99 protein-coding genes and 3 pseudogenes (1 of these 102 running past the window's edge) are annotated in these 115,343 nt (G+C 63.3%); 54 read left to right on the top strand and 48 right to left on the bottom strand.

Annotated elements, in window-relative coordinates:
* Window positions 1-131: 131 nt before the first annotated feature.
* Entirely contained in the window at window positions 132-641 is a 510-nt protein-coding gene (locus tag IVB05_RS16340; RefSeq protein WP_247785421.1) for a YcgN family cysteine cluster protein, read from the bottom strand.
* A gap of 284 nt (window positions 642-925) precedes the next feature.
* Between IVB05_RS16340 and IVB05_RS16335 the strand changes: the two genes are divergently transcribed.
* The 3 genes from IVB05_RS16335 (at window position 926) to IVB05_RS16325 (ending at window position 4,553) form a co-directional block, all read left to right on the top strand.
* Window positions 926-3,211 (top strand): PBP1A family penicillin-binding protein, encoded by a 2,286-nt coding sequence (locus IVB05_RS16335; RefSeq protein WP_247785419.1) that lies wholly within the window; start codon window positions 926-928, stop codon window positions 3,209-3,211.
* 152 nt (window positions 3,212-3,363) lie between these two features.
* Window positions 3,364-3,942 (top strand): DUF1214 domain-containing protein, encoded by a 579-nt coding sequence (locus IVB05_RS16330; RefSeq protein WP_247785417.1) that lies wholly within the window; start codon window positions 3,364-3,366, stop codon window positions 3,940-3,942.
* Window positions 3,939-4,553, top strand: coding sequence for a DUF1254 domain-containing protein (locus IVB05_RS16325; RefSeq protein ID WP_247785415.1), 615 nt, complete (start codon window positions 3,939-3,941; stop codon window positions 4,551-4,553). The genes IVB05_RS16330 and IVB05_RS16325 overlap by 4 nt, the downstream gene beginning before the upstream one ends.
* On the opposite strand, the gene IVB05_RS16320 is transcribed toward IVB05_RS16325, so the two are convergent.
* Both IVB05_RS16320 and IVB05_RS16315 read right to left on the bottom strand, forming a co-directional pair.
* Window positions 4,554-5,036, bottom strand: coding sequence for a hypothetical protein (locus IVB05_RS16320; protein ID WP_247785414.1), 483 nt, complete (start codon window positions 5,034-5,036; stop codon window positions 4,554-4,556).
* Entirely contained in the window at window positions 5,033-6,232 is a 1,200-nt protein-coding gene (locus tag IVB05_RS16315) for a carboxymuconolactone decarboxylase family protein (RefSeq protein ID WP_247786711.1), read from the bottom strand. Before IVB05_RS16315 ends, IVB05_RS16320 begins: the two co-directional genes overlap by 4 nt.
* A gap of 254 nt (window positions 6,233-6,486) precedes the next feature.
* Between IVB05_RS16315 and IVB05_RS16310 the strand changes: the two genes are divergently transcribed.
* The gene (locus IVB05_RS16310) at window positions 6,487-7,401 is read left to right on the top strand and encodes a LysR family transcriptional regulator (protein ID WP_247785412.1); all 915 of its coding nucleotides are present in this window, start codon (window positions 6,487-6,489) and stop codon (window positions 7,399-7,401) included.
* Between the two features lie 192 nt (window positions 7,402-7,593).
* Here the strand turns inward: IVB05_RS16310 and IVB05_RS16305 are convergent, their stop codons facing one another.
* The gene (locus IVB05_RS16305) at window positions 7,594-8,448 is read right to left on the bottom strand and encodes an MBL fold metallo-hydrolase (RefSeq protein WP_247785411.1); all 855 of its coding nucleotides are present in this window, start codon (window positions 8,446-8,448) and stop codon (window positions 7,594-7,596) included.
* Window positions 8,449-8,541: 93 nt separating this feature from the next.
* Between IVB05_RS16305 and IVB05_RS16300 the strand changes: the two genes are divergently transcribed.
* Complete coding sequence (locus tag IVB05_RS16300; protein WP_247785408.1) at window positions 8,542-9,402, top strand: LysR family transcriptional regulator; 861 nt, start codon at window positions 8,542-8,544, stop codon at window positions 9,400-9,402.
* 153 nt (window positions 9,403-9,555) lie between these two features.
* Here the strand turns inward: IVB05_RS16300 and IVB05_RS16295 are convergent, their stop codons facing one another.
* Window positions 9,556-10,182, bottom strand: a complete 627-nt coding sequence (locus IVB05_RS16295; RefSeq protein WP_247785407.1) for a hypothetical protein — start codon at window positions 10,180-10,182, stop codon at window positions 9,556-9,558.
* Window positions 10,183-10,562: 380 nt separating this feature from the next.
* Here IVB05_RS16295 and IVB05_RS16290 point away from each other — a divergent pair, with 380 nt between their 5' ends.
* Complete coding sequence (locus IVB05_RS16290; protein WP_247785406.1) at window positions 10,563-10,799, top strand: hypothetical protein; 237 nt, start codon at window positions 10,563-10,565, stop codon at window positions 10,797-10,799.
* Between the two features lie 392 nt (window positions 10,800-11,191).
* Here the strand turns inward: IVB05_RS16290 and IVB05_RS16285 are convergent, their stop codons facing one another.
* The gene (locus IVB05_RS16285) at window positions 11,192-11,965 is read right to left on the bottom strand and encodes a hypothetical protein (protein ID WP_247785404.1); all 774 of its coding nucleotides are present in this window, start codon (window positions 11,963-11,965) and stop codon (window positions 11,192-11,194) included.
* 16 nt (window positions 11,966-11,981) lie between these two features.
* Window positions 11,982-12,182 carry a hypothetical protein gene (locus tag IVB05_RS16280; protein ID WP_108513071.1) on the bottom strand — a complete coding sequence of 67 codons (201 nt, stop codon included), beginning with the start codon at window positions 12,180-12,182 and terminating at the stop codon, window positions 11,982-11,984.
* 245 nt (window positions 12,183-12,427) lie between these two features.
* Between IVB05_RS16280 and IVB05_RS16275 the strand changes: the two genes are divergently transcribed.
* Window positions 12,428-13,405, top strand: a complete 978-nt coding sequence (locus IVB05_RS16275; RefSeq protein ID WP_247785401.1) for a DUF2336 domain-containing protein — start codon at window positions 12,428-12,430, stop codon at window positions 13,403-13,405.
* Window positions 13,406-13,452: 47 nt separating this feature from the next.
* Here the strand turns inward: IVB05_RS16275 and IVB05_RS16270 are convergent, their stop codons facing one another.
* The 3 genes from IVB05_RS16270 to IVB05_RS16260 are packed head-to-tail and all read right to left on the bottom strand — an operon-like array spanning window position 13,453 to window position 16,353.
* Entirely contained in the window at window positions 13,453-13,797 is a 345-nt protein-coding gene (locus IVB05_RS16270; protein ID WP_247785399.1) for a DUF1491 family protein, read from the bottom strand.
* 35 nt (window positions 13,798-13,832) lie between these two features.
* Window positions 13,833-14,552 carry a peptidoglycan-binding domain-containing protein gene (locus tag IVB05_RS16265; RefSeq protein WP_247785397.1) on the bottom strand — a complete coding sequence of 240 codons (720 nt, stop codon included), beginning with the start codon at window positions 14,550-14,552 and terminating at the stop codon, window positions 13,833-13,835.
* Window positions 14,545-16,353, bottom strand: coding sequence for an ATP-binding protein (locus IVB05_RS16260; protein WP_247785389.1), 1,809 nt, complete (start codon window positions 16,351-16,353; stop codon window positions 14,545-14,547). The genes IVB05_RS16265 and IVB05_RS16260 overlap by 8 nt, the downstream gene beginning before the upstream one ends.
* Before the next feature lie 422 nt (window positions 16,354-16,775).
* On the opposite strand from IVB05_RS16260, the gene IVB05_RS16255 reads away from it, so the two are divergent.
* Entirely contained in the window at window positions 16,776-17,195 is a 420-nt protein-coding gene (locus IVB05_RS16255; protein WP_247785388.1) for a DUF5330 domain-containing protein, read from the top strand.
* 81 nt (window positions 17,196-17,276) lie between these two features.
* Window positions 17,277-17,705 (top strand): SufE family protein, encoded by a 429-nt coding sequence (locus tag IVB05_RS16250; protein ID WP_247785387.1) that lies wholly within the window; start codon window positions 17,277-17,279, stop codon window positions 17,703-17,705.
* Between the two features lie 117 nt (window positions 17,706-17,822).
* Here the strand turns inward: IVB05_RS16250 and IVB05_RS16245 are convergent, their stop codons facing one another.
* Together IVB05_RS16245 and IVB05_RS16240 are read right to left on the bottom strand one after the other, a co-directional pair.
* Complete coding sequence (locus IVB05_RS16245) at window positions 17,823-18,236, bottom strand: MucR family transcriptional regulator (RefSeq protein WP_247785385.1); 414 nt, start codon at window positions 18,234-18,236, stop codon at window positions 17,823-17,825.
* 182 nt (window positions 18,237-18,418) lie between these two features.
* Window positions 18,419-19,279, bottom strand: coding sequence for a DUF308 domain-containing protein (locus IVB05_RS16240; RefSeq protein ID WP_247785380.1), 861 nt, complete (start codon window positions 19,277-19,279; stop codon window positions 18,419-18,421).
* A gap of 347 nt (window positions 19,280-19,626) precedes the next feature.
* Here IVB05_RS16240 and IVB05_RS16235 point away from each other — a divergent pair, with 347 nt between their 5' ends.
* The 3 genes from IVB05_RS16235 to IVB05_RS16225 all read left to right on the top strand — a co-directional run bounded on the left by IVB05_RS16235 (window position 19,627) and on the right by IVB05_RS16225 (window position 23,185).
* Window positions 19,627-21,276, top strand: a complete 1,650-nt coding sequence (locus IVB05_RS16235) for a glycosyltransferase family 39 protein (RefSeq protein ID WP_247785379.1) — start codon at window positions 19,627-19,629, stop codon at window positions 21,274-21,276.
* 113 nt (window positions 21,277-21,389) lie between these two features.
* The gene (locus IVB05_RS16230) at window positions 21,390-22,169 is read left to right on the top strand and encodes a class II aldolase/adducin family protein (RefSeq protein WP_247785378.1); all 780 of its coding nucleotides are present in this window, start codon (window positions 21,390-21,392) and stop codon (window positions 22,167-22,169) included.
* Between the two features lie 32 nt (window positions 22,170-22,201).
* Window positions 22,202-23,185, top strand: a complete 984-nt coding sequence (locus IVB05_RS16225) for an NAD(P)-dependent oxidoreductase (RefSeq protein ID WP_247785376.1) — start codon at window positions 22,202-22,204, stop codon at window positions 23,183-23,185.
* A 225-nt stretch (window positions 23,186-23,410) separates the two neighbouring features.
* Here IVB05_RS16225 and IVB05_RS16220 read toward each other — a convergent pair whose 3' ends face one another.
* From IVB05_RS16220 to IVB05_RS16210, 3 genes are read right to left on the bottom strand one after another with little or no spacing between them, the layout of a single operon-like run.
* The gene (locus IVB05_RS16220) at window positions 23,411-24,811 is read right to left on the bottom strand and encodes a M20/M25/M40 family metallo-hydrolase (RefSeq protein ID WP_247785374.1); all 1,401 of its coding nucleotides are present in this window, start codon (window positions 24,809-24,811) and stop codon (window positions 23,411-23,413) included.
* Between the two features lie 17 nt (window positions 24,812-24,828).
* Window positions 24,829-26,151: a glycosyltransferase family 87 protein gene (locus tag IVB05_RS16215; protein ID WP_247785372.1), complete on the bottom strand. Its 1,323-nt coding sequence runs from the start codon at window positions 26,149-26,151 to the stop codon at window positions 24,829-24,831.
* A 35-nt stretch (window positions 26,152-26,186) separates the two neighbouring features.
* Entirely contained in the window at window positions 26,187-27,818 is a 1,632-nt protein-coding gene (locus IVB05_RS16210; RefSeq protein ID WP_247785370.1) for a helicase HerA-like domain-containing protein, read from the bottom strand.
* 338 nt (window positions 27,819-28,156) lie between these two features.
* Here IVB05_RS16210 and IVB05_RS16205 point away from each other — a divergent pair, with 338 nt between their 5' ends.
* From IVB05_RS16205 to IVB05_RS16165, 9 genes are all read left to right on the top strand, one after another.
* Window positions 28,157-28,522: a DUF2267 domain-containing protein gene (locus tag IVB05_RS16205; protein WP_247785369.1), complete on the top strand. Its 366-nt coding sequence runs from the start codon at window positions 28,157-28,159 to the stop codon at window positions 28,520-28,522.
* A 56-nt stretch (window positions 28,523-28,578) separates the two neighbouring features.
* Window positions 28,579-28,986, top strand: a complete 408-nt coding sequence (locus tag IVB05_RS16200; protein ID WP_247785367.1) for a DUF4332 domain-containing protein — start codon at window positions 28,579-28,581, stop codon at window positions 28,984-28,986.
* 73 nt (window positions 28,987-29,059) lie between these two features.
* Window positions 29,060-29,917 carry a dihydropteroate synthase gene (gene folP / locus IVB05_RS16195; RefSeq protein WP_247785365.1) on the top strand — a complete coding sequence of 286 codons (858 nt, stop codon included), beginning with the start codon at window positions 29,060-29,062 and terminating at the stop codon, window positions 29,915-29,917.
* Window positions 29,914-30,285, top strand: a complete 372-nt coding sequence (gene folB / locus IVB05_RS16190) for a dihydroneopterin aldolase (protein ID WP_247785363.1) — start codon at window positions 29,914-29,916, stop codon at window positions 30,283-30,285. The genes folP and folB overlap by 4 nt, the downstream gene beginning before the upstream one ends.
* A gap of 1 nt (window position 30,286) precedes the next feature.
* Window positions 30,287-30,778 carry a 2-amino-4-hydroxy-6-hydroxymethyldihydropteridine diphosphokinase gene (gene folK / locus IVB05_RS16185; RefSeq protein WP_247785361.1) on the top strand — a complete coding sequence of 164 codons (492 nt, stop codon included), beginning with the start codon at window positions 30,287-30,289 and terminating at the stop codon, window positions 30,776-30,778.
* A 93-nt stretch (window positions 30,779-30,871) separates the two neighbouring features.
* Complete coding sequence (locus IVB05_RS16180; RefSeq protein WP_247785359.1) at window positions 30,872-32,740, top strand: methylmalonyl-CoA mutase subunit beta; 1,869 nt, start codon at window positions 30,872-30,874, stop codon at window positions 32,738-32,740.
* Entirely contained in the window at window positions 32,737-33,201 is a 465-nt protein-coding gene (locus IVB05_RS16175) for a GFA family protein (protein WP_247785357.1), read from the top strand. Before IVB05_RS16180 ends, IVB05_RS16175 begins: the two co-directional genes overlap by 4 nt.
* A 43-nt stretch (window positions 33,202-33,244) precedes the next feature.
* Window positions 33,245-35,404: a methylmalonyl-CoA mutase gene (gene scpA, locus IVB05_RS16170; protein WP_247785355.1), complete on the top strand. Its 2,160-nt coding sequence runs from the start codon at window positions 33,245-33,247 to the stop codon at window positions 35,402-35,404.
* A 73-nt stretch (window positions 35,405-35,477) separates the two neighbouring features.
* The gene (locus IVB05_RS16165) at window positions 35,478-36,239 is read left to right on the top strand and encodes a DUF3298 and DUF4163 domain-containing protein (protein ID WP_247786710.1); all 762 of its coding nucleotides are present in this window, start codon (window positions 35,478-35,480) and stop codon (window positions 36,237-36,239) included.
* Window positions 36,240-36,250: 11 nt separating this feature from the next.
* Here IVB05_RS16165 and IVB05_RS16160 read toward each other — a convergent pair whose 3' ends face one another.
* Window positions 36,251-36,721 (bottom strand): SRPBCC family protein, encoded by a 471-nt coding sequence (locus IVB05_RS16160; RefSeq protein ID WP_247785353.1) that lies wholly within the window; start codon window positions 36,719-36,721, stop codon window positions 36,251-36,253.
* Window positions 36,722-36,940: 219 nt separating this feature from the next.
* Between IVB05_RS16160 and IVB05_RS16155 the strand changes: the two genes are divergently transcribed.
* The 6 genes from IVB05_RS16155 (at window position 36,941) to IVB05_RS16130 (ending at window position 43,278) form a co-directional block, all read left to right on the top strand.
* Entirely contained in the window at window positions 36,941-37,936 is a 996-nt protein-coding gene (locus IVB05_RS16155; RefSeq protein ID WP_247785352.1) for a tripartite tricarboxylate transporter substrate binding protein, read from the top strand.
* A gap of 44 nt (window positions 37,937-37,980) precedes the next feature.
* Window positions 37,981-38,466, top strand: coding sequence for a tripartite tricarboxylate transporter TctB family protein (locus IVB05_RS16150; protein ID WP_247785351.1), 486 nt, complete (start codon window positions 37,981-37,983; stop codon window positions 38,464-38,466).
* Window positions 38,467-38,469: 3 nt separating this feature from the next.
* On the top strand, window positions 38,470-39,981 hold the full coding sequence (locus IVB05_RS16145; RefSeq protein ID WP_247785350.1) for a tripartite tricarboxylate transporter permease: 1,512 nt from the start codon (window positions 38,470-38,472) through the stop codon (window positions 39,979-39,981).
* 53 nt (window positions 39,982-40,034) lie between these two features.
* Window positions 40,035-41,027 (top strand): methylmalonyl Co-A mutase-associated GTPase MeaB, encoded by a 993-nt coding sequence (gene meaB, locus IVB05_RS16140; RefSeq protein WP_247785349.1) that lies wholly within the window; start codon window positions 40,035-40,037, stop codon window positions 41,025-41,027.
* A complete protein-coding gene (locus tag IVB05_RS16135; RefSeq protein WP_247785347.1) occupies window positions 41,024-41,668 on the top strand; it encodes a pyroglutamyl-peptidase I in 645 nt (214 codons plus the stop codon). Before meaB ends, IVB05_RS16135 begins: the two co-directional genes overlap by 4 nt.
* 239 nt (window positions 41,669-41,907) lie before the next feature.
* Entirely contained in the window at window positions 41,908-43,278 is a 1,371-nt protein-coding gene (locus tag IVB05_RS16130; protein ID WP_247785346.1) for a TIGR03808 family TAT-translocated repetitive protein, read from the top strand.
* A gap of 9 nt (window positions 43,279-43,287) precedes the next feature.
* On the opposite strand, the gene IVB05_RS16125 is transcribed toward IVB05_RS16130, so the two are convergent.
* From IVB05_RS16125 to IVB05_RS16110, 4 genes are all read right to left on the bottom strand, one after another.
* Complete coding sequence (locus IVB05_RS16125) at window positions 43,288-43,806, bottom strand: TIGR03809 family protein (protein WP_247785345.1); 519 nt, start codon at window positions 43,804-43,806, stop codon at window positions 43,288-43,290.
* Between the two features lie 547 nt (window positions 43,807-44,353).
* A complete protein-coding gene (locus IVB05_RS16120) occupies window positions 44,354-45,970 on the bottom strand; it encodes a S8 family serine peptidase (RefSeq protein ID WP_247786709.1) in 1,617 nt (538 codons plus the stop codon).
* A gap of 153 nt (window positions 45,971-46,123) precedes the next feature.
* On the bottom strand, window positions 46,124-46,837 hold the full coding sequence (locus IVB05_RS16115) for a hypothetical protein (protein ID WP_247785343.1): 714 nt from the start codon (window positions 46,835-46,837) through the stop codon (window positions 46,124-46,126).
* Complete coding sequence (locus IVB05_RS16110; RefSeq protein WP_247520852.1) at window positions 46,834-47,403, bottom strand: sigma-70 family RNA polymerase sigma factor; 570 nt, start codon at window positions 47,401-47,403, stop codon at window positions 46,834-46,836. The genes IVB05_RS16115 and IVB05_RS16110 overlap by 4 nt, the downstream gene beginning before the upstream one ends.
* A 418-nt stretch (window positions 47,404-47,821) precedes the next feature.
* On the opposite strand from IVB05_RS16110, the gene IVB05_RS16105 reads away from it, so the two are divergent.
* The gene (locus tag IVB05_RS16105) at window positions 47,822-48,967 is read left to right on the top strand and encodes a GGDEF domain-containing protein (protein WP_247785341.1); all 1,146 of its coding nucleotides are present in this window, start codon (window positions 47,822-47,824) and stop codon (window positions 48,965-48,967) included.
* Window positions 48,968-49,031: 64 nt separating this feature from the next.
* On the top strand, window positions 49,032-50,159 hold the full coding sequence (locus IVB05_RS16100) for a DUF2336 domain-containing protein (protein WP_247785340.1): 1,128 nt from the start codon (window positions 49,032-49,034) through the stop codon (window positions 50,157-50,159).
* Here the strand turns inward: IVB05_RS16100 and IVB05_RS16095 are convergent.
* Both IVB05_RS16095 and IVB05_RS16090 read right to left on the bottom strand, forming a co-directional pair.
* Window positions 50,149-50,787 (bottom strand): DUF1109 domain-containing protein, encoded by a 639-nt coding sequence (locus tag IVB05_RS16095; RefSeq protein ID WP_247785339.1) that lies wholly within the window; start codon window positions 50,785-50,787, stop codon window positions 50,149-50,151. The genes IVB05_RS16100 and IVB05_RS16095 overlap by 11 nt on opposite strands.
* Before the next feature lie 2 nt (window positions 50,788-50,789).
* A complete protein-coding gene (locus tag IVB05_RS16090) occupies window positions 50,790-51,335 on the bottom strand; it encodes a sigma-70 family RNA polymerase sigma factor (RefSeq protein ID WP_247785338.1) in 546 nt (181 codons plus the stop codon).
* A gap of 359 nt (window positions 51,336-51,694) precedes the next feature.
* On the opposite strand from IVB05_RS16090, the gene IVB05_RS16085 reads away from it, so the two are divergent.
* Complete coding sequence (locus tag IVB05_RS16085) at window positions 51,695-52,384, top strand: hypothetical protein (RefSeq protein WP_247785337.1); 690 nt, start codon at window positions 51,695-51,697, stop codon at window positions 52,382-52,384.
* Window positions 52,385-52,489: 105 nt separating this feature from the next.
* Window positions 52,490-53,269 (top strand): enoyl-CoA hydratase, encoded by a 780-nt coding sequence (locus IVB05_RS16080; protein WP_247785336.1) that lies wholly within the window; start codon window positions 52,490-52,492, stop codon window positions 53,267-53,269.
* A gap of 112 nt (window positions 53,270-53,381) precedes the next feature.
* Here the strand turns inward: IVB05_RS16080 and IVB05_RS16075 are convergent, their stop codons facing one another.
* Complete coding sequence (locus tag IVB05_RS16075) at window positions 53,382-55,235, bottom strand: acetyl-CoA hydrolase/transferase C-terminal domain-containing protein (protein ID WP_247785334.1); 1,854 nt, start codon at window positions 55,233-55,235, stop codon at window positions 53,382-53,384.
* A gap of 344 nt (window positions 55,236-55,579) precedes the next feature.
* Between IVB05_RS16075 and IVB05_RS16070 the strand changes: the two genes are divergently transcribed.
* The 5 genes from IVB05_RS16070 to IVB05_RS16050 all read left to right on the top strand — a co-directional run bounded on the left by IVB05_RS16070 (window position 55,580) and on the right by IVB05_RS16050 (window position 60,029).
* Complete coding sequence (locus IVB05_RS16070) at window positions 55,580-57,010, top strand: TolC family outer membrane protein (RefSeq protein WP_247785333.1); 1,431 nt, start codon at window positions 55,580-55,582, stop codon at window positions 57,008-57,010.
* 129 nt (window positions 57,011-57,139) lie between these two features.
* Window positions 57,140-58,111, top strand: a complete 972-nt coding sequence (locus IVB05_RS16065; protein ID WP_247785331.1) for an alpha/beta hydrolase — start codon at window positions 57,140-57,142, stop codon at window positions 58,109-58,111.
* Between the two features lie 47 nt (window positions 58,112-58,158).
* Window positions 58,159-58,581 (top strand): hypothetical protein, encoded by a 423-nt coding sequence (locus IVB05_RS16060; RefSeq protein ID WP_247785329.1) that lies wholly within the window; start codon window positions 58,159-58,161, stop codon window positions 58,579-58,581.
* Complete coding sequence (locus IVB05_RS16055) at window positions 58,574-59,674, top strand: hypothetical protein (RefSeq protein WP_247785328.1); 1,101 nt, start codon at window positions 58,574-58,576, stop codon at window positions 59,672-59,674. Before IVB05_RS16060 ends, IVB05_RS16055 begins: the two co-directional genes overlap by 8 nt.
* Before the next feature lie 118 nt (window positions 59,675-59,792).
* A complete protein-coding gene (locus IVB05_RS16050) occupies window positions 59,793-60,029 on the top strand; it encodes a hypothetical protein (RefSeq protein ID WP_247785327.1) in 237 nt (78 codons plus the stop codon).
* Between the two features lie 69 nt (window positions 60,030-60,098).
* Here the strand turns inward: IVB05_RS16050 and IVB05_RS16045 are convergent, their stop codons facing one another.
* The gene (locus IVB05_RS16045) at window positions 60,099-61,697 is read right to left on the bottom strand and encodes an FAD-binding oxidoreductase (protein ID WP_247785325.1); all 1,599 of its coding nucleotides are present in this window, start codon (window positions 61,695-61,697) and stop codon (window positions 60,099-60,101) included.
* Window positions 61,698-61,972: 275 nt separating this feature from the next.
* On the opposite strand from IVB05_RS16045, the gene IVB05_RS16040 reads away from it, so the two are divergent.
* On the top strand, window positions 61,973-62,938 hold the full coding sequence (locus IVB05_RS16040; protein WP_247785323.1) for an amidohydrolase family protein: 966 nt from the start codon (window positions 61,973-61,975) through the stop codon (window positions 62,936-62,938).
* Here the strand turns inward: IVB05_RS16040 and IVB05_RS16035 are convergent.
* From IVB05_RS16035 to IVB05_RS16015, 5 genes and pseudogenes are all read right to left on the bottom strand, one after another.
* Window positions 62,926-63,834: a methylenetetrahydrofolate reductase gene (locus IVB05_RS16035; RefSeq protein ID WP_247785322.1), complete on the bottom strand. Its 909-nt coding sequence runs from the start codon at window positions 63,832-63,834 to the stop codon at window positions 62,926-62,928. The genes IVB05_RS16040 and IVB05_RS16035 overlap by 13 nt on opposite strands.
* A gap of 15 nt (window positions 63,835-63,849) precedes the next feature.
* Window positions 63,850-65,304 (bottom strand): hypothetical protein, encoded by a 1,455-nt coding sequence (locus tag IVB05_RS16030; RefSeq protein WP_247785320.1) that lies wholly within the window; start codon window positions 65,302-65,304, stop codon window positions 63,850-63,852.
* A 106-nt stretch (window positions 65,305-65,410) separates the two neighbouring features.
* Entirely contained in the window at window positions 65,411-68,533 is a 3,123-nt protein-coding gene (locus tag IVB05_RS16025; RefSeq protein WP_247785318.1) for a CusA/CzcA family heavy metal efflux RND transporter, read from the bottom strand.
* Window positions 68,534-68,558: 25 nt separating this feature from the next.
* Window positions 68,559-69,803, bottom strand: coding sequence for an efflux RND transporter periplasmic adaptor subunit (locus tag IVB05_RS16020; protein ID WP_247785317.1), 1,245 nt, complete (start codon window positions 69,801-69,803; stop codon window positions 68,559-68,561).
* 140 nt (window positions 69,804-69,943) lie between these two features.
* Window positions 69,944-71,337 (bottom strand): annotated as a pseudogene (locus IVB05_RS16015) (CoA transferase).
* A gap of 315 nt (window positions 71,338-71,652) precedes the next feature.
* Between IVB05_RS16015 and IVB05_RS16010 the strand changes: the two are divergent.
* From IVB05_RS16010 to IVB05_RS15995, 4 genes are all read left to right on the top strand, one after another.
* Complete coding sequence (locus tag IVB05_RS16010; protein WP_247785315.1) at window positions 71,653-72,423, top strand: SDR family oxidoreductase; 771 nt, start codon at window positions 71,653-71,655, stop codon at window positions 72,421-72,423.
* A 96-nt stretch (window positions 72,424-72,519) separates the two neighbouring features.
* Window positions 72,520-72,843 (top strand): PilZ domain-containing protein, encoded by a 324-nt coding sequence (locus IVB05_RS16005; protein ID WP_247785313.1) that lies wholly within the window; start codon window positions 72,520-72,522, stop codon window positions 72,841-72,843.
* Between the two features lie 440 nt (window positions 72,844-73,283).
* Window positions 73,284-74,201: a hypothetical protein gene (locus tag IVB05_RS16000; RefSeq protein WP_247785311.1), complete on the top strand. Its 918-nt coding sequence runs from the start codon at window positions 73,284-73,286 to the stop codon at window positions 74,199-74,201.
* Between the two features lie 92 nt (window positions 74,202-74,293).
* A complete protein-coding gene (locus tag IVB05_RS15995; RefSeq protein ID WP_247785309.1) occupies window positions 74,294-74,761 on the top strand; it encodes an MgtC/SapB family protein in 468 nt (155 codons plus the stop codon).
* An 808-nt stretch (window positions 74,762-75,569) separates the two neighbouring features.
* Here the strand turns inward: IVB05_RS15995 and IVB05_RS15990 are convergent.
* Complete coding sequence (locus IVB05_RS15990) at window positions 75,570-76,592, bottom strand: AraC family transcriptional regulator (protein WP_256473330.1); 1,023 nt, start codon at window positions 76,590-76,592, stop codon at window positions 75,570-75,572.
* Window positions 76,593-76,759: 167 nt separating this feature from the next.
* On the opposite strand from IVB05_RS15990, the gene IVB05_RS15985 reads away from it, so the two are divergent.
* Window positions 76,760-77,989, top strand: a complete 1,230-nt coding sequence (locus IVB05_RS15985) for an NAD(P)/FAD-dependent oxidoreductase (protein ID WP_247785305.1) — start codon at window positions 76,760-76,762, stop codon at window positions 77,987-77,989.
* A gap of 38 nt (window positions 77,990-78,027) precedes the next feature.
* Here IVB05_RS15985 and IVB05_RS15980 read toward each other — a convergent pair whose 3' ends face one another.
* From IVB05_RS15980 to IVB05_RS15965, 4 genes are all read right to left on the bottom strand, one after another.
* Entirely contained in the window at window positions 78,028-78,579 is a 552-nt protein-coding gene (locus IVB05_RS15980) for a hypothetical protein (RefSeq protein WP_247785304.1), read from the bottom strand.
* Between the two features lie 329 nt (window positions 78,580-78,908).
* Entirely contained in the window at window positions 78,909-82,373 is a 3,465-nt protein-coding gene (locus IVB05_RS15975; RefSeq protein WP_247785302.1) for an error-prone DNA polymerase, read from the bottom strand.
* On the bottom strand, window positions 82,370-83,962 hold the full coding sequence (locus IVB05_RS15970) for a DNA polymerase Y family protein (protein ID WP_247785300.1): 1,593 nt from the start codon (window positions 83,960-83,962) through the stop codon (window positions 82,370-82,372). The genes IVB05_RS15975 and IVB05_RS15970 overlap by 4 nt, the downstream gene beginning before the upstream one ends.
* The gene (locus tag IVB05_RS15965; protein WP_247785298.1) at window positions 83,853-84,647 is read right to left on the bottom strand and encodes a DNA repair protein; all 795 of its coding nucleotides are present in this window, start codon (window positions 84,645-84,647) and stop codon (window positions 83,853-83,855) included. Before IVB05_RS15965 ends, IVB05_RS15970 begins: the two co-directional genes overlap by 110 nt.
* Before the next feature lie 163 nt (window positions 84,648-84,810).
* Here IVB05_RS15965 and IVB05_RS15960 point away from each other — a divergent pair, with 163 nt between their 5' ends.
* Together IVB05_RS15960 and IVB05_RS15955 are read left to right on the top strand one after the other, a co-directional pair.
* On the top strand, window positions 84,811-84,990 hold the full coding sequence (locus IVB05_RS15960; RefSeq protein ID WP_247785297.1) for a hypothetical protein: 180 nt from the start codon (window positions 84,811-84,813) through the stop codon (window positions 84,988-84,990).
* Window positions 84,991-85,129: 139 nt separating this feature from the next.
* Complete coding sequence (locus IVB05_RS15955; protein ID WP_247785296.1) at window positions 85,130-86,575, top strand: UdgX family uracil-DNA binding protein; 1,446 nt, start codon at window positions 85,130-85,132, stop codon at window positions 86,573-86,575.
* 320 nt (window positions 86,576-86,895) lie between these two features.
* On the opposite strand, the gene IVB05_RS15950 is transcribed toward IVB05_RS15955, so the two are convergent.
* Entirely contained in the window at window positions 86,896-87,366 is a 471-nt protein-coding gene (locus IVB05_RS15950; RefSeq protein WP_247785295.1) for a VOC family protein, read from the bottom strand.
* A 157-nt stretch (window positions 87,367-87,523) separates the two neighbouring features.
* Here IVB05_RS15950 and IVB05_RS15945 point away from each other — a divergent pair.
* Window positions 87,524-87,692, top strand: a pseudogene (locus IVB05_RS15945) (inorganic phosphate transporter); the annotation flags it as partial.
* Window positions 87,693-87,822: 130 nt separating this feature from the next.
* A complete protein-coding gene (ppk2, locus tag IVB05_RS15940; RefSeq protein ID WP_247785294.1) occupies window positions 87,823-88,749 on the top strand; it encodes a polyphosphate kinase 2 in 927 nt (308 codons plus the stop codon).
* A gap of 230 nt (window positions 88,750-88,979) precedes the next feature.
* Here ppk2 and IVB05_RS15935 read toward each other — a convergent pair whose 3' ends face one another.
* Both IVB05_RS15935 and IVB05_RS15930 read right to left on the bottom strand, forming a co-directional pair.
* Window positions 88,980-90,152, bottom strand: coding sequence for a M20 aminoacylase family protein (locus IVB05_RS15935; RefSeq protein ID WP_247785293.1), 1,173 nt, complete (start codon window positions 90,150-90,152; stop codon window positions 88,980-88,982).
* A 171-nt stretch (window positions 90,153-90,323) separates the two neighbouring features.
* The gene (locus IVB05_RS15930; protein ID WP_247785292.1) at window positions 90,324-91,496 is read right to left on the bottom strand and encodes a M20 aminoacylase family protein; all 1,173 of its coding nucleotides are present in this window, start codon (window positions 91,494-91,496) and stop codon (window positions 90,324-90,326) included.
* 240 nt (window positions 91,497-91,736) lie between these two features.
* Here IVB05_RS15930 and IVB05_RS15925 point away from each other — a divergent pair, with 240 nt between their 5' ends.
* Both IVB05_RS15925 and IVB05_RS15920 read left to right on the top strand, forming a co-directional pair.
* Window positions 91,737-93,356, top strand: coding sequence for a GMC family oxidoreductase N-terminal domain-containing protein (locus IVB05_RS15925; RefSeq protein ID WP_247785290.1), 1,620 nt, complete (start codon window positions 91,737-91,739; stop codon window positions 93,354-93,356).
* An 8-nt stretch (window positions 93,357-93,364) separates the two neighbouring features.
* Complete coding sequence (locus tag IVB05_RS15920; RefSeq protein ID WP_247785289.1) at window positions 93,365-94,273, top strand: alpha/beta hydrolase; 909 nt, start codon at window positions 93,365-93,367, stop codon at window positions 94,271-94,273.
* Window positions 94,274-94,415: 142 nt separating this feature from the next.
* On the opposite strand, the gene IVB05_RS15915 is transcribed toward IVB05_RS15920, so the two are convergent.
* Window positions 94,416-95,150: a hypothetical protein gene (locus IVB05_RS15915; protein WP_247785288.1), complete on the bottom strand. Its 735-nt coding sequence runs from the start codon at window positions 95,148-95,150 to the stop codon at window positions 94,416-94,418.
* A 280-nt stretch (window positions 95,151-95,430) separates the two neighbouring features.
* On the opposite strand from IVB05_RS15915, the gene IVB05_RS15910 reads away from it, so the two are divergent.
* From IVB05_RS15910 to IVB05_RS15900, 3 genes are all read left to right on the top strand, one after another.
* Window positions 95,431-96,531 carry an LLM class flavin-dependent oxidoreductase gene (locus IVB05_RS15910; protein ID WP_247785286.1) on the top strand — a complete coding sequence of 367 codons (1,101 nt, stop codon included), beginning with the start codon at window positions 95,431-95,433 and terminating at the stop codon, window positions 96,529-96,531.
* Window positions 96,532-96,620: 89 nt separating this feature from the next.
* Entirely contained in the window at window positions 96,621-97,175 is a 555-nt protein-coding gene (locus tag IVB05_RS15905; RefSeq protein WP_247785285.1) for a flavin reductase family protein, read from the top strand.
* A gap of 347 nt (window positions 97,176-97,522) precedes the next feature.
* The gene (locus IVB05_RS15900; protein ID WP_247785284.1) at window positions 97,523-100,318 is read left to right on the top strand and encodes an AMP-binding protein; all 2,796 of its coding nucleotides are present in this window, start codon (window positions 97,523-97,525) and stop codon (window positions 100,316-100,318) included.
* A 134-nt stretch (window positions 100,319-100,452) separates the two neighbouring features.
* Here the strand turns inward: IVB05_RS15900 and IVB05_RS15895 are convergent, their stop codons facing one another.
* The 5 genes and pseudogenes from IVB05_RS15895 to hpnO form a co-directional block, all read right to left on the bottom strand.
* Complete coding sequence (locus tag IVB05_RS15895) at window positions 100,453-102,324, bottom strand: sigma-54-dependent Fis family transcriptional regulator (protein ID WP_247785283.1); 1,872 nt, start codon at window positions 102,322-102,324, stop codon at window positions 100,453-100,455.
* Between the two features lie 167 nt (window positions 102,325-102,491).
* Window positions 102,492-102,758 carry a hypothetical protein gene (locus tag IVB05_RS15890; RefSeq protein WP_247785282.1) on the bottom strand — a complete coding sequence of 89 codons (267 nt, stop codon included), beginning with the start codon at window positions 102,756-102,758 and terminating at the stop codon, window positions 102,492-102,494.
* A 317-nt stretch (window positions 102,759-103,075) separates the two neighbouring features.
* Window positions 103,076-103,225 carry a hypothetical protein gene (locus IVB05_RS15885; RefSeq protein WP_247787447.1) on the bottom strand — a complete coding sequence of 50 codons (150 nt, stop codon included), beginning with the start codon at window positions 103,223-103,225 and terminating at the stop codon, window positions 103,076-103,078.
* Window positions 103,226-103,348: 123 nt separating this feature from the next.
* Window positions 103,349-103,485 (bottom strand): annotated as a pseudogene (locus IVB05_RS15880) (GFA family protein); the annotation flags it as partial.
* A 126-nt stretch (window positions 103,486-103,611) separates the two neighbouring features.
* On the bottom strand, window positions 103,612-105,003 hold the full coding sequence (gene hpnO / locus IVB05_RS15875) for an aminobacteriohopanetriol synthase HpnO (RefSeq protein ID WP_247785281.1): 1,392 nt from the start codon (window positions 105,001-105,003) through the stop codon (window positions 103,612-103,614).
* A gap of 103 nt (window positions 105,004-105,106) precedes the next feature.
* Between hpnO and IVB05_RS15870 the strand changes: the two genes are divergently transcribed.
* Window positions 105,107-105,811 carry a DUF2147 domain-containing protein gene (locus IVB05_RS15870; protein ID WP_247785280.1) on the top strand — a complete coding sequence of 235 codons (705 nt, stop codon included), beginning with the start codon at window positions 105,107-105,109 and terminating at the stop codon, window positions 105,809-105,811.
* Here the strand turns inward: IVB05_RS15870 and IVB05_RS15865 are convergent.
* The gene (locus IVB05_RS15865) at window positions 105,779-108,367 is read right to left on the bottom strand and encodes an MMPL family transporter (protein WP_247785279.1); all 2,589 of its coding nucleotides are present in this window, start codon (window positions 108,365-108,367) and stop codon (window positions 105,779-105,781) included. The two genes, IVB05_RS15870 and IVB05_RS15865, sit on opposite strands and share 33 nt — an antisense overlap.
* Window positions 108,368-108,810: 443 nt before the next feature.
* Between IVB05_RS15865 and ispH the strand changes: the two genes are divergently transcribed.
* Both ispH and hpnH read left to right on the top strand, forming a co-directional pair.
* Window positions 108,811-109,737, top strand: a complete 927-nt coding sequence (gene ispH, locus IVB05_RS15860; protein WP_247785278.1) for a 4-hydroxy-3-methylbut-2-enyl diphosphate reductase — start codon at window positions 108,811-108,813, stop codon at window positions 109,735-109,737.
* A gap of 66 nt (window positions 109,738-109,803) precedes the next feature.
* The gene (hpnH, locus tag IVB05_RS15855; protein WP_247785277.1) at window positions 109,804-110,964 is read left to right on the top strand and encodes an adenosyl-hopene transferase HpnH; all 1,161 of its coding nucleotides are present in this window, start codon (window positions 109,804-109,806) and stop codon (window positions 110,962-110,964) included.
* A 103-nt stretch (window positions 110,965-111,067) separates the two neighbouring features.
* Here the strand turns inward: hpnH and IVB05_RS15850 are convergent, their stop codons facing one another.
* The 4 genes from IVB05_RS15850 to hpnD form a co-directional block, all read right to left on the bottom strand.
* Entirely contained in the window at window positions 111,068-111,787 is a 720-nt protein-coding gene (locus tag IVB05_RS15850) for a phosphorylase (protein WP_247786708.1), read from the bottom strand.
* A gap of 26 nt (window positions 111,788-111,813) precedes the next feature.
* The gene (gene shc / locus IVB05_RS15845; RefSeq protein ID WP_247785276.1) at window positions 111,814-113,793 is read right to left on the bottom strand and encodes a squalene--hopene cyclase; all 1,980 of its coding nucleotides are present in this window, start codon (window positions 113,791-113,793) and stop codon (window positions 111,814-111,816) included.
* 68 nt (window positions 113,794-113,861) lie between these two features.
* Window positions 113,862-115,115: a hydroxysqualene dehydroxylase HpnE gene (gene hpnE / locus IVB05_RS15840; RefSeq protein ID WP_247785275.1), complete on the bottom strand. Its 1,254-nt coding sequence runs from the start codon at window positions 115,113-115,115 to the stop codon at window positions 113,862-113,864.
* Window positions 115,115-115,343, bottom strand: partial view of a presqualene diphosphate synthase HpnD gene (gene hpnD, locus IVB05_RS15835; RefSeq protein ID WP_247785274.1) — the final stretch only. It continues 611 nt past the right edge of the window; 229 of the gene's 840 nt are visible here — the last part of the coding sequence; the start codon falls outside the window, past its right edge; its stop codon occupies window positions 115,115-115,117. Before hpnD ends, hpnE begins: the two co-directional genes overlap by 1 nt.

The following is a 115,343-nucleotide window of genomic DNA, read 5'->3' as shown; positions in this document are numbered from 1 at the left end:
GACATCTCATTGAAGAAAAATCGAAATCTAGCGCAAAGCCTAAGGATGTTCGTGTTCAAATGTACAACCACCTTAGCGCTTTGACGCCCAGATGGAAAGGCGCATGTGGCCTCGACCGGAGCGCGAAGTGATCAGGGCCGCTTCTTCAGCCGCGCCCGCTTCGGCAATAGTGCCGGCCATTGCACGATGTGGTCTTCGAGGTCTTCGTCGGGAATTTCGTCCTCGGTGCCCTGCACCCTGCCGCGCACCGATACTCCGGCCTCATGCACGGTGTTGGGGTCGCCCGAAATCAGGGGATGCCACCAGTAAAGATCGCGCCCCTCCGCGACCAGCTTGTAGCCGCAGCTCGGCGGCAGCCAAGTCAGGGTGCGGACGTTTTCGGGTGTCAGGCGGACACAATCCGGAACCTTGTCGGAACGGTTCGGATAGTCCTTGCAGGCGCATAGCCCCGAATCCAGCAGCTTGCAGGAAACATGGGTGAAGTAGATTTTCCCGGTATCCTCGTCCTCGAGCTTTTCCAGGCAGCAGCGCGCGCAGCCGTCGCACAGGCTTTCCCATTCGGCGTTGGACATCTCCTCCAACGTCTTGGTTTTCCAGAAGAATCCCTCCTGGCTGGAAGCTCGCTTGGGCGGCGCGGTCATGAAGTCAGATGGTTTCCAGGTCGAGTTCGGCTGCAGCCCTTCTAGGGGGTCCGGCAACCGGGGCGCAAGCGGGCTGATTACGGGCACAAAAAAGGGTGGGAACGCGTTAGGGCTGACCACCAAAATGGTGAGCGAGAGCATTGGTTTATGGCCCCCGCTCGGATAGAACAATTGCGAGTCCCCAAGCGTCCTAAAAGCGCCTTGGGTTTGCCGCAACAACAAAGCATGACGTCTCGATAGCACCCGGCCGGGTGCGTGAGCGTTTCGAACGACCAAGGGTCCCGGTGCGCCAGATCGTACCTCCACACTGGAAGCAGAAGATCCGGATCTTCCTCCTGGATCTGGACGCGCGCATCGACTCGACGTTGTTTTCGTCGGGCAAGGGCCTGCGCGAGCTGTACGAGCGCTACTCCACCTTCATGGACCGCTTCTATGTCGGTCGCTGGAAGCGCTGGGTCTTCATCGAGCCGTTCTCGGAGGCCGCCACCATCGGCCTCGGCGGGCTGATCGTGATGCTGGCGCTTGCGGTTCCCGCGTTTCGCGAAACCGCCGATGACGACTGGCTGAAGAAATCCGATCTCGCGGTGTCGTTCCTCGACCGCTACGGCAATCCGATCGGCAGCCGCGGCATCAAGCACAATGACTCGATCCCGCTGGAGGATTTTCCGGACAATCTGATCAAGGCGACGCTCGCCACCGAGGATCGCCGTTTCTACGATCATTTCGGCATCGACATCGCCGGCACCGCGCGCGCGCTCGTCACCAACGCGCAGGCCGGCGGCGTGCGCCAGGGCGGTTCATCGATCTCGCAACAGCTGGCGAAGAACCTGTTCCTCAACAACGAGCGCACCATCGAGCGCAAGGTGAAGGAAGCCTTCCTCGCGATCTGGCTGGAGACGCGCCTTACCAAGAACGAGATCCTGAAACTGTATCTCGACCGCGCCTATATGGGCGGCGGCACCTTCGGCGTCGACGGCGCAGCGCATTTCTATTTCAACAAGTCGGCGCGCGACGTCAATCTCGCGGAATCGGCGATGCTGGCCGGCCTGTTCAAGGCGCCGACCAAATACGCCCCGCATATCAACCTGCCCGCCGCCCGCGCCCGCGCCAACATCGTGCTCGACAACCTCGTCGATGCCGGCTTCATGACCGAAGGACAGGTGTTCGGTGCGCGGCGCAATCCGGCGATGGCCGTCGACCGCCGCGACGAAAATTCGCCGAACTATTACCTCGACTACGCCTTCGAAGAGATGCGCAAGCTGGTCGACACCTTTCCGAAATCCTATGTCGAGCGCGTCTTCGTGGTCCGCACCGCGATCGACATGAACGTGCAGCGCGCCGCGGAGGAAACCGTCGAAAACCAGTTGCGCCAGTTCGGCCGCGACTATCACGCGACCCAGGCCGCCACGGTGGTCGCCGATCTCGAAGGCGGCGTTCGCGCCATGGTGGGCGGCCGCGACTATGGATCGAGCCAGTTCAATCGCGCGACCGACGCCTACCGGCAGCCGGGTTCGTCGTTCAAGCCCTATGTCTACGCCACGGCTCTGATCAACGGTTACACCCCGAACTCGAAAGTGGTCGACGGGCCGGTCTGCATCGGCAACTGGTGCCCGCAGAATTATGGCCACTCCTATTCCGGCTCGGTGACGCTGACGCAGGCGATCACCCGCTCGATCAACGTCGTGCCCGTCAAGCTATCGATTGCACTCGGCGGCAAGGCGTCGAACCCGGCGAAGGCCGGCCGCGTCAAGATCACCGAGGTGGCGCGGAAGTTCGGCCTCACGGCCCCCCTGCCGGATACGCCGTCGATGCCGATCGGCTCCGACGAAGTCACCGTGCTCGAACACGCGGTTGCCTATGCGACCTTCCCGAACAAGGGCAGGGCGGCGAAACCTCACGCGGTGCTGGAAGTGCGCACCGGCGCCGGCGATCTGGTCTGGCGCTTCGACCGCGACGGCAAGAAGCCGGTGCAAGCCATTCCGGTCTCCGTCGCCGCCGACATGTCGGAGATGATGAGCCATGTCGTCAGCGAAGGCACCGCCCGCCGCGCGGCGATCGACGGCATCCCGACCGCGGGCAAGACCGGCACCACCAACGCCTATCGCGACGCCTGGTTCGTCGGTTTCACCGGCAACTTCACCTGCGCTGTCTGGTACGGCAATGACGACTACTCGCCGACCAACCGCATGACCGGCGGTTCGCTGCCTGCGCAAACCTGGCACGACATCATGGTCGTCGCGCATCAGGGGGTCGAGGTGAAGGAGGTCCCCGGCATCGGCATGGGCACGAAACTGCCGCAGCCCGCCCTTTCCGCCAGTGTCGCGGCCAACGGCGCGGCGCGGGTGCTGGAGACCAAGCCGGGACCGCCGCCGGTATTGACCAAGCGCGGCGCGGATATTCTGGTGCGCGTCGAGCGACTGCTCGACGAGGCCGGCAAGGCCGCGGGCAAGACCTCGTCCAGCGATCAGAAGCAGCCGGGCAAGCCGGTCACGTCTGGCGCGCTGGCCTTCCCGGAGAACTATATTGCAGCCGCTGGCGACCAGCCTGCGCCGGCGCAGCGGAAGAATTAAAAGGCATGATCCGGCAGAATGTTAACCGGCTTTCCTCGGAACAGATGCGAGGCGTCTGCGCCGACATGCCAAAACAAAAAGAAGCGCTTCAGGTTTCGGATGAAACCGGTTCAACCGGAATCTGATGCCGTGAGATTTCGGAGCACTGGCCTGTGCGGCTGATCTTCATCACCTTGCTGGCGTTAGCGCTTGCCACGGCCGTCGGCCTTGGCTCGACCTATATGACGGCGACGCGCGGCACCGATCTCGGCACGCTCACGATCGGCGCCTGGACCGCGCGGCCCAAGAGCGGCACCGCCGAGGTCGACCCCTATTCGCGCGCCTTGATCGCCCGCAGCGGCGAATTGCCGATCGGCACCGGTGACGGCATCGCCTTCTCGGCCACGTCAGACGACAAGAACAAGCCGCTCGACGGGCGCTGCGACGTGGTCGTCAGCGGGGTGACGCCGGCGGCCCGGTTCTGGACGCTGACGCTGTTCGACCGCAAGGGGCATCTGGTCGCCAATTCGCTGCAACGCTACGGCTTCACCAGCCAGGAGATCGTCCGCGGCTCCGACGGCGGGTTCGAGATCCGCGTGGCGGCGCGCTCGCGCGCCGGAAACTGGCTGCCGACCGGCGGCATCGAGCGCTACGCGCTGATGCTGCGGCTCTACGATACGCCGGTTGGCGTTGCGACGCGGACGCAGCGCGACGCGCCGATGCCCTCGATATCAACGGTGAACTGCCCATGATCCGGCTGGTATTCACCATCATCGCGGGCGTGCTGCTGGGCGGCGTGGTGCATCTCGTCAGCGTGCTGGCGCTGCCGCGCATTGCCACCCAGGACGCCTATTCGCGGCTGACGCCGATGACCAAGGAGAATGCCGTCACGGCGCTGCCGCTCGCCGAGCCCAACAACGCGCCGATGCCGTTCATGGACCCGGCCTTTGCGGTCGCGATCTGCCGCTACGACCTCACCAGTGGACCGATCAAGCTGACGGTGCCGGTCAGCCAGGCCTATACCTCGGTGTCGTTCTATACGCGCAATGAGGTCGCCTATTACGCCATCAACGACCGCTCGGCCGGCCGCAAGGTGATCGAACTCGACCTGATGACGGAAGAGCAGCATTCCGCATTGCCGGAGGATGAGGAAATCACCGCCGCCGACCGGCTGATCATCGACTCCCCCACCGCGACCGGCCTGATCGTGCTGAAGGCGCTGGCGCCGGAGCCGGGGCTGATGCCGCAGGCGCAGGCTTCGCTCGCGGCATCGCGTTGCACGTTGCAGACCGAGCCTGTGCCGGCCAAGCAACCCGAACCGGCGCCGCCTCCCCCGTCCCCTGCGCCACGGGGCAAGCGCTGATCACGGCCTCGAGCGGTACACCGCAGGGCCCAGACACAAAATCGCGAAAACAACCCCATGCAAAGTAGAATGGGCCCCGGCTCGCAGCCCGAGGCGCGGCGCGCCATTGAGTGCACTGTCACCGTAATTGCAGGTTTCCCGGTTGCCGTCGGGGGTGAAGCGATAGATCTCGTCGCGAGAATAGGAAGCAACGTAGATGTTGCCCTCCGCGTCGATCGCGAGGCCCGAGGGGCCGGACAAATCACTCGCGAATGTCGTGCGCTTTCCGTCCGGCGCGACGCGCGAGATGCGGCCGGCGCTCCATTCCGCCGCATAGAGGTTCCCGCTCTTGTCGAACGCCATGCCAACCACCGAGCTGAAACCCGTCCAGAGACGTTCGGCCCGGTTGGTGCCCTGCGCTGTGGCGGGAGTGATCATGGCGAGCGATGGCGGCAGGAGTGCGGTTGAGATGATTGCGGAAAGCATTGAACGTCGGTCGATCATTCACTTTCTTCCTTGCGCTGTCGCGAGGACGGGTTGCTCTTGGCGAACTCTTCCGCGGCGATGCGGATCGCCTGCTGTGTCGCTGGGTAGCCGCTATAGGGCGCGAGATTGACCAGCGTTTCGATGATCTCTTCCCGGCTCGCACCAACGTTCAAGGCGGCGTTGATGTGGACCCGCAAAGGGGTTTCCGTCGTCGCGGAACCGATGGCAGCCAAAGCCGCGCAGGCGCTGAGTTCACGGGTCTTCAGATCGATGCCACTGCGCGAGAACACCTCGCCATAGGAATGCTCGACGATCATGCGCCCGAGGTCCGGCGCGATGTCGTCGAAGCTGCGGACCACGGCGTCGCCTGATGCCGCTGAGCTTTTCGCGAGCAGAGCGTTCCCCCGCTCCAGTCGGTCCGAACGGCTTTCCGTATCGACGGGCGCGGGGATGTCGACCTGAAGCGTCTGGACGCCGAGCGCGAAGACGCTCCGGGCGACCGAGAATGCGTTCAGGGCCGAAGGGAATCCACGGTAGACGCTGAGCTGTATCAGCAGCTCGATGATCTCTTCGCGCGTCACCCCATTGACGATAGCGCCGGCCAGATGAAGACGCAGCGCATCGGCGCGGTTGCCGGTCGCGGCGAGCATCGCGATGATCGCGAGCAGCTTGGCCTTGTGATCGAGGCCGTCCCGAGCCAGCGCCTCCCCGAATCCGAAATCGATCGAAAGCTGCGCGAGGTCGGGCGCGGTGCCGGCGAAGCGGTCAAAATAGCCCTGGGCGTCGCCCGCTACGAGCCGCTCCAGCATCTCGCGTCCGGCCCATCCGCGTCCCGCTCCGTCACCCGTCGCGGGCTTGATGGGCTGAAATGCCAGCTCGCGTTCGGCGAATACCGACCGGACGATGCCGACGGCATTGACGGTTGCAGGGAAGCCCAGGACCGCGACCGAGACGAAGAGCAGTTCGACGATCGCTTCGGGGGCGCCGCCGGCATTGAGAAAGCCGGCGATATGAAACTTCAATTGCGGCTGGGCGCTTCCGTCGGCCAGCAGCATCGAGACGGTGCAGAGCTGCCTTAGCGGGAGATCCAGCCCCGGGCGGGACAACACATCGCCATAGGGATATTCGACGGTGAGGCGCGACAAATCGGCGGAGGTCTCCGCCAGAGCATTGATCGGTCCATCGAAATTCTCGCCGCCGATCCGGCGGAGCATCTCCAGGCCGCGTGAAAATCGATCCTCATGAGTTTCCGAGGCCATGGCTTGCCCGCTCCGACTGACGGCGAAAGAACTTGCCGCGACGAAGGCAGCCTCAATAAAGCGTCGGCGAGAACTTGCTCTTCCCGTTGCTACGGTGGTGGGACCTGACACTCATGTTCTCCAACTCTGCCATCCGCCCCCGCTTTATTTCAGGTCAGATCTTGCATCGGCGATTGCGATAAATCCAATTCATTATTAGCATCTCCGTGATGAAGAAGATTCATATCGCTAACGTTGATCTCAATCTGCTGGTCGTCTTCGACGCCCTCGTTGCCGAAGGGCACGCCACGCGCGCGGCCGAGCGGATTGGGCTGACCCAGCCGGCGGTCAGCCATTCGCTCAATCGCCTTCGGGCTCTGTTCGGAGACCCGCTGTTTGTCCGATCCCCGCGCGGCATGACGCCGACGCCACTGGCGCAGGACATTGCGCCGAGTGTTCGGTCGATCCTCGAACAGGTTGAAGGCGTCCTGCTCGGCGGGCGCGCGTTCGATCCGACCGAAAGCACGCGGCAATTCGTGGTTGGTCTCTCCGACTATGCCGCTTTCGTGCTCTTACCACGTCTGATCGCACGGCTCGATCGCGAAGCGCCGGGCGTTTCTCTGGTGGTCCGCAACACGAGCCGCAGCGTCGGTTTGTCGATGCTCGACGACGGTGCAGTGGAACTCATCGCCGGCAACTTCCCCCAGCCGCCGACCCATATGCGAGAAGAACTGCTATACGAAGAGGACTTCATCTGCGCTGGCCGCGGCGATCACACCGATCTGGCCGATAGTCTCGACCTCGACCGCTATCTCTCGCTGCGCCATCTTCAGGTTTCGATGAAGGGCAATCCGAGCGGCTATGTCGATGCCGTGCTCTCTGAGAAAGGATTGAAAAGGAACGTCGTCGTGACGGTCGGCCACTTCTTGATGGCGCCGATGCTGGTCGATGCCTCCGACCTCGTGGCAACGGAACCCCGTCGTCTCTTCGCACCGTTGGCCGGGCGGCTACCGCTCCGACTTTTTCCGCCGCCATTGGATATTCCTTCATTTCGAGTGGTGCAGACTTGGCATGCGCGCCACGACGCCGACCCAGGGCATCAATGGCTGCGACGGGTGCTCAGTGAAGTCGGTCAATGGGTTTGAGGGCTAAAGCCCCAATCCCCGCTGCCGCCGCCCCAACTGCCAGGACACCGATCCGCCCTGCACGATGCCACTGCCCTCCCCGAATTACGGTGCCAGTGCACTCAATTGATGCGTCGCGCCTCGGTCAGCATATCCGCGAGTTAAGTGCACCGTAATTCGGCGCCAGCGCCTGCGGCAAGGTCCAAGCGCTGATCACGGCCTGAGATGGGCCGGCACTTCCTGGTGCTGGCCGCAGCGGCAGTTCTCGTAGTCCACGGGATCGTGGCTGTTGACGATGGTCACGGCATCGCCGTGGTTGGCCTTGAGCGTCCGTAGCCGCTCCTGATTTTGGATGCGCATGGCGCGGTCCATGTCGGCGCGACGCTGAAACATTCCGAGCACCAGCGGCATTTTCGGCGAAGCCTGTATTTGCCCGTGGAAGAAATAGGCGTCACCGGCGTGCAGCAGCCATTTGTCCTTTGTCCGCACGGCGATGCCGCAATGACCCAAGGTATGGCCGGCTAGCGGGATCATCAGGATATCGGGCTCGCGGTCGCCCAGCGCGCGCACGCCCTCAAAACCGAACCAGTCCTCACCGCCCTCCCCATAGAACGCCCATTGCGGACCATGCTTCCATTGCGCTGTGATATAGCGGCCCTTCGGTGCGGGCGTCCGGCCGGTCACCGCCATGTCGTACTCGCGGCGATGGATGTGCACCTTGGCGTTCGGAAAATCCGGAATGCCGCCGGCATGATCGCGATCGAGATGCGTCAGCAACAGATGCCGCACGTCGCTTTTGGAATAGCCGAGCGCCTCGACCTGCCGCACGGCGGTCTCGGCCGGATCAAGCCGCGGCGTCGTCTGCCGGACCCATTTGGGTCCCAACCGCGGCGGGTTGGCGATGTCGTCCAATCCGATGCCGGTATCGACCAGCGCCAGCCCGTCATTGGTCTCGATCAGCAGGCAATGACAGACCATGCGCGCGCGCTGGAAAATGCTGCCGGTGCCGTTCACCAGACGCCGGCCGATCGGGCACATGGTGCCGGTGTTGAGATGGTGGACGCGCATCACAAGGTCTCCTTCGAGGTCAGGCGTCTTGCTTGCCATTCCGCCCACTATAGGTAAAATATCGATATCTGATATCTTCGATAGGAACAGACTATGGATATCCGCGAACTCCGTTATTTCGCGGCCGTGTTCAGGGAGCGCAACCTGACGGCGGCTGCCAAACGCTGCTTTATCTCCCAGCCCTCGATCTCGGCGGCGATCACCAACCTGGAAGCCGAACTCGGAGCGACGCTGTTCATCCGGCACAAGAAGGGCATGGCGCCGACGGAAGCGGCCGAACAATTCCACGCCGTGGCCCGCCGCATCATCGACGAAGCGGACGCCGCAAAAAACCTGTTCCGGAAACCTGCGACGCGAAATGCGCTGACGCTCGGCCTGATGCGCACGCTCGACCGGCCGCGAACCATTGCGCTGCTGAAGCCGCTGACCGGGACTTCCGACATCGCGCTCCGCCTCGTCGGCGTCGACGAGCCTTCGGATGCGCGGATCGTCTCCAAAAATCTGCTGCGCGCCGACGAGCATTTCGTTCCGCTCTGGGTCGAGCGCTACGTCGCAGCCCTGCCGCCGTCGCATCCGCTGACTCTGAAGGAGCGGCTCCGCGCCGCTGACCTCGCCGGCGTCGCCATGGTCGATCGCTGTCATTGCGAGCAGAGCGAATTCTTCGGCCGCGCCGCACCGGCGTCACGCCAGCCCGCGGCGATCGCCGAATCCGAAGACTGGGCGATGGCGCTGGTGGCCGCCGGCGTCGGCATTGCCATCGTTCCCGAAGGCGTGGCGCGCGCCAACACCGATGTCGCCGTGCGCGAGATCGACGTCGATGTGAAGCGCGAGGTGGGACTCGCTTACAGCGCGGCACGACCGCCGTCGGAGGTGCTGCAGAATTTTATCGCGAAACTGCAGCGGCAGCGGCCCAGAGCGGGCCGCGTCAAATCGGCGGGCAAGACCGGGCGCTAGGGCGTGCACTCATAAGACGAGAGATGTCTGCTTTTGTGGCAAAGGCAGACATGCGCTGTTCACTCCGGAATTTCGCCTTTTGACGGCGGGTAAAGCGGACTTCCAGTTAAGTGAGCGTTGCAAGCGTGGATACGCGCGTGGCTGCCCGTCAATCTAGCGGGTCAATTCATGCCATGGCGGGGCTTCCCATATCGTGTTCCACTCGTTCTTGCCGCAATCGTCTTTGTTGATTTCGACGCGGGTGAGCACCAAGCCTGGCTGTGTCCGGCTCAGTCGATAGGTGTGGCGGCCCCGTCCAGTGCATCCCATGTCCGATGATGATTCGGCTTCGAGGATTCCAGTCTCTTTTTTCCACGTCAGCACGCCCGGTCTGGACGACGTACTGAAGCCCCCTTCGGCGGCGAAGACCGGAAACACTATCAGCTTTGGTTTTTTTAGGTTTGTGAGTTCGAACAGCTCATGCGATCCTGAAAATCCCCAGCACGGCACGATGGCAAAGCGGCGGTATTCAAAACGAACAAAACGAACCGGGGATGCCTTCATATCCAGCTTGTAGTCACAGCCCGATTGTTCGGCCGCGATCACCAGCAGCCTCGGCACCAAAGCCGGGTCTGAAATTTCAAACTCCGTTCGTCCATTGGCCAGAAAGTGCCATTCGCGCAGTGCCTCCTGCTGGAGATTAACTCCTGAACTTTCCTCCGCAGGAGCGATGACGATAGATGCGCACAACAACGTCCCGACCAGGACGAACAGCGATAGAACGGAGGATAGGAAACGCATACTTCATCCTACCGCAACCGGCCGCAATCTCAACGAGGCTTTTTTTGCCTGACGTTCGTGCTCAATAATGCGGTCAGTACCTGGCTTCAAAAGCCTCCAGCGCCTCGATCATTTCAAAGCGGAAATGGTTGGGTCGTCAGCCGCTGTCGCCTTTTGGCACGAAACGGACCAGCCGGTTCGCTCTGATGATGTCCGTTGTTCAGGGTAGTCCGGAAGTAGCTGGCCGACCGTCAAACCGACGCGATTGACCCGAAACGGTCTCTAGAAATCGTAAATTTCGACTGATCGGGAACTTAGTTACTTAACAATTTTGGGTAAAATTCCTAAGTCAAAGGCAATCAAAGCCGTAGCCGCGCCTTTGGATTAGGGAGGGAACGCGAATGCAGGTGCTCACCATGCTTCTTCCCGTTTTCCTCGCGTTCGCGTTGATGTCGTTCAAGCTATTCAACAGTCTGCAAAAGATGGAAATACAAATGGGCATGGGCGTAGTGCTGTTGAGATACGAGAGCCCATCTCTGTTCTGGTTTGTGATTGCGTTTCAGTGTTTGCTGATAGGCGCGCTGCTCGCGCTCATCTACGTGCCATTTTTTGTTCTTCCGAACCAGATCATGAGCTGAGCGCGACGGAAAACGATGTCCCCATAGGGCATGGCTGTGACGATAGCCACGAGAACCCGATGTCACTTGGATGCATGACAAAAGGTCGGCGCGTTGTCTTTGCGCTCGTGATCGCGACCAGCCTGATCTGCGGCGGCGTCTGTTGTTTGGCATTGTGGGTCAGCTACGGATTGGCGGAGAAATCCCGGCAGGTTAGGGCCAACTTCCGAGAGTGGCCGCCGTGTCCAAGCTATCCAGACCCTAGACTGAATTGTTCCGATAAAGCGGACAAAGCTGAACCCGATAAACCCTAGTTCCGCAGTTGGCACAAAGCAGACTCGCTGAAGACCTGCCCAGATGTCCGCTTCTGAGCGTAGTCCGGACATTGCCAGATTTATGAGTAACGCCCTGGTTTAACCCTTCACCGTCACGGCACGCCCGATCACAGGCTGGGCGGCGACCGGCGGGTTGGCGGTTTGCGCGGCGAGTTCGCCGATCAGGCGGTCGGCATCGGCTGCGATCGTGTCAGGTGCCTGAATCACCAGTCGCTCCAGCGCCCAGCGATACGATGAGATGCGCCGCTCCAGGCATTGCTGGACCCATTGCACGATCAGCGTGTTCTCTTCCATGCGGGCGACCGCATCAGCCTGTTCGCGCGGCGACAGTTCCGACACCATCGTCAGGCTGGCGCCGCGTCTGCGGTCGAGTTCGATGACGCGCGCGGCGGAGGCAAAGAACGGCTCGAACCTCGTGATGTCGTTGCGGACGTCCTCGATCAACTGCTGATAACGCGAGGTGTGCGAGCGGTGCGGCTCGTCGATCAAAGCGCGTCCGTAGGTGGTGCGGTCGAACACCACCTTCTGCCGCCACGGCGAGGGCAACGGCTGGTAATCTCCGAACACGCTCTTCCAGGCGGGACGCGAGTGCGGCGGTTCGATCAGGGGATAGGCGAGATCGCGAAGCTGCCGCTCGTTTTCGGTGAGCTGGAAGTGCGACGGCTTGAGGCCGACGCTTGCCGTCGCCTCCGCGCCAAGCCAGCGATGCATGTCATCGTTGCGCATATCGGCGCGGGTGCGGCCGAAATCGCCGCCGCTGCAGCCGCCGAGCACAACACTAGCCACCAGCAGCATGAGAGCCGGGAGTGACCGAAGCCCGGTGGTCCGGATCGGGAGGCACAGCTCCGGCATTTCAAATGTCCGTCGTTCAGGGGCGCCGACGGCGACGGCGACCGGGCGCCGTCCCCTCTTCCGGCCCGCGCCCGTCGCCGGTTTCGCCGGCTGCACGTTCGATGCGGACAACGGGAAGGATCAGCACGGTTCCCAGGCCATCGCGTGGAGCGCCATCCATGGTTGAGCCCGGCCGCCGCGAAGCCGCATCCGCCGGAAATTCAATGATGGTGCCCATGTTCCGTTCTCTCTGGTTGCCGCACGGACATGATCTGGCCAGCGACATGCCATTATTCAGAACAGAACGTGGTTAACGGCATCTTAATTTGTGCAGGCGGTACAGTTACGGGTGCCCGGGGCTCATGGCACCCGCCGAAAGCTCGCATTTTATCGGATTTCTTCACGGGCTGTTTTCCTTAACCAACTCTTAAAGTGCCGTGCGTAGGCTGACGCGAGGGATTACCGAAGTCGCGTACACCTGACATGACCGCAACTCCATTGTTTCCGGGATTCGACGGGCTGATGACGCTCTCGCGCCGCGAGGGGGTCGATATCAGGCCGACCTTGCTGCGCGTGCTGACCGACCTCTATGTCCAGACCAGCGCCCATTCCGCCGACGAGGAGCGGCAGTTCATCGAACTGACGTCCCGCCTGATCGACCAGGTCGACGACGCTACCCGCGCCGCGGTGCGGGCGCGGCTCGCGATCTATCCGGCAACGCCGGCCGAGATCATGGACAAGCTCGGGCTGCGGCGCTCGCCCCCCGGCAAGATCCTTCCGGTCGCAGCAGCGATTGCCGATGCTCCGACCAGTACGCCGACGGTGAAGCCGCCGACCGAAGCGCAATTGCGGATGGCGTCCAGCCTGGCGATGCGGCCCAACGATGCCGCCGAAATCAGCGACATGTTCTTTGCCGCAGGCGCCAGCGAGCGCGCGCTGATCCTGCACAATCTCGCCGACACGCCGCTGAAAGCCTCGCCGCGCATTCCCGCAGCCCGCGCCGCGCGCGCGCTCCATATCCTGGAGATGGCCGCATTCGCCGAGGACACCGAGAATTTTGCGCTCGAAATCGGCGAAGCCTTGATCCTGCCGCAGCGGATTGCCGAACAGGTGGTGCACGATCCCGGCGGCGAGCCGCTGGCCTGCGCCGCGCGCGCACTGGACATGCCGAGCGCCGCATTCCAGCGCGTGCTGCTGTTCCTCAATCCCGAATTCGGATCATCCGTGCACAACGTTTATCGCTTGTCGCGACTGTACGACCACTTGAGCGAACAATCCGCGCTCGTGATGCTGGCCGCATGGCGCGGCTCGACCATGGCTGTCGCCCGCGCCAAATACCGCGCTGCGCTCTACGACGACGAGCGCCATCGCGTGCGTGCCACGACGTCGCAAACCCGCCCCGCCGTGCAGCCCGGAACTGCGCCGGCCGTTCGCACCGGTACCGACGGTTCGAAGCGTTAGCGCGCGGCGATTCTTGTTTGACGCGCTTTCCTGACGCGACGCTCTGCTCAGGCCTTCGCCAGATCCAGAAAATGCCGCCCTGCCCGGTCCTCGGTCTCGACGATCCAGGCGTCGGGATCGAAGCGGAGTTCCTTGGCAAGGCGTTCTTCCACCGATTGCTCCGGCACCGGCTGCGGTGAAGCCGGCGCGAACAAGCGCTCGGCCGGGCGGCTCTCGTCATAGACCGTCTGCGGCGCCGGCGAATACAGCATGGCGTTGCCGTCGAGCAGCGCCACCTTGACGAACACCGCCCCCGCCTCCTCCGCCCCGCGCTTGCGCACGGCGCCGAACACGCCCTCGGTCTGGCAGCGGCGCAGGTAAGCGGCCACCCAGATGGATGATTTCAATCGCATGGTGGCGACGGTATAGGCTGGCGTGTTGCCGGAAGCTAGTCGATCGGGTGGCCGATCATCGCCGTAAGCTCCTTCACCAGCCGATCGGACATCTGGCCGGTCACCGGGAGCTTGCGGTCGCGCTCGAATTTCGAGATTGCGGCCTGGGTGTCCGAACCGACCGCCCCGGTCGGCTTCAACTGGCCATAGCCATACTGAGTGAGCGCGCGCTGCACCGCCGCCACGCGGCGCGCGCCGGCGCTTTGCGCGGTGGCTGGAATCGGCGCGGGCGGACGCGCCACATTCGCGGGCGCCGCGGTAGGTGTACCGGTCGACTTGACCACCAGATTGGCCATTGGGTCGGGATTCTTGGAATCGCTGTTCCTGGAATCGCCCCTCGGATCGGCGCTCTTGATCTCGACGTGCTTGGGATCAGCGCCCCTCACCTCGACCGGCCTGATTTCCGGCGGCTCTGAGGCGAGTTCGACCGGGCGCGGGCGCGGCAGCGGGCTCACGACGGCAGCTTGCGGCGCCGGCAGCGTCACCACCGAGCCGAACATCGGCGAGGGATGGCGTCCGGCCTGCAGGAACAGCGCATTGGCGAGGATGGCGCAGATCGCGGCAGCGGCGAGCAAGGCCGCGATCATGTCTTTCGGACTGTGCAGGAGGATGCGCATCACAAGGCCACGCTGTTCCTCCACTTCAATCGCAGCCGCCTTCGCGCCGCGACGGCGGCGGCGCGGCATCTCGTCATCGTCGTCAATACGCCTAGGCACGTTTCTTCACCTGATGGACTTGATCCTGTGATCCGGGTCGCAGCGCCGGTATCAGCGTCGCGACGTTGTTTGAAGGCGTCAGCAGCGGCGCAAAGTCAAGCGGCAAGGCAACTGACACCGTGGTGCCCTCGCCGACCGTGCTCTGCACGTTCATCTCGCCATTGTGCAATCCGACCAGGCCCTTCACGATCGACAGACCAAGGCCGGTGCCTTCGTGCTTGCGCTGATAGGTCTTGCCGGCCTGGAAGAACGGATCGCCGATCCGCGCGAGATCCTCGACGGCGATCCCGACCCCGGTATCGGTGACACACAGCATCAGCCTTGTGCCCTCGACCTCGGCGGAAACCGTCACGCTGCCGCCGCGCTCGGTGAACTTGATGGCGTTGGCGACGAGGTTCAGCGCGATCTGCTTGAACGCGCGGGGATCGCCGTTCATCACGGGCAAGTCCTCCGCCGCGCGGGTGATCAGATCGACGCCGTTGTCTCGCGCCTTCAGCGCCAGCAAGTTGCAGCAGTGCAAGAGCGCCGCGCGCGGTGCGAACGGCTCCGGCGAAATTTCGAAATTGCCGGTTTCCATCTTGGAGATATCGAGGATGCCGTTGACGACCGACAAGAGGTGCTGTCCGGAATCGTTGATCAACTGCGCATATTCCTTGCGGCGCGCGGCGTCGATCATCATCGCCTCTTCGTGCACGATCATCTCGGAGAAGCCGATGATGGCGTTCAGCGGCGTGCGCAGCTCGTGGCTCATGGTCGCCAGGAATCGCGTCTTGGAGGCATCCGCCTGCTCGGCGGCGGTGCGCGCCAGTTCGAGTGCCTGCTCCTGGACCTTGCGGTCGGTGACGTCGCGCATCACGGCGACGACCTCGGCCTCGGGCGAACCCTGCTCGAGCGGCCGGCAACGCATCTCGACCCAGATGAAATCCGCGGAAATGTTCTGGCCGCGAACCGCGTCGCGGCGCAGACGGAATTCGACGCGTTGCTCGCTGCCGCGTGCGGCATCCGACAGCGCCGTGAGGTAGGCCGGACGATCGACGACATGGACGCGGTCGAACAGGCCATGGCCGGTGAGCCGTGGGCCCGGCGTGCCGAGCATGGCTTCCGCCGCTGGCGAAATGAATTCCACGGCGCCGTTGCGGTTATGACGCGAAATCACGTCGCTCATGTTTCGCGCGAGCAAGCGATAACGGTCTTCCTCCACATAGAGCAACGCCACGGAAGTGCGCGCCAGCGATTCGGCGCTGACGGCCAATCCTGCCGCATAGAGCGTCGCGGAAGCGACGCCAGCCCCCATCAGGACGCTGCGCAGGGCCGCGTTCGAGTCCGGCACCGGCAGGAAGTGAAAATGTCCGAGCGCGATCAGCAAGGCGACGCATGACAGCGCCAGCGCGGAGGCGAACGCGACCACGCGGCGCGAGGCCGACAACGCGGCTTCCAGGGGAACGACGATGAGCCAGACCGCGGCGAATGATTCGATGCCGCCGGTGGTTATGGCAACCATCATGACGAGGCCCGCCAGCGCCAGCGCGGAGAGGATATGCGCGCCTTCGTAGCGGCCGGTGCGCGACAGGAACCAGGACAACAGAATGGGTGCGATCAGCCAGGCGAAGGCCGCGACCTCGAGCGCCGTGGGCGCCCCGCGCATCGCCAGATAGATCGGAAAAGCCGCAAGCGCCACCAGGCTGCCGAGCAGCCGCGGCGCCATGAATGCGCGGTGACGCGCGCGCGTCAACGCATCATATCGTGCCGAGGGATGCAGCAAAGCATCGAGACAATCGCGGATGATACTCAAAACAGTCACGGCTCTCGCGCTTCGGCTTGTTCGTCAGACAGACGCGCCGGAACGCCCCCTCAATCTTTGCGTCACCGTGTCAGAGCGAACTTAAGCGAACGCTAAGGCGCCGGGAGCGACCGACCAACACCGTGCATTCGCGGGCGTTTCACGCCTCGCACGACGCTCATTCGGCCCGGATGGTGAACGACAGGTTTCCAGCGGGATCGATCTATGGTTTCGAAATGGTGGATGCGCGAGCGGCGCGAACTCTTCGCGCGATAGTGGTCATAAATCGAAAATTTACGCCGAATCGAATCATTCAAACTTTCAACGAATTTTCGGCGGCTTTACTTCAATGCAAACACTTCCGATTTATCGACGGCTGTTAGTCAGGAACAAAGCTGCGGTTTAACCGCAACACAACCATAAGAGACGACCGGGGTCGCGAGATGTTTTTTCTGCTTCGTATGGCATTCTGGCTCGGGCTCGTGCTCGTGCTGTTGCCCAGGGAAAAGACGCCTGAATCGGAAAAGGCGCCGCAGATCGGCGCTTCCGAAGCCGTATCGGCCGCGACCGCGGCCGTCTCCGACATGGGCCAGTTCTGCAAGCGCCAGCCGGCGGCCTGCGAAGTCGGCGGTCAGGCGGCGACGGCGATCGGTCAGCGCGCCCAGGATGGCGCCCGCCAGTTGTACAAGATCATCACCAAGCCCGACCATCCCAGCGCCCCGGACAAGAAGCCCGACCATACCAGTTCGATCGGCGACGACGCCGAGGCCGTGATCGTAAACACGTCGCCCGCCGACGCGCTGACGGAAGAGGATATGGCGATCGAATGGCGGCTGCCGCGGACGCCGTTGGCCTCAAAATAGCCTGCGGAACCGGTTCCATTTCCGTCGCTTTCGCCCGATCTGCATCCTATATAGGACTTAAGGCAACCGACGCGGGTCAAGATGACGATCGACGAAATCAGGGACAATTTCGAGCTGCTGGAGGAATGGGACGACCGCTACCGGTACGTCATCGAACTCGGCCGCATGCTCGAGCCGATGCCGGAGGCCGAGCATTCCGCCGAGAACAAGGTGAACGGCTGCGCGAGCCAGGTTTGGCTGTCCAGGCAGATCGACCGCAGCGGGAACGGCGAGCCGCGGCTGAAATATTTGGGCGATAGCGACGCCCACATCGTGCGTGGCCTGATCGCGATCCTGCTGACGCTTTATTCCGGCCGCACGCCGCAGCAGATCCTGGCAGCGGATGCGCTTGCCATATTCGACGAATTCGGATTTCGCGATCACCTGACGCCGCAGCGTTCCAACGGCCTGCGCTCCATGGTCGAGCGCATCCGCTCCGACGCGCGTGAGGCGCTGGCCACGGCTTCGTAAGACACCGTCATTGCCTGCGACAAACGCGAAGCGTTTGCGCAAGGGAGCCAACGGGTCGCGCGAGTACGCGCCCGATGACAGGCTTCGCGCCGACCGGGTCGCTCGCAATGACGGAGTCTATTTCCGCTTCCGCGCCTGCTGGCCGAGGCCCATCTTCTTGGCGAGCTGCGAACGCGCCACCGCATAGTTCGGCGCCACCATCGGGTAATCCGGCGGCAGGCCCCATTTGTCGCGATATTGCTCCGGCGTCATGTTGTACTGCGTGCGCAGATGGCGCTTCAGCGACTTGAAGCGCTTGCCGTCCTCGAGGCAGACCAGATATTCCGGGGTCATCGACTTCTTCACCGACACGGCCGGCCTGGCTGGCTCAAGCGGCGTCTCGGGGCGGCCGCTCGACACCCGCATCAGCGCGGCATGGACCTGGCTGATCAGGTTCGGAATTTCCGAGGCCTGGGTCGGATTGTTGCTGAGATAGGCCGATACGATACTGGCGGTCAGTTCGACGGGCGTCTTGCCGGCGGAATCGGTCATGGCTCAACCTTTTGGGATCACGAATGCTTCTGTCGGCCATACGGTTCGGACAGTATCCAACCGCGCCTATACATCAGCGGAATCTCATACGACTCGGCGAATATGAACGAAATGCCCAGAAACTGACAAGAACGGCGGCGCTTTATTTTCGATAGCCGGCCCCGTGGCAAGTATTGCGGGTTTTAAGGCCGCTGGTCGAGATGCGCGCGCAGTTCATCGATCGAGGCGAAGCGCATCATCCCCTCCGGCATCTGGGCCTCGATCGAACCGTCGGAATAGAGCGAATAGGCCATGCCATCGACAACGCCCGATTTCAGCACCGTCACCTCCGGCTGATCTTCGGTGTGCGCCGGTCCGCCATTGGCTTCCGCGAGCGTCGGGGGCATGCGGCCGCTGCGCCGCGGCGGCGGAATTTCACCGGACCTGGCGCGTTCCACCTTCGGCCAGGCATCCTCGAACGATGCCGGCTGCGGTTCGGCAGTTTCGACCGGCGGCACCGTGGGCGGCCTGGAGCGGAGGTCTGACGACAACAGGTCCGGCGGCAGCGGCTCGCTGGTCCGCGCCTGGGCGCGCTCGCGCTCTTTTCGCGATGTCGAGGAAAACAGCAAATTACGCTTCGGTTTCGGAGTCGATGGTGGCGGTTCGGGGTGCATCGGTTCCGGGATCGGGTGATCGCGCAGCACAGCCTCGTTCTGCCACGGCGGCAGTGACGCTGGAGAGAATGGTCCGGGACCGCCGGACTGCTCGGCGGCCGGGAAGCCGCCACTGGCCAGGGCAGAATCTCGCGTCGCTGCGACGGGAACCGGTCGCACCGTGGCCTCACCGCGCGCTTCAAGGACGCCAGCGCCGAGCCGCCGCGCGATGTTCCTCAACTCCCGGACCGTCATCCAGAGCGCGAGCACGATCGCGCCGCTGCAAACGCCGATCGCGCCGGCGATGATCAGCGTGTTGCCGGTGCTGAACTCCATCGGGATCCCGAAGCCGATCGCCAGCAGGCCCGCCAAAACGAGGCCGATCCCGGCGACCAACATAACAAACATCATCGAACAAACCCCTCAGCCGCGCCCGAAACGCTCGCCAGCCGCCCCACGCCACGATACCGTCATATTGTGTGCACCGCCAACCGCCAATTGCGCCCAGGGTTCCGCAATGGCGTCGTCCGGTTGCAGCATTCCGCTCGCGGACGCTCATGTTGCCATTCAGGTACCGTTCAGCCCGCCACCCGTAGTCTTACTACCTACCAATTACTGCCCTTTTGTTGCATTGCATCAGGGATTTAGGCCACAATTCCCAATTACTTGGAAATGGAACTGCGCTATATGGGTACCCGGGGAATGAGGCTCAAGAACATCCACGTTGGGCCATAGGGGACGCTGGGTTACCAATCGCCATGTCAGCCATCACGACTTCTGCCCTCGATACGCCTGCGCGGCGCTCGGTGGAGCGGACCTCCGACGACCTTGCCATCTTGGTGCTGGCGGTGGTCACCATTGTCGCGGGTCTGACCTTCCGTGACTACGGACTGGGCTGGGACGACTACACGCACGCCGAATATGCCGACCTGCTGCTGCGGATGTACGGTTCCGGCTTCAAGGACACTGGCGCGCTGTCGTTCGCCAATCTCTACATGTATGGCGGCGGCTTCGACATGGCGGCGGCCCTGCTGCACAAGGTCATTCCGCTCGAACTGTTTGAAACGCGCCGCCTGCTTGGCGCCGTCGTCGGCCTGATCGGCCTTGCCGTGACGTGGCGGCTGGCGCGGCGCGTCGGCGGCCCGCTTGCCGGGCTCGCGACGCTGCTGCTGCTGGCGCTGTGCCCGACCTTCTACGGGCACATGTTCATGAACCCGAAAGACGCGCCGTTTGCCGTCTCGATGGTGATCCTGATCCTCGGTCTGGTGCGCCTCGCCGAGGAATATCCCGCGCCCTCGCCGCGAACCATCCTGATCGTCGGCCTCGGCGCCGGTCTCTCCATCGGCTGCCGGATTCTCGGCGGGCTGGCTTTGGTCTACGCGATGGTGGGCTTCGTCCCGCTGCTGATCGATGACGTTCGCACGCAAGGCTCGCGCGAAGCGATCCGCCGGTTCGCCCATGTCGTATACGTGCTGCTGCCCGGCCTCGTGTTCGGATACCTGATCATGGGCCTGGTGTGGCCGTGGTCGATCATGGAGGCGGACCATCCCTTCAAGGCGCTGACCTATTTCTCGCACTTCTTCGAAAAGCCCTGGAAGGAAATGTTCGACGGCGCGCTGGTCTCGGTGCCTGATATGCCGTGGTCCTACCTGCCGACGCTGTTCGCGCTGCAGCTTCCCGAAATATTGCTCGCGCTTCTGCTCGCCGGTGTCGTCGGCACCTTCATGTCGCTGTCGCGTGCGGACGTCTCGGCCCGCCGCAAGACCATGTTCCTGATGCTGACGCTGGCGGCCACCCTGCCGCTGGTGATCGCGATGGTGAAGCGCCCGGCGCTCTACAACGGTATCCGGCATTTCGTTTTCGTCATCCCGCCGATGGCGGTGCTCGCCGGCGCATCGTTTGCCTGGGGCATGAACTGGCTGAAAGAAAATCACCGCCGCTGGCAACCCGCCGCGCTGGCGGTGTTCTCGTTCGGCTTGCTGTTGCCGCTCAGCGAGATGATCCGCCTGCACCCGTACGAATACACCCATTTCAATCATTTCGTCGGCACCGTTCGCGGCGCCGACAGCCTGTTCATGCTGGACTATTGGGGGCTGGCACTGAAGCAGGCGTCCGATGGCCTGCGCGAGGAACTGGTCGAGCGACAGGAATCGCCGCCGCAGGGGCGCAAATGGAAGGTCGCGGTGTGCGGCCCGCAGCGCCCGGCGCAGGTGGCGCTCGGCCCCGACTTCACGATCGGCTGGGACAGCCAGTCCGCCGACTTCGCGATGACGCTGGGCGAGTTCTACTGCAAGGGCCTCACCGCGCCCGTCATGGTGGAAATCAAGCGCGACGACGTCGTGTTCGCGCGCGTCTACGATATCCGCGGCCGCGGTATCTCGACCCTGCTGGCAATTCCGGCGCCGTAACGGCGCATAGCCGCGATAGCATGACTGCCACGCGGGACGTCCGCCTTGCTGCCGATCCGGCGCAGGGCTAGGCTCGCATGCGAAAATCAACAATTCTCCGGAGAAAGCGCGTCATGTCGCCAGCCGAAGCTCGCTTGAAGCAAGTTCCTTCCGGCATGACGGATGCCGAGTGGAACCAGCGCATCAACCTTGCCGCCTGCTATCGCCTCGTCGCGCTGTACGGCTGGGACGACCTCGTCGACACCCACATCTCAGCGCGCGTGCCGGGCCCCGACCATCACTTCCTGATCAACCCTTACGGTCTGATGTTCGAGGAAATCACCGCGTCGAGCCTGGTGAAGGTCGATCTACACGGCAACCAGCTCAGCGAGAGCGAATACAGCATCAACCCGGCCGGCTTCACCATCCATTCGGCGATCCACGAGGTGCGCGAGGACGCCGGCTGCGTGCTTCATCTGCACACGCCCGACGGAACGGCGGTTGCGAGTTGCATGGAAGGCCTGCTGCCGATGAACCAGACCGCGCAATTCGTCACCCATGACCTCGCCTATCACGACTACGAAGGCGTGGCGCTTGACCATGACGAACGCCCGCGGCTGCAGAAGGACCTCGGCAACAAGAACCACATGCTGTTGCGCAACCACGGCACGCTGACGGTCGGCCGCTCGGTCGCTTCCGCCTTCGAGCGCATGTACCATCTGGAGCGGGCCTGCACGATGCAGGTGCGCACCCGCATGCTGGGCCCGACCGCCTACCCGGTCGAACAGGCCGTCATCGACAAGAACGAACAACTGTTCAGCAATGCCGATTTCGCGGAACGGCGCTCGACCAATCTGGTGTGGCCGCCGCTATTTCGCAAACTCGATCGCATCGATCCGAGCTACAAGACGTGAGCCCGGGCTAGCGCGCGAAAGGTTTTGGCGGCGTGACGGTACTGGTGACCGGCAGTTCCGGCCATTTGGGCGAGGCGCTGGTGCGGACGCTGCAGGCGCAGCGGCGCGAGACGATTGGTATCGATGTTCTGCCCGGCGCGTTTACACACCACGTAGGCTCTATCACCGACCGGACTTTCGTGCGCCGTTGCATGAAGGGCGTCACGACCGTGCTGCACGCTGCGACGCTGCACAAGCCGCACGTGGCAACCCACAGCCGCCAGGACTTCGTCGACGTCAACATTTCAGGCACGCTTAATCTGCTCGAAGAGGCCACTGCTGCCGGCGTCACGGCGTTTGTCTACACCAGCACCACAAGCGTGTTCGGCGATGCGCTGGTGCCGCCGCCGGGCGAGCCGGCGGCCTGGATAACCGAAGACGTCACGGCGGTGCCAAAAAATATCTATGGCGTCACCAAGTCGGCCGCGGAGGATCTGTGCCAGCTGTTCGCGCGGAATCATGCGCTTCGCGCCATCGTGCTGCGCACCTCGCGCTTCTTTCCCGAAGAGGACGACAATCGCGCGGTACGCGAGGCCTACACCGACGCCAACATCAAAACCAACGAGCTCCTCTATCGCCGCGTCGACATCGAAGACGTGGTCAGCGCGCATTTGCTGGCGGCCCATCACGCACCGGCGGCCGGTTTCGCGAAATACATCATCAGCGCCACCACGCCATTCGCGCGCCACGACGCGGCGGACTTACGCAACCACGCGCCGCTCGTGGTCCGCCGTTACGTGCCGGACCATGAGGCCGAATTTGCACGGCGCGGCTGGGCGATGATTCCAGGCATCGATCGCGTCTATGTCAATGACCGGGCGCGCGCCGAACTCGGCTGGCAGCCGCGCCATGATTTCCGCGCACTGATCGCGCGGCTGCGGGCCAACGACGACATCCGCAGCCCACTCGCGCGCGAGGTCGGCAGCAAGGGCTATCACGATCGCGCTTTTCGCGAGGGCCCCTACCCGGTGGAGTGAGGGCGCCCGCGAAAATATCCGATGGACGCGCCGCACGGATGCGGTAAACTTCCCGCCATACACCCTCTACACGTCCGGAATCAAAACGCCGCCCAATCCCGGGCGGCGTTTTATTTTGAGTTGTGCCGTAGGGTGGGCAAAGCGCAGCGTGCCCACCATTCAAGGACCAGTTCGGCGGATAGATGGTGGGCACGCTGGCGCTTTGCCCACCCTACCCATCCCTCGCTACTTCGCCTCCGCCAACGCTCCCAAAATCCGCGCCCAGGAGCGGATGCCCTTGTGGAAGCTCTTGAGGTCGTACTTCTCGTTCGGCGAATGGATGTTGTCGTCGTCGAGACCGAAGCCGATCAGCAGGCTGTCGAGGCCGAGCGTGCGCTTGAAATCGGCGACGATCGGGATCGAGGCGCCGGAGCCGACCAGCAGCGCCTCCTTGCCCCATTCCTCGGTCAACGCGCGCTTGGCAGCCGCCAGCGGCTTCATGTTCCAGTCGAGCGCGATGGCCGCTCCACTGGAGTGCTCGGTGAAGGCAGCCTTGCAATCGCCCGGAAGCCGCGCGGTGACATAGTCGCGAAACGCCTTCTTGATCTTCTGCGGGTCCTGGCCTTCGACCAGACGGAAGGAGATCTTTGCGGAAGCTTCCGCCGGGATCACGGTTTTCGAGCCCTCGCCGGTATAGCCGCCGATGATGCCGTTGATGTCGCAGGTCGGACGCGAGGATACTTGCTCGATCAGCAGGCGATCCTTTTCGCCGGCGGGGATCGAGAGGCCGATTGGCTTCAGGAACGACTCCGGCGTGAGGTTCAGGTTCTTCCACTGTGCCAGGATGTCCGGCGGCAGATCCTTCACGCCGTCGTAGAAGCCGGGAATGGTGATGCGGCCGTTGTCGTCAAACAGGCCGCCGAGGATGTTGGTCAGCACGCGGATCGGGTTGCGCGCGCCGCCGCCGAAGATGCCGGAATGCAGGTCGCGGTTGGCGGCCTTGATGGTGACCTCGTCATACATCAAGCCGCGCAGCGAGGTTGTGATGGCAGGCGTGTTCGGGTCCCACATGCCGGTGTCGCAGACCAGGGCGAAGTCGGCCTTCAACTCATCCTTGATCGCCTCCATAAACGGCACGAAATTCTTCGAGCCAACTTCTTCTTCGCCTTCGATCAGGATCGTGATGTCGACCGGCAGCGATCCCGTCACCTTCTTCCAGGCGCGGCAGGCCTCGACGAAGGTCATCAACTGCCCCTTGTCGTCCTCCGCCCCGCGCGCAACGATGATCTTGCGGCCGTCGGCGTGGTCGGTGACCACGGGCTCGAACGGCGGACGGTGCCACAGATTGAGCGGATCGACCGGCTGCACATCATAATGGCCGTAGAACAGCACGTGCGGACGGCCGCCGGCGCCGCCATTGGCCTTCGCAACAATCGCGGGATGCCCTGCCGTCGGCCTCACCTCGGCCTTGAAGCCGAGCGTCGCGATATCCTTCGCAAGATGATCGGCGGCCGCCCTGCAATCGCCGGCGAAAGCCGGATCGGCCGAGATCGACTTGATCCGAAGCAGCGCAAACAGCCGCTCGAGGCTGTTGTCGAAATCGGCGTCGATGTGGTCGAGGACCGGCTGGATCTTGGCGTTGGACATGGCTGGCTATCCCTAGGTTACCCTTGGCTGTGGGCCTTGTTGTTGGCCTCAAGTTGTAGCTCGCCCGCGGCCTGAGGCAAGGCAACATCCGCAGCAGGCGGATGCAATATGTGCCAGACCAGCCCTGCCGCGAGCAGGATGGTGGCTGCGAGATTGTTGCCATAGGCCTGCAGGTCAATCGGGAACAACGGAAGCGACAGACACAACAAGCCGCCCGCCACGGCGAGCAGCACCCATGTGCCGGTCCTGACCGCGGGCCTCGGATCATACGCGGCGCGGTGGGCCAGCACGGTGATCGGAAAGAACAGCCACAGGAAGTAATACTGGCGGGCCAAAGGCGAGGCGACGGTGATCAGGCAAAAGAGAATGCCGATCTCCTCGGCATCCGAGCGTTCCGTGCGGCGCGCGGCCTTCGGCATCACCGCGAGATAACCGAGCCCGATCGCGAGCGAAACAGCCAGCACGATCCAGTTCGCCGTCCTGAAATCGACGTTAGCGACATTCATCGTCCGCACGGGCCTGGACGGGTCGTCCTGATTGTAGTTCACGGGCCGCGTCAGCCGGTGGGTCACCGCGATGATCGACTGGTTGACCCACGACCAGTTCTGCTCGTCGCGCTGTCCGAACCCCTTCTCCGAACTGGTCCCCACCATGCCCTGGTACCAGGTCTTCAACTCCGTGAAATTGTGCTGGAAGCCGCGAAACGGCGCCGGCAGCACGAACAGAAACACGCCGATGAACACCAGCATGCTCGCGGCCGCCGCCCACTGTCTTCGCCACACCAGATAGGGCAGCACCGCCACCGGAAACACCTTGATGGCGGCAGCCAGCGCGAACATGCTTCCCGCCATCCAGCCACGGTGATCGCGCAGCAGCCAGAATCCGTAGAGCATCAGTGCCAGCAGCACGAGGTTCGGCTGGCCGAGGTCGAACATGTCGAACACGAAGGTGACGGTGACAAAACCCGGCAGCGCTTCCAGCCAGGGCCCGGGCTTGCGCCCCGATCCCGCCATCGCGTGCGAGAACTGCGCCGTCATCCACCACGCGACGATATTGAGGAACGACAGGCACAGATAAAGCGGGATCTTGCCGAACCAGCTCGGGATCGCGAGCAGCACCGCCGAGAGCGGCGGATAGATGAAGTCGAAATAGGTGGCGGGATCGTCAGGGTAGAGATTCCCGCCCTGCAACACCTGCTGCCCCGCCCAGAACCACAGCGGATAATCCTTGGACTTGCCGTTGCCCCAGATTTCCGGGACCAGCACGTTGGCCGTCAGCGCGATGCAGCAGACCAGAAACAGAATATCGAGCGGTCTTCGTAGCGACGGATATCTCAGCACGCGCTCGTTCCGGAGGTCAGAGGGAAATCGTAGCTTTAGCGCCGCAGCAATCCGCCGAGCGCGCCGCGCACCAGCGCGCGCCCGACCGAACTGCCGAGCGATCCACCGACCGACTTGCCGAGATCGGCGACAATGCCGCCGACCACCTTGTTGGTGACGGACCGCGTAACGTCTCGCGCAATGACCTGGCCGGTCGACATCCTGCCGCGCTTGACGTTGGTGCCGAAGATCGTGCCGACGATCGAACCGAGCTGTCCGAGAATTCCACCGCCGCCGGCGCCAACGCCGCCATCCACTCCATCCGCGGGCGCCGCCGTTCCGGCCACACGCTTCTGCAGCATCTCATAGGCGGATTCGGCATCGACCGCGGTGTCGTATTTGCCCTTGACCGGGCTCTTGTTCATGATCGCCTTGCGCTCTTCCGGCGTGATCGGCCCGATCCGCCCCGTCGGCGGCCGGATCATGACGCGCTCGACCATGGTCGGCGTGCCGCCGCCTTCGAGGAACGACACCAGCGCCTCACCCTTGCCGAGTTCCATGATGACGCGGGCAGTGTCGAGCTTGGGGTTGGGCCGAAAGGTCTGCGCCGCCGCATTGACCGCCTTCTGATCGCGCGGCGTGAAGGCGCGCAGCGCGTGCTGCACGCGGCCACCCAATTGGGCCAGCACCTTGTCCGGCACGTCGATCGGATTCTGCGTGACGAAATAGACGCCGACGCCCTTGGAGCGGATCAGGCGGACCACTTGCTCGATCTTGTCCATCAGCGCCTTCGGCGCGTCGTTGAACAACAGATGCGCCTCGTCGAAGAAGAACACCAGTTTCGGCTTCGGCAAGTCGCCGGCTTCCGGCAACTCCTCAAACAGTTCCGACAGCAACCACAACAGGAAGGTGGCGTAGAGCCTGGGGCTCTCCATCAGCTTGTCGGCAACCAAAATGTTGACCATCCCGCGACCATCGCTGTCGGTCTTCATGAAATCCTTCAGCGCCAGCGCCGGCTCGCCGAAGAATTTCGTTCCGCCCTGGTTTTCCAGCACCAGAAGCTGGCGCTGGATGGTCCCGACGGTTGCCTTGCTGACATTGCCGTAGCCCTGCGCGACCTTTCGGATCTCGGCAAACGGATCTTCCTCGGCATCCGGGCCCTTCTTGCGGCCATCGGGAACGATCGCATCCAACAGCGACCGCAGATCCTTCATGTCGAGCAGCGGCATGCCGTTTTCATCCGCCACACGGAATGCGACATTGAGGACACCTTCCTGCACGTCGTTCAGATCGAGCATCCGCGACAGCAATAACGGCCCCATCTCCGTGACCGTGGCGCGAACCGGATGGCCCTGCTCGCCGAACACGTCCCAGAACACCGTTGAGAATTGGTCAGGCTGGAAATTGAAGCCCATCTCTCCGGCGCGCTTGAGGATGAAGTCCTTGGCCTCGCCGACCTCGGAAATTCCGGACAGGTCGCCCTTGATATCGGCTGCGAACACGGGAACACCGGCGCGTGCAAAGCCTTCCGCCATTACCTGCAGCGACACGGTCTTGCCGGTCCCCGTCGCTCCGGTGACAAGGCCATGCCGATTGGCAAGCGCGAGCGCCAGCCAGGCCGTCTGTTCGCCCTTACCGATGAAAATCTTCTCGTCGGTATCGGCGGTCTTGTTATCGGGGGTCGCCATCACATCGCCTCATCGCGCATCGGGGAGCTCTAGGTGTCAAGTCACACCATCATATCGCATCCTGTCCGCTGATTGAAACCGTCAGCGACACGCTCGCAGCGCACCAAGGACCGGGCGTCTCATACTTTTTTCCGACCTTCGGCAGAAAAATCGAGGGCGCAGCGCAATAACTCTGTATGAATCCGGCATTCACTCTTGCATTGCTGCAACACTCGCCGCGCGAATCGAGAACCACATCGTCCTGATGTGCCGGGATCGCTTGTATTTCAGATCGCAGGCGCTCAAGATCAATTTACAAGCAGACGACCCGGTGAAACCGGTTGGGGACGGGGCAAAATATGGACGAATTGATTGGACGGCTGGCCCTCAAGGCCGGCATCGATAGCGCTGTCGCTGAAAAGACCATCGGAATCGTTCTGGGTTTTCTCCGCAACGAGGGGCCCTCCGACAAGGTTCAGGCCCTGATCGACCAAATTCCGGGTGCCGAGGCTGCGATTGCAGCGAACAGCAGCAATGGCGGATTCTCGCGGCTGATGGGCGGAGGTTTGATGGCGGTCGGCACCAGGCTGATGGCGCTTGGCCTGGGCATGGGCGAGATTCAAAACGTGGCGCGTGAACTTTTCAGGTTCGGCCGCGACAAAATCGGAGCGGATCAAATGGGCGAAATCATTTCAGGGACGCCGGGCCTCAGCCAGTTCGCATAAATGCGCACCATGGTGAGCACATTCGGCGCGGGCACATTCTTTATTCATCGAGTATCATGACTTATCCTCTCTCCGAGATCGAAGGCCTGACCGCCTACTCAGCCTCGAAACTGAAATCGTTGGGCATTCGCACCACCGAGGCGCTGCTGGAGGCCGCCCGCACGGTGAAAGGACGCAAGGCGCTCGCGGCGAAGACCGGCATCAGCGAGCAGCAGCTGCTCGAATGGGCCAATTTTTCCGACTACATGCGCATTCCCGGGATGGGCAAGGCCAAGGTAGGCCTGGTGCGCGCGGCCGGCGTCACCACGGTACGCGAACTCGCACTCCGCAATCCGGCGCGGCTCGCCCAGAACATTAAAGACGTGAATACCAAGCGCAAACTGGTCCGGGTTCTGCCCTCCGAAAGATCGGTCGAGCAACTGATCGAGCAGGCGCGCAAGCTTGCGCCGAAGATCAGCTACTGAAGCCGGTCAGGCCGGCGCGCGGGAGCGGCTCTCACGCCTTGACTCGGCGGCGCGGACCGCGCAAAGCGACCGCATGATCGCAGCCAAGCCCAGACCCACCGCCGCAACCGGTCCGGCCGGTCATCCGGTGCTGCCTGCGCTGCTGTCCAGGCCCTGTCCGGCGGTGATGGGCGTCCTGAATGTGACGCCCGATTCATTCTCGGACGGCGGACAATTTGCCGCCCCCGAGCGCGCGCTGGCCCAGGCCCGGCGGATGGTCGCCGAGGGCGCCGACATCATCGACATCGGCGCGGAATCCACCCGGCCCTACGGGTCGGCACCGATCTCGGCGGAAGAGGAATTGAAGCGCCTGCAGCCGGTGCTGCCTGAAATCGTCGCGCTCGGCATTCCCGTGTCGATCGACAGCATGAAATCGGCCGTCGTCGCCTGGGCGCTCCACCAGGGCGCCGCCGTCGCCAACGATGTCTGGGGCCTGCAGCGCGATTCCGGCATGGCTGGCCTCGTCGCCGAGCGTGGCGCGCCCGTCATCATCATGCATAACCGCGATAGCGCCGATCCCGCCATCGACATCATGCAGGATATCGCCGACTTCTTTGCGCGTTCGCTCGACATCGCTACGAAGGCCGGAATTTCGCCTGACAAAATTGTCCTCGATCCCGGCATCGGCTTCGGCAAGACGCCCGAGCAGAGCATGACCGCGCTGGCGCGGCTCGACGAGTTGCAGTCGTTCGGACTTCCACTGTTGGTCGGCGCCTCGCGCAAGCGTTTCATCAGCGCGGTAACGCCGTCGGAGCCGCATCAGCGTCTCGGCGGCTCGATTGCCGCGCATTTGTTGGCGGCCCAGAACGGGGCCCGGATCATCCGGGCGCATGACGTCGCCGAGACCGTACAGGCGCTGCGCGTCACCGCCGCAATCAGGGAACAGGGATGAGCGATACGATCTTCATCACCGGCGTCGTCATCCATGCCCGCCACGGCGTGATGGAGCACGAGACCGAAGTCGGGCAGCGTTTCGTCATCGACCTCGAACTTTCCGCCGATCTGTCGGAAGCCTCGCGCACCGATCACCTGTCCGACACCGTGTCCTATGCCAGTGTGGTGACGACCGCGACGGCGGCGTTCAAGAACACCAATTACAAGCTCCTGGAGCGAGCCGCCGGCGCCGTCGCAGACGCGATACTCGCGGCGTTTGCGCGCATCGATGCGGTCAAGGTCACCGTCCACAAGCCGCATGCGCCGATCGCCGCGATCTTCGAGGATGTCGGCGTGGTGCTGACGCGCAAGCGGCAATCGCCCTGACATGGCGGACGTGCTGATCGCGCTCGGCGGCAATGTCGGCGACGTCCGCGCGACATTCAACAAGGCCATCTCCAATATCTGCGGCATGACGCAGGCCGCCCTGCTGGCGCGTTCCTCCGACTACATCACCCCGCCCTGGGGCGAGGACGACCAGGCACCCTTCACCAATGCCTGCATCGAGATCGAAACCAGTCTCGATCCGCATGCGCTGCTGTTCACGCTGCACAAGATCGAAGAGAAGTTCGGCCGCGACCGCGCGCATGAGACGCGCTGGGGTCCGCGCACCCTCGACCTCGACCTGATCGCCTATGACGACGTCAAGCTCGACAAGCCCGAACTGACGCTGCCGCATCCGCGGGCTTTCGAGCGCGCTTTCGTGCTGGTGCCGCTGGCCGAAATCGCCCCCGACCGTGTCATTGCGGGACGCCGCGTCGCCGACGCGCTTGCGCAACTTTCGACCGAGGGTATCCGGCGGTTGCCGGACCTCGATTAAGCCCAAAAGAACCCAAAACAACCGTTTGGCTTGGCGGCCGCCCCGTGGCAATTTCCGGCCAAATCAAGCGACGACCAGGGAATAATGGGCGGGATGACCAAGACTGACGAACTGACATTGGCCGCGGAATTTCCGCAGGCGACCTACGAGGACTGGCGCAAGCTGGTCGACGGGGTGCTGAAGGGCGCGCCGTTCGAGAAACTGGTCAGCAAGACGTCCGACGGGTTGAAGATCGATCCGATCTATCGCCGAGCCCAGGGTGCTGCGCCGGTCGCCGGCCGTGCCGCCGCCGCGCCCTGGCAGATCATGCAGCGGATCGATCATCCCGATGCAAAAGCGGCCAACGCGCAGGCGCTGCACGATCTGGAGAACGGCGCGACGGGGCTGACGCTTGTGTTCGCCGGCGCCAATGGCGCCCACGGGTTTGGATTGGATCCTTCGGCCGAGGCGGTAGCCCAAGTTCTCGACGGCATTTATCTCGACGCCGGCATCGGCATCGAGCTCCAAATCGGTCTGCAGTCGCGAATGGCCGCGGCTCACGTCGCCGAATACATCAAGCGCAAAGGTCTCGATCCTGCGGCCTGCGATATCAGCTTCGGTCTCGACCCGCTCGGATCCCGGGCGGTGTCGGGCTCCAGCCCCAACGACTGGGCCGAGATCGTGACCGCGGTCACGAGCGTCGCCAAAGACCTCGCAGCGATGGGCTTCAAGGGCCGGCTTGCGGCAGCCGATGGACGGGTGATCCACGATGCGGGCGGATCGGAAGTGCAGGAGCTGGCATACGTGCTGGCCGCCGGTGTCGCTTATCTGCGCGCGATCGAGCAGGCCGGGATTGCGCTCGAAAATGCGCAAGGCATGGTCTATGCGCGGCTTGCCGCCGACGCCGACCAGTTTTTAACGCTGGCCAAATTTCGGGCGCTGCGGCTGTTGTGGGCGCGGATTGAACAGGCCAGCGGCCTGACACCCAAACCGCTGTTCATCGCGGCCGATACGGCGTGGCGAATGCTGACGCAACGCGATCCTTACGTGAACATGCTGCGCGCGACGATAGCGACTTTCTCGGCCGGCCTCGGCGGCGCCAACGCCATCACCGTCTTGCCGCACACGCTGGCCCTTGGATTGCCCGATCCGTTCGCGCGGCGTGCCGCACGCAACACGCAACTGGTGCTGTTGGAAGAATCCAACCTCGCCAAGGTAAGCGATCCCGCAGCCGGCTCCGGCGGCATCGAAACGTTGACGAAGCAGCTCTGCGAAGCCGCATGGTCGCTGTTCCAGGAGATCGAGAAAGCCGGCGGCATGTTCCCGGCGCTCGAACAAAGCCTGATCCAGCGCAAGGTGGCTGCGACCCGGGCCACACGCGAAGCCAACATCGCCAAGCGGAAGGACGTGCTGACGGGCGCGAGCGAATTTCCAAACCTGCATGAGGCTGAGATCACCGTGCTCGATGCGACGCCGGTCGTGCTGCCTCCCGATGGCGAAGCGAAGTTCAAGTTCGACCCGCTGCCGCCGATGCGGCTGGCCGCACCGTTCGAGGCGCTGCGCGACAAATCGGACGACAAGCTCAAGGCATCTGGCGCCCGGCCAAAGATCTTCCTCGCCAATCTCGGCACGGCCGCCGACTTCACCGCGCGCGCCACCTTCGCCAAGAGCTTTTTTGAGACCGGCGGCATCGAGGCGATCGATACGCAAGGGTTTGCCGACCCGGCGGCGCTCGCCGCCGCGTTCAAGGCGTCGGGCGCGGCTATTGTTTGCCTGTGCTCGTCCGACAAGGTCTACGCGGAACATGCGCTATCTGCTGCAAAGGCCCTTCAAGCGGCCGGCGCCAGGCATATCTATCTGGCAGGACGGCCCGGCGAACAGGAGGCCGCGCTACGCAATGCCGGCGTCGGCGATTTCATCTTTGCCGGCGGCGACGCGCTGGCGATGCTGCAGGAAGCCTGGCGGCGAATGGAGCGAGCATGACGGAAAACAACAAGACGGTCCTGACCGGCGGGTGCCAGTGCGGCGCGGTTCGTTTTGCGCTGTCGATGCCGCCACCCAAGGTCAGCATCTGCCATTGCCGGATGTGCCAGAAAGCGTCAGGGGCGCCCTTTGCGTCCCTCGCCGATATCGAGCACGAGCATTTCACCTGGACCCGCGGCAAGCCGGCGACGTTCCAATCCTCTTCCATCGCAGAACGCGATTTCTGCGCGGCCTGCGGCACGCCGCTGACCTACCGGCTGATAGGCGGTCCCCGCATCGAGATCATGACCGGTGCGTTCGACCGCCCCGACCGGGTGGTGCCGACGCGGCAATATGGAACCGAATCCCGGCTCGGCTGGGTGGTCGGCATCGCCAATCTGCCGAGCCAGACCACGCAGCAGAATTACGGGCCGGAGAAGATGGCGACCATCACCAGCCACCAGCATCCGGATCATGATTAGGGGGTGACGATCCCCGACGTTCACATGTGCTATAATGGGTATCATGAGCCGCATACCGAACTTCGCAGATATCGCCTTTGAAGCCATCGCGCCCGCGCAGCCCGCCGGCAGCGCCGAGCCGTGGCTGACGCCCGAGGGCATTCCGGTCAAGCCGGGCTACAGCGAGGCCGATCTCGAAGGCATCGACTTTCTCGAGACCTGGCCGGGTGTCGCGCCCTATCTGCGCGGCCCCTACCCGACGATGTACGTCAACCAGCCCTGGACGATCAGGCAATATGCCGGGTTCTCGACGGCGGAAGATTCCAACGCGTTCTACCGCCGCAACCTCGCGGCCGGGCAAAAAGGCCTCTCGGTCGCGTTCGACCTCGCCACCCACCGCGGCTATGACTCGGATCATCCCCGCGTGTCCGGCGACGTCGGCATGGCCGGCGTGGCGATCGATTCCATCTACGACATGCGCACGCTGTTTGCCGGCATTCCGCTCGACCAGATGAGCGTGTCGATGACCATGAACGGCGCGGTGCTGCCGATCCTCGCGCTGTTCGTCGCAGCCGCCGAGGAACAGGGCGTTCCGCCGGAGAAATTATCAGGCACCATTCAGAACGACATTCTGAAAGAGTTCATGGTGCGCAACACCTACATCTATCCGCCCGCTCCTTCGATGCGGATCATCTCCGACATCTTTGCATACACCTCGCAAAGAATGCCGAAGTACAACTCCATTTCCATTTCCGGCTATCACATGCAGGAAGCCGGCGCGACGCAGGACCTCGAGCTCGCCTATACGCTGGCCGACGGCGTCGAATATCTGCGTGCCGGGCTCGCGGCCGGCCTCGACGTCGACCGTTTCGCGCCGCGGCTGTCGTTCTTCTGGGCGATCGGCATGAACTTCTTCATGGAAGTCGCCAAGATGCGCGCCGCGCGGCTTTTGTGGGCCAAGCTGCTGACGCAGTTCAACCCGAAGGACCCGCGCTCGCTGTCGCTGCGCACGCATTGCCAGACCTCCGGCTGGTCGCTGACCGCGCAGGACGTCTTCAACAACGTGATGCGCACCACCATCGAGGCGATGGCGGCAACGCAAGGGCACACCCAGTCGCTGCACACCAATGCGCTCGACGAGGCGCTCGCGCTGCCGACGGATTTTTCGGCCCGGATCGCGCGCAACACGCAATTGTTTCTGCAGCAGGAAAGCGGCACCAACCGCATCATCGATCCCTGGGGCGGCTCCTATTATGTCGAACGGCTGACCCGCGATCTCGCGGCGAAGGCCTGGGGACACATCCAGGAAGTCGAGGCGCTCGGCGGCATGGCCAAAGCGATCGAGGCCGGCGTACCGAAGCTGCGCATCGAGGAAGCCTCCGCCAAGACGCAGGCGCGGATCGACGCCGGACGGCAGGCCGTGATCGGCGTCAACAAGTATAAGCCGGTCAACGAGGCCGCGATCGACGTGCTCAAGGTGGAGAACTCCACCGTGCGGCGGCTACAGATCGACAAGCTGAAGCGGCTGCGCACCGAACGCGACCAGAAGGAAGTCGATCAGGCGCTGGCGGCGCTGACGCGCAGCGCCGGCGAAGGCAACGGCAATCTGCTGGCGCTGGCGATCGACGCGGCGCGAGCCAAGGCAACCGTCGGCGAAATTTCGGACGCGTTGGAAAAAGTGTTCGGGCGTCACCGCGCCGAAATCAAATCCATCACCGGCGTCTACAAGCGGGAGGCGTCCGCCATGTCCAACCGGGTTGAGAAGGTGCAGGAGCTGATTGACGCGTTCGAGACTGCCGAGGGCCGCCGCCCCCGCATCCTCGTCGCCAAGATCGGCCAGGACGGCCACGACCGCGGCCAGAAGGTGATCGCGTCGGCCTTTGCCGATGTCGGCTTCGACGTCGATATCGGGCCGCTGTTCGCCACCGCCGACGAGGCGGCGCGGCAGGCGGTGGAGAACGACGTCCATATCCTGGGCGTGTCGTCGCTGGCGGCCGCCCACCTTACCGCCGTGCCGGAATTGAAGGCCGCGCTGAAGAAGCACGGCCGCGAGGACATCATGATCATTATCGGCGGCGTGGTGCCACCGCAGGATTATGACGCGCTGTACCAGGCCGGCGCGGAAGCGATCTTCCCGCCCGGCACCGTGATCTCGGACGCCGCCGAGGAACTGATCCGCAAGCTCAACGCCCGGCTCGGCCACAGCAGCGAGGCGGCGGAGTAGTCCTCCGCCGGGCGCAGCTACTTCCAAAGGATCGCCCTTGCGCGGCATTGCATTCCTCACACGCGTCAGGACAATTGGTTTTGCGGGGGCAGTCGCATGCAGTGCGGCGCTTGGCGCAGCATTTGCCGCCGAGCCCAAGCCGGACTTTTCCATCAAGACCAAATGGGTCGAGGCCAGCGTTATCCTCGACGCGAAGATCAAGGCCGATCCGGCGCTGGCGGCGAACTGCCTGGCCGAGGGAAAGGCATGGGCCGCGAAAAACCGCGCCGATGCCGACAAGGAACGCAAGCAGGACCCCGACTTGTTCCGCAACGCGTGGTCGTTTGAGCGGAAGTACCAGACGCGCTCGGTGGTCGATGGCCGCTATGTCAGCATCGTCAGGGCCGACTACGAATATACGGGCGGCGCGCACCCCAACAGCTCGTCCGACACGATCCTGTGGGACAGGTCAGCGGGCAAACGCATCAGCATCCGCCCGTTCTTCACCGAAACGGCCGACAACGGCCCGACCCTGAAGGCGATGCGGCAAGGCGTCATTGCCTTCCTCGAGGCCGAGAAGAAGAAGCGCGGCGCGGAAGGCACGGACGCCAGCGCCATCGAAGCCATCGAACCAAAGCTGCTCAAGATCGGGCCGGTCTCGCTGGCGCCATCGACCGAGGAAGGCAAGAGCTCCGGCCTGACCTTTCACTACTCCCCTTACGCGGTCGGCTCCTACGCCGAAGGCGAGTATATCGCCTTCGTGCCCTGGGAGACGTTGAAGCCGTATCTGACGCCCGAAGGCGCCAGGATTTTCGGCGGCGCGCGACCGAAGGGCGACGAAGACCGCCCGCAATAACAGCCGCACCATCAGGCAGCCTGGCGGCCCAGCGCTCGCTCGAGCGAATGCGTCCAGTCCGGAATCCAGGACTGGAATAGCGTCCGCCAGCGGTCACCGTCCTGCGGCTCGGTATTGAGCTGGACCGACCATTCGATGAACGTCCGGTTGCCCTCGATGACCGGCAGCAGGTGCATCGTCCCCTGATAGCGCGTCGGCGCGGGGGCATCCGAAGCAAGCTCAGCAGGAAACGGGAACGGCTCGATGCCCGCATAAGTCAGCGTGTGCGCTTCGTCGGAATGGCCGGCGAGCCGCTGCCTGATCCAGTTGCCGAGGTAGCAGAAGCGCCTGACCGCGCCGACTTCGTCGCCGCCCTTGTCGTCCTCGATCACGCTTTCGCTGACGCCATCGATATAGACCGGGTAGTTGTTGAAGTCGCGGATCAGGTCCCACACCGTTTCCAGGGGATGGTTCAGCACGGTGCTGTAATAGGCTGTCGTCATGGTTCTCTCCGCAATCGATCGCGGCCCGATGACCGGGCCGCACATGAATACCTATTTCGGGTAGCCCGATCGCCGCCACCCGATTTCCGGGTGTGGCGAGATGCCCACCGGCGACGATCCTCCTCATGAGCCAATGCCTTGCGACCACAACGCAAAGCCGCCTAGAATGTCTCATCACAAGAGCGTCCGGCCTCACGGATGCCGCAGGGAGGACTACCAATGTCCAAAAAGATCACCCGCCGCGCCTTCGCGGCTTCATCCGCTGCTGCCGCGGCCGTCGCGGGTTTTGGTTTCAAGCCGGCTTTGGCGCAGGCTTATCCGGCGCGTCCCGTGACCGTGATCGTGCCGTGGGGCGCCGGCGGCGGCACTGACGCGACCGCGCGCATCGTGGCGGCGCTGCTGGAGAAGGACCTCGGACAGCCGTTCAACGTGGTCAATCGCACCGGCGGCTCCGGCGTTGTCGGCCATTCCGCGATCGCGACCGCACAGCCCGACGGCTACACCATCGGCATGCTGACGGTGGAAATCTCGATGATGCACTGGCAGGGGCTCACGGAACTCGCACCCAAGAGCTACACGCCGCTGGCGCTGATGAACGAGGATCCGCCCGGCATCCAGGTCAGTTCCGCATCGCCCTACAAGACCGTGAAAGAGCTCGCCGACGCCATCAAGGCCGCGCCTGCCGGCAAGTTCAAAGCCTCCGGCACCGGCCAGGGCGGCATCTGGCACTTAGCGCTGGTCGGCTGGATGCAGGCGATGGGGCTTGCGCCGAACCACGTGGCGTGGGTGCCCTCGAATGGCGCCGCGCCCGCGATGCAGGATCTCGCGGCCGGCGGCCTCGACCTCACCACCTGCTCGGTGCCGGAAGCCCGCGCGATCATCGAGGCCGGCAAGGCGCGCAGCCTCGCCGTCATGGCTACGGCGCGCAATCCTGCATTCCCCGATGTGCCGACGTTGAAGGAAGCCATAGGCATCGACTATTCGACCGGTGCGTGGCGCGGCATTGCCGGTCCCAAAGGCCTGCCGGCTGATGTCGCGACCAAGCTCACGGCGTCGCTGAAGAAGGTTTACGACTCCAAGGAGTTCAAGGAGTTCATGAGCAATCGCGGCTTCGGAACGGTGTGGGGTGACGCGTCTCAGTTCGCTGCCTTCATGGACAAGGGCGACGCCCAGATGGGCGTGGCGATGAAGGCCGCCGGCTTGTCGAAGGCTTGATCCATTCCGGCGGTCCCCTTCACCGGAAACCATAGGGTTCGTTCATGCGTCTTCCCGATCGCGTCACGGGATTGTTTCTCGTTGGTCTCGGCGCGGCTGCCGCCTATGGCGGATGGCAGTTGCCGCCGGTCCCTGGCCAGCCGGTCGGACCTAACGTCTTCCCGCTGGTGATCGGCTCGGGTCTGGCGCTGTGCGGGCTCGCGATCGCATTCGGGATCGGCCACAACTTCGAAGAAGAAGAACACCTTATTCCGGTCGAGGGCGGCCAGCCGCAGCCACCGACCGGAAAGCTCTACGGCCTGCGCGCCCTGCTTCCGCCGGCGCTGTTGCTGTTCTACGTGGCGATCGCCGACCGGCTCGGCTTCATCCTTACGGCGACGCTGATCGTGTACGTGACCGCAACCGCGCTCGGAGCCCGCTGGAAGGTTGCGCTGCCGCTCGCCGTGCTGGCGCCGATCGGCATCCACCTGATTTTCTCAAAATTGCTGCGCGTGCCGCTGCCGCCCGGCGTTTTGCCAATGCCCTGGTGATCGATGCTCAATACCCTGACGCAAGCCTTCGCACTCATCACCACCTGGGAAGTCATCGTCGCGATGCTGGCGGCATCGGTCTATGGCCTCGTGATCGGATCGCTGCCTGGCCTGTCGGCCACGATGGCGACCGCGCTGCTGGTCCCGGTCACGTTTTATCTGTCGCCGATCGCCGCGATCGCCACCATCGTGGCGGCATCCACGATGGCGATCTTCGCCGGTGACATCCCCGGCGCGTTACTTCGCATTCCTGGCACCCCCGCCTCGGCGGCCTACGCGGACGAAGCCTATGCGATGACCCGTAAGGGCGAGGCCGAACTTGCGCTCGGCGCCGGCGTCTGGTTCTCCGCCGTCGGCGGCATCGCGGGCACGCTCTCGCTGATGATCCTCGCGCCGCCGCTTGCCGAGATCGCGCTGTCGTTCTCGACCTTCGAATATTTCTGGCTGGCGTTCCTCGGCCTCATGTGCGCCACGCTGGTCGCGCGCTCTTCTCCGGTGAAGGCGATTGCCAGCATGTTCATCGGCCTCTTGGTCGCGTGCATCGGCATCGAAAACCCCGGCGGCGTGCCACGCTTCACCTTCGGCATGACCAATTTGTTCGGCGGCATCGAACCGATCCCGGCGCTGGTGGGTGTATTCGCCGTGGCGCAGGTGATGCGCGCGATGCTGACGCCGGAGCCGCCGCCGATCCCGCGGCGCAAATTCGGAAGCATCCTGGCGGGCCAGTGGAAGCTCACCAAAAAATACAACTGGCAGATGACGCGAGGGAACATCGTCGGCATCATCATCGGCGTGCTGCCGGGCGCCGGCGCCGACATGGCGGCCTGGGTCAGCTACGCCATGTCAAAACGCTTCTCGAAGGAGCCCGAGAAGTTCGGCACCGGTCATGTCGAGGGCCTGGTCGAGGCCGGCGCCAGCAACAACGCCAGCATCGCCTCAGGCTGGGTGCCCTCGCTACTGTTCGGCATTCCCGGCGACACCATCGCGGCGATCGCCATCGGCGTGCTCTACATGAAGGGCCTCAACCCCGGCCCGACGCTGTTCACCGAAAAAGCGTCGAGCATGTATGCGATCTACCTGATGTTCATCATCGCCAACATCATCATGATCCCGCTGGGGATCATCATGATCCGGCTGGCGAGCTACGTGCTGCGCGCGCCGCGTTCCACCGTGATGCCGGTCATCATGCTGTGCTGCGCGGTCGGCTCGTTCGCGATCGGCAACAACATATTCGGCGTCGTGATCGTCGCGACCTTCGGCGTCATCGGCTATGTCATGGAGGAGAACGGCTATCCGGTTGCCGCGATGGTGCTCGGCATCGTGATGGGTACCATGATCGAGCAGAGCTTCGTCACCTCGCTGATCAAATCCGACGGCAGCGTATTCCCGTTCTTCGAGCGTCCGATCGCCGCGATCCTGGCCGCCATGGCGATCGGCGCGCTGATCTGGCCGGTGCTGGTCTGGGTCTGGCGGAAGCTCAAACGGGCACCCGTCCCCGCCACATCGGCTCGCTGAAGGACTGTGCGGGGCCCCCTCGCCTGCATGGCGCGGGCGTTGTAAACCAAGCCATGACCCTGCCGAAGAATCCCTCCCCCGATGTCGGGAAACTCGCCAAAGAACTCCGCGCCGGCCACCGCGCGGCCTTGGCCCGCGCGATCACGCTGATCGAGAGCCGGCGCGGCGATCACCAGGCGGCGGCGCGCGAGCTGGTGCAAGCGCTGCTGCCGGACACCGGCAAGGCGGTTCGCGTCGGCATCACCGGCTCGCCGGGGGTCGGCAAATCCACCACCATCGACGAGCTCGGCATGTTCCTGATCGAACGCGGCCACAAGGTCGCGGTGCTGGCGGTGGACCCGTCCTCGGCGCGCACCGGTGGCTCGATCCTCGGCGACAAGACGCGGATGGCGCGGCTGGCGAATTCCGAAGCCGCTTTCATCCGGCCCTCGCCTTCGTCCGGCACGCTCGGGGGTGTCGCCGCAAAAACCCGCGAGGCGATGCTGCTGTGCGAAGCCGCCGGCTTCGACGTGGTGCTGGTGGAGACCGTCGGCATCGGCCAGTCCGAGACTGCGGTCTGCGACATGACCGATTTCTTCCTGGCCCTGATGCTGCCCGGCGCCGGCGACGAACTGCAGGGCATCAAGAAGGGCCTCGTCGAACTCGCCGACATGATCGCGATCAACAAGGCCGACGGCGACAATATCAAGCGCGCCAACCTGGCGGCGGCCGAGTATCGCGGCGCGCTGCATATCCTGAGCCCTCGCTCGGAACACTGGCATCCGCCGGTCCTGACCTATTCGGCGCTGACCGGCACCGGCATGGACACGCTGTGGCAGAAGATCCTCGACCATCGCACTGCCATGAATGCCTCCGGCGAGTTCGCAGGCCGGCGGCGCGAGCAGCAGGTGAAATGGATGTGGTCGATGCTGGAGCAGCGGATGATGGCGCGGCTGCGCGCCGATCCCGCGATCCGCGCCAAGGTAAAGAAGACCGAGGCCGAGGTCGCCGACGGCCGCATCACGCCGGCGGTCGCCGCCGAACAGATCGCGGAGTGGCTGCGGTGAGCGAAAAACTTCGCATTCTCGTCACCGGCTTCGGCCCGTTTCCCGGTGCGCCCTACAATCCAACGCAGCCGCTTGTGGCGCGGCTGACGCGGTTGCGTCGCCCCGCCTTCACCGACGTCGAGCTATCCAGTCATATCTTTCCCGTAACCTACAAGGCGGTCGACCGTGAATTGCCGCTGGCGCTCGCAGAACACAAGCCGCACGCGATGCTGATGTTCGGCCTGGCCGGCCGCACCAAGTTTGTGCGTATCGAAACCCGCGCCCGCAATGCTGTCACCATGTTATGGCCCGATGCCGCGCAAACCCGCGCCCGCAAGGGGTCGATCGCGGACGGCGCCGACGCCCAGCGATTCGGCCCGCATACCGCGAAATTGCTGCGTGCGGCCAAGGGTACCGGCCTCGACGCCCGCGCCTCGCGCGATGCCGGAAGCTACCTCTGCAACTATTTGAGCTGGCGCGCGATCGAGACCGTCAATGCCGACAACGGCCCCCGCCTCGCCGCCTTCGTCCACATCCCGCCGCTGGCGCGCGGCGGCGCGCTCAGGCGCAAGGGGCTTTCGCGCATCACGCTGGAAGAGCTGGTCGACGCCGGCGAAGCGATGCTGCTGGAAATGGTGCGGCTGGCGCGAAGGGCTGTGTAACTTTCGGGTGGGCAAAGGCGCTCTTCGCGCCGTGCCCACCAGTTTCATCCGCTGAGCCATCTGGTGGGCACGCTGCGCTTTGCCCACCCTCCGGACCGCGGATCGCGCTCGCACCCAACATTAACCCTACCCTGAACAATCGCCGCCTTTCTTCCCGGTCTTCACCATGCCCAGCCGCAATTTCGCGATACCTATGAAGGCGCGAATGCCGCGATCTGCATTATACGAGGGCATCGACCATGGACATGAACCGCCGCCATCTCATTGGAACGTCCGCTGCCGGTGTGGCAGGCGCGCTTGCAATGTCGCCCGACGCCGCACGCGCGGCGCCCCTCACCTCCACGCTCGGGCGCGACGTCACGCAGTACGGCGTCCGTCCCGGTAGCCCCGACGATCAAACCGCGAAACTGCAACGCGCGATCGACGAAGCCGCGCGCGCGCAAGCGCCGCTGGCGCTGCCGCCGGGGGTCTATCGCACCGGCATGCTTCGCCTGCAAAGCGGCACGCAACTGCTCGGCGTGCGCGGCGCAACCAAGCTCGTCTTCAATGGCGGTCCTTCGATGCTGCAGGGCGAAGGCGCCAGCAATGTCGGCCTGACCGGCATCACGTTCGATGGCGGCGGCGTTTCGCTGCCGGAGCGGCGCGGGCTCGTGCATTGCCTCGGCGGGCGCGACGTCCGCATCGCCGATTGCGAAATCACGGCCAGCGGCGGCAACGGCATCTGGCTCGAGCAGGTGACCGGCGACATCTCAGGCAACATCTTCACCAGGATCGCGACCACGGCGGTGGTTTCGTTCGATGCGCTGGGCCTGATCGTCTCCCGCAACACCATCAGGGATACGAATGACAACGGCATCGAGATCCTGCGCACGGCGATCGGTGACGACGGCACGCTGGTGATCGACAACCGCATCGAGGACATCAAGGCCGGCCCCGGCGGCTCCGGGCAATATGGCAACGCCATCAATGCTTTCCGCGCCGGCAATGTGATCGTGCGGGGCAATCGCATCAAAAATTGCGACTACTCCGCGGTGCGCGGCAATTCGGCATCCAACATCCACATCACGGACAACAGTGTCAGCAATGTCCGCGAGGTCGCGCTCTATTCGGAATTCGCGTTCGAAGGCGCCGTGATCGCCAACAACACGGTGGATGGCGCGGCCGTCGGCGTCTCCGTCTGCAATTTCAACGAAGGCGGACGCATCGCCGTCGTGCAGGGCAACATCATCCGCAATCTGCTGCCGAAGCGGCCGATCGGCACCGCGCCCGACGACGACGCCGGGATCGGCATCTATGTCGAGGCGGATTCTTCCGTGACCGGCAACGTGATCGAGAACGCGCCCTCGTTCGGGATCATTGCCGGCTGGGGCAAATATCTCCGCGACGTCGCCATCACAGGCAACGTGATCCGAAACGCCTTCGTCGGCGTCGGGGTGTCGGTAATGCCCGGCGCCGGCACAGCGCTGGTCAACAACAATATGATTTCGGAAACCCCGCGCGGCGCCGTGGTCGGCCTCGACCATGCCCGCACCATTACGACCGATCTGTCAGCCGAAGGCGCCCAGCGCTACGCGCAGGTGGTGGTCGGAGGCAACGCGGTGCGGCGCTAGTTCGCGCCGCTACAGCGCGTTGCGCAGCAGCGGATAGCGGTCCTTCATTGCGTCGAGATCGCGCGCCAGCAACGACATTTCGTCCAGCGCCGGCGCGGCGGGCACGGACGGCGCATCGTCCGCGACGGCGAGCCGGCTTTCCAGCGCGACCAGAACGTCGGCGGGGATGTCGCGCGGCGGCGGCGCCGCAACTGGTGCCGGTTTCGGTTGAAGCTGTACAACCGGCTGACGGAACCCTTCATCGCGTGGCAGCGGCGTCCGCAGCAGCGGCGCCGTACGACGGCGGCCAAGCCAGGCCAGGTCGATCGCGGTGTTTTCCAGCGAAGCTTCGCGGCTCAACAGGTCACGCCAGGTTTCGACGGCGGCCTTGGCTTCCTGGATGTTTTCGAGAAATTCGAGTTCGGTGTGATAGCGGCGCCAGCGCCCGGTCTCGAACAGTTCAGTAAGGTGTTCCAGCCGTTGCTCGGCAAGGTTGCACCAGCGCGCAATGATATTGCGGCCGCGCGCTACGTCTGCAGGATGTGCCATAAATCAGCCCGTAAGAGAGAGACGGACGCAAGACGCAACCTGAGACGAATCAATTGGACGTGACAGGTATATTCTGTGGAAAACTTTCTTCTTGTCCAGTACGTGGAGCTACGGAGCGCGCAGCGATCGAAGAAATCCGGACAAATACGGAGTTGTCAGCTCTGTTCACCGTCAAGCTGCACGGCAGCATGGCCGCTTTGCGAAGCGAGTCTTGATAATTTCGTTTGGGAAGACACGAGGGAATACCGCGCCCCACACGGGCGAACGGAAAGTCCGTGGTCGGCAAGCCCGCGCGGCGCCGCACGCGACGCGGCTTCTTCCAAAAAACCTGTGCCGAAAATAAAAGACCCGTCCGGGGGGACAACCGGACGGGTCAAGCCATATGGGCGCTTGGGGTGGATGGGCGCTCGCGCCTAATACAGCCGATGGGGAGGGATTACCGCTCCCACATAGATAAGTCGCAGCACCCTCCCGAACGTTCAAAACGCCAGGCGATTTTTTTAACCTTGTGTTCGGGGAGATTGCCGGAAAATCACCGCGCAGCACGCTATTTCGCGGCGTTTGCGGCCGATTTGTCCGACGCCATCGACGGCGGCGATTCATTCAGCGCCCGGCTCACGGAAGCGTTATCGGCAGACGGGTCAAGCGCCGGCGTTTTTTCTCCCGCGGGCTTGCCGGAAACCGAGGCAAGCGGAACTGCCGGCGCGGCGGTCGCCGCGGTGACCGCAGCAAAGGCGTCGGCCTCGCCTGCTCCGAACTGATCGTCGCGGCCGGGGGCGCCGAGATCGCGGGCGGTCTTCGCCAGGATCGCGCGAACATCGTTCGGCTTCAATGCAGGATTGCGCTCCAGCAACAGCGCCGCAACGCCGCTGACATAGGCGGCGGAGAACGACGTGCCCGACGTGATCTGATATTTTTCATCCGGCGCCGGCAGGAAGATATCCGCGCCCGGAGCTGCTATCGCGATGTGGTTGCCCCGGTTCGAGGCCGCAAACAGCTTGTCCTGCGCGTCGGTTCCGCTCACCGCAATGACGTTCGGATTGGCGGCTGGATAGAGCGGCGGCGATTTCGCCCCCGCATTGCCGGCCGCAGCCACCATCAGGATGCCACGGGCTGCGGTGGCGGCGATGCCGCGCTCGATCAGCGGATCCTTTGGGCCGGCAAAGCTCATATTGATGATCTGCGCGCCATGCTCGGCCGCATAATTCAATCCCCTGAGGATCACATAGGACGTGCTCTCCGCGCCCTTCGATCCCGTGCCGAATGCGCGGATCGCAAGCAACCTCGCCTCCGGCGCGCTACCCATCAGTTTGGCATGCGCGACGATCGCGCCGGCAATGCCGGTGCCGTGGACATGCGGACCTTCGCTGCTGCCGAGCGCGTCGAAACTGTCGGCGACCGAATTGGCGAGTTCGGGATGTTTGACGTCGACACCTGAATCGATCACCGCGATGGTGACGTTCATGCCGCGGACGAGCGCGTGCGCCTGCGGCAACCGGAGCTGGGCGACGGCGTATTGCGCGGCGTCACCCTCGATCGAGCGCTTCTTCTGGTCCTGCAGGAAGTAACGGAAATTGAGCTGCACCGAACGCACGCTGCCATCGGCCGCGAGCTCGCGGCGCACCGTGTCCACCGGCCGCCGATCGACGATGCGGAACAGGCCGATGGTGCCGCCGAGCAGCGGGAAACTTTGCGATGAGATGCGCTCCAGGCCATGACGCCGCGCCAGCTCATCGGCCTCGGCGGTGGATAGCGCGCCGTCGATTTCAGCGACGAGCTCGTTCTGGACCGCGCGCGTATTGACCGCAGCCTGCACGTTGTTATTGCGCGATCCGCCATTGCCCTTCTTGGCCGAGGTGCCGTTGCCGTTGCCGGCCGACATGACCGGACGATCGAAGCATTCGCCGTCGGGGCCGCGGAACGCATTCTGGCAAGCCGGATAGAGATTGGGCGAAAACCGCGCATGGGGAAGCGTCGACGGCACGCCCGCCCCCGGGCGGGCCCGCAGCGTCGAACTCATGGTGCCGATCCGGGACGCCGGCGTCCGCGCCACTCGATCGGCGCTCACGCTCGGCCGGGCCGCGATAGTGGGGTTGATCCGCGGCGTCACCGTTGGATTGATGGTAGGCGTCCGCACCCCGACATTGAGATTGGGCGTGCGCATGATGCTCTGCGCATGAACCGCCGAGGCTGCGCAAGCTATCAATGGCAGAAACGCCGCCGACAAAATCAATGCCGCGCGGCGCGTCTTCATCAGCCAATTCGGGCCATCGTGTACCATGGAACCTCGGCCTTCCCGGGGCGCCCCGACTGCCTCTTAAGGCGTTGCGACCGCGAGACTGACTATCTTCTCGCGCTGCAGTCTGGCGAGCAGGCCGGCGACTTCTTCCTTGCTCATCGCCTTGTTACCGAACTGCAGCCGGAACATGCCACCCTTGGCGCCGTCAACGATCGAAGCCTGGTAATTCTCGAGCAGCGTGGTGATGTCGGCGATACGGGCTTCCGGCGCAAACCGCACCAGCGCGCGCGTCGGCGCGGTGCTGCCTGCGAGATCGCGCGTGATGGGCGCTGCCGACGGCTCGTTCAGGCTCAGCGAGGCGGTCTGGAACGAAGCGGTCTGGTTCTTCATCAGCACGGCGCCGATCACGCCGGCCTGCAACAGCAGCGCCACGGCGCCGAGGCTCGCCGACCAGGCCAGCGTACGCGGCGACAGCCTTGCGAAAAATTCCGATATCCGGGCGGACAGGCTGACCGAAAGCGATGGCTTGCGCACGGGCTCTCCGTCGATCGCAGCAAACAGCTTTGCCATGGCGCGCGCGGAAGGCGCACCCAGGCTCTCGTTGAGGCTGATCGTCTCGGCATATTCTTCGCGGATGACGGCGTATTGCCGGGCCAACTCGGGATCGCTGGCGAGCGCGTCCTCGACGCGGCGTGCATCGCGCGTGCTCAAGGTGCCGGCCGCGTGGAACGGCAACAGCATCTCGATTTCGCTGGGCTCTTGATCCAGCACTTTTTTGCTCGCCGCCATCATGGCCAACCTCGCTCTATGCCGGCTGCCTTCAGCAACTCGGCCAATTTCTTGCGCGCATAAAACAGGCGCGTCTTGACGGTGTTCTCCGGAATACCGACGATTTCGGCCACCTCTTCCACGGACTTCTCGTGGTAGTAGACGAGATCGACGATCTCCCGATGCTCTGGCGAAAGCGCCGTCAGGCACTTGCGCAACGCTTCACCCGTATCCTTCTTCTGCACCACCACTTCCGGATCGTCGGACGTATCCTCGATCGCGTTCGCGGTCTCATCGTCCAACCCAACGTCCTTGCGGCGCCGAAGTGCCGAAAGGGCCTTGAACCGCGTGATCGCCAGGAGCCAGGTGGTAACGGCGGAACGGCCTTCGAACTTGCCGGCCTGACGCCACACATCGAGAAAAACCTCGCTGATGAGGTCTTCCGCAATCTGCTCGTCCCTTACGAGCCGAAGCCCGAAACGGAACACCCTGACATGGTGCCTTCCGTAAAGCACCTGCATGGCGAGCCGGTCGCCTTGAGCGATCCGAGCGATCAGAATTTCGTCTGAAGCCGCCTGTGACGCGTTCAATGGCCGTCTCGCAAAGTTGGTCTGACGGGAGAGGCCGGCGGTTCGATGTGAAGAGTGAGATTCTTCACATTACGGCAATGTCCGGAGTGCATGTGTGACCTACCGCACAGACGGACATCACCAGGCCATTTTCCCGGCAATGACGAGCTGAACCCAAATATTGGTACCATAATACGGAAACACTTTCTTAAAGACGCGCCACCCACAACCTTAGCAAGGCTTCGCCGGCGGGGCAGCATCTGCGTACGCACAAGGTTTCCCGCGCAAGGGGTTCCAGGCTATCGGAATCCGGCAGATTTCCGTTGCGAAACAGTGCAATGGCAGGGTTTTAACGGACCCGATCCGACTGCAAAAGATACCAAACCTAAAGGCTTTATTCCCTAAAGTTTCGTCGGGCATACTCCAATAGCGACGGGACATGAACAGCGCGGCTTCATTGCTTCAGGGGCAAGGCTCCCACAGTACGGCCGCGCCGGTCCGACTGTCGCCGGAAGTATTGAAGCGCCGGTCCGGCCAGCGCCGCCAGATGCTGGCCGTGCAAGGCGTCAGCTATGCGCTCATCACCACGGTGCTGCTGGTCTATTGCTACGCCGGCACCATCTCGATCGCCCTTCCCTCGACCTACTTCCTGGCCGGCATTGGACTGGTGGCGATCTTCGTCGTGCTGTCGGAGGCCCACTTCAACGACCGGTTCGAGGATCACTATCTCACGATCTTCCAGGTTGGCGGCCACGTCGCGCTTCAGCTCTGTTTCCTGCTGGCGGCGCCCGAAATCGGATTTGCCTTCCTCAGCGTCGTATTCCTGATCTTCGGATTCGGCGCGCTGCGGATGACTTCGCGGCAGGCCATCATCACGTGGACACTCACGATGATTGGCCTCGCCCCGATCTTTCTGCTGACCAGCACGCCGATCGGTCTGCCGATTGCGACCCCGACCGAGCGTGTCGCCGCGATGCTTTCCTATGTCCTCACGATCGGTCAATGCGCCTTCGTGGGACTGTATGGCAGCACCATGCGCAAGATGCTCTACGACCGCAGCTCCGAACTCAAGGCAGCCTACAAGCGGATCGAGGAGCTTGCCGAACTCGACGAATTGACGGGGGCGTCCAACCGGCGCTGCATCATGCGAATGCTGGGGGAGGAGATCGCCCGCGCGACCCGCAGCGGATCGCCCTGCTCCATCGCGCTGATCGACCTCGACTGGTTCAAGCGCATCAACGACGCCTACGGCCATCCGACCGGCGACGAGGTGCTGCGGACATTCTCGATCACCATGTTCGCCAACATCCGCAGCGTCGACCGGTTCGGCCGCTATGGCGGCGAGGAATTCCTGCTGGTGCTGCCCGACATGGACGCCGGCCAGGCCATGCGGGCGCTCGACCGGTTGCGCGCCATTATTGCCGATCTCGACTGGAGCGCGTTCTCGCCCGGCATGAAGGTGACGATGTCGGCAGGCGTTGCAACGCTGAATTCGAACGAGACGTCAGACACATTTCTCGCGCGCGCCGACAGCGCGCTTTATGCAGCCAAGGCGCAGGGACGCAACCGCATTACCCGCGCCTGATCCGACCTATTTCAGCTCCGGCCGCGGAGAATCCGCCGCCGGTTTTTTGCTCCAGGACAGAGTCATGATTTCGAAAGCCGCCACATCCCCCTCTCCCGGAAGTCTGCTCGACGAGCTGCAGTCCACCCTTGCGCACGGTACCGTCGCTCGCCGGGTAGAGACCCTGCGCCGGGTAACCGATCTCTTCATCAACGGCGCGGTGGACTATTCGGACGAGCAGGTCGGGCTGTTCGACGATGTCTTCCAGTGCCTGATCGACCACATCGAAACCTCGGCCAAGATGCTCTTGGCCAACCGTCTCGCCCCGATCGACACCGCCCCGCCGCTCACCATCCGCGCACTTGCTTTCGATGATGTCATCGAGGTGGCGGGTCCCGTGCTGTCGCAGTCGATGCGGCTCGACGACAAGACCCTGATCGAGAATGCGCGCAGCAAGAGCCAGGCGCATTTGATGGCGATTTCGACCCGCAGAACCCTGAGCGGCGCGGTCACCGACGTGCTGGTCCAGCGCGGCAACGATGAGGTGATCCAGTCGACCGTGAACAATCCGGGCGCGCAATTCACCGAGCGCGGCTTTACCCGCCTCGTCACCCGCGCCGAAGGCGACGACAATCTCACGACCTGCATCGGCCTGCGTCCGTCCGTGCCGCGGCATCTTTATCTGAAACTGCTCGCCAAGGCCTCCGACACGGTGCGGCAGCGGCTGGAGGCCGCCAACCCCCAGCAGGCGGCCGAGGTGCCGAGCGTGGTCAAGGAAGCAACGCGGCGCGCGCGCTCGGCGACCTCGACGATCACCAGGAACACCGAGATCGCGCACGCGCTGGTCAAGTCGCTGTACGAGGACGGCCGGCTCGACGAACCTCAGGTGGCGTCGTTTGCCAAGGCCAGCAAGTTCGACGAGGCCAATGCGTCGATCGCAGCGCTCGCCAACGTGCCGGTGGCGATCGCCGAGAACATGATGATCGAAACCCGGGCCGAAGGCGTGATGATCCTGGCGAAGGTCGCGGGGCTGTCGTGGTCGACGGTCAGGACCATCATCAGGATGCGCGACGAGCTGTCCGGCACGCAGCCGACCGATCTTGCCGCCTGCCAGGACACCTATGAACGGTTGCGGCCGTCGACGGCGCAGCAGGTGCTGCGCTTCCACCGCATGCAGCAGAATGCGCCGGTGGCGCTGGCGCCTAGTACCTGAGCAGCTTTGCGCCGGCGAGCGCGCCGATCGCCGTCACCAGCGCGGTCGCGATCGTGTACCAGGCCGCCACGAACAGCGGTGAATCGTCCGTGCAATGCGAGGCATAGAGCGTCGCCGCCAGTCCCGCCGACAGCAGTCCCGCGATGGCGCCGGCGACCGCCGGCCGCGCCGGTGCGCCGTGGCGCAGCCCGATCAGCGCGCCGGCCAAAATCGGCAGCGACAGCAGCGGAATGACCGTCAAGCAAACCCACGAATTCTTGCCGACCAGCCGTGTCATCATCGGCAGCCGCTGCGGCATCATCATTTCGCCGCCGATCCCCGCGGCCAGAATCCCGACCGGGGCCAGCAGTAGCCAGCCAAAGCCGCGCAGCGAGGCTTCGGGCCGCGACAAATGCAAGCTGACGGCAATCGCCGCAATCGCCAGCGCCAGCGTTACCGCGAATTTCAGGTCGAAGAACGGGTTGCGCATCGCGATCATGATGTCGGGTCGGACGCCGAACTCGGTGAAGAACATCAGAAGCGAGACCGGCGCCGCAGCCAAAAGCGCCAGCATCAGCGCAAAACCGACGGGCCGCGCCCGGTGCGTATTGTCGGCCGCTAGCGTTCGAATGAGCTGATCGGTATCCATTCTCACTGTTCCCGTAGCTTCGCCGTCAGGCTGGCCAGCCCCCGGTGCAGCGCCACCCGCACCGCGCCCTCCGTCATCGAAAATTTCGCGGCCGTATCCTTGATCGAGGCGCTGTCGACCGCGATCGACTGCAACACATCGCGCTGTCGCGCCGGCAGTGTCTGAAGCTGGGCGGCAACCTCGCTCGCCGAAGCGGTCTCGGCGGGCGCTTCGCCCGGCAGCGTTTCGGCGAAATCGTCGATATCGACGAAAATACGCCGGCCGCGGCGGCGCAGCGCATCGATCAGCTTGTTGCGGGCGATCGCAAACAGCCACGGGGCAAATGGGGCGGTGACGTCCCAGGTGTGCCGCTTTAAATGGACCGCCAGCAAAATGTCCTGCACGATGTCCTCGGATTGATCGACCGATTGCCCTGCACGCGCCAGACCGCGGCGCGCCGCGGCCCGGAGCACCGGCGTGACGGCCTTGAGCAGGCGATGATACGCCGCACTGTCGCCTGCAATGGCCGACCGCATCAGGCCGGTCCATTCGTCATCCCGTTCGCGCAAGAGCGCTCCTACCCTGCAATTCGGTCGATCTTTCAATTTGTTACGTCAGGACGACTCGATCACGAAGTCGTGATCAGCGTTCCCGGCGCACCGGACTGCCGATCCCATCCGGGAATCGGGACGGCCGGCGGCGCGGACGGCAGGCTCATAACATTGATTGCGCAGGTTCGCATCCGGCGTAGCCCTCCCCGAGGGAGGGCCCGCATCGGCAAAATGCCCGCGGCACACGCCCGCTGCAACACCATTGCCCAGCTTTTGCCCGGTGTTGCCCGAAGATTCCCTTTTTCCGCCGCGCTATGGACACGCGGCGGGGTCTTTTTTCTTTCGCGGCTGGGCGGCGGCCAATGGGGAGACTCCATATGACGATCAAAGCCAGCGCGCGGTCGGCCTTGATTCTAGCGGCAGGACTTTTGGTAGGTTTCGCAGGATCACCGCCGGCGATGGCTGCCGGTACGGATGCGGATACCGCCACGGTCTCGAAGCCGGAGGGTGCGACGTCCGACAAGTCCGCCAGGCAGGATTCGCGTTCCCTGAAGAAACGCTACGCCCATCGCAAACATACGCGCGCGGCATCGAAATCCGACGACGGCAAGAAAGCCGACGAGAGCAAGAAAGCAGATGAAAAGCGGGTCGCTGACGTCGGTGGCGCAACCGCGCCCGCGATGCCGGAATGGCTCGCCAACGCCAATGCGCAAATGACGGCAGCCGATGCGACCCCCGATAGCGCCAAGGGGATGTCGGCGGCAATGTCGGAGAAAGCCAACACGGTCCTGCAGGCGGCGGCAGACAAGCCAGCCGACGCGGAGGCGCCGGCCGACACCGCCGTAGTTCCCCCCGACCAGCTCAACGACGTCGACCGGGCGCTGCAGGAGGCCCCCTCCACGCAGACGGTTGCGATGGCCTCGACCAAACCGGCACCGGAGAGCCCCGGTCAGGCCGCGAACAACGACAGTTCCACCCTGGACAAGACCTCACTGATCGGAAAGATCTTTATCGCCTTCGGCGCCTTGCTGACGATGGCATCGGCCGCGCGCATGTTCATGGCGTAGCGGAACGCGGCGAGGCGCTCCGGCAAGCCGCCTCATCCGCTTGTCCCACTTGAAGCCCACCCCGGCAGCGGGCACATTGCCGCAAATCGGTACCCGGGGTGGATCATGGCAACGTTCGAATACATCATTGTCGAGAGCAAGGGCGCGGTCGGCATCATCACGCTGAACCGGCCGAAAATGCTCAACGCGCTGTCGTTCGGCGTGTTTCGCGAGATTGCCGCAGCCGTCGACGACCTCGAGGCCGACGACAAGATCGGCTGCATCCTGCTCACCGGCAGCGAAAAGGCGTTCGCCGCCGGCGCCGACATCAAGGAGATGCAGCCGAAAAGCTTCATCGACATGTTCTCCAGCGATTTCGCGGCGATCGGCGGCGGCCGGGTGGCCACTTGCCGGAAACCGACGATTGCCGCCGTCAGCGGTTATGCGCTTGGCGGCGGCTGCGAGCTCGCCATGATGTGCGACATCATCATCGCCTCGGACACCGCAAAATTCGGCCAGCCGGAAATCACGCTCGGCACCATCCCGGGTATTGGCGGCACCCAGCGGCTGACGCGCGCGATCGGCAAGTCCAAGGCGATGGATCTGTGCCTCACCGGGCGCATGATGGATGCGGCGGAAGCCGAGCGCTCCGGCCTCGTCAGCCGCGTCGTGCCGGCGGACAAGCTGATGGAAGAAGCGCTCTCGGCTGCGGAAAAGATCGCCTCGATGTCGCAGCCTGCGGCCGCGATGGCCAAGGAAGCCATCAACCGCGCGTTCGAGACGCCGTTGTCGGAAGGCATGAATGTCGAGCGCAACCTGTTCCACTCGACCTTTGCGCTGGAAGACCGCTCCGAAGGCATGGCGGCGTTCATCGAGAAGCGCAAGCCGGTGAACAAGAACCGGTAGGGTTTGCTCGAATTTTGTAGGGTGGGCAGGCGCGTAGCGCCGTGCCCACCATTCCAGCATCCGGTACAAGCGATGGTGGGCACGCTGCGCTTTGCCCACCCTACGGCACCTCCTACAAATCCCCGCTCCGCGCTAGCGCCGCGTTGACCAGCGCGCGATAGGCGCGCTCGGCAAATGTCGTCGGATGATCGAGACCGAGCCGCGCCAGACATTCGCGGTTCGAGGCGTCCGGCGGCTGCGTCGTCCCCTGCCACAGCAACCCGGGCAGAAGCAGCTGAAACCGCTGCGCTTCCCGCAACAACTGCAGCGCCGGGATCAGCCGTTGCTCGACCTCGTCAAAATCGCTGCCGAACGGGAATGACGGCAATAGCCCCGCGTCGCGCGCGGGCTTCAGAGCTTGCGCGATCCGCTCCGGAAAGTTCTCGCGATGGCTGCGCGGAATTTCATACTCCTTCGGCAACTTGCCGGCGTCTTTGGCAATCCCGGCCAGTTCATCCTGGAAACGGGAATCCGTGACCGCCAGCATCGCCGCGATGGTCTCGGCGTCCGATTTTCCCCTGACGTCGGCAACGCCGTATTCGGTGACGAACACATCGCGCAGATGCCGCGGGATGGTCTGGTGCCCATAATTCCAGCGAATGTTGGAAAGCGTTTTGCGACCCGCCTGCCGCGTCGATTCCAGCGCGAGGACCGACCGCGCGCCTTCAAGCGCGAACGCCTGCGCGACAAAATTGTACTGGCCGCCGACGCCGCTCACGACCTGGCCGTCCTCGAGGCCGTCCGAAATCGCGGCGCCCATCAAGGTCGCCATCATCGCGGTGTTGACAAAGCGCGCATCGATCCGCGCCCGGCGCTTGGCATCCTCGTCGCCGTAGAGCTGGTTGGTGAAGGATACCGGCATCATCTGGATGCGTGCGAGTTGCTCGGCCGGCATCTCGCGCAACGCGCGATAGAACGATTTGGGTCCTAAGAAAAACGCGCCGTGCAGCGTCACGCCATCGATCTCGCGCTTGAGAATACCGGCGTCGATCAGGCCAAGAAACGCCTCGATCAGCATTTCGCTGACCCCATAAAGCCCCTTCGTGAACGGCCCGCTCTCCACGGGTTCAGTTCCCGGCGCAAGTCGCTTCATGATGGTGTGAAACTGCGCGTCCTCGCGATGGCGTACGATCAGCCCCTGCGCCAGTGCATCGCCGACCTGCCCGATGCCGATCTGCAAGGTGCCGCCGTCAGGCACGAGGCCTGCCGCATGAAGCCCGATCGCGTATTTGGTATCGCTGACCGGCTCGGCCGGCGGCGCAAACAGCGGAAAATCCGTCGCGGGGCTGTCGAGAACAGCGGAAAATTCATCCGCCGGCAGATCGCCGGGCCCCGGCATGAACGGCAGCTCGGAATTAACCTGGCCGATCAGCTTGAACGATGTGCGGCCTTGCGCGCGGGCGCGCAGAATGTCGAGCGTGGTGTCGGTGTTGCAGCTCAGGCTGTAGCGCGTTTCGCCGTCGACAATACGTTTCGCGACGAGTTGGGTGACGACGTTGAGCCCACGCGTCAGCAAGTAGGAGGACGCATGGGTATAGTTTGCCGAAATGTAATGCTGCTGCGCGAACGGCACCTGCAGCCATTTGCCGGCCAGGAAGAAAAACTCGATCACACTGATGTTCGGCGGCAGTTCGCCCCGGTGCAACGCGCTTGCATATGTCAGGTCGGGATAGCCACCGAACAGCCGGTCGATCACCGGCCCGATAAAGCGCCGTTCGAGCAGGCTTGAGGGCCTGGGCTTTTCCAGCGTCAGCGCGGAAAAAAAGGTCAGGTTGATCGATCGGTCGGCCGCGGCGCGTGCGTACAGCGCATTGACGACGTGGTTGGCCTTGCCGAGCCCGAGCGGCAATCCGACCACGAGGTTGGTTCCGACATCGCGGATGATATCCTCCGCGATCGCATCGGGATCGGAAAACAACTTCGGCATCGCGTATGGACCCGGGCATAGCTGAACAGCCAACCGCCCTGGAATCGGACGCCAGCCACGCGAGAGCTATAGTGCATTTGCCGCCGACATTCGTCTGTGACGAACCTGCAACAGCCAAGCACTGATTTCACGGAATTAATGTACTGATGTCGCGCGGCGGTTTGCCTGTGGCGGCGGCGCCCCCTAAACAGGTAGACGTGTCGGGTCGTCGGCGGGAGCGGACGACCAACGCGTGATCCGGAAAGTCGGCGGCGGTTCTCCGCGAAGATCATGCTCAAACAGGAAGATGGCGCGGGATGACTCGAACAAGAGTCATCACGCTTTCGTGTTGGTTACAGGATCAGATGACTTGGCGCACGGCTAGGGTTGGCCACGTTGGAAGGCACATGCTTCGATCGGGCATTCGCTTTGGAATTTGCCTTGGGGTGGTGAGCTGCGTCGTGTTTGCTGCGCCCGCGGCGCGGGGTGAAAACCTCCCGGAGGCGCTGGCCAAGGCCTACCAGACCAATCCCGCGCTCAATGCCGAACGGGCGCGCCAGCGTGCCACCGACGAGAATGTGCCGCAGGCGCTTTCGGGTTACCGGCCGCAGATTGTCGCCGGCCTCTCCGCCGGCCTTCAGTCGGTACGGAACCTGCTGCCCGACAACACCATCCAGTCCGCAAACCTGAAGCCCTGGACCGTCGGCATCACCGTGACGCAGACGCTGTTCAACGGCTTCAAGACAGCCAACAGCGTCCGTGTCGCCGAACTGCAGGTGCAGTCCGGCCGCGAGGCGCTCCGCAATGTCGGCCAGGGCGTGCTGCTCGATGCGGTCACCGTCTATACCAACGTGCTCGCCAACCAATCGCTGGTCGAAGCGCAGCGCGCCAACGTGGCGTTCCTGCAGGAAACGCTCGGCATCACCCAGAAGCGTCTGAATGCCGGCGACGTCACGCCCACCGATGCCGCGCAGGCCGAGGCGCGCCTGAGCCGGGGCCGCGCCGATCTGAATGCCGCCGAGGTCAATCTCGCCATCAGCCAGGCGACCTATATCCAGGTGATCGGCAACGCGCCCAACTCGCTCCGCCCCGCCGAAACCGTGGATCGCCTGCTGCCGCGCAGCCGCGATGACGCCACCGGCCTCGCCTTCCGGGAGCACCCGGCGGTGATGGCGGCGAGCTATGACTTTGACGTCGCCTCGACCTCCATCCGCGTTGCCGAAAGCAGCTTGATGCCAACAATCACATTGCAAGGCAGCGCCAGCCGCAGCAGGCAGTCCGATCCTACCCTCAGCAGCTCAGGGACCGACCAGGCTTCGGTCACCGGCCAGCTCACGCAACCGATCTACGACGGCGGCATGGCGGCCTCGCAGACCCGGCAGGCCAAGGAAGTCGCGGCCCAAAGCCGGCAGGTGCTGGATCAATTCCGCAACCAGGCCCGCACCGCCGCGGTCGGCGCCTGGGTCGCCAATGAAGGCGCCAAGATTGCGGTCACCGCATCCGAAGCCGAAGTCCGCGCCGCCACCGTCGCCCTGCAGGGCGTGCAGCGGGAGGCGGCCGGCGGTCAGCGTACGACGGTCGACGTCCTGAACGCACAGCAGGACCTGATATTGGCCAAGGCCCGGCTGATCGGCGCGCAGCGCGACCGCGTGATCGCCTCCTATACCCTGCTCAGCGCGATCGGCCGGCTCGACGTCAAGAACCTCGGCCTCAATACGCCGGACTATCTGCCGGAAGTGCACTACCATCAGGTCCGCGACGCCTGGCATGGTCTGCGGACGCCGTCGGGACAGTAGGTTGTATTTTCTCTCAGTATTAACCGGACGCTGATCATGTCGGGTATTTTCAGTCGCCAGTAACCCTCATTGTTCTAAAACTCGGCCCGTTTCCTTTCCCGTTTTGATCGATCGATTTTGCGAGGCCTCGTGGTTGCAAACATTGTCCGCTGGTCGGCCAACGGCTTGTTGGTCCTGCTCCTGTCCGTAATCCTTCTGATCACCTCATTTCGCATGGCGGCGTCGATACGCGAGACCGGCGTGCGCGCCCAACTGGCGCCAAAGACCGGCCACCTGGTGCCGACGCGTTCAGGCGGTGTTTTCGTACAGGAGAAGGGTCCGGAGGACGGCGTTCCCGTGGTGCTGTTTCACGGCACGGCGGCGTGGAGCGAGCTATGGCGTCATACCAGCGACGTGCTGGCCGCGGCAGGCTTTCACGTGATCGCCCTCGATCTCCCGCCGTTTGGATTCTCGGACCGTCCCGGCAGTTATACGCGGCAGGACCAGGCTGCCCGGATCAACGACGTGCTTGATGCACTGAAAGCCGAGCCCGTCATCATCGTCGGTCATTCCTTCGGCGCTGGTGCGGCAACCGAACTCGCGATGCGATATCCGGAACGGGCGCGCGCATTGGTGCTGGTCGATGCGGCGCTCGGATTGACGGCTGCGCCATCGGACGCGCCCTGGGTGGTCCAGCCGCAATGGATTCGCGAAGTCCTGGTGTCGCTGACCATCACCAATCCCGTGGCGACGCAAATGCTGCTGCAATCGATGATCGCGAAAAAAGAGCGGGCCTCGCCGGAATATGTCGCGATCCTGCAAAGGCCGCTGACGCAGCGCGACAGCACGAGCGATATCGCCGACTGGCTGTATTATTTCCTCGGCACCGACCCGGGCGCCGCGAGCGCGGACCGCAATGCCTATGCGAAGCTGGAAGTCCCGGTCGCGATCCTGTGGGGCGACAAGGATACCATCACCCCGGTTGAGCAGGCTCTCGATCTCCGAACGCTGCTGCCATCAGATACGGACCTGACGTTGCTGCCGGGGCTCGGTCACATTCCGCAGATCGAGGACCCCGGCATGTTCAACGATGCCCTGCTCAAGACACTCGGAAAACTCTAGACTGGGCACAGATTCGACAAGTCTTACAGATCGCCGCCGGAGACATCATGGACATCATCAGATTGTGCGCCTGGGGCTATGCCGCCCTGCTCGGCTTTGTGATCCTCACCGGCTACATCCCGGCCTTCATCGACGCCAATGACATGATCTTCGGCCTGTTTCGCCGCACCTGGTACGCCGACGGGCTGCATCTCGTCTCGGCCCTGTGGGCGGCTGCGGCGGCGATGACCTCGCGCCGCGCCTCGGAGTTGTTCTTTCAATTGTTCGGCGTGTTCTACTTTGCCGATGGCCTGCTCGGGCTGGCTACTGGCAGCGGCTATCTCGACTTCGGCATCCTGATCAACGGCGTCCTCAACCTGCCGCTCTCGACGCGGTTTTTCGCCAATGCGCCGCATCTCAGCCTCGGCGGCGTGGCGATCCTGATTGGTTATGTGCTGGCGCCGCGGACTCGGTCCGTCGCTCATGCTTAGGTGGCTGCGGCGCATCCTGGCTGTTGTCGCGATCCTGGTCGCGTTGTCGGTGCTTGTGCCGCTGGCCTATATCGAGGGGACCTGCCGCCCCTCTTCCGGCGCCGCAGCGGCCGGTGCACCGGCGGTGGCCCTGCCCGCGATCGACGAGCCGGGCTACCGGCGCAAACTGAACAACACCTTCTTCACCTTCCCCGAATGGTACATCGTCTATTCCTTCGAGGATTTCGGCCGCTTCCTCGATCGCTCCAGCGAAAGCCATTTCAACTATCTCGGCCATGTCTTCGGGTTCTGGCGGAGCTTCTGCACCATCAACCGCGCCGTGCCTGCGACGGTAGAATCGCTGACCGAAGTCAAGACGATGATCTACATTATCGGCATCAGCTATTCCGTCGAATACGCCGTCAAGGGATTCTATGAGAATACCATCGGCCGCGCGTTCGAATGGATCAGGGGCGAGAAGCGTACCCCGCAGGACGAGTTCGGCCGCGCTGCGCTGCAGGATTATGCTGCCTTCCTCTACACTGTCCCCTGGTACAAATATCCGTTCCGCGAGAAACTCGACGGCCTCTTCGCGATCTCGGCGCCGACGCCGAGCAACTTGCGCACTTGGGAGCGCGACTTCGCACTCGGCGCGGAATATTTCGTCAAGATCGGCTACGCCGCTCTGATCCAGAAGGCGCTCGATGCCGGTGGTGATACCGAGCCGCGCGACATCATGTTCGCGGTGGCGACGCTGCCACCTGCCGTGCTGGCGAAGGAACCGCGCATCAAGCCGGTCCGCGCGTTGACGCCGCAATGGCAGCTGGTGCAGACGCCGCGCTACAAGGCCTTCACCGAGATCCTGCAGAGCCTGCTGGATCAGGGTTTTGGCGTTGCGGAAATCGCGGGCAATCACGACATCTTCATCACGGTGGTTGCGCCCAATGCTGCAAAACTCGACATCAAGGGCACGACGGAGCTGTTTTCGCTGGAGCTGGACGCCCGGCCCGGGTTTCGCAGGGCCGGCCTGAAAGCCAGGATCGACCGCCTCGTGGATGTCAACCGCGAACTCAAGGCCAGGGGTGCGAGCATTGAGCACTTCTATGACTACTGACGGGCGTGAGTGTGGAGGTTTGCGATGGGGGCGGATTGCCGGCGCAATCGCCCTCGTCATCGCCGGTTGGCTTGCTGTGGTCGTTGCGTTGACCTTTGGATCGGCCCCCGGCAAGTCGATGGCCATTGTCGGCCCGCAGTCGCAAGCATTAGCCGCGATCGCCAAGGCTAACGGGCGAATCCTCGCATCGAACGATTACGTCACCATCGCGCGTTCCGACGATGCCGATTTTGTCGCCCGCCTCTATGCGGCGGGCGCGCTGCTGGTCCTGGACGCCGAACAGGCCGGTGGCTGCAGTGGTCTGCCGCCTGTTCCGTCATTGCGAGCGAAGCGAAGCAATCCATCTCTCGGCTAGACTGCTTGTGGATTGCTTCGTCGCATTCGCTCCTCGTAATGACGATGAGGGAACGTTCGGCGCAGACGTCTACGACGCGTACTTCTGATAGAACGTGTTGGTGAACAGCTCGCTCGGATCGTACTTCCGCTTCGCCGCGAAGAAATCGTTGATCTGCGGATACGAGCGCTGCAACTGATCCTTCGAATAATAGAGCTGGTAGGGCAGGAAGAATCGGCCCTTATGGGCGATGGTGAGGTCGATCAGTTCTTCCGTCGCCTTCTTCATCCGCCGGTTGCCCTCGTCATCGGTGGTCTGGTTGATGTAGAGCACCAGCGAGAACGCCGGCTCCGGCGAATAGGTCAGGAAATTGTTCTCCTGATGCACGACCCGCACCGACGCGTTCAACAGATTGGTCTTGTTGTCGGTCAGCACCTTGCGCATGCCGTCGACAAACGAGACGAACTGACTGCGCGGGATGAAATATTCATGCAGGATGTCGGTGTCGTTGGGCAGCGAGTTGCGCAAATACGGCACCGAATCGTGCATCGGGTCGTTACGGTTGACGAGGCAGGCTTCCGCCGACCCGATCGCCTGCGCCCGCGTCACCGTGCAAGTCTCCATCCGGTGCTCGATGTGCTTTTCCGACAGCCACTTCATTTCCTGAAACAGCGGTCCCTGCTTGGACAGGTTGATGGTGAGCCGCCGCAATTTGGTGCCACTGACTTCGCCGAGCGGTTCGCGCTTGAAATCGGTGCCGTCCACCTTGGTGTAGGTGTAGAGCAGCAATTCCTTCAGGAACGAGCTCGGCGCCGTCGAGAGGTGGCCATACATCAGGCCGATATTGCCGTCCTTCTCGATCTCCTTGGCGAACAACGCCGGGAATTCCTTGTAGTCCATCATGCGGCGCCCGGTCTGGTAGACCAGATTGTCGGCAATATCGAGTTCGGCCTCGACGATGACGCCGAACAGGCCGTAGCCGCCAACCACCAGGTTGAACAGGTCCTTGTTCTCGGTCGCCGATACCGTCTGCATCGAACCATCAGCCAGCATCACCTTCATCGACTTGATCGACTTCGCAAGCGCGCCGGCCTGATGATCCATGCCATGGGCATTGACCGAGATCGAGCCGCCGACGCTGAAAATATCGGTCGACTGCATCGCGCGGACCGCAAAGCGCGGGTGCAGCACGTTCTGGATGCCGTGCCAGGTCGCGCCCGGCTGCACCGTGATCGATCGCGAGCTCTCGTTCAGCACGATCTTGTTGAAGCCGCGCATGTCGAGCACGATGCCGCCCTTGCGGAAGGCGTGCCCGCCCATGCTGTGGCGCACGCCGGCGGTCGTGACCGAGAGCTTGTTGTCGCGCGCAAAGGCCAGCGTCTTCGCGACATCTTCGACGCTGCGCACCTCGACCACGCCGTAGATTTCGGTCTTGTTGAGGCAACTCGCATCATTGATGCTGCCGCCAAGCTGCGACCATTTCACGTCCTTGAGCGGCGCAATCGCCTTGATCCGCTCCAGATCGATTTTCGCCTGCTCGCCGCCGCCGACCACAGGCCCGCAATCCTTTTCCCCCGTGGGGTCGGCCGCCAGCGCCTGAAGCTTGCGATAGCTGTAAACGCCCAGCAACACGACGACCACGGCAACCACCGACACGCCGTTTTTGAACTTTTGTGAAAATTTTCGCATGAACTGATTCCAGGAGATGGGAGATATTCCGGGCGGGCGGATGATTAGTCAAATCGGAGCGCCTTCCGGTTCGATAGACCGGGCAGCGTTACTGAACCGATAAGGCGATGCAGCCAGACGACGGGCGCCCTTCCCGCGCCTCACTTCTCCCGATAATCTGACGATCGCACCGCGGGCGAAGCAACGTCCGCCGCCGAGGGGGAACGCTGAAGTCGACGGGCATGACGTCCCGCCCGGACACCAACAATCAACAACATTATCCAGGGAGAACACCAATGCTGACGCGACGCAGTATGATGCTTGCCTCCATCGCAGCCGGAGTGATCATGGACAACAGGACCGCCTCCGCCAAAGCGGCGCAGCCAGCGACGCCGGTGAATTTCGACGTGCCCGCGGGCACCTGCGACTGCCACACCCATATCCATCCGGCCCCTGAGAAATTCCCGTTCTTCTCCGGCCGCGTCTATACGCCCGAGCTGGCCTCGCCGGAGGAAATGACCGCCCTGCACAAGGCGCTGCACATGGAGCGCGTCGTGATCGTCACGCCCTCGATCTACGGCACCGACAACTCGGCCACGCTGTTCGGCATGGCAACGCGGGGACCGACCGCGCGCGGGGTTGCCGTGATCGACGACAAGACGTCGGAGAGCGATCTCGACCTAATGGGCAAGGCCGGCATTCGCGGCGTCCGCCTCAATCTCGCAACCGGCGGCGTCAATGATCCGAGTGTCGCCCGGCCACGCTTCACGGCCGCCGTCGAGCGCATGAAAGCGCGCGGCTGGCACGTACAGCTTTACACCAACCCGGCGATGATCACCGCGATCAAGGATCTGGTCATGGCCTCGCCGGTGCCGGTCGTATTCGATCATTTCGGCGGCGCACAGGCAGCCCAGGGCATCGAGCAGCCGGGCTTTGCCGATCTGATGGATCTCGTGAAATCGGGCAAGGCCTATGTGAAGATTTCGGGCGGCTACCGCGCCTCGAAGCTCGGGCCCGACTATGCCGATTGCATTCCGCTCGCCCAGTCGCTGATCGCGGCCAATCCCGACCGCATCGTCTGGGGCACCGACTGGCCGCACCCGAACTCGGTCACGCCTGCCGACAAGAAGATTACCGACGTGACGCCGCTGTTCCAGATCGACGACGGGCGGCTCTTGAACCAGCTTCCGGTGTGGGCGCCGGATGCGGCGATCCGCAAGAAGATCCTGGTCGACAATCCGGCGCAGCTTTACGGGTTCTGAAGCCCCGCGCCCGACAGCGCGGCCCGCTCACGTCCGAGCGGGTCGCGATCGCACGTGCGCAGCCAGTCGCCGGCCTTGCGCAGGCCGCCGAACGGGAACAGGTGAAATCCCGCGATCGAAGCTGTTGCGGCCGCGGGCGCGCAGCGCAGTCCCCTGACGACGTCGTCCGGACCGGTATCCGTCAGCAGGCGGCCGAACCGGCCGATCTGGGCCCGCAGCGCGCGGATGGAATTGCCGATGCCGCAGCGGAGCGCGAATTTTGTCAACGTCGCCGGCGTGGCCGGACCGGCCAGACCGATGATGACAGGTAGATCGATGCCGGCTCGATCAAGTGCGCCGATCCATTGCAGGATCGGCGTGCTTTCGAAGCAGAATTGCGTGACGACATCGACCTGCGTTCCCGTTCGCCGTCCCCAGTCGCGCCACGCCTTCAGGCCATCAAGCGCATCCGGCAGTTCGAGATAGGGATGGCCCTCGGGATGACCGGCCAGGCTGACGGACGTCATTCCGTGCGCCTCGAGCAAGCCACTGCTGCAGACGTCGCGGGTCGATTTGAACGGGCCTTTCGCCGCGGCGACGTCGCCCGCGATCAGGACAATGCGCGACACACCGGCTTCGCCCCGCGCCCGCGCCAGGAAATCGTCGAGCGCGTCGCGCGAGGCCATTTCGCGCGCCGCGATATGCGGCACCGGATTGTAGCCAGCGCGGCGCAGCGCGGCAGCCGTTTCGACATTGTGGCGATAATTATCGCCGGGCAGGAACGTGATGGTGACATCAATGCCGGCAGCGAAATGCTCGCGCAGTTCCGCGATCTGATGCCCGCGCGAGGAGATTTCGACCGACGCCGACGGCAGCAGCGCGGCCAGTCTGGGGGATGACGGATCGGAGACGGTCACGGGCGCCTCCCAAAATCATGCCGGCGCGCGGCGGCGCGAGATCACATAGGTTTCGTCGTTGAACCACAGGCCGCCATGCTTCTTCAGCACGCGGTCGGTGGCTTCGAGGTAACGGCCGTCGCGAACCACCTCCGACAACCTGTTGTCCTCGATCTGCGCCACGTAGATCGCAGCGTTCCAGGCCGCGAACAGCGTCGAGGTCCCGATCGGGCCGCTGACCTCGTCCGGCAGCGTGTGCATGTGGTAGCGGAAGATCGAGCGCGCGTCGGAGGAGGCGTTGAAATTGTAATGCCGGGCGGCCGCGCCAAGCTCGTGCTTGACCTGGCGCAGGATGGCGTAGCGGTCGGTCTTGAAGGGATCATCTCCCGGCCAGACCTGGTCGATGATCTCGATGCCGGGATCCCTGCCGTGCGAATGGATGCCGATCAGCCGCCCGCCCGGCCGCAGCGACCTGACCAGCGGCGTCAACACCTTCGAGGCCTTGAATTCGACGCTCGCCCGCGCCCGGTAGGGTTGCGAGGCAATGACCAGATCGTAATCCGCCATCACCCGTCCCGGCCGCGGCATGATCGGGTCGAGCAGGAACGAATGATCCTCGCGCCGCAGCGTCAGGATGACGGGACGCTGGTAGACCGGGTTGCCGGTGGTCGGGCTGATCCCGGCACGCCAGTTCTCGGCGAGGAAGCCTTCGAGCTCGCCGATCTGCTCGGCGAAGCCGTGCGCGGTGTTGCCGGTCAGCGTGACGTCCTTCCAGATCAAGCCTTGGGCTGACGTTACCGAGCGCGGCGTCAGCCATGGCGCCTCGGCGTAATAGAGGTTGGTCACGACCAGCACGGTGGCGGGATGCTCGAACAGGCGGTCTGCCATCTTCTCCAGCATCAGGCGGACGTCTTCGTAACTGATCTCTTTCGCCACGACGTAGAGCGGCATCGTGGGGAAGCGCGCATGCACCGCGCGCATCACCCGCGACAGCACGGTGCCATCGCCGACGCCGGCATCGAAGATGCGCAGCGCCGGCGGCGCCGGCTGCAGATTGCCGAGCTCGAGCGAGATACGATTGCCGACCTCGGTCTTTTCGCTGCAGGTCGAGACGAACAGCAGGTATTTCTGGCGGTTGTCGAAGAATCGGAAGCCCGGCGGCGCGACGGCGTTGGCGGCAGCCGTGCCGTTCAGCGATTTGGCGACCGGTGAAGGTTGGCCTGCCGCCGCGGCCGAAGCGGGCTGGTGCTCGGCGAGATACGCGCGGACCTTGTCGAGCGTGCCCGTCGTGATCCTGGCGCCGTCGCGCAGCCGCGACACCAGCTTGCCATCATTGACCACCAGCCGCCCGAAGGTGGATTCGGCCGTGCGCGTCTCGCGGCAATAGTCGCGGATTTCGCCGAGAATCTGCTCGGCGGTCGCGGGCGATTTCGCCGGCTGCGCGTGGCCGTTTTGCCCGCCGTTCGATCCCTGGCTTTCCTCGGTCCGCATGGTGTTCTCCCGCGGTTGTCCCCTGCCGACATCTGGGGACGGTCACCCGATTGCGTCAACCACAAACCGAGTGGGCAGGAAACATGGGCATGTGCCCACAAGAGCATTACCTCGCGCGGCGAGAGAACACCGAGATCAGCACCGGCAGCGTCACCAGGATCACGATCGGCGCCAGCATCATGCCGGTGACGACCACGATCGCCAGCGGCTTTTGCACCTGCGAGCCGATCCCCTCCGAGAGCGCCGCCGGCAACAGCCCGACACCCGCCACCACGCAGGTCATCAGCACCGGCCGCAATTGCAGTTCGCCGGCGCGGATCACCGCGCGCATCCGCTCATAGCCTTCGTCGATCAGCTGATTGTACTGCGACAGGATGATGATGCCGTCCATCACGGCAATGCCGAACAGCGCGATGAAGCCGATCGCCGCCGACACGCTGAAGGGGATGCCGGTAATCAGCAGACCGAGCACGCCGCCGAAGATCGCCATCGGGATCACGCTCATGGCGAGCAGGGTGTCGACGATCGAGCCGAAATTGAAGAACAGCAGCACCCCGATCAGCGCAAGGCTGATCGGCACCACGATCGACAGCCGCTTGATGGCGTCCTGCAGGTTGCCGAATTCGCCGACCCATTCGACCCGCGACCCCGGCGGCAACTGGACTTGAGCGGCGACCTTTTCCTGCGCCTCCTGGATCGCGCTGCCGAGGTCGCGGTTGCGCACCGAGAACTTGATCGGCAGATAGCGTTCCTGCTGTTCGCGGTAGATATAGGCGGCGCCCGAGATCAGGTTGATCGAGGCGACCTCGCTGAGCGGTATCTGGGTGATAGCGCCGCCCTGCCCTGCCACGCCGATCCGCAGGTTATGGATAGCCTCGGCGCTCTTGCGGTATTCCGGCGCCAGCCGAACGATGATCGGGAAATGCCGGTCGCTGCCGGGTTCATAGAGATCGCCGGCGCTGTCGCCGCCGACCGCGACCTTGATGGTGGCGTTGATATCGCCGGGTGACAGGCCGTAGCGGGCGGCACGTGCGCGGTCGATATCGATCTGGATGGTCGGCTGGCCGAGCGAAGTGAACACCGCGAGATCGGTGACGCCCTGCACGGTGCTCAGCACGGATTTGATCTTGTTGGCGGTGTCGGTCAGCGCCTGCAGATCGTTGCCGTAGAGCTTGATCGAGTTCTCGCCCTTGACGCCCGAGACCGCCTCCGAGACGTTGTCCTGCAGATATTGCGAGAAGTTGAATTCGACGCCCGGGAATTTGTCCTGCAACTGCCCGAGCAATTGCGCGGTCAATTCGTCCTTGTCGCGGGTGCCGGGCCATTCGCTGTTGGGCTTCAAGGGCGCGAAAAATTCTGCATTGAAGAGGCCGGCGGCGTCGGTGCCGTCGTCGGGGCGTCCGTGCTGCGATACCACCGATTCCACTTCGGGACGCGCTCGGATCATCTTGCGCATCTCGTTGACGTAGGCGTTGCCCTCCTGCAGCGAGATGGTCGGCGGCAGCGTGGCGCGGATCCACAGATTGCCCTCTTCCAGCTTGGGCAGGAATTCCAGCCCCAGCAGCCGCGCGAACACGATGGTCAGCACCACGAGGCCCGCAGCACCGGTCATGACGACCTTGCGGTTGGCGACCGCCCATTTCAGCACCGGCACATAAAGCCGGTCGAGCTTTTTCACGATCCAGGTTTCGGCCTCTTCCAGATGCGAGGGCAGGATGATCGCGCTCAGCGCCGGCGTCACGGTGAAGGTCGCCAGCAGGCCGCCCGCCAGCGCATAGGCATAGGTCCGCGCCATCGGCCCGAAGATGTTGCCTTCGACGCCGCTCAGCGTGAACAGCGGCAGGAAGGCTGCGATGATGATGGCGGCGGCGAAGAAGATCGAGCGCGACACGTCGGCCGACGCAGACATAATGGCGTGGCTCTTCATCCCCATCGTGGTGTCGAAGGAGATATGGCTGCGCTCGGCTTCGGACAGCGCGGTGGTTTGAGTGAGCCTGCGGAAGATCGCCTCGACCATGATCACGGTGGCGTCGACGATCAGGCCGAAATCGATCGCGCCGACCGACAGTAGATTAGCGGATTCGCCGCGCATCACCAGGATGATGACGGCGAAAAACAGCGCGAAGGGAATCGTCGCGCCGACGATCAGCGCGCTGCGGAGATCGCCGAGGAAGACCCACTGCAACAGCACGATCAGGATGATCCCGACCACCATGTTATGCAGCACGGTGTGGGTGGTGATGTCGATCAGGTCCTTGCGGTCGTAGATCCGCTCGATCTTCACCCCGGGCGGCAGGATCGAGGAATGATTGATGTCGTGAACGAGCTTTTCGACCCGGGCGATGGTCGGCGAACTCTGCTCGCCGCGCCGCATCAGCACGATGCCCTGCACGATGTCGTCGTCCTGGTCGAGGCCGGCGATGCCGAGCCGCGGCTTCTCGCCGATCGTGACATGCGCGACGTCGCGGACCAGCACCGGATTGCCGCCCGACTGCGACACCATGGTGTTGTTCAAATCGTCGATCGAACGGATCAGGCCGACGCCGCGCACCACGGCGGATTGCGCGCCGATGTTGACGGTATTGCCGCCGACATTGATGTTGGCGTTGGAAACAGCCTGCAGCACCTGCGGCAGCGTCAGCCCGTTGGCGACCAGCTTGTTGAAATCGACCTGCAGCTCGTAGGTCTTGGTCTTGCCGCCCCAGCCGGTGACATCGACGACGCCGGGCACGGCGCGGAAACGGCGCTGCAATACCCAGTCCTGCAGCGTCTTGAGGTCGAGCACGCTGTAATTCGGCGGGCCTTTCAGGCGGTAACGAAAAATCTCGCCGGTCGGACTGAGCGGCGAGATGGTCGGCTGCGCATTCCCTGGCAACGGCGCAAGCTGCGACAGCCGGTTCAACACTTGCTGCAGCGCCTCTTCGTAGGTGTAATCGAACGAGAACTGCAGTTTGACGTCGGACAATCCGTACAGCGAGATGGTGCGGATGGTACGCAGGTTCTTGATGCCGGCGACCTGGGTCTCGATCGGGATCGTGATGTAGCGTTCGATCTCTTCCGACGACAGGCCCGGACTTTGCGTCACGATGTCGACCATCGGCGGGGTCGGATCGGGATAGGCCTCGATGTTGAGCTGCTTGAACGCGATCAGGCCGCCGACCAGCACGGCGACGAACATGCCAACCATCAAATAGCGGCGGCTGACTGCTAGGGCGACCAGGCGATCCATTCAGACCGGAGCTTTCAATGAGGGGTCAGCTGCCGGACGCGGCGCGGTCGATGAACAGCGCACCCTTGGTGACGATCTGCTCGCCGGGCCTGAGATTGCCGACCACCTCGACGAGATCGCCGTTGGTGAGGCCAGGCTTGATCTGACGCAATTCAATCGTCTTGTCCGGATGCGCGACCCAGATACGCACCTGATCGCCTTCGTAGATCAATGCCTGCTTCGGCACGCCGACCGCCGGACGGTCGCCCGCCGAATAGATCGTGACGTTGGCGAACATTTCCGGCTTCAGCGTGCCGTTCTTGTTGTCGATGGTGGCGCGCACCAGCAGCCGCCGCGTCGCCGGATCGATCGCGGTAGCGACGTAATTGATCCGCGCGGACAGCGAGCGGCCGGGCAGCGCCAGCACATTGAAGGTCACGTCCTGTCCGATCGCGACGTTCGCGCAATCGGACTCGCGAACAAAGGCCGTCATCCAGACGGTGGAGAGATCGCCGATCACATAGACGGGGTCGCTGGCGCCGGCGTTGACATATTGGCCGGGGCCGATCTTGCGCTGGACCACAGTGCCGGCGATCGGCGCGAAGATGGTGGTCTCGGGATTGATACGGCGCTTTTCCTGGAAGGTCGCGATGTCCTCATCGGTGAGGCCGAGAATGCGTAATTTGTTGCGCGACGCCTCCATCGCCGTCTGCGACGAGCGCATGTCGTTTTCGGCCTGGATCAGGGTCGCCTGGCTCTGCTGGTAATCTTTCAGCGGAACGGCCTTGCCCTCGAACAGGTCCTTGGCGCGCGCTCCCTGCAACTGTGCAAGCTCGAGCGCGGACTTCGCCTTGTTCATGGCAGCCATCGCCGCGATGAAATCGTTCTGCGCCTGAACGTTGTCGGCGGCTTCGATCACGAACAGCGGCTGACCCTTGACGACGCTGTCGCCCGGCTTCGCCAGCAGCTTGGTGACCCGTCCTGCATAGGGCGAGAACACCGGCGTCGAGCGATCTTCGTCGATCGCGATCTTGCCTTCGGTGACGTGTTCGGCGCGGAAGCCGCGTTCGGTGACGGGTTGAATGGTGAGGCTCGCCCATTCGGCGGGGCTCGGCGTGTAGCGCTGCAATCCCTTGCGGGACTGGCTCGAGACTTCCGAATGCCCGCGCTTTGGACCGCCGATCTGGGCGTAGCCATAAGCGCCCGCGCCGACGAGGGCCACCAAGCCGATGGCCATGGCCAGCCGCTGCCGGGTAATGATCTGCAATCGCTTGTTAAATACGTTAAGCATCCGGCCTGGAACCACTCAGCGACGATTTGTCTCACCTGCGCTAATAGTGCCCAATTCACGTTCCAACAACATGAAAAACGAAAATAGCCTTGGCGGGAGAGATTAAAGTTTGGAGAGCCGGCCCGAACGCCGGCAAGCGCCTATGCCGGTGGCGGCCATTGTGGCGGGTGACTGCCGAGCGGCATGGCCGGACGGGCCCAAAATGCCGGGTTTTTGACAAAATCGCCGAATGTCTGACCGACCGCAACGCACCAAAGCCTGACGGAATCTCCTCGATGAAGGGCGTGACCGCCTCCCCCGTAAGATCACGGGTATCGAGGCCGTCGGCCACCCGGCCGAGATTCCACAGCCAGCGTCCGGTCTGCGCCAGCGACACCTGGACGTGCCAGCTTCCGCCTTCGCGCGCCTGACGTGCCTTGGCCTTCATGGCGCCGAACGCCATGAAGTAGCCGGTGGCGTGGTCGAGCATCTGTGCGGGCAATTCCTTCGGTCCATCGACGCCAGCGGCCTGCCCCTCGGCATGGTTGAACCCGGTCGCGGTCTGCACCAGCGAGTCGAAGCCGCGCCGCTCGGCCCAGGGACCTGCGGCACCATAGGCCGACAGCGTGACATAAATGATGCCGGGATTGATGCGCGCAGCATCCTCCGGCGAGAAGCCGAGGCCTGAGATCGCGCGCGGCCGGTAGCCTTGCGAAAAGATATCCGCCTTGGCCAGCAGATCGCGCAGCACGCCGTGCCCCTGCTCGTTCTTGAGTTCGACAAAACTCGTCAGCTTGCCGCGGCCGGTATCGATGGTGAGCCACGGGATCGCCGGCAGTTCGGGGCCGGAGATCAGCAGCACGTCGGCGCCATGCGCGGCGAGCGTCCGGCCCGCAACGGGACCCGCGATCACCCGCGACAGATCGAGCACGCGAATGCCCGCAAGCGGCCGCTCGCCCTCGGGCCACGGCTTTGGCGGCGCCTCGCCGATCTTTGCGATCGAGATCAGCGGTAATCCGGCAAGCGCCCCGGCATGCGGCGTCGCCGACCACTGGTCATGCGTGCGCATGAAGGCGACGACGCAGCCACCGGCATAGGCCGCGGTCTCGAACGCCTCGCCGTCCCATTGCATCAGCACGACCTGCACTTCGTCGCGCTCCGGCTTGCAGTTCAGCACCGTGCAGACGGCGTCGCGATGATGCGGAAAATTGGTGTGCAGGCGCACGAAGCCATCGCGGGTCTTGTAGACGCCGGCGATCGCGTCCCAGGCCGGCGGCGGCGGATTGCCGTCGACGCGCAGATAGCGTTCGCTCCGGCATTCGACCACGGCATGGCGCATATCGACTGCAACGTCCTGCACCTGCCCGCTGCGCATCTTCCAGATTTCGGCTGCCGCCAGTCCGGTCGCGGCGACGCCGACCTGTGCGGCGGCAGCGACGCGAAACGAGGACGGCAGTTGCGGTTCATCGCCTGTCAGCGTGAGCGCGTCGAGCGCGGAAGCCTCGCCGCCGGCAGAGGTCCAGATATCGCGGAGGATTTCTCTGGGGGTTTGCATCGGCGTGTCTCTTCCCTAACGTCTTTCTTTAACGTCCCACGCAACGTAGCCCGGATGGAGCGTAGCGCAATCCGGGTAAAGCGATCCGCTTGGCAAGATCCCGGATTTCGCTTCGCTCCATCCGGGCTACGGATTCCAGGGGCGCCGTTCCCTCCCCGTCATTGCGAGCGCAGCGAAGCAATCCATAGCGCGGCTTGCAGAGACATGGATTGCTTCGCTTCGCTCGCAATGACGAGAAGGATGTCGGCGATTTGAGCTTTCTCCCGGGTCGACTTGGCCGCTACAATGCGGCGGAATCACATAAGGAAAAACAAAATGGATTTGGGTTTGAAGGGCAAAAACGCCATCGTGCTCGGCGGCACGCGCGGCATCGGGCGGGCGATTGCGGACACGCTGGCGGGCGAAGGCGCAGGCGTCGCGGTGTGCGCCCGCAACGCGGATCAGGTCGCCGGTACCGTTACCGAGCTGAAGGCGATGGGCGTGAAGGCGACCGGTGCGTCCGTGGATATCACCGATGCCGCCGCGCTGAAATCATGGATATCTGATGCGGCCGGGGAGCTGGGCAGCCTCGACATGCTGTTTTCCAACGCCGGCGCCATGGCGCAAGGCGGCGATGCCGCCTCCTGGGAGCAGAACTTTCGGCTCGACGTGCTCGGCGCCGTCAATGCGTTCGAGGCCGCGCGTCCCTTCCTCGAAGCCAGCGGCGAAAAGACCGGCGACGCGGCCTTTGTCATCATCTCCTCGGTTTCGGCGGCGCAGGCGGATAGCGCCAGCTCCTACGGCCCGATAAAGGCGGCGCTGATCCACATGGCCAAGGGACTGGCGCGGCAATACGCGCCCAAGAAAATCCGCGTCAATGTGGTGTCGCCGGGCACCGTCTATTTCAAGGGCGGCATCTGGAACATGGTCGAGCAAAACATGCCGAAGCGCTACCAGGATGCGCTGGTACGCAACCCGACCGGCCGCATGGCAACGCCGCAGGAGATCGCCAATGCTGCCGTGTTCCTGGCGAGCCCGGCCTCCTCCTTCACGACCGGTTCGAACCTCGTCGTCGACGGCGCGATCTCGAACCGCGTAAATTTCTGAGGCAAAGTTGCGAGAGCTCGGCTTACAACTCGCGAACCAAACCGGTAAATTTGAAACGATAAACTAAGGGAACTTTACGAAATTACGTTCACTCTGATGGCCTGTTTCGAAGACCCAGACGACTGGGTCCAACGACGGATGGGCAGGATGATTGTCGACGAACAAAGGACAAAGGTGCAGCGCGAACCGCGGCGCGAGCTGCGCAAACGGCCGACATGGATGACGATCGACAACGGGACGACGAAGATTGAATGCTTCGTCCTGGACGTCTCGCCGGGCGGCGCCAAGATCGCGACCGATACGGCGCTTGATGTCAGAGACAGCTTTGAATTGGCGCTGGTACCCGAACATACGACGCGCCAGTCGTGCGAGGTGGTCTGGCGCCGGGGCAAGACCTACGGCGTGAAATTCCTGTCCTGAGAGTCTGATCGAATTCAGTCTCCGTCATGGCCGGGCATAGCCGTCCGAAGGACGGCGTCGCTTCCGCTCGCCTATGCCCGGCCATCCACGTATTTTTCTGCTTAAGTGAAGCAAGACGTGGATGCCCGGCACATCTAGCGCGAAGACGCGCCTCGCGCTTTTGGCCGGGCATGACGAGTTTCGCGGTAAGGCCGTATTTCGTTGGCGATTCAGATTCTGAGATCGCGACACGGCCGGCGCAACGAAGTCAGTTGTTACCTTGCTGTGATCGATTCATCTCGCCGCGCGTCAAGAGTCGCGTCTTCGGCTGCCCCGCGCGATCGCAACGTCCCTGCCCCCAAATTGCCCCGTTGCCCCACACGCATTTTTGTCGTGACCTGCCGCCATCTGTGACAGTATTAATACAAACAGATGTCAGTTCGATTACGGCGGAGCGACGAATGAGTTTGGAATGGCAGGCGCGGTCAGGTTCCCTGGCCTGGTCAAATCCCGTGTCCTGGTGGTGGGGCCTGCTGACGCTGGTGAGCGGCGTCAATATCGCCGTCTGGTTCGTGCTGTATCGCGAGCTTCCGCTCCAGCCGGCCGGCGCTGCCGGCGGCGCGGCCGGCATCGGGGCCATGCTGCTGTTCTGTGCGGCCTATGTTTTCGGCTGCGCCTTCAGGTCGTTTCTGCCGCGCGCCGATGTTCAGCGGATCTGCCTGTTCGACACCTGGTGGTCGAGCGTTCTGGTCGGCCGGACGGTGGCGACCGTGGCCGAGATCTGTTTTGTGGCGCAATGGGCGATTCTCCTGCACCAGCTCGGCACGATGACCGGGGCGGAAACGACCGTGAATGCCGCGTGGGTGATCGTACCCTTGATCCTGATCGCGGAATGCCTCTCATGGTATGCGGTGCTGACCAGGAATTATCTCGGCAACGCCATCGAAAATTCGCTGTGGGCGGTTGCGTTCTTCATCATCGGCGTGGGCCTTTGCCGCCTGCTGCCGGAATTCCATGGCGCGGTTCGCGTGGTGCTGGCCACGGCCATCGCAGGCATTGCGGGCTTCCTGGCGTTTCTGATGACGATCGACGTCCCGATGTACCTGAACCGCTGGCGAACCGGCGATGCCGATGGCGACAAGCGCCTGACGCCGCGCGAGGGCCTGCGCGACGTCAGCACGCGCTGGGTGGTGACGCACGACCTTGCCGAATGGAAGGACGAAATTGCCTGGATGTCGCTCTATTTCAGCCTGGCGGTCTGGTCGAGCCTCGCGCTGTGCGTGTTCTACTCGCTCGAAAACCATCTGCCGCAGTACCGGACCGAAGCTGCGATCGTAAGCGGGGCGTCGAGCACGACCGTCGTCGGCAGCCCCCGGTAACACAACGGCCACCGCGCTGAAACTTTACGCCGCATTGCCGCGTTACACGCAAGTGTCGCGGGTGCGGGGCTTTTTGTTTCAGAAGGCGTGTTTTGGACCGATTTCAGATAGGCGTTCATTTTCTGGCGCTGGCGGCGGCCTTCGCGCTCGCCGTGCCGATCGGCTGGGACCGCGAGAAGCGGGCGCGCAGCGCGGGCCTGCGTACCTTCCCGCTGGTCGCGATGGCAAGCTGCGGCTTCGTGCAGGCCAGCGAAAACCTGCTGGTGCATTCCCCTGATGGCATGGCGAAGGTGATCGAAGGCCTGATCACCGGCATCGGTTTCATCGGCGGCGGCGCCATCCTCAAGCAGGGAACGACCGTGCAGGGCACGGCGACGGCCGCGAGCCTGTGGGCCACCGGCGCGATCGGCGTTTCCGTCGGGCTCGGCAGCTACGACGTCGCGGTGACGGTCGCGGTGTTCACGTTCCTGACGCTCCGGCTGCTGACGCTGGTCAAGGAAGAAGACGACCTGAAGGACGGTGGCACCGGCGAGCGCAAGCGCGATGACAAGTCGGATTGAGCCAAGGTTCGATTGTACCGGGACAGGTCGCGAAGGGATCAAGCCGGCAGGAGCAATCCAGCGCACGATGCATAACAGTCACCGCACCGTGAGGGTGTTTCGCCGCTCGCGGATGGCATGAAATATTCCCCGCCTTGCGCGAAGCCATTTTCTCGACCGAGGAAGAAGTCCCGAAACGATATCGTCGTAACGTGATCCTCTGATCAGACAGTGGAGTCGATCATGTGGATGATCATCGACCTACTTTACCGGGAATATTGTCTCGCTCGGTTGCAGGAGATGCGCAAGATCACCCTTGCTCGCTGAAGCTTAGGGCCTCTTCCGTTCCGATGGAATCGGAACGGGCCCTGGATTTTTATTTGACGCGTTTTCTTGACGCGAACCGGTGCCCACTTCGCTGGAAAACGCTCTAATGAAGCGCGAGCAATCTGTCGCAGCCAATATTTGCGATTCATGTGGTTTACGGACTTGCGGTGATCCGAAATCAGGAATCATCTTGTCGGACCGAGATCGAAGGAGAAGGTTATGCAGCCATCGACAGACGATCTTCTGATCCGCCAAATCAGCGCGCTGATATCTGCGACCGCCGATGCAGCGTCGACCAGCAGGGAACACGCCCCGTTCATGGAAGCAAGGTTATACGAGACCCTGGCTGCACATTGCGCCGAAAAGCAAAGGCTCGCGGCGGCATTTGCCGGAAGCGGGGCCGGAAAGACGCGACGCGGATTGATCTACTGGTAGATCGGAACCAGTTGATCGGGGATCGTGGGGAAAAGCCGTACACCACGGCGATATCTTTTGATTCCTCTCACGCCGTGCCCGAGGGAATGCGAGTTGGCCCGCTACCTCCAACCAGGTCCGATCGGGCGCAGGAGCGCCTGAATTGGCCCCTGAATTCTCCTGGCGGAACGCCGAACTCGCGCTTGAACGCCCGATTGAACGCCGCTTCCGAGTCATACCCGACCTCGGAGGCTACCTGTATCACCGCCTCCCGCGTGGTCTGCAGCATCCTGGCGGCGAGCTGCAACCGCCAGCGCGCAAGATAGGTCAGCGGCGGCTCGCCGAGAAACCGGGAGAACCTCTCGGCCAGGACCGAGCGCGAAACGCCGATCTCGGCGGCAAGCTGCTCCACGGTCCAATGATGACAGGGTTTCCGGTGCAGCAGCGCCAGTGCACCGCCGACGACCGGATCCCGCGCACCTGCAAGCCAGCCGATCTGTTCCGGCGGCAACGCCGCCATATAGCGGCGAATGGTTTCGATGAAGAGCGCTTCCGCCATCTTGGAGAGCAGGACCGCCTGTCCCGGCCGCGCGGATCCAGCCTCAGAGACCAGATGGCGAACCGAGCTCTCCAGCCATTCGCCGGCCGGGTCGCCGCGCAGGTTGATCTTGATCATCAGCGGCAGCCCGGCAAGGAAGAGCCGATCGGCATGACGTTCGCAGCCGAAATAGCCGCAGACGAATTGGGTCAGTTCGCCGCCACCACCCAATCGCATTGTCGTCAGGTCGCCCGCCAGAAAACTGCCGAGCGAAGCCCCACTGTCAATGAACGCCGAAGGCGAGCCGTTCGAGACGGTGTGGGCATCGCCGTGGGGAATGATGAGTATATCGCCCGCTGTGACAGGGATGTCCTCTTCGCCCGGGAAGCACACGACCGCCTTGCCGTGGGTGACCAGATGATAGCTGACCAGCCGCTCGGTTCCGGGGGCCAGCACGTGGGCAACGTCTTCCAGGGGCGGCACCCGGAACCCCCAGGGAGCCGTGCACTCCGCGTGATAGAAGATGGCGCCGGTCATGCGCACGGACGCCAGCGCCTCCGATAGAGCATCCATTTCCGTGCTCCGTCGACCTTGGGCCCTGAACAACCTGCAAAGAACCACGGAGTTTCGGCAAAGTTGGGGCTTCGGCTTCCCGCTAAACTCGGATGCATGGGTCAGGCCGCGATCGGTCAGCCTGGCTGCCGTGAACCGGCACGGAACAACTTTGCATGGAGATTCCGATGGAAAAGGCATTCGACGTGATCGTCCTGGGCGCGCGCTGCGCCGGCTCGCCAACAGCGATGTTGCTGGCGCGCAAGGGGTACCGCGTGCTGGCGGTCGACCGCGCTTCATTCCCGAGCGACACCGTCTCAACCCATCTCGTGCATCCCCCCGCTGCGAATGCGCTATCGCGATGGGGGCTGCTCGACCGGCTGGTGGCAACCGGGTGCCCGCCGATCCATACCTACGCCTTCGACTTTGGCGCGTTCACCATTGCCGGCGCCCCCGGCACGGACAAGGATCCCGTTGCCTACTGCCCGCGGCGGACCATCCTCGACAAGCTGCTGGTTGACGCGGCGGCCGAATCCGGTGCGGAGATCCGTCAGGGTTTTGTCGTCGAAGAAATCATTGTCGAAGGAGAGCGCGTCGTCGGCATCAAGGGCCGATCGAAGCAAGGCGGCACTGTTACGGAATATGCCGATGTTATCGTGGGCGCCGACGGCCGCCACTCCATGCTGAGCGAGGCGGTTCATCCTGAGCACTACCGCGAGAAGCCGCCGCTGCTGGCGGGTTACTACAGCTATTGGCGCGGGCTGCCGACCAACGGCCGCTTTGAAACCTATGTCCGCGACAAGCGCGCATTTGCGGCAATGCCGACCCATGACGACCTGACGCTCGTCATCGTCGGATGGCCTTACGCAGAGTTTGCGGAGAACAAGAAGGATATCGAGGGCAATTATCTGAAAGCCATCGAACAGGCACCGGACTTTGCCGAGCGGTTGCGTGGCGCGACCCGCGGAGCACCGTTCGCCGGCGCGGCGGTGCCGAACTATTTCCGCAAGCCTTACGGCCCCGGCTGGGCTCTCGTGGGAGACGCCGGCTATAACAGGGACTTCATAACGGCGCAGGGAATTCTCGATGCCTTCCGGGACACCGAACTCTGCGCCGCGGCCATCGACCAATCATTGTCGGGCGCGCGGCCATTCGAGGAAGCCATGAGCGAGTACCAGCGCACCCGCGACGCGCAAGCCGGGGCGATGTACGATTTCACCTGCGAACTCGCAACGCTCGAGCCGCCGCCACCCGAGTTGCAACGGATCCTTGAGGCGGTTCACGGAAACCGGGCGGCCATGGACGGCTTTGCGCGTCTGAACGCCGGGACGATATCGCCGACGGAGTTTTTTGCGCCTGACAACGTCGAGGCGATCTTTGCGGCCGCAGCCGCGGGAACTCAAAGGGCGAGTGCATAGAGCAGCTAGCTCGACCAGAACGAGGAGCGCGCATCACCTCATCCGGAAGCGTGTGCCCGTCGTCTCCGGATGAGCCACATCGCCCATCTGACGATCCAGTCCGGAGCTCCCAGATAGCGCAATTTTTCAACCTGACCTTGGTCGTCGCGGTCTCGAAAGCTTGCATCGGAGAGATGGTCCCGATCTGTGGCACACCACTCCAGTGTGCGTGCAATCTCTTCCTGTAAAGGACCGCTATCTGGCAGCTTCGTGAGATAGTTCAGTTCGCGCCGGAGACAGATCGCTTCGATCCGATAGCGGCTCTCCTCTTCATAGATGATTCCCCATCGTTCCAGCCTTGCATGAGTCGCTTCATGGACAATGGTGGAAGCTATCCTATCGAGCGTCATTTCTTCCTTGAGAAGATAACGCTCATCAAGGATGCAAGCGTTCAGTGTCCTTTCATAGTGCGCTTCAGCGCTTGGAATCAGATGCACCCATATTCGGTCGAGATTGCGGGTGACTCGTAAATAGTTGAGCGGGTCGTGGCGCTTGATCAGTTGAAGCGCATCCTCGACGCGGCGCAAGCCCTGATAGGGCTCATCTTCCATGGAGCCCACCCAGAGCCCGTCAACGTCTCGACTCCTTGACAACCAGAGTTCGATTTTATCGACAAGGCGCGGCTTCCGATCAGGCTTTCTGACCACGACTAGACCGCGCGATTTCCGCGATGATTCCAGGCACTGCAAATGTTATCTCGTCGTCATGTCCGAGGCCCGACCTCCGGCAGGACGATAAGCTGATCTCTCTTTCAAGCTGCTTAGGAGTTTTATTCAAATCGTCTTGATTGTCGGGGCGGGGTAACGAAGTAGCGGTGCCGAAATCCGCAGCCACCATGGATTCCGGGCTCGCGCTCAAGCGCGCCCCGGAATGACGCAGCTCAATGAAAATCGCGTGACGACGGCAGGATGCGGACGTCGCGTGGATGGCGAATTTTTTGCGCGGGCGCGTCGACGTGATCGCGTCGGTCGTCGTTGAGCGGCTCGATCAGCGCGGGGCCAGCCGGGACGGGATGCTTGCGGCTCGGCGCATCATTGGCGAGGCCGATCAGGTCGTGGGAGCGGTCGAACATCCGCTGCGCCACCAGATGCGTCACCTGTTCGGGGCTGCTCTGGATATAGCCTTCCACCAGAATCAGGCGGGCGCCCATCACTTCTTTCCGGTACTGCTCCATCACTTTGGGCCACACCACGATATTGGCGATGCCGGTCTCGTCCTCGAGCGTCATGAAGACGACGCCCTTGGCGCTGCCCGGACGCTGCCGCACCAGCACCACGCCGGCGCAACTGATACGGCGCTTGTCGTTTGTGTGATTGACGTCCTTGCAGGCGACGACGCGCTCCCTGGTAAACCTCTCGCGCAAAAATTCCATCGGGTGGCCCTTCAGCGACAGCCGCACCGTCTGGTAATCGGCGACCACCTGTTCCGGCAGCGGCATCAGCGGCAACGGTTTTGCGTTCTCGTCGGGCTGCTCGCGCGCGACCGCGGCTTCGAACAGCGGCAGCGGCACGTCGTCGGGCAGCCGCCGCACCGCCCACAATGCCGCGCGGCGGTCGAGCCCGATGGAGCGGAACGCATCGGCGTCGGCCAGCAGGATCAGCGCGCGCTTGGGAAGTGCGGTGTCACGGGCGAATTCTTCCAGCGAGGTGAAGGGCCGGCGCGTGCGGGCGGCGACGATGCGGTCGGCCCAGTCTTCGGCTTTCTCAACGTTGTCATTCCGGTGCACGCGAAGCGTGAACCCGGAATCCATTGAGCCGCATTGTCGCTGAGAAATGGATTCCGGGCTCGCGCTTCGCACGCCCCGGAATGACGACTGAAGTTGTTTCAACCGCTCCTCATCTTCGTCAACCCAACTAAATCCATCGATCTGGCGGAAGCCGAGACGCACCGCGCAATATTTCCCATCCCCCTGCTCCAGCGTGTTCTGCGCAAAGCTGTAGGACACATCGATCTCGCGCACCTCGACGCCGTTGGTGCGGGCGTCACCGACGATCTGGGCCGGCGCGTAGAAACCCATCGGTTGCGAGTTGAGCAGTCCGCAGCAGAAGGCGTCGGGGTGATAATGCTTCAGCCATGAGGAGATATAGACGAGCTGCGCAAAGCTCGCGGCATGGCTTTCCGGAAAGCCGTAACTGCCAAAACCCTTGATCTGCTCAAAACAGTTTTGGGCAAACTCCGGCGCGTAGCCGCGCGCGATCATGTTGCCGATCATCTTGTCCTCGAACTTGCCGATGGTGCCGACGTTGCGGAAGGTCGCCATCGCGCGGCGCAGGCCGTTGGCTTCCTCGGGCGTAAACTTTGCGGCTTCGATCGCGATCCGCATCGCCTGCTCCTGGAACAGCGGCACGCCGAGTGTCTTGTGCAGCACCTTGTACAGTTCGTCGGGAGGTCCGTGTTCGGGCGACGGTGACGGATAGTTTTGCTTCTCGACGCCGTTTCGCCGCCGCAAGTACGGATGCACCATGTCGCCCTGGATCGGCCCGGGGCGTACGATCGCGACTTCAATAACGAGATCGTAGAAGGTGCGCGGTTTTAAGCGCGGCAGCATGTTCATCTGGGCGCGGCTCTCGACCTGGAACACACCGAGCGATTCACCGCGGCACAGCATGTCGTAGACGTTTTCGTCGTCCTGCTCGACGGTGGCGAGTTCCCAGCGCTCGCCCTTGTGGTCGGCGATGAGATCAAAACATTTGCGGATACAGGTCAGCATGCCCAAGGCCAGCACGTCGACCTTCATCATGCTGAGCGCGTCGACGTCGTCCTTGTCCCATTCGATGAAGGTGCGGTCATCCATCGCGGCATTGCCGATCGGCACATAGGTGTCGAGCCGGTCCTGCGTCAGCACATAGCCGCCGACATGCTGCGACAGATGACGGGGGAATTCGATCAACTCGGTCGCAAGTTCGACCGCGAGCTCGACCATCGCATTTTGAGGGTCCAGCCCGGCCTGCCGGACCTGCATCTCGTTGAGGCCCTTGCCCCAGCTTCCCCACACCGTATCGGCGAGCGCCGCGGTAACATCCTCCGTCAGCCCCAACGCCTTGCCGACGTCGCGGATCGCGCTGCGGGGACGATAATGGATGACGGTGGCGATGATGGCGGCGCGGTGGCGGCCGTAGCGGCGGTAGACATATTGCATCACCTCCTCGCGCCGCGAATGTTCGAAATCGACGTCGATGTCGGGCGGCTCCAGCCGCTCCTTGGAGATGAAGCGTTCGAACAGCAGATCGACCTTGGTCGGGTCGACCGAGGTGATGCCGAGCACGTAGCAGACCGCGGAGTTGGCCGCCGATCCCCTTCCCTGGCACAGGATGTTCTGGCTGCGCGCGTAATGAACGATGTCGTGCACGGTCAGGAAATAATGCGCGTATTTCAGTTCGGCGATCAGTGCGAGTTCTTTCCGCAAGGTGGCGCGCAGCGTGTCAGAGATCACCCCGCCGAAATATTTGTCGACCCCGGCCCAGGTGAGATCTTCGAGATGCTGCTGCGCGGTCTTGCCCGGCGGCACCGGCTCGTCCGGATACTGGTATTTGAGCTGGTCGAGCGAGAAGCTGATGCGGCCGGCAAAGCGCATGGTTTCCACGATGGCCTCGGGAATATCGCGGAACAGCCGCGCCATTTCGTAGGGAGGCTTCAGGTAACGCTCGGCATTGGCCTCGAGCCGCCTGCCGATCGCGTCGATGGTGGTCTTCTCTCTGATACAGGTGAGCACGTCCTGCAGCCGACGGCGGGCGGGATGGTGGTACAGCACCTCGTTGGTCGCCAGCAGCGGCACTTTTGCCGCAAGCGCCAGCCGATGCAGCCGCGCCAGCCGGCGTTTGTCGTCGCCGCGATAGAGCAGGCTTGCGGCAAGCCAGACGCCATCGGCGCGGCCACCCTTCAGACGCTGCAGAATTTCCTGCGCGCTCACCGCGTCGAAACGATGCGGCAATGCCAGCACCAGAAGCTGCCCCTCGGCGAATTCCAGCAGGTCATCGAACCGCAGATGACACTCGCCCTTTTCGATCCGCGTGATGTCGTCGCCGCGCTTGCCGCGGGTAAGTAACTGGCACAACCGGCCATAGGCGGCGCGGTCGCGCGGATAGACCAGAATATCGGGCGTGCCGTCGATGAAGACGAGGCGCGTGCCGATCAGAAGCTTTGGCTTGTGCTTGACCTCGGGATTATCGAGTTCCTTGTAAGCGCGCACCACGCCGGCCAGCGTGTTATGGTCGGCAATCCCGATCGCGGGAATGCCGAGTTCGCTCGCCTGATGCACATAGGCGCGTGGATCGGAGCCGCCGCGCAGGAACGAGAAATTGGTGGTGATGCCGATCTCGGCATAATTGCTGACGGGAGTTTTCATGCGAACAGCCCGTGCACGAACCATCTGACCGATGTGGGCTCGCCTTGCTCATCCGCCAATTCGCTTTCATAGAGCCCGTCGCGAAAGATCCAGAAGCGCAAGCCCGCTTCGTCCTCGATGCGAAAATAATCCCGCGTCGGCCCATCGCCGTTCTGCTTCCACCATTCCATGGCGATGCGTTCGGGCCCCTCCACCCGCACCACCGCGTGCGTGACGTGGCGCCAGGTGAACTGATGCGGCGGGCCGTCGGGCACGGTTGCGAACGGCACCTTGATCGGCTCCGGCCTGTCGAACAGCCGCAGCGGCCGTAGCGGCGGTTCGCTTTCGATGCGCTCTGGCCATGCCGCCTGTGCGGCGGCTGCCAGATGATGCTGCGCCGTTACGGCCAGCACGGCGCTTTCAGGAATGTGAGTATCCTGCGGCAGATGCACGACAACACGCTTGCCCCCGATGCGCGCGGCGATGCGGTCGATCAGCGCGGCCAGTTCGTCGTTGTCATGCACGTTGGCGTCGAGGTCGCGCTGCTGCTGCACCACGATTTCGGTGCGGCTGGCGGACAGGCGGATGAGATCGAAGCCGAAGCCGGGATCGAGGGGATCGTTGAGCGCATCGAGCCGCTCGCGAAACAGGCGGTCGATCACCTCTGCCTTCGTCACGGGGCGGCCGGTATCGACCGAGATGGTGCGCACCGCGCCGTCGGTGCGGAAAAAGCTTGCGTCCAGCCGCCGCGCGCCCTTGCCCTGCTTGTCCATCGCCGTGACCAGCATGGCCGCGAGCGCGGACAGGTTCATCACGATCACGGTGTCGGTAGCGACCGGTTCGGGAAAGCGCTTCTCGACGATGTAATCCGGCAGCGGTTTTCGAGGGCTGATCGGGGCATCGCCCTCGCCCAGCGCCTGCTCGAGCAAGGTCGTGAAATGAGCGCCGAACCGCGCCGTGATCTCGTGACGTCCGCGCGCGGCAACGTCGCCGATGGTCTTCAGGCCGGCGCGGCGCAGGCCGCCGGTGATGGCATCACCGGCGCCGAGCGCGGAGACCGGCAGCGGGCTGACGGCCGCGGCCTCCTCGCCATCGGCAACGATCTTTCCGGAAGTCTGGCGCGTCAGCGTCCGGGCGCAGATCGCGGTGCTCGCGATCGCGGCGCTGACGGCAAAGCCGCGTCGGCTCAATGCACCGCTCACGATCTGCAGCAGCGCGCGCTCGCCGCCGAACAGATGGGCGCAGCCGGTGATGTCGAGATAGAGCCCATGCGGCGGATCGAGCGCCACCAACGGGGTGAAGCGGTCGCACCAGTCGGCGATGTCATCGAGCGTCTTGCGGTCGGCGACCTCGTCGGCGTCGAACACCGTCAGTTCGGGGCAGATCGCGCGGGCATTGGCGAGCGGCAGGCCGATCGAGAGGCCGGCATGTACGGCGGCCTCGTCGAGGGCATGAATCAGGATGGCGTTGTGCTGCTTGGCGACGACGACGCTGGGGGCATCACCCAGCGCGACGCTGTCCTGCGTAAGCTTGCGTTTGATGCGGTCGATGGGCAGGCGTGGCAGCCACAGGCTGAGGATACGCCGACGGTTCGCTGAAAAGGCACTCATCACATTTCCATTCCATGATCCAGCGGCCGACCGGGCCATGACGGTTACGAACCAGTTGCGCGTCGAAGACGGGCGCGCCCCACGCACCCCAGTGTGACGCCGGCGGCGAATGCGCCGCGCGCACTATCCATCTTGTCTCCGCGGTCGAAGGCCGCGGCTCCGCGGCCATCCGCAGCAGCAATGCGGTGACGCCGGAGGCTGCCGCGGCCAATGTAAGTTTGCGGCTGGCGACGAGATCGAGCTGGCGGGCCTGCCCCCAGACTTCCAGCACGACGGCGCCGAGCGCATCGCAGGCCAGCGCGTCGGCGGCGGTCCGCAACGCGGCGTCGGTGTCCGGGGCGCGCACCGTCACGAGCAGCCGCGGATCGAGACCCAGTTCGCAAAGCCCGCTCATCGACAGCGCACCGGATTCGATTTCCGAAAAATCCTGCCGCACCCAGACCAGCGGCCGGCGTGGCGATACCCTTCCCGCGAGCCCTGCGATGAAGCCGGTTGCCGCCGCGCTCTGATGGCCCTCGGCGAACACTTCATGCACCACTGCGATCGCAAGACCGCCCTGCAGCGTCGCATCCGCTGCCGCATGGCCGAGCGCGACCTTGTTGAGATCATGCGCATCGCCATGCGTCTCGATCCGCTCGATGCGCCCTCGCAAATTCGCAAGCGTGCTTGTGTGTGCGGTGCTCATGCCCCGCTCCTCTGGGAATTTTGGCCTTTACCGCTTTTTCCTAGTGAACCCGCGGCTGGCTCATTTGTTCATGATATGTTCTAATATAAAGCTAACCGGACTGGCAGAGTCAATCGAGATCGACGCTTTGGTAATTCATGAATGGAATCAAAGGGATTCAACGATGGCCGTGCAACGTAAGCTGGAAACCCTGGCGGATTCCAACCTCGTACGCGGCATCCTCCAGAAGGCGCTGCCGTTCATCGTGCTCAGCGATCACGGGCCCTTGTTGCATCTGCTGGATGGCGCAGGGCTGAAGGAGCGGTTCAAGCCAAAGGCGGCGCAATTGGAATTTGGGTTTTGACCACAGCCGACCACGGCCGTCATTGCCTGCGACAAACGCGAAGCGTTTGCGCAAGGGAGCGAAGCGACGAAGCAATCCATGCCTCAACAAGTGGAGAAATGGATTGCTTCGCTTCGCTCGCAATGACGGGGAGGAGAAAATGCACCACATCACCCTCGACGGCGAAACCGATTTCGACGGCTGGCGCAAAACCGCCCGCGCGCTGGCGCTGAATAATGTAAAACCCTCCGACGTGAGCTGGCGCGTGGCTGATGATGCGCCCGAACTGTTCGAGCCGTCGGCGCCGCCACTTGCGCCACCAGACGGCACGTTCAACGTCCCTGCCAAATTCGTTGAACTGGCTGACATCGCGGTCCTGCACCGCAACCCCGAGCGGTTCGCCCTGCTCTATCGCCTGCTGTGGCGGTTGCGAACTCATCACGATCTGCTTGATATCGCGACCGATCCCGACGTGGCGCAGGTCGCTGCGATGGCGAAGGCCGTACGCCGCGACGAGCACAAAATGCATGCCTTTGTCCGCTTCCGCGAAGTCGGCCGCGAGCAAAAATCGCACTTCGTCGCCTGGTTCGAGCCGGAGCACCACATCGTCGAACTGGCCGCGCCGTTCTTCGCGCGGCGTTTCGCCGACATGCCCTGGTCGATCCTCACGCCCGATGTCTGCGCGCATTGGGACGGCCATGCCGTCTCGATCACGCCGGGCGTAGCCAAAAGCGAGGCCCCGACGGCGGATCGGCTGGAGGAAACCTGGCGGCGTTATCACACCAGCATTTTCAATCCGGCGCGACTGAAAGTGCAGGCCATGCGTAAGGAAATGCCCCGGAAATACTGGCGGAACCTGCCGGAGGCCTCGATGATTAAACCCCTGATCGAAGACGCCGGGCGCACCGCAAGCGCGATGATCGCGAACGCGGCAACCGAACCGCACAAGCCGCAGAAGCGGCTGGAACCGCCTGAGGCAAACGAAATGGTCCGCAAACAGGCTGACGATATCGAAACGCTGCGTGAAGAAGCCGCCGACTGCCGCGCCTGCCCGCTCTGGAAAGACGCCACCCAGACCGTGTTCGGCGAGGGTCAGCAAACAGCGCGGATCATGCTGGTCGGCGAGCAGCCGGGCGACAAGGAAGATCTCGCCGGCAAACCATTCGTCGGGCCTGCGGGCCAAATGCTCGACCGCGCGCTGGAAGAAGCCGGGATCGATCGCCGCAAAGTTTACGTCACCAATGCGGTGAAGCATTTCAAATTCGTGCCGCGCGGAAAAATCCGCCTGCACCAGAAGCCGAACACGCCGGAAATCAAGGCCTGCCGGCAGTGGTACGAACGGGAACTGGCCGCGATCAAACCCGATCTGGTGGTGGCAATGGGCGCCACCGCGGCGCAAAGCGTGTTCGGGAAAATCACGCCGATCAACAAGAACCGCGGCCACCCGATCGATCTCGACGACGGCACAAGGGCGCTGGTGACGGTGCACCCATCCTATCTGTTGCGATTGCCCGATGCCGATGCCAAGGCACGGGAATTCCGGCGTTTCGTTCAAGATCTCAAAATCGCCGCCGACATGCTACGAAAATCGGCACATGCGGCCTAAATCCTGCCAACCCGGCAGCCGCAATATCTGGTGAAATATCACGGGAAAAATTGACAATCCCATCTGCAACCATTAATTGATGGATTACACAATCGCATTCTCAAGGGAATGTGGGACGTCTGGTCACGCCATGGCGCTCCCATACGGTCGACGCGCTGCGCGGTACCCCTTCAGCCCCGGCGCCGTGCAGCGCGCGACCCACTCTTCCTCTTGCCTTGTGGCGTTCTTCCTCTCGCCTTGTGGCGCCGCAGCGCGCGTCCCGCCCGGCGTTCTATCCGCCAGCCGAACAAATCCATCCCAGCGGCAAATAACGCGGGCTTCTAACCCCTCGCCGCGGCCTCCAGTTCTGCAATATCGAACTTGACCATCTTCAGCATGGCCTCCGCGACGCGCCTGGCCTTGTCGCGGTCGGGATCATTTATCAATTCACCGAGCCGCCTGGGTGCGATCTGCCAGGAGAGGCCCCATCGATCCTGCAGCCAGCCGCATTGCTCGATCCAGCCGCCCTCCTTCAAGGCATCCCACAAGCGGTCGATCTCGGCCTGCGTGTCGCATTCGACCATGATCGAAAAGCTGTGGTTGAACGGGTCGAGGGGGCCAGCCTCGATCGCCATGTAGCGCTGGTCGCCCAGGCTGAAGGCTGCGATCTTGACGCTGCCCGCGGGACCACTCGGGCTCTCGGCAGGCAGGGACGAAACCCAGTCGACCGATGAGCCACGGACGAGCGAGGTGTAGAAGCCGATCGCGGCCTCCATGTCCTTCTCAAACCAGAGATGCTGCGTGACCTTCATCGGTGCGGCCTTCCTCTATCTGATATTCGGCCGCACGCGCGCGGCCCTTCTGTGCCAAGGACGGATGGAGGGGGCCGGCGCCCGACAGCGCAATTAAATTTTTGTAGCGGACGATCAACCCTGAACTAACAAACTGGTTCAAGCGGCATCGCTTCACCTCTCCACCACCCATGTGCTGTCATCCGGCGTCGCCGGCACGAGGCGGCCAACGGCTCGGGCCAGCAGATGGCGACATTCGCAACCTCCTGATGGCGTGGATGCTGACGCTGCCGGCCGCGATCTGCCTCTCGGCAAGTCTCTACGTGCTGTTCTCGATCCTGTTCTGACGCCATCGGCAGCCCCGACGGACGCCGGAACCAAACTCCAGCCTTCTGCTTTCCGCAGGGTACCCTGACCGATGATTACGGCAGGGCATCGATGTCCACGCGAACCAACGCGCTGCAGCCGGAGCCCGCCATGACCAAACTACCCCTGAATGGCACGACGCCGATCCAGGACCGCATTCAGGCGGAAATGCTGGATAGTTTCGATGAGGAACTGGAACTAGAAATCGACGACGATCGCCTCGATGCGCTGACCAATGAATTTGCCGACCATACGGCACAGGAGACGATCGATCGGCGCGTCTACTTCAAGGAATTGTTCCGTCTGCAGGGTGAACTGGTAAAATTGCAGACCTGGGTGCAGCACCACAAGCTCAAGGTGGTGGTGATTTTCGAGGGGCGCGATTCCGCCGGCAAGGGCGGCGTCATCAAGCGCATCACCCAAAGGCTCAATCCGCGGGTCTGCCACGTCGCGGCGCTTCCGGCGCCGAACGAGCGTGAGCGCACGCAATGGTATTTCCAGCGTTACGTTTCGCATTTGCCGGCCGGCGGCGAGATCGTGCTGTTCGACCGTAGCTGGTACAACCGCGCCGGCGTCGAGCGGGTGATGGGCTTCTGCACTGAAGACGAGGTCGAAGAATTCTTCCGGTCGGCGCCGGAATTCGAGCGTATGCTCGTACGCTCCGGAATCATCCTCATCAAGTACTGGTTTTCCATCACTGACGAAGAGCAGTATTTGCGCTTCACGATGCGGATCCACGATCCGCTCAAGCAGTGGAAGCTAAGCCCGATGGATGTGGAATCGCGCAGCCGCTGGGAGCAATACACCAAGGCCAAGGAAGCGATGCTGGAGCGTACTCACATTCCGGAAGCTCCCTGGTATCTGGTCGAAGCCGACGACAAGAAGAAGGCACGGCTGAACTGCATCGCGCATCTGCTCGAGCAAATTCCCCACCAGGAAATCAAGCGCGAGCCGGTGGTACTGCCGCCGCGGGTTCGCAACCCGGAATATAGCCGCGGGCCGATTCCACCCGAAATGTACGTGCCGGAGCGCTATTGAGCGGCGGACTGCGCGCGCCGGGGATACGGCTGATGACACACGGCTGCGCATTTCCGGATGCCGCTGGAAATCTCGATCGCGACGTCAGACATTGAAGACGAGGCACCTACCCGCATTTCAAGTGGCGGTTGAGCGACAAAAAAATGAAGGCCCGCACTGGAGATACGGGCCTTCCTTGATGTGACCTCGCACTTCATGTGCGATCGAAGTTGAAGTGACGTCGGGCGCTTTTACGCCGCCGCCAGCTTGTTCTCGACCAGCTTGATCCAGTACGAGGTGCCGTACACGATCGCCTCGTCGTTGAAATCATAAGCGGGGTGATGGAGCCCTGCGCTGTCGCCATTGCCGCAGAAGATGAAGGCGCCCGGCCGCGCTTCCAGCATATAGGAGAAATCTTCCGCGCCCATGAGCGGCGGCATGTCGTGGACGTTCTGGGCGCCGGCTACTTCCCTGGCTACCTGCGTGGCGAAGTCGGTTTGGTCGGCATGGTTTTTGGTCACGGGATAGCCGCGCTCGTAAACCAGATCGATTTTGGCGCCGGTCATTTTGGCCACGCCATCACACACCTCGCGGACCCGCTTCTCGACCAATTCGCGCACTTCCGGGGTCAGGGTGCGCACCGTCCCCCGGAGTTCAGCGGTCTGCGGGATGACGTTGCGGGCGTTGCCGGCGTGGAACTCGCAGATCGAGATCACGGCTGAGTCCAGGGGATCGAGCGTTCGCGAGACGATCGACTGCAGGGCGGTGATCACCTGCGAACCGACCAGGACGGAATCGATGCACTTGTTCGGGCGGGCGGCGTGTCCGCCGAGGCCCTCGATCTTGATGTCGATCGAGTCGGTCGCGGCCATGACCGGACCCGGTCGGATAGCAAAGGAGCCGACCGGAATCCCCGGGCCGTTATGCATGCCGTAGACCTGCTCGATGCCGAACCGGTCCATCAGGCCGTCCTTGATCATGGCGGCGGCGCCCGCACCGCCCTCCTCGGCCGGCTGGAAGATCACGACCGCGTCGCCGGCGAAATTCCGGGTCTCGGCGAGATACCGCGCTGCACCCAAAAGCATCGCGGTGTGCCCGTCATGGCCGCAGGCGTGCATCAGGCCCGGCGTCTTGGAGGCGTGGGGCAGATTGGTTGCCTCCTCGATCGGCAGCGCGTCCATATCGGCGCGAAGCCCGATCACCCTGATCTCGCCCTTGCCGGGCTGCTTGCCCTTGATGACGCCGACGACGCCGGTGCGGCCGAGGCCGGTGGCCACCTCGTCGCAGCCGAATTCGCGCAGGCGGTCAGCCACGAATGCTGCGGTGCGGTGCACCTCGTACAGCAGTTCAGGATTTTCATGGATATCGCGGCGCCAGGCCTGAATATCGGGTTGCAGATCGGCGACGCGGTTGACGATGGGCATGGGATTTCTCTGGCCTCAAAGGTTGGAACATTCAGCAGCATCCTTAGCATGCAAGCGGCGGTCCACCCAACACTCTGCCGCAGAGCCCCATCCACCCGGGAGCTTGGCCGCCAGGGCAGGAACGCCCGGCGAAGCCTTAGCCCGACCCTTGGCAGCCCGACCCTTGGCGGGTTACGCGGCCAGCGTGCTCTCGACCAGCTTGATCCAGTAAGAGGTGCCGAACACGATCGCCTCGTCGTTGAAATTGTAGGCGGGGTGATGGAGCCCTGCGCTGTCGCCGTTGCCGCAGAAGATCAGCGCGCCCGGCCGCTGCTCCAGCATGAAGGCGAAATCTTCGCCGGCCATCAGCGGCGGCATCACATGCACATTGGCATCGCCGGCGATTTCCTTGGCTGCCCGCGTCGCGACATCCGTCTGCTCGATATGGTTGACCGTTACCGGATAGCCGCGATCGTACGTCAGGTCGATCCTGGCGCCGGTGACCTGCGCCACGCCGGCGACGACCTCGCGGACCCGCCTTTCGACCATTTTCCGCACGTCGCCGTTCAGGGTACGGACGGTGCCCGCCAGTTCAGCAGTTTGCGGGATCACGTTGCGGGCGTTGCCGGCGTGAAATTCGCACATCGAAATGACTGCCGATTCCAGCGGATCGACGCTGCGCGACACGATCGACTGCAGCGCCGTGATCAACTGCGCGCCGACGAGGACGGAATCGATGCTTTTGTGCGGCTGCGCGGCGTGGCCACCGCGCCCCTCGATCTTGATGACGACGGCATCGCCTCCGGCCATGATCGGACCGGGCCGAAGCGCGAACGCGCCGACCGGAATGCCCGGACCGTTATGCATGCCGTAGACCTGCTCGATGCCGAAACGGTCCATCAGGCCATCGTTGATCATCGCGACGGCGCCCGCGCCGCCCTCTTCGGCCGGCTGGAAGATCACGACCGCGTCGCCGGCGAAATTGCGGGTCTCGGCGAGATAGCGCGCCGCACCCAGCAGCATGGCGGTATGGCCGTCATGGCCGCAGGCGTGCATCAAGCCCTTCGTCCTGGAGGCGTAAGGCAGATTGGTCGCCTCCTCGATCGGCAGCGCATCCATATCCGCCCGCAGCCCGATCACCTTCACGTCACCCTTGCCGGCGGGCTTGTCGCCCTTGATGACGCCGACGACGCCGGTGCGGCCGATGCCGGTAATAACCTCGTCGCAGCCGAATTCCCGCAAACGGTCCGCCACCAATGCCGCGGTGCGGTGCACGTCGTAGAGCAATTCCGGGTGTTCATGAATATCCCGGCGCCAGGCCTGGATGTCGGGTTGCAACTCGGCGACGCGATTGACGATGGGCATGGAGATAACAGGCTTTCCGGCTTTGAACGCTTCTGCCCCTGTAGCATGCAAGGGGCGGTCCAACCAACGCACCTGCCGCAGGGCCCCATCCATGCGACGGCGAATGACCGGGCTTGTACCGGCCACCCACGTCTGACTAATAAACGCCCAACAAGACGTGGATGCCCGGAACATCTAGCGCGAAGACGCGCTTCGCGCTTTTGTCCGGGCATGACGGCGTCGATGGGTGGAAACTGAGAGATGCCGAAGCGGCTTGAGGGCGATTTCGACTATATCGTGGTTGGCGCGGGAACCGCCGGCTGCATCATGGCCAACCGGCTGTCTGCCGATCCGAAAAACCGCGTGCTGATCCTCGAGGCCGGCGGCAACGACAACTGGATCTGGTTTCACATCCCGGTCGGCTATCTCTTTGCGATCGGCAATCCCCGCTCGGACTGGATGTTCAAGACCGAGGCAGAGCCCGGGCTCAACGGGCGGGCGCTTGCCTATCCGCGCGGCAAGGTGATCGGCGGCTCCTCCGCCATCAACGCCATGATCTCTATGCGCGGGCAATCCGCCGATTACGATCACTGGCGGCAACTCGGCCTGACCGGCTGGAGCTATGACGACGTCAAGCCGCTGTTCAAGCGGCTGGAGGATCATTTCCTCGGCGAGAGCGAACATCACGGCACCGGCGGCGGCTGGCGGATCGAGGCGCCGCGGCTGTCCTGGGACATTCTCGACGCGGTCGGCGATGCGGCCGAGGAAATGGGCATCAAGCGCATTGCCGATTTCAACACCGGTGACAACGAAGGCACGAGCTATTTCCACGTCAACCAGAAGCGCGGCCGGCGCTGGTCCTCGGCGCGCGGCTTCCTCAAGCCGGTCCTGAACCGCGCCAACCTGCGGCTGGAAAAGAACGTGCTGGTCGACCGGCTGATCATCGAGAATGGCCGCGCCGTCGGCGTGCGCTTCATGCAAGGCAATGAAGTGGTCGAGGCCCGCACCAAGGGCGAAGTCGTTTTGTGTGCGGGATCAATCGGATCGACGCAGGTCTTGCATCGATCCGGCATCGGGCCATCAGACTGGCTGTCGCCGCTCGGCGTCGATGTGGTGCTCGACAAACCTGGCGTCGGGCGCAACCTGCAGGACCATCTGCAGCAGCGCGCGATCTACAAGGTTTTTGGCGTCCGCACGCTGAACGAGACCTATTACAATCTGGTGCGGCGCGGCCTGATGGGGCTCGATTATGCGTTCCGCCGCCGCGGGCCGCTGACCATGGCGCCATCGCAACTCGGCATCTTCACCCGCTCCGACCCGCGCCGCGAGCGCGCCAACATCCAGTTTCACGTTCAGCCATTGTCGCTCGACAAGTTCGGCGATCCCCTGCATCGTTTTCCCGCGATCACCGTCAGCGCCTGCAACCTGCAGCCGACCTCGCGCGGCACCGTGCGGATTCGCTCGGCGAAACCTGCCGAGGCGCCATCGATCGCGCCGAATTACCTCTCGACCGATGACGACCGCCAGGTCGCAGCGGATGCCATCCGCACCACGCGGCGGCTGATGAAACAGAAACGGCTCGAGCGATATCATCCGCAGGAATACCTGCCCGGCCCCAGCGTCGGCGACGATGACGCCTCATTGGCGAAAGCTGCCGGCGACATCGGCACCACGATCTTCCATCCGGTCGGGACCGCGAAGATGGGCACGGCGAGCGACCCGATGGCGGTGGTCGACGAGCGGCTGCGCTTCTACGGCATCGCGGGACTACGTGTGGCCGACGCGTCGGTGATGCCGACGATCACGTCGGGCAACACCAATACGCCGACGGCGATGATCGCGGAGAAAGGTGCTGCGATGATTTTGGAGGATGCGCGATAGTCCCTCCCATGACGAACCCCAAACGGATTTCGGTCGGACCTGTCGGCGAACACATTGCGCTTGCCCGATGGGGCGAGGACGGCTCGGGCAAACCGCCCGCGCTGCTGTTGCACGGCACCGGCTTTGTCGCCGAGGTCTGGGATGAGGTCGCCCGTGAACTGGCATCGCGTTACACCGTCTATGCGCTCGACCGCCGCGGCCATGGCGACAGTCACAAGCCGGCGGCCGACCGCTATCACTTCCAGGATTTCGCCGAGGATTTGTGTCGGGTGATCGAGGCGCTCGACCTGTCGGATATATTTGGTATCGGCCACAGCGCAGGCGCCACCGATCTCCTGCTTGCGGCGAAACTTTTGCCCCAGCGATTTTCGCGCCTGTTCGTGATGGAGCCGACCGTCATGGATCCGCGTGCGATCCGCGTCGATGGCGCCGGGTTGAGCGACAGGTCGACGGCTGCCGTGCAGAGCGTGCTGCGCCGCCAGGCCGAGTTCGACAGCGCCGAGACAGCGTTCCAGCGCTATCGCGCCGCGCCTGCGTTTGCGACATGGTCCGAGTCCTCGCTCTGGGCCTACATCCGGCACGGCTTCGCCCCTCTGAGGGACGGCCGGGTACGACTGCTCTGCACACCTGAGATCGAGTCCGCCATTACTCTCCGGATTTGTGAAGCGATGGAGCAGGTCTACACCGGAGACGGCCGCGGCAATCCTTTCGCGTGGCTGACTGATATCGACTGCCCCGTCTGCGTTGCGACGACCGAACAATCATGGCCGATCTATAAAATGATGGCGTCACGGGCCGTGGCGCTGATTCCGCAAGTCAGCGAATGGCGTTTTGCCGGGGTCGGTCACTGCGTCGGCCAAGAGGACCCAAAACTCCTGCTTGGTGCCCTGCAAATATTCGAAGCGAAAGAGCGTTAGAGCGCGATGACTTTTCTTCGAATCGTCATCCCGCTCTATCGCTTTGATTTGAGCATGATCTTTTCGGAAAACCGGTACCCACTTTTCCGGATCATGCTCTAGATCCATCCGGGTTACAATTCTACTGCTTCTTGTCAGCGTTTTACTCGAGGCGCCCTCTCGCTGAAATTTTCGCATGCGCACGCGCTGAAAGCGCAAGATCATCGTTGGTGGCATGCAATTCCAGGAAAGGAACAGTTGTCCTGACGACAATCCGATCCCGCCACTGATCGATCAGTTCGGCGAGCTCCCTTGTTTCCAGCGGATCGAATTCACTGCGCATATGATAATACCCGACGAGGTAGAGTTTCGTCTGCGACACGCCGATGCTCTTTTGCACCAGCGCGAATGCATCCTCGCCCCCGATCTTCTGCGGATAGACTGGAAAATAAATACGGCCGGTATTCCTGGTGCCCAGAAACGGCCCTTTCAAGCAAACGGATATCGATCCGATTTGATCCAGCAGATCCTGGACCACCGCAGCATGGCGATCGAGATCGGACTCTGGAACGCCGCCTGCAAGCGTTGCATGCAACTGAGCGCTGCGGCGCTCGCAGATATCCCACGCAATCTTTGGCGCGAAGCCCGATGACTTCATGGCCAGCTCAAGCGCCTGAACTTCATCGGACTCCAGAACGGCGTCCGCGGCAATCGGCATCACTAGCGCATAGCGCGTCTTCTCGTAGGTACCGTTTCGATAATCGCGGCCGTCGACCTCGCTGATGACGGCAGGGTGCCCTGCATTCACGAGGGGAAGGTGCGCGAGCCGGTATCCCTCGTCGAAGACGATGCCTTCGCCGGGTTGAAATATCTTTCTCGCTGACTGATAGGCCATCATCGAGTCGTCGCAATACGTTATGGCTGGCATGCGTCCCTGCCCCGCGGTCTGCCGTCCATGCCGGCGGCGCTTTATGTCTCACGATTCAAGACTTGTCTTGCGACAAGTGAGACGCGCACCCGCGCGTTGCTCGTGGGCTGCGGGCGATTTGCGCCCGAAGGCCGCTCCTTTCCAGAAAAATCGAGGCCCGATCCCTGCTGGCACAGCGCTTGCTCCATCGCCGGAACCGCGCAAGCCAAGACACGTCCGAAAGCAAGTAGATAGCATCGAGGAGAACACCATGGAGATCGGATATTTCACGATGCCTTCACATCCGCCGGAGTGTGGATTGAAGGAAGGCCAGGACTGGGACCTCCAGGTTCTGCGCTGGCTCGACGAGCTCGGCTATCAGGAGGCATGGATCGGCGAGCATCACACCGCGCCCTGGGAGCCCCACCCCGCGCCGGACCTGCTGATCGCGCAGGCGCTGTTGCAGACCAAGAACATCCGCATCGGTCCCGGCGGATTCCTGCTGCCCTATCATCATCCCGCCGAACTCGCCAACCGCGTGGCGATGCTCGATCACCTTTCCGAAGGAAGGCTGAATTTCGGCGTCGCCGCCAGCGGCCTGCCGAGCGACTGGGCGATGTTCAATGTCGACGGCATGAGCGGCCAGAACCGCGACATGACGCGGGAGGCGCTGGAGATCATCCTGAAGCTCTGGAGCGATCCCGCGCCCTTTACCTACAAGGGCAAGTTCTGGACGGTGACAAAGCCGGACACGATGTTCGATTTCCTCAAACCTCACATCAAGCCGGTGCAGGCCCCGCATCCGCCGATCGGCGTCGCCGGGCTTTCCAAGAACTCCGATACGCTGAAGCTGGCCGGTGAGCGCGGCTTCATCCCGATGAGCCTCAACCTCAATCCGGCCTATGTCGGCAGCCATTGGGACTCGGTGGAAGCGGGTGCGGCGAAAGCCGGACGCAAGGCGAACCGGCAGGACTGGCGGCTGGTGCGCGAGGTGTTCATAGCCGATACCGACGAGGAAGCCTGGAAGCTCTCGGCCGGCGACATGATGGGCCGGATGATGGGCGAGTATTTCCTGCCGCTGCTCGGGCATTTCGGCTTCAAGGATTATTTGAAGCACGCACCCGACGTGCCTGACAGCGACGTGACGGTCGACTATTGCGCGCGCCGCAACTGGATCGTCGGCTCGCCTTCCACCGTCGCCGAAAAGATCGAGACCATCTATCAGGAAGTCGGCGGTTTCGGCGTGCTGCTGGTGTTCGGCTTCGACTACAAGCACAAGCCTGAGGCGTGGCACCATTCGCTCGAACTGTTGCGGCATGAGGTGATGCCGCGGCTGAAACATCTCGGCGCCGACCGCATCAAGGCGGCGTGACAAGGAAAGCAGCGGGTGCGGGACAATCGTTCCGCATCCGCAAACCCACGTTTGATCACAATCGTCAGCATCATCCCGGGAATCGAGGCATGAACATCGACGCGCCAAGTTTCAAGCAGGCCATGCGCGAATGTGCCGGCGCCGTTGCGCTGGTGACGGTGGGCACGGCGCCAGGGCAACGCACCGGCCTGACGGTGACGTCGGCCTGTTCGCTTTCCGACAAGCCGCCGTCGCTGATTGCCTGCGTCAATCGCAATGCGAGCGCGCACGCGCGCATCTGCGCGGAGCGCGCCTTCGCCGTCAACTTCCTGCATGAGGAGCACGCGATGCTGGCGCTGACCTTCAGCGGGCAGAAGGGCATCAACGGCGACGATCGTTTCGCCTTCGGGCGCTGGACCACCGGCGTCACCGGCACACCGATCCTGGAAGATGCCGTTGCCGCTTTCGACTGCGTGCTGACGCAGGAATTCGAAACACCAACCCATTCGATATTCGTCGGTGAAGTACGAAACGTGTCGTTGTCCGCGCAGAACACGCCCCTGCTCTATCTCCGCGGAAGTTTTCACGGCACGCGCGAGATAAGGGACGCGCGCTCGCTCGGCGATGTCGATGCGAGACGGCTGAGCTGGAGCGATTTTTCCTGACGCTCGCCCGGCATCTCTGAGATTGCCCCAGACCGGACATGCGGCTGTCACCCGTGGGCCCAACGCAGAGGCCGGTTCGTTCGATGTAGGGGAACCCGAGCCATTCATTTAAAACGGCCCCAACCGGGGGCCGCCAACCCGAACGATACGGGTTTTCTTCCAGCAGTCGGGGGGCTGCCTGTCGGCTGGAAGCGTTGGAATCAATCCTCAGAGATGCCGATTGTTCCTTCCGCCATCAAGCAGTTCCGGGCCATGGAAATTAAGTATTATTCGCGTTCTGTTCCGGCCATTTGCCATTTTCTCCCACTAAGATTGCGCTTCGACGGAGCAGTCAATGGGGCATTCCAATGCGCGACGGTACGGAGGCTGAAGCCAAATTAACGCTGGGCCAAATGATCGGTCAGACTGCAAGTTCGTTCCCACACCAGCCTGCGATCGTCTCCCCTTCGTTTGCGCCTCTGACGTACCGCGATCTTCAGCGCCAGTTGGACGACATCCGCCGGCAGTTGCGTTTGGCCGGGTTCGATTGCAACGCGCGGATCGGGGTACTCATGCCGAACGGCGCGGACGCGGTTCTCACCATCGTGGCAGTAGCCTGCTGCAGCATCGCGGTTCCTCTTGATCCTCGGCTGTCGCAAGTGGAGATCGATCAGCGTCTCGACACGCTGCGCCTGAAGGCTCTTCTCGTGCCGCAAGGCGGTGCCTCTGAAGCTCGCCAGGCCGCTGAGCGGAGAAAGCTTGCCATCATCGAAGCCGCTCCGGTCGGACACGGTCAGCTTGGACTCAACATCACAGTGCAGGTCTCCACCTCCCCTGCGATCGACGCAGAGCCTGATCCGGGTTCGCCCGCCTTCATCCTGCAGACGTCGGGCACGACCGCGCAGCCAAAGCTCATCCCGTTCAGCCATGGCAATATGCTGGCGGCGGCCGGACGGCTTCAGGCCTGGTTCGGCCTCACACACCGCGACCGTTGCCTGAGCGTGTCGTCCCCTTACTATTCCCATGGGCTCAAAGTAACGGTCTTCACACCGCTCCTGACGGGCGGCAGCATTGCCGTTCCGGCGAACAGTGCCGTCGTGGCGCTGGATGAATGGTTCGATGTCCTGCGGCCGACCTGGTACTCGGCGGGTCCCACGCTTCACGCTGCCGTGCTGGACAAGGCAAAAAGCCTTGAGAATGCGCCGGCGGCGCACACGCTGCGGCTCGTTGTATCGGGTGGCGCGCCGCTTCCGAAGGAGGTGCAGGACGGCCTGCAGCGCATCTTGGGCGTGCCGGTGCTGGAGCATTACGGCTCCAGCGAAGCCGCGCAAATCGCCACCAACCTGCCGCCGCCCGGGCCGAACAGGCCAGGGACTTGCGGGCAACCCTGGCCTGATACCGTGGCCATTGTTGGTGAGGATGGACATCCCTTGCCAGCTGGCGAGCGGGGTGAGATCTGGGTTCGTGGCCCCACCGTGACGCCTGGCTATCTCGATGCGCCGGAACTCAATCAAGCTGCTTTCAAAGAGGGCTGGTTTCGCACGGGCGATATCGGCAGCCTCGACGAAGGCGGCTTCCTGTCCCTGCACGGCCGACTGATCGAACTGATCAACCGCGGCGGTGAGAAGATCGCCCCCGCTGAGATCGAATCCGCGCTACTGCGCCATCCGGCCGTAGCCGAGGCCGCTGCTTTCGCAATTCCCCATCCACGCCTTGGCGATGACGTCGCAGCCGCCATCATTCCCCATCCTGGCGCGCAAACGACACCTGCGGAGCTTCGCCAGTTCCTGCAACGCGAGTTGGCCTCGTTCAAGATTCCGCGGCGCATTCTGATCCTCGACCAACTGCCAAAGGGGACGACGGGAAAGGTTCAGCGGCGACGGCTGCGCGAGTCGCTCGACGGGCTGTTGGGTCATCAAGGGGCGATGCCCCTGCCTGCTGTGAACAAAGGGCCATTGGATCTGGAAGCTGAATTGCTGATTCTATGGCGAAGGCTGCTCAAGTCCGAGGCTGTGACGGTCGACGATGATTTTTTTGCCAGCGGTGGTGACTCCCTTCTGGCGATGGAAATGCTCATCGAGGTCGAGCGGCTCATCGGCCACCCCGTACCGGAAACGATCCTGTTCGGGGCAGAAACAATCCGGCAATTTGCGCCAAAAATCGCCATGCAGACTGGCACGCCGGCGACGCCGTTCTTCCAGCTCCATACCCGTGGCGATCGGCCGCCCCTGTTCTTCTTCAACGGGGACCTCGTCAGCGGCCATTCGTGTATGCGGCGGATGGTGGAGCTTTTCGGGCCCGATTACCCGATCATCTCCATCGATCCCCATGGTCTCCGTGGGGAGCCGGTTCCGCCGTCGATCGAGGCGATGGCCGCCGACCGCCTGCCGCATATTCTGGAGAGGCAGACCAGCGGTCCTTTCCTCCTGGGCGGCAAATGCAACGGCGCCATGGTGGCGTTCGAAACAGCCCGCCTGCTGATGGCAGCCGGCCACAAGGTTGATATGGTTGCGATGGTCGATCCGCCGACCGTCGCTGCCCGTCCGGCGCCGCGGGCAATCATCGGTCTGATGAAGCCCATAGTTTCGCCTTACCTTCTGCGCTGGACATATGAACAAATGGCCCGGCTGGAGCGATACTCCAAGGCGTGGAGTCGCGAGCGGAATGCGATCGTCGAGGGCAAGTTTCTGCCCGCGTTGTGGAACCCTTATTCAATCGCAATGGCGCGATATCTTCCGGCGCCGCTCGAGGTCCCCGTGGCTTTTTACGCGGCCGAACACGACGGCCGGGCGTGGCGGCATCTCAGTTCTCAACTCGAAGTGGTCCAGGTGCCCGGGGGGCATGGTGGCTGCCTAACTATTGGCGCTGAACCGCTGGTTGATCATCTGCGGCAAAGAATTAACGTTCTGGCTGGCGGCGCGCCTCCGCCATTGAACCGCACACGTCGCGGACGCCTGGCTGGATTGGCATGTGACGATAGTCAGGGCGCGCTCGCGCGTGGCGAGCTCGCTACACTCAGTCCGCGAGAAGACGGTGATTTGAACAATGCACGAACCGACCTGATGCCGCGATGGGCCGCGAAGGCAACGGAGAAGATCTGGTCCTATATGCCGCTCCCATACCGTCGCAGCTCTGGATCACATCTGAAACGATCCCTTGATTAGCCGTTGAAGGTCGGGCGACTTTTGCAACAAAATCGGCACTTTTCGGGCCTCACGCGATGCCCGACTCAAGCCCGAAATCCACACCAAAGCGGACGTCCGCCAACGGCTTCGAATTCATGGGTTCATGCTCACAGCTAGCGTGAGCTTGTGTCGATCTTCAACAGCTTGATCTTGCGGTAGAGCGTGGCGCGGCTGACATGCAGCGCCCGCGCGGCATCAGCGACGCGCCCGCCGTGGCTGCGCAGCGCTTCGGTGATTTCTGCCCGTTCAGCCGCGGCGGAATCCGGCTCGGCGGCGCGGCCGCCGAATGGCGGCAGATCGAGATCGGCATCCGTGATGAGGCCGTCCTCGGCCGTGCAGCCGGCGAGCCGCAACGCGTGGCGGAGCTGCCGCATGTTTCCGGGGAACGGATAGGCCAGCAGCATCGACCAGGCCGCAGGCGCAAGCCGGCAATCGGGCGCCTCCTCAGCTGCAATCAGCGCGATCACATCGGCCCTGTCGGCGCGCTCGCGCAAGGCGGGCAGCCTGATTTCCAGGCCCCGCAGCCGGTAGTAAAGATCCGCGCGAAAGCTGCCGGCCTCCGCCATGCCGCCGAGATCGCGATGGGTTGCGCTGATGAGGCGGATGTCGACGGCCACCGGCTTCAAAGCTCCGAGCGGCCAGACCTCGCGATTTTCCAAGACGCGCAACAGGCGCGTTTGCAGCGCGATCGGCATGTCGCCGATCTCGTCGAGGAACAACGTTCCGCCGTCGGCCTGAACAATCAGGCCTTTCGAGCCGTCGCGCCGTGCGCCGGTGAAGGCTCCGGCCTCATAGCCGAACAATTCGGCGTCGATCAGGCTCTCCGGCATCGCCGCGCAATTGAGGGCTACGTAGTTTTGCCGCGCGCGACTGCTCGAAGCGTGAATGGCGCGCGCGAACACGTCCTTGCCGACACCGGTCTCGCCGCGCAGCAGGATCGGCAGGTTATGATCGCCGATGCTCTTCAGGCGGTTGACGCCCCTGATCAGCGCCGGATCGCTGCCGGCAAGCTGGTTCAGGCGGTCGAACCGGTCTGCCGGGACTTCGCGGCGTTTGACCGGTGGAAGCCGCGCCGGTCTCGCGCGCAGCGGCGGCGCAACGTGCCCCTGCCCCAACAGGCTGCCGTCGACACGATGAAGTTCGACACGGCCATCCGCCCTGCCTGCGGCTTGATTGTCGAACCTGACGACATCGGACAATGCGATGCCGGACTCGAGCAGGCCGTCGGTCAGTGCCAGCATCGATCGCGCAGACCGGCAGGCGCCGACCACCCGGCGATCGTCGTCATAGGCAATCAGGCCGGTGCCACCTTCACCCGGCACCGTCGCAATCCAGGCGTTGCGAAAACGGCGGCGGAAGATCGAGCGCTCGATCCGGCGCGTGGCTTCCATGGTGACCGACAGCGCGAGCTGGTGCGCGGCGCGGCTGAGGTCGTCGCGGCAGGACGTGATGTTAACCGCGCCGGCGAGACCGCCGCCATGGTCGAACAGCGGCGCCACCGCGCAACTGAAGATGCCCCACTGCTCGCGAAAATGTTCATCGCGATGCACCAGGATCGGCTTCTGCTCGGCGAGCGCGGTGCCGAGCCCGTTGGTTCCCTCGAACGATTCCGAGAAATTCGATCCCGTGTAGACCTTCCATTGCAGGAACATCCGGTCATCGGTCCCGCCCGGAAGGCGGCTGAGCAACATGGTCGCGTTGGGATCGGCCAGGTTGACGCAATATCCGGCATCTCGCAGGACACGCGCGAGATCCTCCAGTTCGGGGACCGCGACGCGGATCAACTCCTCCATCGGCTCGGCGACGTGCCTTACTTCCGCTTCGGTAAACGTCTGCGGCGGCCCGCGGCGGGCGGGATCGAGCTTGTGGTCGATCAGGCAGCGCCGCCATGAATTCGCGATCCGCGAACCGTTATCGATGTCGGTCACCTGATCGGCGACGGACAAAACGCGGGCGACATGGTTCGAAGCCGAAAGGCTGGCCATGCGGACGTCTCCACCCCTGTAGCGCTGCGCAAAGTCTGGCACCGCAGGCGTGGAAGTCAATCGTCAAGCGGGACGTGCGGACTTGACCGGCCCGCATGCGTGATGCGGTCACGATCCTGCCCGGTTCGCGACGGGCGCCCCGGCTTCTGTTCGGCGCGTCGCTCGCGTTACTGCGCCCTGCGATAATGCCTTGGCGCGACCGACCTCTGCCGCAGCCGCGGCGCGGGCACAGCTTCGTTGTAATAAGCGTTGGAATTGTAATAGGCATTCGATTGATCGAACGATCGATAGGCCGGCCGGCCGCCGAGCACATCGGCGTTGGGATGGTAGAAGGCGAAGGCGCCGGGCTCCTGGATCGCAGCTTGCGCGAACACGGGCGTTGCGATCGCGGTCATCAGAAACGCGGCGGCGAGTGTTGGGATCGACTTGGTCATCGGTGAGATCCTCTTTGTTATGAAGTCACCCCACCCAATTGGGTATCGCATCGCAAAAGCGGATAGCTGGACGAAAGTTCTCACCGCGATGTGAAAAGCCGTGCGCGAAAAACCCGATGGCGTGAACGCGCGGAAAATCTTCACCAGCAAATGCGCAGAATATTCGCCTACAAATGAAACGATGGGCGCAACACTTTCGCTATTGCGCGGCAGTGCTGTAGGCGGATTCGCGCAGCGTAATCCGCCTACAAGCATTGACTGGTGAGACTAGCGGCGGATTACGTTTCGCGAATCCGCCCTGCGAATCCGAGCAGCAGCTATGTCTGCGGCGGATAGCGCTCGAAGGTCGGCAGTTCGTGTGCGCTCTCCATCCAGTGCAACCGCTCGGCTGTCTGGATATGCACCATCGCGGGGACGGCATTGGGATCGTCATAGGTCGCGCTCTGAATATCGATGATGCCAGGCAAGAAGTTTGCGTTGGTATAGAAGAGACCCGTGCCGCAGTTGGCGCAGAACTGCCGCCGGCCATGCTCTCCGAAGACTCGTAGATCTTGGGCTGCCCCTTCGTCACCTTGACCGCATCCTCGGCGTACATCGTCCAGCCGACAACAGGCGCGCCGGCGTGGCGTCTGCAATCGGTGCAGTGGCACAACGCATGAACGATCAGTTCGCCCTCGACCTGGTAGCGGATGGCGCCGCAATGACAGCCGCCGGTGATGTCGCTCATGCTCGTTCTCCGAGGACGATAGCTGTGGAGTGTGTAGCCCGGATGGAGCGCAGCGCAATCCGGGATATTCATCAACTGGGGAGACGTCCCCGGATTACGCTTCGCTTCATCCGGGCTACGAGGATTTTACGCCGACTTCCGCACCGCGTTGTCGACCAGCGTCTTGCCGAGCGACCAGATCGCGCCGGGGACCTTGTGGCTGGCGGCGATGACATCGTCGAACGACTTTTCGATCCAGCTGCAATCTTCTTCCGTGATCACGAGCGGCGGCAATAGCTTGATGGTGTGGCTGCCGTGGCCGGAGACCTGCGTCAGGATCTTGTGATCCTTGAACAGCGGCACGGTGATGAGCTGGCAGAACAGGCCCTTGTTGGCGGTCTCCAGCAGATTCCACGAAGCCTTCAACTTCAGCGATTTCGGCGGGCCGAATTCGACGCCGATCATCAATCCCTTGCCGCGCACTTCCTTCAGCAATTCATAGCCCGGCACCATGCGGGTCAGCGCGAGGCGAAGCTCGGCGCCGCGCTTGGCGGCCTGCTCGACCAGCTTCTCCTGCTTGATCACGTCGAGGGTCGCGATGCCGGCGGCCATCGCCAGATCGTTCTTCGCAAAGGTCGAGCCGTGCACGACCGCGCGGTCCATCTGGTTGAAGATCTTGTCGAAGATACTCTTGCGCGTCAGCAGCGCGCCGACCGGCACGTGACCGCCCGAGAGCGCCTTCGCCAGGAGCACCATGTCGGGCTCGACATTCCAGTGCTCGACCGCGAGGAATTTTCCGGTGCGGCCGATGCCGGTCTGGATTTCATCGGCGATGAAGATGGTGCCGTATTTTTTGCAGAGCGCTGCGGCGCCCGGCAGAAATTCGTCCGTCGGCAGGTTGACGCCCTTGCCCTGGATCGGCTCGACGATGAAGGCGGCGACCTGGCGCGACGACAACGCCTGTTCGAGGGCGGCGAGATCGTTGAACGGCACTTGCGTGCATCCCGGCAGCAGCGGCTCGAATCCGCTGCGGAAGTTCGCATCGTCCATCAGCGACAACGCACCGTAGGACAGGCCGTGGAACGAATGCGAGCAGGAAACAATGCCCGGGCGGCCGGTCGCGCCGCGCGCGAACTTGATCGCGGCCTCGACGGTCTCGGCGCCGGAATTGGCAAAGAACACCTTGTCCAGATATGGCACATGTTCAAGCAGGCGTTCCGCCAGCACGCCCGCGAGCGTGGACACATCAAGTTGAACCAGATTGGGAAAATCGCTGTCGAGGACGCTTTTCAGCGCCTCACGCAACGCCGGATGATTGCGGCCGATCGCAAAAACGCCAAATCCGCTCAGTAGATCGAGATAGCGGGCCCCGTCACGATCGAACAGGTATTGACCTTGACCCTTCTGAAAGCCCACATCGTAGCCGATGGTCTTCAGCACACGGACGAGTTGCTCGTTCAGGTGGCGCGCATGCATGGAACTTCGCTGCGCCTGCCGCTCTACAAACAGCCCGGAAACGTCTAGATATGAATCTGGCATTGGCTACATACGTCGGTTGATGGCCGTTTCGTCAACTGAAAACGCTCAATGCGGCGTTTTGACCCCCGCATTGGATCATCATACTTAAACATAGGTCTGAACCATGTTGCACTGCCCAAGAACTGTCGCGCGTACAATAGTTTATTCGGGAGTTTTTTTAGCCACAGGTCTTGGCGCGGCGCTGGCCGCCGATCCCACCGGTGACTGGAAAGTGGCCGATGGTGTCGCCAACATCCGCGTCGCCCAATGCAGCGGTAACATGTGGGGTGTGGTTGCCTGGGAAAAGATGCCGGGCGGCAAGGACAAGAACAATCCGGACGCTGCAAAGCAGAGCCGGCCGACGCTTGGCATGCCGATCCTGATCGAGATGAAGAAGAAGCCCGGCGTCGATGCCTGGGAAGGCCAAGTCTACAACGCCAAGGACGGGCAGCTCTACAGCTCGACGATCAAGCCTGTGGGCGCCGATCAGCTCGAGATTCAAGGCTGCGTGCTCGGCTTCCTGTGCGGCGGTGAAACCTGGACCCGCGTCGCACCGCCGATTCCATCGAGCCCTGCCAACAGCATGGCCAAGGGCGCGCCGAAGGGTGCACCCGGCGCAGCGCCCAAGATTGCTGCCCCGACGACTGCTGCGCCGACGACTGCGGCACCGGCTCCTGCGCCGGCTGCACCGAAGACCACGGGCGCGGTCAATCCTGCGCCCGCGCCAAAGGCCGCGCCCGCTCAGAAGCAGGCAGCGGCCGCGCCCGGCCAACCCGCCGATATCGGCGATATCTGCCTACTCCCCGACATCGCGCGGTTTGCCCATTAGCGCCGGCTGGAACAGCAGCACCGCGGCCAGCGTGATGACGAACGACAGCGCCAGCAATTTGCCCATACTGGCGGTGCCGGGATGACTGGATAGCCACAAGCTTCCGAATGCGGTCGCGGTCGTCAGCGCCGAGAAAAAGATCGCGCGCGTCAGGCTCGACTGCAGCAGGTTAGTTCTGCCCTCGCGCCAGGCCGTGACGTAGTAGATCTTGAAGGCGACGCCGACGCCGAGCAGCAGCGGCAATGCGACGATGTTGGCGAAGTTGAGCGGCAGCTCGATCAGCACGCAAAGCTCCAGCGTCACCGCGCCGGCCACCAAAAGCGGCACCATCGTCATCAGCACGTCGGAGATCCGCCGCAGCGTCAGATAGAGCAACAGGCTGATCACCAGCAGCGCCCAGATGCCGGCGTGGATGAACGCCTTCACGATAGTGTCGCCGGATTTGAGGATCGACACCGGCCCGCCGATCGCATTCGGCTCGGCCGCCAGGACCGCATCGGCAAAGCGGCGGAGATTGTCGTTGTCGTTGGGATCGCCCTTCGGCAACGCCTCGACGCGGATCAACCCATCCTTGGATTTCCAGCTGTTCAACAGTTCCGGCGGCAGCGTCTTCAACGTGACGGGGCCTGCCTGCATCGTGTTCTTGAGCTGATCGAACACGATCTTGAGCGGGGCGACGAAAATGTTCTGCGCCTTGTCGCGCGTCGCCTGGTTGCTTCCGGCAAGTTTCGACAGCGCATCCGCCAGCCTTCGTGAGGCAACCGCGCCCGGACCCTTGCCGTCGCCGGCGGCTCTGCGCAGGCTGTCGACCGAACTCTTCAGCGCCTCCACATTCTCTTCATCCGAGGGCGCCGCATCGACCGAGTCGGGATTGAGCGCAGGCCCCACCACCCTCGCCGCCTTCGCGATCAGTTGCAGCTTTGCCGGCTGATCCTCGGGGACAAAACTGTCGATCGACATCACACGAAGAACTTCCGGCAGCTTTTCCAGCCGCGCCTCGATCTTCTTCGCTTCCGCTTCCGAAGTGGTCAGCACGTTGATGGCGTTGGCGCCGGTGTTGGGGTCCTTGCGCAGGTCGAGGAAAGTCGCGATCGATTCAGCCTTTGGATTGCGCAGGTTGATCGGGTTGAAGTCGAACTTCATGAAATAGAGCAGCGGCAGGCCGGCCACGACCAGGAGCAGCGTGCCAACGACGATAATGACGCGATGCCTTTCGAGGAATTCGTCCACCGGCGCCAGAAACGCGTAACCGACAGGCTCGCTTTCGCCGGGCGGGTGAAGCAGCTTCAGCATGGCAGGCAGGGACGTGATGCTGGTGAGGAACGCGATCAGCATGCCGGCGCCGGCAATCTTGCCGAGTTCGGAAATGCCCTTGTAGTCGGTCGGCAGGAAACACAGGAAGCCGGCGGCGGTCGCCATCGCGGCGAGCGAAAGCGGCACCGCGCAGCGTCTGGCCGCGCTCTCCAGCGCCAGCGCCATATCCTCGTTCTTGAATCGCTCGGAGCGGTAGCGGACGCTGAACTGGATGCCGAAATCGACGCCGAGGCCGACGAACAGCACGGCAAAGGCGATCGACAGCAGGTTCAGCGACCCCACCATCATCAGGCCGACCGCGGTCGTGAGCGAAAGGCCGATGAACAGGTTCACGAACACCGAGAAGATGATTTTCGAGGAATGCAACGCCATCCAGAGAATGACGAGGACAATGAGCACCGTGACGACGCTGTTGACGATCGCGCCGTCCTGCACGGTCGAATATTCCTCATTCGCGATCGGAACCGGGCCGGTCAGCCGCACGCGCGCGCTGTACTGGCCCGCAAAATTGAGATCGGTCGCGGCCTGCCGGATCGCCTCGGTCGCACCCTTGCCGGGTTCCAGTTCGCTGTAGTCGAGCTTCGGCTTGAACTCGATGAAGGCGCGGCGATCGGCATCGGTCAATGGCTTGTCGCTGGTGAGTTCGCGCCAGGAGAACGTCGCCGTCCCCTTGTTCAGGATGTCCTCGACGGTCTGGCTGATCAGGTTGAAGGGCCGTTCGGTATTGTCGAGCTTGACCTGTCCGCGCTTGACGCCGGCAAGCCCGGTTTCCAGCGCGCCGGTCAGGCCGCGGATCGAGGGATCGCCGGCCATGATCTCGATCAGGGGGGCTGCGGCTTCGAGCTGGCCGGCGACCTTGCCGACTTCCTCCACCGGCAAGAACAACAGCCCGTTCTTTTCGAAGAACTCGCCGGAACCCAGCGGCTGCACCGATTCGAAATGCTTGGTGTCGCCGGAGAGCTTTGTGAAAAGCGCCTTGCTCGCGGCACTGGCGAGTTCGGGCGTCGGCGCCTCGACGACGGCGAGAATCAGTTTTTCGCGGTCGAACGCCTGCTCGAACTGGTTGTCGCGCTTGCGCCAGTCGAGGTCGGGCGAAATCAGCGTGTTGATGTCTGTGTTGATGGCGAAGTGCCGGGCGGCATAGTAGCTCGCTCCGACCGCCAGAAGCAGCGAGACGATGACGACGAGAGTGGCAAACCGCGTACAGGTTCTGACGATGGCGACGACAATACTGGTCAGCACTTCGTTTCTTTCTAAATCTCAAGGAGAGCTGGGCGAAAACGCCCGCTGTCTAGCGGAGTTCCTGAAGCCGATCTAATGTTGTTTTGGTTACTTCCCCGACGGTTCAAACGAAGCCGCCAAAACGGACCGGAACAGGCGTTCGGGGCCGGTATAGCCCGTCCAGATGGGCGACAAAGTGACGAACCAGTGAGGAGCAACGGTTCCTCGCAGCGCGCTTTAGGTATTTCATTACCTATAGCTTAGTAACCATTGCGCGATGCACCTTTTCTCGCCGCACAATTTTTGACACATAGTCTTGCGCTTCCATCTACTTGGGGTGGGGATTACCTACGGGTTCCGGTCATGGTGCGGATATTGCAGATCCGGATGTGACCGGCTGCACGGAGACCTTTGGGTGAATTTGCGAATTCAGTACCTGGTGCAACAATCGTAATGGACATCCCATGGAAGTGTATCTAGCGCAGCCCCGCGGATTTTGTGCGGGCGTCGTGCGTGCCATCGAAATCGTTGAGCGCGCGCTCGAGAAGTACGGTCCGCCGGTCTATGTCCGGCACGAGATCGTGCATAACAAATACGTGGTCGAAAGCCTCAAAGCCAAGGGCGCGATCTTCGTCGAGGATCTGTCGGAGGTTCCGCCGCGGGCGGTAACCGTGTTCAGCGCCCATGGCGTGGCCCGCAGCGTCGAGGAAGAGGCCGCCGCCCGCGGCCTGCCCGTCCTCAATGCCACCTGCCCGCTGGTCACCAAGGTCCACAATCAGGGCAAGCGGTATATGTCCAAGGGCCGTACCCTGGTACTGATCGGGCATGCCGGCCATCCCGAGGTCGAGGGCACCATGGGTCAGGTTCCGGGACCGGTTCTGCTGGTCCAGAACGTCGACGACGTGGCCGCCCTGACGCTACCGACCGACGCCCCGGTGGCCTATATCACCCAGACCACCCTCAGCGTGGATGACACAAAGGACATAATAGCGGCCCTTCAGGCCAAATTTACAGATATTCAAGGCCCCGACATCCGGGATATCTGCTATGCGACACAGAACCGCCAATCTGCGGTAAGGGACCTAAGTAAGCTGGTGGACGTCATTTTGGTGGTGGGGGCCGCCAATAGTTCCAACTCAAACAGGCTCCGCGAAATCGGCACCGAGGTCGGGGTCGCGAGTTATCTCATTGCCGACGGGAGCGAGTTGAACCCCGATTGGCTGAAGGATGCGAAAGCCGTCGGCATTACGGCGGGCGCCTCGGCGCCCGAAGTTTTAGTCGATGACGTGATCGAGGCTTTGAGGCGTATCGGACCCGTCAAGGTGTCGGTACTTCCCGGCCGGGAAGAAAACATCGAGTTTCGGCTTCCGGCCGAACTGACTGCGGGTTGATCCACTTCAAGAGTTCCAGGTCTGGGCTCCAGGCCCAGACTTCAAGTCCAGAAAGAAATCTCTCAAATGGCAATACCGTTCTTCAAGGAAATGCGTATCGGCGGCTATCTGATCAAGCAGAAGCTGCTTGGCCGGAAGCGCTATCCGCTCGTGTTGATGCTGGAGCCGTTGTTCCGCTGCAACCTCGCCTGCGTCGGTTGCGGCAAGATCGACTATCCCGATGCGATCCTGAACCGCCGCATGTCGGCGCAGGAATGCTGGGACGCGGCCGACGAATGCGGCGCGCCGATGGTGGCGATCCCCGGCGGCGAGCCGCTGATCCACAAGGAGATCGGCGAAATCGTGCGCGGCCTCGTGGCGCGCAAGAAGTTCGTCTCGCTATGCACCAACGCGCTGCTGCTGGAAAAGAAGCTCGATCTGTTTGAGCCCTCGCCCTATCTGTTCTTCTCGGTGCATCTCGACGGCCTGAAGGACCACCACGACAAGGCGGTGTCGCAGAAGGGCGTGTTCGACCGCGCCGTTTCAGCGATCAAGGCCGCGAAAGCGCGCGGCTTCACCGTCAACGTCAACGCCACGATCTTCGACGGCCATCCGGCGGAAGAAATCGCCAAGTTCCTCGACCTCACGACCGAACTCGGTGTCGGCGTCTCGATGTCACCGGGCTACGCCTATGAGCGCGCGCCCGACCAGGACCACTTCCTCAACCGCACCAAGACCAAGAAGCTGTTCCGCGACGTGTTCGCGCTCGGCAAGGGCAAGAAGTGGAACTTCATGCATTCCGGCCTGTTCCTCGACTTCCTGGCCGGCAACCAGAGCTACGAATGCACGCCCTGGGGCATGCCGGCCCGCAACATCTTCGGCTGGCAAAAACCCTGCTATCTGCTCGGCGAAGGCTACACCAAGACCTTCAAGGAGCTGATGGAGACCACGGACTGGGAAACCTACGGCACCGGCAAGTATGAGAAGTGCGCCGACTGCATGGCGCATTGCGGCTATGAGCCGACGGCTGCCAATGCTGCGCTGGTCAATCCGCTGAAGGCGATGTGGGTCGCGCTCCGCGGCGTCCGCACCACGGGTCCGATGGCGCCCGAGATCGATCTCTCCCAGCAGCGCCCGGCGCAGTACATCTTCTCGGCCGAGGTGCAGAAGCGCCTGTCCGAGATCCGTCGCGACGAGGCCGCCGCTGCCGCGGCCAAGCAGCAAGAGAAAGCCTCCACCGCCGCCTGAGCGGGATGGCGAAAAGATTAGGGCCTCGGTTCTTTGGGAACCGAGGCCCTTTCTTTTTTGTTTAACGCCCTTCGAAAATCCTGAAGCCGGGTGGCCCTGCGGATCAGATCGCCGCGGTAGCGAGCCCCTCTTCGCCGTGCAGGAAGCCGCGGCAGCCGCGCAGGGAGCGCAGCGCGCGATTGAAATCGATTCCCGTGGAGACCAGCGCGCGCAGCGAGGTGGGATTGCGCGCCACCCCGCGCAGCACCTTGCCGAGGTCGATGTCGCCGTTCGGCTTGATGGCGCTCTTGGCGAGCGCCGGAAGCGCCCGGCTGGCGGGATCGGAGATGACCCGCAGCGCCGCGAACGGCAAGCCGGCCTCAGCCGCATAGGCTGCGGCAATATGACTTTCCATATCGACCGCTGCCGCGCCCGTCTCCGAATGCAGCGCGGCCTTGCAGGCGGTCGCCGCAATCACCTGTTCGACGCCGGCCAGGCCACCGCGGACCACGCGCCGGCGACCGAGCGCCGCACTGGCGATCATTTCCTCGTTCAGCGCCAGACCTGCCAGAAAACGGGTATCGCCGGCCAGAACCTCGGTCGCCACCACCACGTCGCCCGATTTCAGCGACGGATCCAGCCCGCCGGCGACGCCGAACGAGATGACACCCCTGAAAGTGGTGGAATCCAGCGTTGCCAGCAGTGCGCGCAATTGCTGCGGGTCGCTGGAACTGCAGATCACGATCATGCCTGGCCCGGCCGCGATGCGGGCCTCCTGCACTAATCCTGTCACGATCAAAACCGGCCGCGGATCATTCGAATTGCGATCAACCGAACTGTCCACGATCGCGGCGGCCCCCGCCCCCCAAGTCACATCCCGACCCCTACCACCCTGCTGTTGGTGCTCTTCAAATTCCGGTACCGCGCCAGCGCCCAGAGCGGAAAGAACTTCGAGTAGCCATGATAACGCAAATAAAACACCCGCGGAAAGCCCGTAGCCGTGTAACGCGCCTCGTCCCAGAGCCCTTTCTCAGTCTGTGTGGCTTTTAGGTACTCCACACCCCGCACGATGGCCGGGTTTTCGACCTCGCCGGCCGCCATCAGTCCAAGCAAGGCCCATGCCGTTTGTGAGGAAGTCGACGGCGCGCCTTCAAATCCCTTGTAATCGAGTCGGTAACTGACCGCATCCTCGCCCCAGCCGCCGTCACTGTTCTGGATCGAAAGCAGCCAATCCGCCGCCTTCCGAATCATTGGATCCTGGTGATCGATCCCCGCGGCATTTAGCGCACACAGCACCGACCAGGTTCCGTAGACGTAGTTGAGGCCCCAGCGGCCGTACCACGAGCCCTCCGGGAGCTGCGTGCGGCGCAGATAGGCGATCCCGTCCGCCACCGCCTTGTTGGTCTCGGCAGTCTCGCCGAGCTGCGCCAGCATCGAGATGCAGCGCGCGGTGACGTCCTCGGTCGGCGGATCGAGCAGCGCGCCGTGATCGGAGAACGGGATGTTGTTGAGATAGTATTCGAGATTGTTGACGTCAAAGGCGGCCCAGCCGCCATCGCGGCTCTGCAGGCCCTCGATCCACTCGCGGCCGCGCGAGATCGCCTCGTCGTATTCCTTGCTGCCGGACGCCCGGCGCGCGCGGTCCATCGCCATCACCACCACGGCGGTATCGTCGAGGTCGGGATAGTGCGCATTGTTGTACTGGAACGCCCAGCCGCCCGGACGGACATCGGGGGCCTTCGCCGCCCAGTCGCCCTTGAGGTCGAGCACCTGCCTCGGCTTCAGCCAATCGAGGCCCTGCTCCATCTTCTTGATCGTATCTTCGCTGCCAGCTTCCGCCAGCGCGTGGCAGGTCAGCGCGGTGTCCCACACTGGCGAGACACAGGGCTGGCAATAGGCCTCGTGCTCGCCGATCACGAGCAGCTTGTCGATGCCTCTGCGGGTGACCGCGCGCGGCGGAAAATCCGGTCCCTTGCCGAGCGCCTCATACATCATGACGATGTTGGCCATCGGCGGATAGATCGCGCCCATGCCGTCTTCGCCGTTCAGCCGCTCTTCCGTAAACGCTAGCGCGGCATCGATCGCGCGCTGGCGCAGCTTTTTGGGAAACAACGGCTCGATGACCCGCAGGATCCTGTCCAGCGTGCTGAAGAGCGTGAACCAGCCCCAGCTCTGGTGCGGCGCCTTCGGCGTCATGCCGACCGATTTGGGATCCTGCAGGAACAGCTCGTCGATGCCGACGCCCTTGGGATTTTTCGCCAAAGGCTTCAACGCCGCCATCACCATGAGCGGCACGATCGTGGTGCGCGCCCAGTAGGAAATCTTGTTGAGATGGAACGGCGACCACGTCGGCAGCAGCATGATCTCGATCGGCAGCACCGGCACCGCGCGCCAGGTCAGCACGCCGTAGAAAGCGAGCAGGAATCGTGTGAAGACGTTGACGCGGGCAGCGCCGCCGTGGCTGCGGATCGCCTCGCGCGCGCGCACCATGTGCGGGGCGTCGACGGAATCGCCGATCATCTTCAGCGAAAAATAGGATTTGACGCTGGCGCTCATGTCGAACGGGCCGTCCTGCACCAAGGGCCAGCCGCCATGATTGCCCTGGGTGCGGCGCAGGTAGTTGGCGATCTTGGCTTCGAGGGCGCTGTCGACGGGTTCGGCGAGATAGTGACGCAGCAGGATATATTCCGACGGGATCGTGCTGTCGGCTTCCAGTTCGAACACAAAGTGTCCATCGGATTGCCGATAGCCGAGCAGCGCTTCGGTCGCCGACGAGATGCTCTTCTCCAGCGCGACGGGATCGACTGTCGCGACGGGTTCGCCTGCAATTGTTTTGTCGATGGAAAGCATATCGCTAGCATCCCTCTATTCGCGCGCGGGCTCTGTGAAGCCGGTCACGCAACAAGTCCGGTCGGGCCTTAGGGCCTCGCCAGGACCAGATCGGCGGCGCGGTCGCCCGACCGTATCGATCCTTCGATGGTTGCCGGCAATCCGGTATCAGTCCAGTCGCCGGCCAGAAACAGGTTTTTGAATGATGTCGCCGCCCCCGGGCGCAGCGCGTTCTGCTCCGGCGTGGCCTCGAACGTCGCGCGGCGCTCGCGCACGATCTGCCAGGGCGGCAGCGGCAAGTCGCCCTGCAGCCCTGCGGCCTTGCAGACATCCCGCCAGATCGCCAGCGCGAGTTCTTCGCGCGGCATGTCGACGAGGCGGTCGCCATTGCTGATGGTGACCGACAGCCGCTGCGGAAATGCGAACAGCCACTCCACGAGACCACCGACGACGCCGAGAATGGGCGCGGCATCGCGGGGCGGATCGAAGCGGAAATGCGCGTTGATGATGGCGCGGAATTTCGACGGCGTCTTCAGGCCCGGCAACAGCGCCGCCGCCGGGCGCGGCGGCACCGCGAGGATCACGACGTCATCGGGGCCGAGCGCAATCGTGTCGCTGCCGAATTTCAGTTCGCCGACATTGCCGCCCGTCGCCGCGAATTCGCGCAGCTCATGGCCGAGCTGGATCGAGGCGCCCTTGTCCTGCAACAGCTTGATCGCCGGGTCGACCAGCACAGCGCTCAAGCCGTCGCGCGCGATCAGCGGCCGGCAGGCCTGCCCGCCCGCCAGCAGCGTTTCCCGCACGATCGCGCCGGCCAGGCCCGCCGAACCCTCGGGCGGATCGACATTGAGCGCGGCCAGCAGCAGCGGCTGCACCAGCCGCTGGTACAGCGTGCCTTTGCAGGGGATGGTGTCGCCGACCAGCTTTCCGGTGCCTGCCCAGACCAGCGGCGCCAATGCGAGATAATCGAGCAGCCTGGTATCGGGGACGCGGCGGGCCTCGTCGAATACCCATAGCGGCAATTTGCCGTCGCCGAGATCGAGCTGCCAGCGCTGGCCGGTCATGATGTCGACGAAGGGAAACTGCGCAAGCTTCGGCCCGACCAGCCCCGCCTCGGTGCCGATCGATCTGGCGTAGGCCAGCGCATGGCGGTTGCCCGACAACAGCAAATGGTTGCCGTTGTCGATGGTGAGATTGGTGGCCGCGTCGAAATAGGACCGGCAACGGCCACCGGCCTGCTGCGTGGCCTCGTGGACATGCACACGGTAATTGGCGTTGGCCAGCCGTACGGCCGCCGAGAGGCCGGAAACGCCGGCGCCGATGATATGAGCGTTTTTCTGCATCAGATGATCGCGTAACGAAGAAGGATGGCAATCTTCGCCCATTTGTGGACGCGGACCGGCTCGCGCGGGGCGGCAAAGCCCCGGGCCAGCAACAAGTCCAGTATCGCGCGGTAGTATTTCGACATGATCCGCGGCGCGCGCACCACGCGCCGCGAATTGCGTTTCATAATCTCGTCGGCCTTTTCGAAATGCTTTTTCGCCCGCTCGGCCAGCGGCAGGCAAACTTTG

The organism is Bradyrhizobium sp. 170 (genome assembly GCF_023101085.1).
Taxonomy (GTDB): domain Bacteria; phylum Pseudomonadota; class Alphaproteobacteria; order Rhizobiales; family Xanthobacteraceae; genus Bradyrhizobium.
Note: the sequence above shows the minus strand (reverse complement) of the source record. Positions and strands in the feature narration are given on the sequence as shown.

Coding starts and splice junctions, on each gene's coding strand:
- hpnO (WP_247785281.1), bottom strand. CDS start 105,003: ATGCCAGATTCATATCTAGACGTTTCCGGGCTGTTTGTAGAGCGGCAG.
- meaB (WP_247785349.1), top strand. CDS start 40,035: ATGACCCTGCCGAAGAATCCCTCCCCCGATGTCGGGAAACTCGCCAAA.
- IVB05_RS16290 (WP_247785406.1), top strand. CDS start 10,563: ATGCAGGTGCTCACCATGCTTCTTCCCGTTTTCCTCGCGTTCGCGTTG.
- IVB05_RS16105 (WP_247785341.1), top strand. CDS start 47,822: ATGAACAGCGCGGCTTCATTGCTTCAGGGGCAAGGCTCCCACAGTACG.
- IVB05_RS15925 (WP_247785290.1), top strand. CDS start 91,737: ATGCCGAAGCGGCTTGAGGGCGATTTCGACTATATCGTGGTTGGCGCG.
- folB (WP_247785363.1), top strand. CDS start 29,914: ATGAGCGATACGATCTTCATCACCGGCGTCGTCATCCATGCCCGCCAC.
- IVB05_RS16240 (WP_247785380.1), bottom strand. CDS start 19,279: ATGATGTTTGTTATGTTGGTCGCCGGGATCGGCCTCGTTTTGGCGGGC.
- IVB05_RS16210 (WP_247785370.1), bottom strand. CDS start 27,818: ATGGCGACCCCCGATAACAAGACCGCCGATACCGACGAGAAGATTTTC.
- shc (WP_247785276.1), bottom strand. CDS start 113,793: ATGCTTTCCATCGACAAAACAATTGCAGGCGAACCCGTCGCGACAGTC.
- IVB05_RS16160 (WP_247785353.1), bottom strand. CDS start 36,721: ATGACGACAGCCTATTACAGCACCGTGCTGAACCATCCCCTGGAAACG.
- IVB05_RS15980 (WP_247785304.1), bottom strand. CDS start 78,579: ATGGAAGATGAGCCCTATCAGGGCTTGCGCCGCGTCGAGGATGCGCTT.
- IVB05_RS16310 (WP_247785412.1), top strand. CDS start 6,487: ATGAAGAAGATTCATATCGCTAACGTTGATCTCAATCTGCTGGTCGTC.
- IVB05_RS16200 (WP_247785367.1), top strand. CDS start 28,579: ATGACTTATCCTCTCTCCGAGATCGAAGGCCTGACCGCCTACTCAGCC.
- IVB05_RS15960 (WP_247785297.1), top strand. CDS start 84,811: ATGGCCGTGCAACGTAAGCTGGAAACCCTGGCGGATTCCAACCTCGTA.
- IVB05_RS15920 (WP_247785289.1), top strand. CDS start 93,365: ATGACGAACCCCAAACGGATTTCGGTCGGACCTGTCGGCGAACACATT.
- IVB05_RS16295 (WP_247785407.1), bottom strand. CDS start 10,182: ATGCGTTTCCTATCCTCCGTTCTATCGCTGTTCGTCCTGGTCGGGACG.
- IVB05_RS16010 (WP_247785315.1), top strand. CDS start 71,653: ATGGATTTGGGTTTGAAGGGCAAAAACGCCATCGTGCTCGGCGGCACG.
- IVB05_RS16255 (WP_247785388.1), top strand. CDS start 16,776: ATGTTTTTTCTGCTTCGTATGGCATTCTGGCTCGGGCTCGTGCTCGTG.
- IVB05_RS16070 (WP_247785333.1), top strand. CDS start 55,580: ATGACTTGGCGCACGGCTAGGGTTGGCCACGTTGGAAGGCACATGCTT.
- IVB05_RS16270 (WP_247785399.1), bottom strand. CDS start 13,797: ATGCGATTGAAATCATCCATCTGGGTGGCCGCTTACCTGCGCCGCTGC.
- IVB05_RS16280 (WP_108513071.1), bottom strand. CDS start 12,182: ATGGGCACCATCATTGAATTTCCGGCGGATGCGGCTTCGCGGCGGCCG.
- IVB05_RS15930 (WP_247785292.1), bottom strand. CDS start 91,496: ATGCCCATCGTCAATCGCGTCGCCGAGTTGCAACCCGACATCCAGGCC.
- IVB05_RS16125 (WP_247785345.1), bottom strand. CDS start 43,806: ATGGCACATCCTGCAGACGTAGCGCGCGGCCGCAATATCATTGCGCGC.
- IVB05_RS16250 (WP_247785387.1), top strand. CDS start 17,277: ATGACGATCGACGAAATCAGGGACAATTTCGAGCTGCTGGAGGAATGG.
- IVB05_RS16030 (WP_247785320.1), bottom strand. CDS start 65,304: ATGCGGACCGAGGAAAGCCAGGGATCGAACGGCGGGCAAAACGGCCAC.
- IVB05_RS16320 (WP_247785414.1), bottom strand. CDS start 5,036: ATGATCGACCGACGTTCAATGCTTTCCGCAATCATCTCAACCGCACTC.
- IVB05_RS16305 (WP_247785411.1), bottom strand. CDS start 8,448: ATGCGCGTCCACCATCTCAACACCGGCACCATGTGCCCGATCGGCCGG.
- IVB05_RS16100 (WP_247785340.1), top strand. CDS start 49,032: ATGATTTCGAAAGCCGCCACATCCCCCTCTCCCGGAAGTCTGCTCGAC.
- IVB05_RS15910 (WP_247785286.1), top strand. CDS start 95,431: ATGGAGATCGGATATTTCACGATGCCTTCACATCCGCCGGAGTGTGGA.
- IVB05_RS16060 (WP_247785329.1), top strand. CDS start 58,159: ATGGACATCATCAGATTGTGCGCCTGGGGCTATGCCGCCCTGCTCGGC.
- IVB05_RS15905 (WP_247785285.1), top strand. CDS start 96,621: ATGAACATCGACGCGCCAAGTTTCAAGCAGGCCATGCGCGAATGTGCC.
- IVB05_RS16075 (WP_247785334.1), bottom strand. CDS start 55,235: ATGCCGAAGTTGTTTTCCGATCCCGATGCGATCGCGGAGGATATCATC.
- ppk2 (WP_247785294.1), top strand. CDS start 87,823: ATGACCAAACTACCCCTGAATGGCACGACGCCGATCCAGGACCGCATT.
- IVB05_RS16000 (WP_247785311.1), top strand. CDS start 73,284: ATGAGTTTGGAATGGCAGGCGCGGTCAGGTTCCCTGGCCTGGTCAAAT.
- hpnE (WP_247785275.1), bottom strand. CDS start 115,115: ATGCAGAAAAACGCTCATATCATCGGCGCCGGCGTTTCCGGCCTCTCG.
- IVB05_RS15985 (WP_247785305.1), top strand. CDS start 76,760: ATGGAAAAGGCATTCGACGTGATCGTCCTGGGCGCGCGCTGCGCCGGC.
- IVB05_RS16045 (WP_247785325.1), bottom strand. CDS start 61,697: ATGCGAAAATTTTCACAAAAGTTCAAAAACGGCGTGTCGGTGGTTGCC.
- IVB05_RS15975 (WP_247785302.1), bottom strand. CDS start 82,373: ATGAAAACTCCCGTCAGCAATTATGCCGAGATCGGCATCACCACCAAT.
- IVB05_RS16230 (WP_247785378.1), top strand. CDS start 21,390: ATGTCGCCAGCCGAAGCTCGCTTGAAGCAAGTTCCTTCCGGCATGACG.
- IVB05_RS15950 (WP_247785295.1), bottom strand. CDS start 87,366: ATGAAGGTCACGCAGCATCTCTGGTTTGAGAAGGACATGGAGGCCGCG.
- IVB05_RS15900 (WP_247785284.1), top strand. CDS start 97,523: ATGCGCGACGGTACGGAGGCTGAAGCCAAATTAACGCTGGGCCAAATG.
- IVB05_RS16050 (WP_247785327.1), top strand. CDS start 59,793: ATGGCCATTGTCGGCCCGCAGTCGCAAGCATTAGCCGCGATCGCCAAG.
- IVB05_RS16275 (WP_247785401.1), top strand. CDS start 12,428: ATGACCGCAACTCCATTGTTTCCGGGATTCGACGGGCTGATGACGCTC.
- IVB05_RS16095 (WP_247785339.1), bottom strand. CDS start 50,787: ATGGATACCGATCAGCTCATTCGAACGCTAGCGGCCGACAATACGCAC.
- IVB05_RS15895 (WP_247785283.1), bottom strand. CDS start 102,324: ATGGCCAGCCTTTCGGCTTCGAACCATGTCGCCCGCGTTTTGTCCGTC.
- IVB05_RS16085 (WP_247785337.1), top strand. CDS start 51,695: ATGACGATCAAAGCCAGCGCGCGGTCGGCCTTGATTCTAGCGGCAGGA.
- IVB05_RS16155 (WP_247785352.1), top strand. CDS start 36,941: ATGTCCAAAAAGATCACCCGCCGCGCCTTCGCGGCTTCATCCGCTGCT.
- folK (WP_247785361.1), top strand. CDS start 30,287: ATGGCGGACGTGCTGATCGCGCTCGGCGGCAATGTCGGCGACGTCCGC.
- IVB05_RS15965 (WP_247785298.1), bottom strand. CDS start 84,647: ATGAGCACCGCACACACAAGCACGCTTGCGAATTTGCGAGGGCGCATC.
- IVB05_RS16025 (WP_247785318.1), bottom strand. CDS start 68,533: ATGGATCGCCTGGTCGCCCTAGCAGTCAGCCGCCGCTATTTGATGGTT.
- IVB05_RS16120 (WP_247786709.1), bottom strand. CDS start 45,970: ATGCGCACGCCCAATCTCAATGTCGGGGTGCGGACGCCTACCATCAAT.
- IVB05_RS15915 (WP_247785288.1), bottom strand. CDS start 95,150: ATGATGGCCTATCAGTCAGCGAGAAAGATATTTCAACCCGGCGAAGGC.
- IVB05_RS16175 (WP_247785357.1), top strand. CDS start 32,737: ATGACGGAAAACAACAAGACGGTCCTGACCGGCGGGTGCCAGTGCGGC.
- IVB05_RS16205 (WP_247785369.1), top strand. CDS start 28,157: ATGGACGAATTGATTGGACGGCTGGCCCTCAAGGCCGGCATCGATAGC.
- IVB05_RS16130 (WP_247785346.1), top strand. CDS start 41,908: ATGGACATGAACCGCCGCCATCTCATTGGAACGTCCGCTGCCGGTGTG.
- IVB05_RS16300 (WP_247785408.1), top strand. CDS start 8,542: ATGGATATCCGCGAACTCCGTTATTTCGCGGCCGTGTTCAGGGAGCGC.
- ispH (WP_247785278.1), top strand. CDS start 108,811: ATGGAAGTGTATCTAGCGCAGCCCCGCGGATTTTGTGCGGGCGTCGTG.
- IVB05_RS15970 (WP_247785300.1), bottom strand. CDS start 83,962: ATGAGTGCCTTTTCAGCGAACCGTCGGCGTATCCTCAGCCTGTGGCTG.
- IVB05_RS15870 (WP_247785280.1), top strand. CDS start 105,107: ATGTTGCACTGCCCAAGAACTGTCGCGCGTACAATAGTTTATTCGGGA.
- IVB05_RS16235 (WP_247785379.1), top strand. CDS start 19,627: ATGTCAGCCATCACGACTTCTGCCCTCGATACGCCTGCGCGGCGCTCG.
- IVB05_RS15955 (WP_247785296.1), top strand. CDS start 85,130: ATGCACCACATCACCCTCGACGGCGAAACCGATTTCGACGGCTGGCGC.
- IVB05_RS16115 (WP_247785343.1), bottom strand. CDS start 46,837: ATGATGGCGGCGAGCAAAAAAGTGCTGGATCAAGAGCCCAGCGAAATC.
- IVB05_RS16315 (WP_247786711.1), bottom strand. CDS start 6,232: ATGCTCCGCCGGATCGGCGGCGAGAATTTCGATGGACCGATCAATGCT.
- IVB05_RS16340 (WP_247785421.1), bottom strand. CDS start 641: ATGACCGCGCCGCCCAAGCGAGCTTCCAGCCAGGAGGGATTCTTCTGG.
- IVB05_RS16020 (WP_247785317.1), bottom strand. CDS start 69,803: ATGCTTAACGTATTTAACAAGCGATTGCAGATCATTACCCGGCAGCGG.
- IVB05_RS15990 (WP_256473330.1), bottom strand. CDS start 76,592: ATGGATGCTCTATCGGAGGCGCTGGCGTCCGTGCGCATGACCGGCGCC.
- IVB05_RS16145 (WP_247785350.1), top strand. CDS start 38,470: ATGCTCAATACCCTGACGCAAGCCTTCGCACTCATCACCACCTGGGAA.
- IVB05_RS16005 (WP_247785313.1), top strand. CDS start 72,520: ATGGCCTGTTTCGAAGACCCAGACGACTGGGTCCAACGACGGATGGGC.
- IVB05_RS16080 (WP_247785336.1), top strand. CDS start 52,490: ATGGCAACGTTCGAATACATCATTGTCGAGAGCAAGGGCGCGGTCGGC.
- IVB05_RS16285 (WP_247785404.1), bottom strand. CDS start 11,965: ATGCCGGAGCTGTGCCTCCCGATCCGGACCACCGGGCTTCGGTCACTC.
- IVB05_RS16180 (WP_247785359.1), top strand. CDS start 30,872: ATGACCAAGACTGACGAACTGACATTGGCCGCGGAATTTCCGCAGGCG.
- IVB05_RS16055 (WP_247785328.1), top strand. CDS start 58,574: ATGCTTAGGTGGCTGCGGCGCATCCTGGCTGTTGTCGCGATCCTGGTC.
- scpA (WP_247785355.1), top strand. CDS start 33,245: ATGAGCCGCATACCGAACTTCGCAGATATCGCCTTTGAAGCCATCGCG.
- IVB05_RS15935 (WP_247785293.1), bottom strand. CDS start 90,152: ATGCCCATCGTCAACCGCGTCGCCGATCTGCAACCCGATATTCAGGCC.
- IVB05_RS16040 (WP_247785323.1), top strand. CDS start 61,973: ATGCTGACGCGACGCAGTATGATGCTTGCCTCCATCGCAGCCGGAGTG.
- IVB05_RS15890 (WP_247785282.1), bottom strand. CDS start 102,758: ATGACCAAGTCGATCCCAACACTCGCCGCCGCGTTTCTGATGACCGCG.
- folP (WP_247785365.1), top strand. CDS start 29,060: ATGATCGCAGCCAAGCCCAGACCCACCGCCGCAACCGGTCCGGCCGGT.
- IVB05_RS16245 (WP_247785385.1), bottom strand. CDS start 18,236: ATGACCGATTCCGCCGGCAAGACGCCCGTCGAACTGACCGCCAGTATC.
- IVB05_RS16150 (WP_247785351.1), top strand. CDS start 37,981: ATGCGTCTTCCCGATCGCGTCACGGGATTGTTTCTCGTTGGTCTCGGC.
- hpnH (WP_247785277.1), top strand. CDS start 109,804: ATGGCAATACCGTTCTTCAAGGAAATGCGTATCGGCGGCTATCTGATC.
- IVB05_RS16220 (WP_247785374.1), bottom strand. CDS start 24,811: ATGTCCAACGCCAAGATCCAGCCGGTCCTCGACCACATCGACGCCGAT.
- IVB05_RS16325 (WP_247785415.1), top strand. CDS start 3,939: ATGATCCGGCTGGTATTCACCATCATCGCGGGCGTGCTGCTGGGCGGC.